We start from the raw sequence: 115,343 nt of genomic DNA on the forward strand, positions 1-115,343 counted from the left end.
GGTAGGGCCGGCCAACTATTTTTCTTTTCCAGGGGCGATTGACCAACTCAGCGAATTTTATCCACACGAGAGACTGTCGCGTGCATTTTGGATTCACGGTGAGCGTGCACTGGCGGCAGCCCAGCCTTATTTGCCAGCGGCATTTTCCGCGCCGACGGCTCGCACGGCCTGCTTTTCCGCGCATTGCAGCGAAAATGAAGTTGCGCGCTTAACCGCGGCGGCGGGCGCTGATCGCACGGTGGTGATTGGCGTGGGGGGCGGTGCGGTATTAGATACCGCCAAGGTGGTGGCGCGTCGTCTGGGCTTGCCGCTGGTGGCGATACCGACTATCGCGGCGACCTGTGCCGCCTGGACGCCGCTGTCTGTCTGGTATAACGAAGCCGGGCAGGCGCTGCGGTTTGAGATTTTTACCGATGCCAATCATCTGGTACTGGTGGAGCCACGCATTCTGCTGGCGGCACCGGCAGCGTACCTGTTGGCGGGCATTGGTGACACGCTGGCTAAATGGTATGAGGCGGTGGTGCTCAGCCCCGAACCACAGACGTTATCACTGACTGTGCGGCTCGGGCTGCAAACTGCACAGGACATCCGTGATGTGCTGCTGCGCCAGAGTGAATCTGCGCTGAAGGCGGTGAATGCGGCCACGCTGAATCAGGATTTTCTGGATGTGGTCGACGCGATCATTGCCGGGGGCGGAATGGTCGGTGGGCTGGGCGAGCGTTATACCCGGGTGGCGGCGGCGCATGCGGTGCACAATGGGCTGACGGTGTTGCCGCAAACAGAGTCATTTCTGCATGGGACCAAGGTGGCATACGGTATTCTGGTGCAATGCGCGTTGCTGGAGCAGTTCGATACGCTGCGTGAGTTGAAAACAGCGTTCCGGGTATTCGGGTTGCCGGTGTCGCTGGCCGAGTTGGGGGTGGATATTGAGGATAACGCGTCAATCCAGGCGGTGATCACGCGAACATTGCAGGCAGGCGAATCCATTCATTATTTACCCGGTGTGCCAGATGCCGGTACGCTGCTGGCAGCGTTTCGCGCGGTAGAACAGGCGGGCGCATGATAAAACAACGGGGCGGTTTACCACCTCGCCCCGTTGATGTGGTGTCTGGCAGGGTTACTGCAACTTGTCATACGGAAAGGAGTTCCTGATGTAACGTGCGTAGTAGCGTGCTTTGGCGTTAGATGCCATCAGCTCTTCATAAATCATCAGTGCCACGTTTTTGTACTGATACAGACTACCGTTCAGTAATTCTACTTCTAATATGCGGTTTTCCGAATCGTACCCCACGGCAAACAGCTCGCTGGAAGATACTCGTTTGCGTTCCAAAACAAATTACTCCCTGTTAGTGGTTGCAATACAACGTTAAATACAACAGTAATGTTACACGCTGTGGTGTTTTGATCAGTTCCGACCTCCCAAGGGCCGGTATGCACCATAAAAACAGACAAAAAATGAGAGAAATATCTCCTTGTTTTTTAATCTGTACTCCGACACTACACGCTAGCAGTGGATGCCACAGCGACAGGAATTATCCCGACGTTCATGATGACCTTCAGCGTCGATTCCCATCAATCAGTGGCGATCACACTGGCTAAATACGACATCACCACAGATCGCGACAGCCCACGATGAACCATCCCGTTCTGTGAGGTGATGTTATTAAACAACTCCGGTTAGTTTTCATGCAAGTGTTTTGCATGAAAACGCAGATGATCTTCAATAAAACTCGCGATGAAATAATAACTATGGTCGTAATCGGGCTGTATACGCAACGTCAACGGCCATTGGCGGGTATGGGCGATCGTCTCTAGCTGCTCGGGCTGAAGTTGCACAGGCAAGAAACTGTCACCATCGCCCTGGTCGATAAGCGTGGGGAGCGGCGAGTCGCTGTGGGCGAGCAAGTGACAACTGTCATAGTCCAACCAATGTTGTGGGTCATCCCCCAGATAAGCGCTGAAGGCTTTTTGCCCCCAGGGCACCTGCGTCGGGTTGACGATTGGGGCAAAGGCCGATACAGAACAAAACCGGCCGGGATGGCGCAGTGCCATCATCAGTGCGCCGTGTCCCCCCATCGAATGACCGCTAATGGAAAGCCTGTCGCTGGCGCTGATGTGCTGACGTACCCGTGCAGGTAATTCATCGCTGATATAGTCGAACATTCGGAAGTGTCGATCCCAGGGTGCCTGGGTCGCATTGACGTAAAAGCCCGCACCTTTACCCAGATCGTACTGCGCATCGTCCGGTACGTTGTCACCGCGAGGGCTGGTATCCGGCATAATCAACACCAGTCCCAGTTCGGCTGCGAAGCGCTGAGCACCGGACTTGGTGGTAAAGTTCTCGTCGTTGCAGGTAAGCCCCGACAGCCAGTACAACACGGGCGGCGGGGTATCTCCGGCCACAGGCGGATAAAACACGCTGAAGGTCATGTCACAATTCAGTGTGGTGGAAGCATGGCGATAGCGCCGTTGCCAGCCGCCGAATAACCGGTGTTCTTCCAGCAATTCCAGTGATGTCGTCATGGCGAGTGGGTTCTCCGTCATCAGTTGAAATGCACCACAGAACGAATGGATTTGCCTTCGTGCATCAGATCAAATGCCTCATTGATTTGCTCAAGTGGCATGGTGTGAGTGATAAAGTCATTGAGCTGGAACTCGCCATCCAGATAGCGTTGGACGATCCCCGGCAGTTGGCTGCGACCTTTGACGCCGCCAAACGCGGAGCCGCGCCATACACGCCCGGTCACCAGTTGGAATGGGCGGGTCGCGATCTCTTCGCCTGCGCCTGCCACACCGATAATCACCGATTCCCCCCAGCCTTTGTGACAACACTCCAACGCGGAGCGCATCACGTTGACATTACCGATACATTCGAAAGAGAAATCCACGCCGCCGTCGGTCATCTCGACAATCACTTCCTGAATCGGCTTGTCGTAGTCTTTCGGGTTGATGAGGTCGGTCGCGCCCAGTTTGCGTGCCAGATCAAATTTACTGGTGTTGATATCGATACCGATAATGCGACCGGCTCCGGCCATTTTGGCACCAATAATGGCAGACAGCCCGATCCCCCCGAGACCAAATACCGCCACCGTATCACCGGCTTTCACTTTAGCGGTATTGGTCACCGCCCCCATCCCGGTCGTGACGCCGCAACCTAACAGACAGACTTCTTCCAGTGGCGCGTCTTTGCTGATTTTTGCCACCGAGATTTCCGCCACGACGGTACGTTCTGCAAACGTTGAGGTTCCCATGTAGTGGAAAATCGGTTTGCCGTCTTTAAAGAAACGGTGGGTACCGTCTGGCATCAGGCCTTTACCCTGTGTGGCGCGAATAGCCTGACACAGGTTAGTTTTACCTGATCGGCAGAATTTGCACTCCCCGCATTCAGGGGTATAGAGCGGGATGACGTGATCACCGACAGCAACACTGGTAACGCCTTCTCCCACCGCTTCGACGATGCCAGCACCCTCATGGCCGAGGATCACCGGGAATACGCCTTCCGGGTCTTTGCCGGATAACGTGTAGGCATCGGTATGGCAGACACCGCTGGCGAGGATACGCACCAGCACTTCGCCTTTCTGCGGCGGCATCAGGTCCACTTCTTCGATTGACAGCGGTTGGTTGGGGCCCCAGGCGATGGCGGCACGGGTTTTGATCATTTGCATGGTGAAGCTCCTTGTACAGGTATAGTGAGGTATTGTGAGGTCTATAGATAACAGTCACTCTCTAGCGAGTTGACTCGGCCTGTTGACGGTGAGGCATCAGGTGCCGAGTTCAATCATCAGTTTTTTCAGTGCCTCGACGTTGGGGCCAAACGCATCCCGTCGCCAGATAAGCCAGGTGGTGACCGACGCCACATCGCCCGGTAATGGGTGAGTCTGAACCTGCTGTCCGGCAGGCAGGGCGTTCAGAACGTCGATCGGCACCATCGCCACGCCACTTCCTGCTGCAACGCCTGCCAGCAGCGCGCTATACGATGGGAATTCCACGATAGCAGTCGGGGTGATGCCTTGCCCACGAAACCAGCCTTCCAGTCGCTGTCGGTAGCCGCACCCGGCGGAGAACGTCAGCAAAGGCAGGTGTTTGACCTGTGAGGCCTGGGACACTGGCGGAATATCTGCTGTGGTAATCAGCACTAACTGCTGTGAAAAAATGCGGCAACTGTTGATGGCATCATGGGTGACCGGGCCGGTGATCAGCGCGGTTGCCAGCTCGCCCGCATTCACGGCTTCCAGCAATGCGCCGCAGGTATCGCTACGCAGCGCTACCTGAACCTGGGGGTAACGGCGATGATATAACGCCAGTAGTTCGGGTAGCGCTGTGATAAGCAGGCTTTCTACCACCCCCAACGCAAACAGACCGGCGGGTTCACTGGTGTGCGCCATGGCCAGCGCTTCATCACTGAGTGACAGAATACGTTGGGCATAACACAGAAAATTATGGCCTGCCGGTGAAAGACGGACACGTTGGCGTTCACGAATAAACAGATCGGTCCCCAGTTCTTGTTCCAACTGGCGCAGTCGGGTGGTGAGGTTAGACGGCACGCGGCCAAGCTGGGCGGCAGCTCGCACCAGAGAACCGGTTTCCGCCACCAGACAAAACATGCGCAGTTGAGTCAGGTCCATATGTTCTCTTTTCGTGAATAAGTCATGTTAAGTTGTTTATTTCTATTGAGTGTAGCGGTTGTAACGGCGGCTGACAACCCGGGTCGTGCCAGCCTGCTGATATATACACCCGGGCATTTTGTCGGAATCTATTCTGTGAGCACGGCATATTTTTAATAACGTAAGTGATTACCCGATTAATATCCCTGACATGTAGGGGATACAGATTCACTATCAACCGGTGACTTTTATTTTTCAATTTAAGGCTCACTTAATTTTTAACCTGTAGTTTTAACGATGAAAGCATTCCGAGTGTTTTCATGCTTTACAAAATAGATAAAAAAGAAACGTGATTTAATTTAACCATATTGCATGCCGAAATTTAAAAGTGTTATTCATTTTTTAAAAATTTAGCCAGGGTTTTTATTGTCACGATACGAGTCAGGTGAGCAGCTTAAAAGGTTGCTCATTATTTAAACTGGGGAATAACCAAACACCGGTGGCTATGACTAAGCAAGCGCTGAAGGCGCGACTAATTATCCGGAGTCTATTATGAATATTTTAAGACACATCACCGTCAGAAGAATGTTGTTAATTATCCTGACGCTGTTTACCGTTATCTGGGGAATGGTATCTGTTTATACTCTGAACTCATTTGGCGACATGAATGAGCTGCTGAATGACAATATGTCACAAAAAAGAAGTTACTCCATGCTGGTCAAAGGCAACGATCAGTATTTTCGCTCTGTAACCCGGATGCTGCGTGCGGTGGACTATTTGCAGACGGGGGATACGGAAAATGCACAGAAAACATTCAGTTCAGCAGGTGTTGCACTGAAAAACAGTCAGGACGCGTTGGAACAGTTTAAACGCAGCGAGCATATCGGGGTCGACAACGCAGTCGTACAGCAAATGACTGATGTGTGGGGACGGTTACTTCAGGCTGGTATCGAGCCCATGCTGGCGGCGGCTAGAAGTGGCAACATGGAGGATTTTCGCCAGCTGTTCCGTAAACAATATCCGCCGTTGAGTGTGGAGTTTGGCAATATTGCAGAGAAATATGCCGTAGCGATTCAATCTGACGAAACGATTTTAGCGGTAGGAAGTCACATTGCCATTAATAAAACTATGCTGATGTTTGCGTTAGTTGCAGGCGTTATCGTACTGTTCCTGAGCGACCGTTATCTGGTGAACTATCTGGTAAAACCGATTGGTCAGATCAAACGCCATCTGGAGCTGCTGGCCAGTGGAAAATTGGGTGTGGAGCTTGACGAGTTCGGCCGTAACTGTGCCGGTCAGTTGATCCCCTACATCCGGGCGATGCAGCACAGCCTGCGAGATACGGTGCAGACCATTCATGACAGCTCGACGGTGATTTATACCGGTACCAGTGAAATTCGCCAGGGGAATGACGAACTGTCACGCCGTACCGACCAGCAGGCCGCTGCGCTGCAGGAAACCGCCGCCAGCATGGAAGAACTGACGTCAACGGTAAAAAATAACGCCGATAACGTGCGTCAGGCACGGCAGATTTCGGAAGAAGCACAGCAGATGGCGCGCCAGGGTGGGAAGATTACCGACAGTGTGGTCACCACCATGCAGAGTATCTCGGACAGCTCCCGCAGAATAGCGGATATCACCACCGTCATTAACGGCATTGCCTTCCAGACCAACATTCTGGCGCTGAACGCGGCGGTGGAAGCGGCCCGGGCCGGTGAGCAGGGGCGTGGTTTCGCGGTGGTAGCGGGTGAAGTGAGAAATCTGGCGCAGCGCAGTGCGCAGGCGGCGAAAGAGATTGAAACGCTGATCGGTGAATCGGTCAGCCGGGTAGATACGGGCTCGACACTGGTACGCGAGGCGGGCAGCGCGATGGAGGGGATTATCTCCTCGGTCTCACGGGTGCATGACCTGATGGGTGAGATTTCAGCAGCGTCGGATGAACAGAGCCGGGGTATCGAGCAAATCGGTCAGGCAGTGACGGAAATGGACGGGGTGACGCAACAGAACGCGGCGTTGGTACAGGAAGCCTCTGCGGCGGCAGCCTCGCTGGATGAGCAGGCACAGAGTCTGGCGGCAGCGGTGGCGTCGTTTGACCTGGGGGCTGCGTCGGCAGCGTTACACACGCCACGCACCGCGACACCGGCGCTGAAACGACCGGCATCGAAAACGGCGGCGCTGCCAGCCCGGTCATCGCACGGCGACTGGGAAACCTTCTGAGCCTACACAGACCATCCTGCTTTATACGAAAATGCACCGCTTGCCGGTGCATTTGGCTGTCTGTGGGGCCGGTGAGTCATACAGAAACATGTCTCAACCATTTAAGGTTCATTTAAGATTCAAAAAACAGTAACGTAGGAAATTAAAAATAAAATTGTTGAAAATGAGATAACGTGATCATTGTCATTTTTATTTTGTTTATTTAAGGCTCACTTAATTTTTGTCCTGTAGTGTTAACCATGAAAACACAGTGAACGTGTTGGCAGACGTGGTAGAATGAAAGTGAATAGATAAAAAGGAAACACGGTTTTATTTAACCGTACCGCATGCCGGAATTAAAAAATATCATTCAGTTTTTAAGAAAATTTAGCCAGGGTTTTTCTTGTCACAATACGAGTCAGGTGAGCAGCTTAAAAAGTTGCTCATTATTTGAGCTGGGGAATAACCAAACACCGGTGGCTATGACTAAGCAAGCGCTGAAGGCGCGACTAATTATCCGGAGTCTATTATGAATATTTTAAGACACATCACCGTCAGAAGAATGCTGTTAATTATCCTGACGCTATTTACCGTTATCTGGGGAGTGGTATCTGTTTATACTCTGAACTCATTTGGCGACATGAATGAGCTGCTGAATGACAATATGTCACAAAAAAGAAGTTACTCCATGCTGGTCAAAGGCAACGATCAGTATTTTCGCTCTGTAACCCGGATGCTGCGTGCGGTGGACTATTTGCAGACGGGGGATACGGAAAATGCACAGAAAACATTCAGTTCAGCAGGTGTTGCACTGAAAAACAGTCAGGACGCGTTGGAACAGTTTAAACGCAGCGAGCATATCGGGGTCGACAACGCAGTCGTACAGCAAATGACCGATGTGTGGGGACGGTTACTTCAGGCTGGTATCGAGCCCATGCTGGCGGCGGCTAGAAGTGGCAACATGGAGGATTTTCGCCAGCTGTTCCGTAAACAATATCCGCCGTTGAGTGTGGAGTTTGGCAATATTGCAGAGAAATATGCCGTAGCGATTCAATCTGACGAAACGATTTTAGCGGTAGGAAGTCACATTGCCATTAATAAAACTATGCTGATGTTCGCGTTAGTTGCAGGCGTTATCGTACTGTTCCTGAGTGACCGCTATCTGGTGAACTATCTGGTTAAACCGATTGGTCAGATCAAACGCCATCTGGAACTGCTGGCCAGCGGCAAACTGGGTGTGGAGCTGGAAGAGTTCGGCCGTAACTGTGCCGGTCAGTTGATCCCCTACATCCGGGCGATGCAACACAACCTGCGTGATACGGTGCAGACTATCCACGACAGCTCGGCGGTGATTTATACCGGTACCAGTGAAATCCGCCAGGGGAATGATGAACTGTCACGCCGTACCGACCAGCAGGCGGCTGCGCTGCAGGAAACCGCCGCCAGCATGGAAGAACTGACGTCAACGGTAAAAAATAACGCCGATAACGTGCGCCAGGCGCGGCAGATTTCGGAAGAGGCGCAGCAGATGGCGCGCCAGGGTGGGAACATTACCGACAATGTAGTCACCACCATGCAGAGTATCTCGGACAGCTCCCGCAGGATAGCGGATATCACCACCGTTATTAACGGCATTGCCTTCCAGACCAACATTCTGGCGCTGAACGCGGCGGTGGAAGCGGCCCGGGCCGGTGAGCAAGGGCGTGGTTTCGCGGTGGTAGCGGGTGAAGTGAGAAATCTGGCGCAGCGCAGTGCGCAGGCGGCGAAAGAGATTGAAACGCTGATCGGTGAATCGGTCAGCCGGGTAGATACAGGCTCGACACTGGTACGCGAGGCGGGCAGCGCGATGGAGGGCATTATCTCCTCAGTCTCACGGGTGCATGACCTGATGGGTGAGATTTCAGCAGCGTCTGATGAACAGAGCCGGGGTATCGAGCAAATCGGTCAGGCGGTAACGGAAATGGACGGGGTGACGCAACAGAACGCGGCGCTGGTACAGGAAGCGTCTGCGGCGGCGGCCTCGCTGGATGAGCAGGCACAGAATCTGGCGACAGCAGTGGCGTCGTTTGACCTGGGAGCCTCGGCGGTGTTACACACGCCACGCACCGCGACACCGGCGCTGAAACGACCGGCATCGAAAACGGCGGCGCTGCCAGCCCGGTCATCGCACGGCGACTGGGAAACCTTCTGAGTTTGTAGAGATGTTCATGTTCTACGTTGAATGCACCGGCTTGCCGGTGCATTTTTTTATTGAAGAAGCATATAAATAGCGAGAGTGTGACTATCGCGTGATATTGCTGTTTTTCTGTCATGGTTTTTATACGAATAACCGGCTGCGTCATCTCCTTTTTTCTATCCCTGCCTATACTTGCTGGTAAATCAGAACGTGTGTGCGCATAGTGCTCATCCTGCTTATAACTACCAACCGGTATCATTTGCGCTATATGACGAACCCTGTGGTGATATTGGGTGCTGTGCGTTCTGATAGAGCGACTGTCGTATTAATGAGTAAAGGACTCTCTGCTATTCAGCAAATCCTGGAAAACGTCAAATAACATTCGGGAGTTAATTATGTCTTTTCTAAGAAATATCAGTATAAGAGTCATGATGTTATTTATTATGGGGTTTTTTGTGGTGCTCTGGGGGAGTGTATCCGGTTACAGCCTGTATTCGTTAAACCAGGTCACGCTGCTGTTAAATGATAACTCGACCCAGAGCAAAACTCACAGCTACCTTACCTATGGCAATGACCAATATTTCCGCTCTGTTACCCGAATGGCACGTGTGATGGATTATTTGCAGTTCAACGATGCCGAGAATGCTAAAAAAACATTAGATATGGCGCTGACAGCTATTAAGAATACCAAAGGTGCGCTGGAAAAATTTAAGACAGCACCACAAATTGGTGTGGATAAGAAAATTACCGATGAAATGGTAGCCAGCTGGTCTACACTTCTTTCCACCGCCATTGACCCCATGTATTCTGCGTTGCAGAAAAACGATCTGGAGGCGTTTCGCAGCGTATTTCGCAAAGTGTATCCGCCAGCCAGTTGGGCATTTGGTGATGCGGCGCAGAAATATACGGCGGCAGTGACGAATACGGATTTTCTGGGGGCAGTGAACACGCATAACGACTGGACCCGGAATACCTTAATACTGGCACTGATTATCAGTGTGATCATTTTCCTGATCAGTGAACGCTATCTGACCCGGTATCTGGTCAATCCTGTTACAGCAATTCAGGCGCACCTCGGCAAACTGATCGCCGGTCGGCTCGATCAGCATCTGGAAGAGTTCGGCCGTAACTGTGCCGGGCGTATGATTCCCGACATCAAAAAGCTACAACTGAGTTTGAAAGAGACTGTCTCGCTGATTCGTGATACCACCGAGGCGATTTATCAGGGGGCGACCGAAATCCGGCAAGGCAATAATGATCTCTCCGGACGAACCGAGCAGCAAGCATCGGCGTTGCAGGAAACCGCTGCCAGCATGGAGCAACTGAGCTCTACCGTGCAGCACAACGCAGAAAACGTCCATCAGGCTACCAAGCTGGCGCAGGAGGCTTCCGACGCGGCGATACAAGGTGGGAAAATCACCAATACTGTGGTGGAAACGATGGACAGCATTACCGCCAGCTCCCGCAAGATTGGCGATATTACCTCAGTCATTAACGGTATTGCCTTCCAGACCAATATTCTGGCGCTGAACGCTGCGGTGGAAGCGGCCCGTGCCGGCGAGCAGGGACGAGGGTTCGCTGTGGTCGCAGGCGAAGTGCGTAGCCTGGCACAACGCAGCGCTCAGGCAGCCAAAGAGATTGAAGGCTTGATTGCGGAATCGGTATCCCGGGTGGATGTGGGCTCAACACAGGTCAAGCAGGCCGGGGAAGCGATGCAGACGATTATCGACACGGTATCGCACGTCAGTAATCTGATTGGTGAGATTGCCTCTGCGTCAGATGAACAGAGCCGTGGGATTTCGCAAATCGGTCAGGCAGTCAATGAAATGGATGGTGTGACCCAGCAGAATGCGACCCTGGTACAACAGGCAATGGCGGCGATTTCCTCACTGGAAGAGCAGGCACGGCAACTGACGCAGGCGGTGGAGGTCTTCCATCTTGGCACCGAATACCGTTCGGCGACAGGGAATCAGAGGCAGGCAGACAATCTGGCACTCAAACGTCCGTCACTTAAAGCGACGGCACCCGCGTTGCCACCAGCCGGTAAAAGCAGTGGGCAGGGTAACTGGGAGAAATTCTAACGCCACCATGGGTTAACGTCTGCCGCATTCATCGGTGTGGATGCGGCAGCACTCGTCACGATGGCAGGGGTGCGTGATGACAGGATGGCAAGTTGAAGTCTTTTCATCAGCCATGGCACACAATCGCTGGATAATCATCAGTCACTCCATTAGAGTTGTGGCCGACGTTGGCCTCGGGCAACGTTAGAGTGAGAACACCTGCTGGAGAAAAACATGTCGGCTGTATTAACAAAAGAAGCGGCCCTGGTTCACGAGGCGTTACTGGCGCGTGGACTGGAAACCCCACTGCGCGGCGAAATGCTGGAACGTGAAACCCGTAAGCGCCTGATTGCTGAGCACATGACGGAAATCATGAACCTGCTGAACCTCGATCTGGAGGATGATAGCCTGGCTGAGACCCCTCACCGCATCGCCAAAATGTATGTGGAAGAGATCTTTTCCGGCCTGGATTACGCCAATTTCCCGAAAATCACTATCATCGAAAATAAGATGAAAGTCGATGAAATGGTGACGGTACGTGACATCACACTGACCAGCACATGCGAGCACCATTTTGTGACGATTGATGGCAAAGCCACCGTGGCATACATTCCGAAAGACGGTGTGATTGGGCTGTCTAAGATCAATCGGATCGTACAGTTTTTCTCTCAGCGCCCACAGGTTCAGGAACGTCTGACGCAGCAAATTCTGGTTGCGTTGCAGACACTGCTTGGCACCAATAACGTGGCGGTATCGATTGACGCTGTGCATTATTGCGTTAAAGCACGTGGAATTCGTGATGCCACCAGTGCCACCACGACAACGTCGTTGGGGGGGCTGTTTAAATCCAGTCAGAATACCCGTCAGGAGTTTCTGCGCGCGGTGCGCCATCATCATAATTGATCGGTATTGCCGATGTTTTTCTGGCAGTTAATCGCCATCGCCAGAAAAGCATGGGCATTTGTTGTCCCAGTCACTACAATTTGCGCACACGTCCCGGTATTTGCTGAAAACAATGTCGCCAACGCCGCCTTCTTCATCTCGTATCCCTATGCTGGACTTCGCCCGTGGGCTGGCGATGCTTGGCATTCTATTGATGAACATCGTTTCATTTGGTTTGCCCCATGCGGCTTATCTTAACCCGGCGTGGCAGGGGCCGCCTTCTACGGCGGATGTCTGGGCGTGGGCGTTGATGGACATGCTGGCGCAGGGAAAATTTCTCACGGTGTTTGCCCTGTTGTTTGGTGCTGGGTTGCAACTGCTGCTAAGACGCGGTAAACGCTGGATTCATGCCAGATTGTTTTGGCTGATGATTTTCGGTCTGCTGCATGCGATTTTCATGTGGGACGGTGACATTCTGCTGGATTATGGCCTGATTGGGCTGGTAAGTTACGGCATGCTGCGTCATGCCGACAGTACCCGCATGCTACTGCGTACCGGTGTGGCGCTGTATCTGATGGGGCTGGCGATGCTGGTGGTCTTGAGCCAGGTGCTGAGCCAGGAGGGCGGCAGTTTCTGGCAACCCGGGCTTGCCGAGGTGAATTATGAAGCCTGGTGGTTAACGCAGGGCGGGCCGGAGGCCTGGCGAAACCGGCTGTCATTACTGAATGAAAGCTTGCTGTCGCTGGGGATTCAGTATGGCTGGTTGCTGGCCGGATCGATGTTGCTGGGGGCCGCGTTAATGCGCAGCGGTTGGCTGCGAGGCCAGTTTAGCCTGCAGCATTATCGGCGCGTTGCCCTGTGGGTGTTGCCGCTGGCGCTGCTGATTAATGGGGCCGGTGTGATCGCGCAGTGGCAACTGCAGTGGGACTATCGCTGGTGTGGCCTGTTGCTGCAAATTCCGCGAGAGACTGGCGCACCGCTGCAGGCGATTGCCTATCTGGCGTTGTGCTACGGATATTGGCCGACGTTGACGAACTGGCGGCTTACCCGTTGGATAGCCAGTGTCGGGCGTATGGCGCTGAGCAGCTATTTGCTGCAAACCCTGATTTGTACCACGCTGTTTAATCGCCTGGGCGGGTTCATGCACTTTGACCGCTGGCAGTTGCTGCTGCTGGTGCCGCCCGTCTGGCTGTGCAATCTGCTGGTAGCACGCCTTTGGTTGGGCAGGTTCCGACAAGGGCCAGTTGAGTGGTTGTGGCACTTGCTGACAGCCAAAGTCGCCGGTCCGGTTTCAGCGCAGTCAGCCAATGAGTGATGACTAGCGGGGAGGGGATGTTGTTGGCTTCTGGCGTAGCGGCGGTTCTACTTTCGACTCCTGGTCGGTCATGAATTCTGGCGGCACCGCCGGGTAGCTGGGTTCGTCATGCGAAATTTTGTATTCGGACGGAATCGGCACTTGTGGCCCCAGGAAGCGGGGTTCACGTTTTAGAACATACAAGTCAAACAGGGTGCCAAGCCGGGCACCAAATTCCCGTAATCGTACCTGCCAGATATCCTTCGGTGAGGGGACAGCAAAACATTGTGCCTGAATACCCTTGTGCAGCGCGATAAATAGCGCGCGCTCGCAATGGAAGCGCTGAGTAATGATCGTGAAATCGTTGGTATCGAATACCTTGCGGGTTCTGACGATGGAATCCAGCGTGCGAAAACCAGCATAGTCCAGCACGATGCTGGCAGGGGGAACCCCGGCGGCGATCAGGTCGCGCCGCATGGTCATCGGCTCGTTATAGCTGTGCTGGGCATTGTCGCCACTGAGTAGCAAATAACTGACTTTGCCGCTGTTAAAGGCGTTGAGCGCACCCTGAATACGAAACAGGTAATACTGGTTGATCACACCCGCTCGATAGTACTTGGCTGTACCCAAGACCACCCCAACCTGACGTGGCGGCAAATCCTCTACATCCTCGTAGATATAAGGTGCGGTGCGCCAGCTGATACAGCGATCAAGCAGAAAAGCACTGCAGGCTAACACCAGAATGGTGGCGAAAAGACCGAATATCAGGCGTTTCCACATGCTGCTGCCTTCGTCCGCATGGAGTAAAGAGTCATTATGGCGTCGGTAATCATCAGGCAAGGCTACTTGAGGTACTGAAACGACGCAAGGCGAACTGTCTGGAAGTCGTCAGTTGCGCTGTTTTTTTGAGCAAGATCAGGATGGGATGCATCACTGGCCGAGTGATCCCCGGCCAGTTGTCGAGACGATTAGACCAGTGAACCCCACAGGTCGTATTCATCGGCATGTTCAATTTTGACTGTCACCAGATCGCCCACCTTGACCCGGTTTTCACCGTTCAGATAGACCGCCCCGTCGATCTCCGGCGCATCCGCCATGCTGCGACCGATCGCACCTTCTTCGTCCACCTCGTCGATCAACACTTTCAATTCCCGGCCGACTTTGGCCTGCAGACGCTGGCTGGAAATCTGCTGCTGTACCTGCATGAAACGATGGTAACGCTCTTCTTTCACGTCGTCTGGTACCTGATCTGGCAGGTTGTTCGCCACGGCACCTTCAACCGGGCTATACCGGAAACAACCCACGCGATCCAACTGTGCTTCTTGCAGGAAATCCAACAGCATCTGGAAGTCCTCTTCCGTTTCACCGGGGAAGCCAACGATAAACGTTGAACGCAAGGTGAGGTCCGGGCAGATCTCGCGCCAGCGCTTGATGCGCTCCAGCGTGCGTTCTACCGCACCGGGGCGTTTCATCAGCTTGAGGATTTTCGGGCTGGCGTGTTGCAGCGGGATATCCAGATATGGCAACACGTTGCCTGCTGCCATCAGTGGGATCACATCATCCACATGCGGGTAGGGATACACGTAGTGCAGACGGACCCACAGCCCCAGCGTCGATAATTGCTCACACAGACTGACCATACTGGTTTTCACCGGCTGACCGTTCCAGAACCCGGTACGGTGTTTGACGTCAGCACCGTAGGCAGAGGTGTCTTGAGAGATGACCAACAGTTCTTTCACACCAGCTTCCGCCAGTCGTTTGGCTTCATCCAGCACCGAACCGATAGGGCGGCTATCCAAATCACCACGCATCGACGGAATAATACAGAAGGTACAACGATGATCGCAGCCTTCGGAAATCTTCAGGTAAGCGTAGTGGCGCGGCGTCAGTTTGACCCCTTGAGCCGGCACCAAACTGGTAAACGGGTCATGCTCCGGTTTGGGAACATAATGATGCACGTGGTTGAGCACCTGCTCGTAGCTATGTGGGCCGGTGATTTCCAGTACTTTGGGGTGCACCTCACGGATCTGATTCTCTTTCGCCCCCAGACAACCGGTCACAATGACTTTGCCGTTTTCATTGAGCGCTTCGCCAATGGCTTCCAGCGACTCCTGTACCGCGCTATCGATGAAACCGCAGGTATTGACGATAACCAGATCGGCATCGTTGTAGCTCGGCACCACCTGATACCCTTCGGTACGCAGTTCGGTCAGAATTCGCTCCGAATCCACCAGATTTTTGGGGCAACCGAGGCTGACAAAGCCAATTTTGCGAGACAAATCTTTGCTGGCGTCAGTGGATTGATCATTCAGCGCTTTTTGCGGTGCCGACAGTGTGGTGGTTTGTGTGGGATCGAAGGTGTTAACAGTCATAGCGTCTCATACATCGGGTTGGGGCGGAAAAATGCGGCGGATTATACCTGAATCGCCGTCAGGAAACAGTCCTGTGTGATTATAAAACAATCAGTGCTCGGGTCTACGTCAGTTCGGGGGGCGGTGATAGGCAGGATGCAAATTTGAGTAAATTCTGCCTGATGGCTGAGGCCAGCATGCTATTAATTTTACCGTCTGCTAATTTTACCTTCTGCATCGTTTTTCATGTGACGAGTGTATCGCTACCACCAATAACTGGGAGAGCATGGCATGTTGTTTCCCCGCTTTCGTTTTTTTACCTTGCCGGTACTGGCGGCAAGCTGGCTGTTTTCTGCGGGGCTGCTGGCTGCGCCGACCGTTACTGTGTTGCAGGATAATCTTGATCACCCCTGGTCGCTGGCCTTTTTGCCGGACGATCAAGGCTTGTTGCTGACGGAACGTTCAGGTCAGTTGCGGCGTTGGCAAGCCGGTAAGGGGCTTTCTGCGCCGATAGACGGTGTGCCAGCCGTGTTTGCACATTCGCAAGGTGGTTTGCTGGATGTGGTGTTGTCGCCGAATTTTCGTCAGGATCGCCGGGTCTACCTGAGTTATGCCGAAGCCGGACCGCAAGGGCTGGCGGGAACCACAGTAGGATTTGGCGTGCTATCGGATGATATGCAGCGGCTGAATCATTTTACGGTGATCTTCAGGCAACTGCCGAAGCGCTCGACCGGTGCCCATTTTGGCGGGCGGATGGTGTTTGATAAACAAGGTCATTTGTTTATCGCACTCGGCGAAAACCAGCAACGGATGCTGGCTCAGGATTTAGGAAGCCTGCAGGGTAAACTGGTGCGCCTTACGCCGGATGGGGGTGTTCCCATCGATAATCCCTTTGTGAATCACTCCGGTGCCCGGCCGGAAATCTGGGCCTACGGATTGCGAAATCCACAAGGACTGGCGCTTAATCCGTGGTCTGGCGATGTGTGGGAAAGTGAGCACGGGCCGCGTGGCGGCGATGAAATCAATATCCCCCAACCGGGAGAGAATGACGGTTGGCCATTGGCGACCTATGGTATCGACTACTCAGGGCAGAAAATCCCGGAATTTCAAGGGGCGGAAGTGGCGGGCACGACCCAGCCTGTCTATTACTGGAAAGTCTCGCCAGCTATCAGCGGTATGGCATTTTATAACAGCAGCCGTTTTCCTGCCTGGCGTCACTCGCTATTTATCGGCGCACTGGCGTGAACCAGCCTGATTCGTTTGTCACTGGAAGGCGATCGCATTGTTTCGCAAGAGCGTCTACTGACGGAACTGGGGGAGCGTATCCGCGACGTACGAGTCGGGCCAGACGGTTATCTGTATGTGCTGACCGATCAGGATAATGGCAAGTTGTTGAAGGTGGGGCTACCGGATTACTGATGCGGATATGGATGTGCGCCCGGCTTGGGGCGCACGACAAGCGATGACGTCAGGCGAGATGTAATCAACGAGATGCAAAGAGCGACGTTACGTTAACGGCAGCATGACAGTCTGACGGAAGGCTTCCCGTTCAGTCAGTTGCTGATACCAGCGCTCCAGATGTGGTCGGGGCTGGCGTTCAATCGGCAGGTTGAACCAGCTATACGCGATGCACCCGGTCGGGATATCACCGATACCGAACTCTTCGCCGGAAAGCCAGCGCTGTGTCGCCAGTACGCTATCCGCGATAGCAAAGAGCTTTTCACAACTGGCGATACCCGCTTCGACGCTCTTCATGTCGCGTTTGTCCGGTGCTGTGCGTATCAGATTAATGAATACCTGCTTGTAGGGCTCGGAGAACCCAGCTGCCCAGTCCAGCCATTTGTCGATGCCAGCCTGGGTTTTCGCATTAGCATGATAAAAACGTCCCTGGCCGTACTGTGCCGCCAGATAACGCACGATAGCGTGTGATTCCCATAGCACCAGATCGTCGTCTTGCAGGCAGGGTACCAGCCCATTAGGGTTCATGGACAAATAGTCCGCGTCATGGTTACGACCGAATTGCCCGCCTGCGGGCACCAGTTCATACGCCAGTCCAAGTTCTGCCGCGCACCAGCGTGCTTTCTTCACGTTAGTCGAGTTTTCACGACCCCAGATTTTCAACATGGCACTACTCCTTTGAGTTGATGTTTGGCGCAATAAAGCGGTGTGGGAATGCCGCACGCTGCTCATGCCAATGTCAGACTATTGCCACTATATCCACAGCAAGGGTTTGATGTCACCGATTGTTCTAAGATTGGTGGTTCTAAGGTCGTGGTTGTTCTAAAGCCGAGGGGGTTAACGTCAGGTGATTGAGGGGAACCGTCGCTAAAATGCGGGAACATCAACAATAAATTAGTGTTATTTGACTATACGCTCAGTGATTAGGCCGCTGGAAGTTATCCAGCAGCCCGGCGGTGAGGCGCGTTATGCGAAAAATGAGATTATTTTCTCTGCAACTTGCTTTGCCGCTTTCCTGTTCTCAAGGTCAAGGAAGTGACCTGCTTCAGGAATGGTGCTGAATTCGCAACTATGAATGTATTTTTCCATTTTCTTGATATCGTCAGCAGTGGTGTACTCGTCATTTTCACCATTCAAGAAAAGTATATCAGCGTTAATATCCTTGAATATTTCGATATAGTTCTCTTCTTTGAGTGTGAGTACCTGCTCTATATGGAAATTAACCTGCTGAAAAGCAAATTCACTCATCGAGGAGATATGTTTTAAATTAATATGCTTTAGTAAAGGTGGTAAAAATTTACCTACTTCATTATTAAGCAACTCAGCTGCTCTTTCGAATTCTTTTGAATGAATATAATACCTGGCGCGTTGTATGTAATCGCGCATTTTATCGTTAAGATGTGCCGAAAATGATGCGATCACCGCTTTCTTGATATGTCTGGGTTTGTTTGACAATGCCAGCATAGAAGACAGCCCGCCCCATGATATCGACAGTATATGGTCTGGTTCAAAGGTGTCGATGAGATAGAGCAGGATGTTGACCTCATCGTTTTTGGTTATGACTCTGTCCAGCGTGTTGTGGGGCAATGATTCACCAATAAACGGTAAATCAAAAAGGATGATATTAAACTTACCAGACAGATTTTTGACGGTATTTTTGAACGCTGCCGTTGTCGATAGTGCTCCGTTAACCATAATGATGGTTTCATGTGCAGGATCGGAAATATGCCTTTCAACATATATTTTCCATGAGTCATATGTGACAATGCATTTTTCTATTGACATGATAAAGTCCCTTTTGTTTGCCCGACAGGGCATGGCGCTATCGTTGGATTGTTTTTCGTCGTGAAATTTAACCGAATTAATAACGCTCCCGCTTAAAAAAGCCGAAGAAATCTTCCTTTTATCGTTTTTGTTAATATATTGACATGATTAATTTAACACATTATTTGGGATGAGATAAATGCCAGTTAATTTATTTGCACTATTAATCTTCCGAAGTAAAAATAACAGAATAAAAATGTTGGCCTAAGTAGTATGCGAAGACTATTTTATAAAAAATTTTAATCATTTCGATAGATGTGTGGGGCGACTGAGTCATCGGTGGTGTAATCAAGGGGTTTTTCCCCTTTTCGCAGTGACTGTGACTGAGCCTGTCGACAGATTCCGCTGATTTTTTCTTTTTCTTTGATGAACTTTACAGTGTGGTCGGTTTTATTCTCAGATATGTCAGGCTACCTTGTACCCGTTAGGCCCAGTAAACTGTTTGATACTCCTCATTTTTAACAATTTATGGACAGCGCGCATGAAGATAGTGACACCTCGCATTTCCTGGCGACGCATTGTTGCCGCCGCTACCGGGATGTTGATGGCGGTTTCGCCGGTACTTCAGGCCGAGCAGATGACGCCTCCGCCACAAATTGACGCCAAAGCGTTTATCTTGATCGATTACGCCAGTGGTCGGGTGCTGGCCGAGTCAAATGCAGATACCAGACTCGATCCCGCTAGCCTGACCAAGATCATGTCGAGCTATGTGATTGGGCAGGCCATCAAAGTGGGTAAGATCACACCAGACGATAAAGTGACGGTTGGAAAAGACGCCTGGGCTGGCGGTAATCCGACGTTACGTGGGTCGTCACTGATGTTCCTCAAGCCGGGTGATCAGATTTCGGTGTCCGATCTTAATAAAGGGATAGTGATTCAGTCGGGTAATGATGCCAGTATCGCACTGGCGGATTATGTCGCCGGAAGCCAGAACGCGTTTGTCAGCCTGATGAACCAGTACGCCGCGACGCTGGGGTTGACGAATACCCATTTTCTGACGGTACATGGTCTGGATACGCCAGGGCAGTACAGTACGGCCCGTGACATGGCGCGTCTGACACAGGCGTTGATTCGCGATGTACCGAGCGAATACGCCTTACATAGTGAGAAAGAGTTCACGTTCAACAATATCCGCCAGCCAAACCGTAACCGTTTGCTGTGGAGCAGCAACGTGCGGGTGGATGGGGTGAAAACCGGCTATACCGATGGTGCTGGCCACAGTCTGGTGGCCTCGGCTGTCGATGGTGACATGCGGCTGATCTCGGTGGTACTGGGTGCGCCTTCCGACAGCATCCGTTTCCGGGAAAGTGAAAAATTGCTGACCTGGGGGTTCCGTTTCTTTGAAACTGCGATGCTGATACGCAGCGACACCCCGTTTACGACCCAACGGGTATGGCTTGGTAGCGAAAAACAAGTCAGATTAGGGGTAGCGCAGGATGCCGCGATGACGGTGCCGAAAGGACAGGCTAAAAACCTGAAAGCCAGCTTTACGTTGGCGCAGCGGCAGTTGCAAGCCCCGCTAAAAAAAGGGCAGGTTGTCGGCACGATTGATTTCCAACTCGATGGCAACAGCATCGGCCAACGTCCACTGGTGGTAATGGATGATATACCGCAAGCAGGCTTTTTTGGCCGGTTGTGGGATACCATTTTGATGACGCTGTCCGGCTGGTTTGGCGGATTATTTGGCTGACAGGAATAAGGCGCTGCCGTGGGCTGAAAACGAAAACGCCGACTGCAGTCGAAGGCTAAGGGGTCAATAGCTCGATGTTGTTGGCTTTGAGGTAGTGGAGATAGTCATTATCCGGCGCACGATTAGTGATAATCGTATCAAATAACGTCAGCGCACCAATGCGGGCGGGTTTACGCTTGCCGAATTTGCTGCTGTCCGCTGCCAGAATGACCCGTTGAGATAGCGCCATAGCGCGATGCTTTATCGCCAGTTCAGCGAAGCTAAAGCAGGTGGCGCCGGCTTGTGTGTCAATGCCGCCTGCTGAAATGAAGGCTTTGGTTGGACAGATCTGATCCAGTTCGTGCTGGTGTCCCAACGGGGTAAAAATAGCATTGTCAGGATGAAACTCCCCGCTGCACAAAATCACCCGACCATTCGGTTTGTCCTGCAATGCCATAAACGTATTGAGTGAATAACAAATCGCGGTAAACGGCAGGTCGTCTGGAATGGCGGCAATAATGAACGGGATGGTCGTGCCGCAGTCGAAGAAGAGTGTATCGTTGGGTTCGATGCAGGCAGCCGCCAGTTCCCCCACGATGTTCTTTTCTACCACGTGTTTGGTCTGCTGGTCGGAGACAAAATAACTGGTCGCACCGTTGTTTTTCGGGTCACAAACGACATAGCCGCCCAGCAGCACTACAGACGCATCGGGGCGTGCGTTCAGGTCACGCCGGACCGTCATTTCAGAGACGCCGAGCAGTTGTGCTGCATCCTTCAGGTGCAGTTTATCGGCCTTTTTTAAAGCCTGAGCCAGTTTGTTAAGCCTTGCTGCGCGACGCGTTTCCATGTTTTCCTCAATAAGACCGGTCCAACGCGTTCCAATGCAGGATCACCCCACACTGTACCATCGTTCATGGCTACACCTGAATCAGGATAAAAATGGGGTAAAAGGAAATGCACCGGGAATGGTTAACCGCAGGCAATGTGTGCTGATTCCTCAGCAGACGGAGCATTAATATAACCTTCATGAAATGCAAGGCGCAAATCTATCGTGCAAATGTTATAACGCGGCGGCGCTTATTAGACCGGCTTATTAACGTAACGCATCTGCTGTTTACAGTGAGGGCGAAGATAAAAGAATAAGGCAGGAAGCATCAGGGCAGCACATGTGACGTAAAGTGAGGAAGGGAACTCTTGGGTCATACATAACGGGGCATACCTAAAAGAAAATGCCCGTCGTTCTTGAACCTAACCGGCGTGAACGACGGGCTCCTCAATTCAGGGATATCAAAGAAAAGCAGTGGCATTAACTCAGACTTTACCCCTGGAAAAAAGTTCTGCGTAATTTGAAAAAAATTGACGTTGCTTTACAAAATCACCTCAGCCGGGCAATTGCGGCCAGATAACCACAATCAACGAACCGGCCAGTGTCAGTAGTACGTTGGCGATGGCATAGGTTCCGGCGTAGCCCAACGCCGGGATATTACTGCGAGCGGTATCGCTGATAATCTCCATAGCGGGTGCACAGGTGCGAGCGCCCATGATGGCACCAAACAGCAACGCCCGATTCATGCGCAGTACATAGGCACCAAACAGGAAGCAGACCACGACCGGCAGCAGGCTGACAATCAACCCGGACAGCACCATCTGAATGCCAACATCGCCAAAGCTATGATTGATGGTGCTACCTGCGCTGAGTCCCACCCCAGCCATGAACACCATCAACCCGAACTCTTTCACCATATTCAATGCGCCCTGAGGGATATAACCGAACGTCGGATGGTTGGCGCGTAAAAAACCGAGCATGATGCCGGAAAACAGTAAACCGGCGGCGTTGCCGATACCGAAAGAAAAATTGCGGAACTGGAAGGTAATCAACCCGACCATAATACCGATGATGAAAAAGGCGCAAAACGCCAGCAGGTCGGTGACCTGGCTGTGGATGGAAATAAAGCCAATACGATCCGCAATGCTTTTTACCCGGCGAGCGTCGCCGCTGACTTGCAGGACATCGCCTTTGTTCAGTACCACGCCGTCATCAATGGGCATCTCGATTTGGCTGCGGACGATGCGGTTGAGGAAGCAGCCGTGATCGGTCAGTTTCAACTGGCTTAAACGCTTACCTACGGCGTTGTGGTTTTTCACCACAATCTCCTCGGTCACTATCCGCATATCCAGCAGTTCGCGCTCGAACACTTCTTTGCCGTCGCGGAAGTTGGGGTTCAGGCGAGCGTGCGCGTCGGGATATCCCACCAGTGCGATTTCGTCCCCTAATTGCAGTACGGCGTCGCCGTCCGGTGTCGCCAGAATGCCATTACGCCGGATACGTTCGATATAACATCCGGTCTGGCGATAAATACCCAGCTCGCGCAGGTTTTTACCATCAGCCCAGGCCACCAGTTCAGGGCCAACGCGATAAGCACGAATGATCGGCAGATAGATTTTACGCTGGCTGTCGGTGTCCAGCCCGCGTTCACGGGCAATCTGCTGGGCGCTGGTCGGTAAATCCTGATGTTGTAATTTAGGCAGATAGCGAGCGCCAAATATCAGGCTGACCAGACCAATCAGATAGGTCAGAGCGTAACCGAGGCTCAACTGCTCCTGCGTTATCGACAACTGTGGCCCAAGGCTAATGGTGTTACGCAGCGCATCGCCAGCCCCCACCAGTACGGGTGTTGAGGTCATGGCACCGGCCAGCATACCGGCGGTCAGACCTATCCCCCAACCGAATACCTTGCCCAGCACCAGCGCTATCAGCAATGCACTACTGACCATCACCATCGCCAGCATCAGGTAATTTTTACCATCCCGGAAAAAAATCGAGAAAAAGTTGGGACCGGCTTCAACACCTACGCAAAAGATAAACAGCATAAAACCGAGGTTCAGCGCCTCGGTATTAATAGCGAAGTGTTGTTGTCCCAGTAACAGCGATACCACCAGAACGCCAATAGAATTACCCAGTTGAACCGAGCCGAGCCGCAGTTTCCCCAGACAAAGACCTAAACAGAGAACGACGAATAACAGCAGAATGTAATTCCCGTTTAACAAATCAGCGACGTTTATATTCATGGAATGTAACTTGTTGTTTACTGGTAAATTATTGATATAAAAAATAATTTAGACTAAATTTACCCCATTAAAGGGGCGCTGACCATGTCTGGACGACACTATGATGATAAGAAAGGAGCGGACCCCATTGTTTTTTATCTGGCAACGTCTCAAAAGACGGGAAATACCGTCTGGCATGACGCAGCCATTTTAGTGATTTCTCCGGCGGACAACCAGCCGGTGATGCTGATAAATCACCACGAAGCTGGCTTTTCGTCCCATCAGGGATACCTGCTGCGCATGATGGTAGTGGGCGACAACCGTTGCTCCGTCATGCGCAGGTTTAGTCTATTTCGGGGAGGCTCACATGGCAGGCAATAGAGGGTGGCTGGGCGTTGTCAGCTGTTTTGTCTTATTTACGTTAGTATTTTTAAGTCAAAAGATGCGTATCGTGGGGACATCGCTGGAAGACGGCTTTCATGGTGATCCGGGGATGCTGCTGTTTTTATTGCCGGGAATGGCATCAAGCTACTTGTCGCGTAATCGGCGATTGCGTTATCCCCTTATGGGCGCAGTGGTGGCGATGCCTGTTTGTCTGTTGGTGCTGCAACTGTGGTATTTCCCCAGTCTGTCGTTCTGGCAGGAACTGGCTTATCTCTTTAGTGCTGTGTTCTGGTGTCTGATGGGGGCGCTAGCGTTTCTATTCTTACGGGCGGTGAGTCTGCATTATTTACGTTAAGCACTGAATTCACGTGAAGCACTGAATTTACATTAAAAACTGAGGTGCCTGCGACGCAAGCAACTATCACCAGGGCACTCTCGGTGCCTTGGTGATGAGCAGATAAACGCAGCCGGATTAATTAAACAGATGCTCTCTGGCATAGGCTTCAAAGTCAGTGCAGCCGCCAATGTGTTTTTCATCCAGGAAAATCTGAGGTACGGTCTCTACCGGTTTACCCACCGTTTTAGACAAATCCGCTTTGCTGATGCCTTCTGCATGAATATCAACGTAACGGTAGTTGAAATCGTCGCGCTCTTCGGTCAATTTTTCAGCCAGTTCTTTGGCTCGGACACAATAAGGACAACCAGGACGACCAAAAATAACTGCGTACATGTAAACTCCTTAACATCTCTATGTTATCTGGGTATCTCTGCTATCAGGACCTACCCATAATTGTAAACGGTTTTCGCCAACCGCGTTACTATGCCCGCAATCCGCAGTGATCTGAAGTAGTCATTGCCTGTTATAACGATTAGCGTCATCTATGTCTTGTTCTGTTTGCCTGTATTCATCTTGTGCAGTGGGGCGTCGCATCTATTGACCACGATTGACTAAAATCGCGTGTAACGTTGGTCTACCGACTGGTCTGACATATACTTACTCACTGATGTTCTTGATGGCGTGAGACTGCGGTGGTGCCAGGGCGTGGCCTATTGATGCGTGACATTGATGGGGAATGTGAGTGGGCAATGAGAAAGCCAACGCCCCTGCAATGTGACGTATGGCGGATACAAGGCGTTTATTGCCAAACGACGCGCCCCCAAGCCCTATAATTTGTGCAGCCCACGTCGTCAGCGTGTGTCATCTCACCATTGTTTTTCAGGGATATTCAACGTGACGCCAACCATTTCACTGTTACGCCAGCACCGTTCCATCCGATCGTTTACCGAGCAGTCGCTTAGCGATGAGCAGCGGACCGCGATTATTGACGCCGCGCAAAGTGCCTCGACGTCCAGCTTTCTGCAATGCAGTTCGATAATCCGTATCACCGATCAGGCGTTGCGCTCGCAACTGGTACACCTGACTGGCGAACAGCCGTGGGTGGGGCAGGCCGCTGAGTTTTGGGTATTCTGCGCCGATTTTTATCGCCATCAGCAAATCTACCCGCAGGCCGAGCTGGGCCTGGCCGAACAATTGCTGCTTGGCAGCGTTGATACCGCACTGATGGGACAAAACGCGCTGGTGGCTGCAGAGTCGCTGGGGTTGGGCGGTGTTTTCATTGGCGGCATCCGTAATCAGATTGCTGAAGTCACGCGCCTGCTGGCGTTACCACAGCAGGTTCTACCGCTGTTTGGATTATGCCTTGGTTATCCGGCGGTGCAGCCTGACCTCAAACCGCGTTTACCGGCGGCATTGGTCGTGCATGAAAACCACTATCAGCCGTTGGATAGCGCCTTACTGGCACAATACGATCAGCATATCGTTGACTATTATCGCCATCGCGACAGCAATCAGCGTATGGAGAGCTGGAGCGACCAAATTCGGCGCACCTTGAGCAAAGAGCGCCGTCCGTTCATGCTGGACTACCTGCACCAGCAGGGCTGGGCCACCCGGTAGTACTGGAGCGCTATGAAAATCGCCATTTTGTCACAGGACGGTTCTCTCTATTCTTGCAAGCGGCTATGCGAGGCGGCGGAAGAGCGGCAGCATGATATCGAAGTGCTCAATCCGTTATCGTGTTACATGAACATTAATTCTGCCGCGCCATCAGTGCATTACCGCGGGCGTCATCTCGGGCACTATGACGCCGTGATCCCGCGCATCGGCGCCGCCATTACTTTTTATGGCACGGCGGTGTTACGCCAGTTTGAAATGCTGGGCAGCATGGTGCTGAATAATGCGATGTCGGTCATCCGTGCCCGCGACAAACTGCACTCATTGCAACTGCTGGCCCGTCAGGGTATTGACTTACCGATCACCGGATTTGCTCATTCACCGGATGACACCGCGGATCTGATCAAAATGGTCGGTGGGGCACCGCTGGTGGTGAAGCTGGTGGAAGGCACCCAGGGTATTGGTGTGGTACTGGCGGAAACCCAGCAGGCGGCAGAAAGTGTCATTGATGCTTTTCGGGGCCTTAATGCGCATATCCTGGTACAGGAATATGTGCGTGAGGCACAAGGGAAAGACATCCGTTGTTTGGTGATTGGCGAGCGCGTGGTGGCAGCTATCGAGCGGCAGGCTAAACCGGGCGATTTTCGCTCCAACCTGCACCGGGGGGGAACGGCCAGCCGGGTACGCATCACGCCGCAAGAGCGTGCAACTGCGGTAAAGGCCGCAAAAACATTGGGACTGAATGTGGCGGGTGTTGATATACTGCGTTCGGCGCGAGGGCCTTTGGTCATGGAGGTCAACGCCTCACCCGGACTGGAAGGTATCGAAAGCGCTACCGGGCTGGATATCGCAGGGATGATGATCGAATATATTGAACAACATCATCGCTCCGTATCCCGGGTAGCCAGAACCGGGTAAGGGTATTGCGGGCGATAGTATGTTGCGCCCATTTGTTTTTTAGCGCGTTGACGCGCTGTGATGGCCAGTTCGTGATGACGAGTGGCCGGCTATTCCTGAGTTAGGCATTGCGTAGGTCAGGTTTTTATCTCCATGAAATATGAGGCGGTCAAGATGGATTCAATCATCGTCCCTGATTTGAATTTGCTTCGGCGGTGGCTGGATCAACTGGGCATTATTTACTTCGAATGTGACTCTTGTCAGGCGTTGCATTTGCCGCACATGCAAAATTTTGACGGGGTGTTTGACGCCAAGGTTGATATGGCGGACAGCGTCATCCTGTTTTCCGCGCTGGCGGAAGTGAAACCCACCGCCCTGATCCCGTTGATGAGTAATCTAAGCCAGATCAACGCCAGCTCACTGACGGCTAAAGCGTTTCTTGATATTCAGGACGATAACCTGCCCAAATTGATCGTTTGCCAGATATTCAGCGCGGGTGCGGGGATGACACTGGAACAGTTCCGCCATTTCATGGAGCAGGCTGAGCAGCAGGTTTCCATGGTTATTATGGAAGCCAGTGCCAATAATCTGCTGTTTTTGGGTGATGAGGAAGAGAGCCCTGCTGAGCGATTCAACACCTCAAGCCTGCATTGATTACGTTATGGATCAATAGCTGGTCATCAGCTTTGCTTATTTATTCAAACCGCATTTAATGCGGTTTTTTATTATCTAAACCGGATGTTTTTCTGCCTTTGCCGTTTCAGGGCGTAGCACATAGATAAATTGTGAATAAATAATCGATAAAACCTGTTTTTTCCTTTCTGGTATGGTATGGGCGGAATAGTGCGGTTATGCTTTATTTCTGTATGGTTCAGATAATAACGTCGAAGCAGATTACGTGTTAATGATGAAAAACACGGATGCATAGCCATGCATCATCGTTGTTATTCAGAGCCTGTTGTTATTCTGAGCATGAAGAAACACAGAACGGTGTTATTTGCTGACACTGTGCATTCACCCCCCTGTATTTACCCCTGGTATGGAGGAAGGAACGGATGTTCACCCAACGTAAAAAATGGCTTTCGGGTGTTTTAGCCGGCTTAATGGTGGCCGCGTCCGTCACCGCATCGGCGGAAGAGAAAACGCTGCACGTCTATAACTGGTCTGATTATATTGCGCCTGACACGCTGGAAAACTTCCAGAAAGAGAGCGGCATTAAAGTCGTGTATGACGTGTTTGACTCCAACGAAGTGCTGGAAGGCAAACTGATGGCCGGCAGCACAGGGTTCGACCTGGTGGTGCCTTCTGCCAGCTTCCTGGGGCGCCAGATCAGTGCCGGTGTCTTCCAGCCACTGGATAAGAGCAAACTGCCGAACTACAAAAATCTCGATCCTGAGCTGATGAAGCTCATCGAAGAACACGATCCGGGTCATAAATACGCGGTGCCGTATCTGTGGGCAACCACCGGCATTGGCTATAACGTCGACAAGGTTAAGGCTGTACTGGGTAAAGATGCGCCGGTTAACAGTTGGGATCTGGTGTTGAAACCGGAGAACCTGGAGAAGCTCAAGAGCTGCGGCGTATCCTTCCTTGACGCACCGGCTGAGATTTATGCCACGGTGCTGAACTATCAGGGTAAAAATCCGAACAGTACCAATGAATCGGATTACACCAAAGACGCCACGGATTTGCTGCTGAAACTGCGTCCGAACATCCGTTATTTCCATTCATCCCAGTACATTAACGATCTGGCCAACGGCGATATTTGTGTGGCGATCGGCTGGGCTGGCGACGTCCTGCAGGCCGCCAACCGGGCGAAAGAGGCGAAAAATGGCGTGAATATCAGCTACAGCATTCCGAAGGAAGGCGCGCTGGCATTCTTTGATGTCTTCGCTATTCCGAAAGATGCCAAGAACCTGGATTCAGCCTACCAGTTCCTCAACTATCTGCTGAAACCGGAGGTGATTGCCAACATCAGTAACCATGTGTATTACGCCAACCCCAATAAAGAGGCGACCGCACTGGTGAAAGATGAAGTGCGTAATAACCCGAATATTTATCCGCCAGCGGATATTCGCGCCAAGTTGTTTACGCTTAAGGTGCAATCACCCAAGATTGACCGCGTGATTACACGCTCGTGGACCAAGGTAAAAAGCGGGAAATAACTGCTGTCCTTGACTCCACTTTCATGCAACAGGCGGCTTACCCCGCCTGTTTGTGCTATTTGTGTCGCAGTCATGTGGCTGCGATTTTGTTCTGCTTTTGCCGGAGAGCAAATTAAGTGAACGAAGCGATCCCCCGCCCTAAACCCCAGAAAGCGGCCACGCCGTTGCTGGAAGTGCGTAACCTGACCAAAGCGTATGATGGTCAGTTTGCGGTTGATGACGTCAGCCTGACCATCTATAAAGGCGAAATTTTCGCCCTGTTGGGGGCTTCAGGGTGTGGTAAATCCACACTGTTGCGTATGCTGGCGGGTTTTGAGCAGCCTACCCAGGGACAAATTGTGCTGGATGGACAGGACCTGTCTTTGGTGCCGCCTTACCAGCGCCCGATCAACATGATGTTTCAGTCCTATGCGTTATTTCCGCACATGACGGTGGAGAAAAATATCGCTTTCGGCCTGAAGCAGGACAAGTTATCGCGCGGTGAAATCAACGATCGCGTAGAAGAGATGCTAACGCTGGTGCACATGCAGGAATTCGCCGGGCGCAAACCGCATCAGCTTTCTGGTGGTCAGCGTCAGCGTGTGGCGCTGGCGCGCAGTCTGGCGAAACGTCCGAAATTGCTGTTGCTGGACGAACCGATGGGCGCGCTGGATAAAAAATTGCGCGATCGCATGCAATTAGAAGTGGTCGACATTCTGGAACGGGTGGGGGTGACCTGCGTGATGGTGACCCACGATCAGGAAGAAGCCATGACCATGGCAGGCCGTATCGCTATCATGAATCGCGGCAAATTTGTGCAGATTGGCGAGCCGGAAGAAATATACGAAAACCCGAATACGCGCTTTAGCGCCGAATTCATCGGTTCAGTCAATATGTTCGAAGGGCTGTTGAAAGAGCGTCAGGATGATGCGCTTATTGTGCAAAGTCCGGGGTTGGTGCATCCGCTGAAGGTCAATTCCGATGTGTCGGTGGTGGACGGCGTGCCGGTCTATATTGCGCTGCGCCCGGAAAAAATCATGTTGTGCGACGATGTCCCGGCTGATGGGTGTAACTTTGCCGTGGGCGAGGTGGTGCACATCGCTTATCTGGGTGATCTGTCTATTTACCATGTCCGGTTAACCAGTGGGCAGACGATCAGTGCCCAGTTGCAAAACGCCGACCGTTTTCGCAAAGGCTCGCCCACCTGGGGAGATGAAGTGCGCCTGTGCTGGGATGCGGACAGTTGCGTGGTGTTGACGGTATAACGGGAGAAGACGCAATGGCGATGTTATCTGAACAACATGAACCGCCGGGCCAGCCGATGAGCCCGTTGCGCGCGACGCTGGCGCGACTGCGCCTGGCGCATGGCCGCAAACTGGTGATCGCGCTGCCTTATCTGTGGCTGTTGTGCCTGTTTATGCTGCCGTTTCTGATTGTTTTTAAGATCAGTTTTGCGGAAATGGCGCGTACGGTACCACCGTATACGGATCTGATCGCATGGGCGGAAGATCGGCTGCAAATCAGTCTGAATATCGGCAACTACCTGCAATTATTGTCTGACCCGTTATATATCGATGCTTACCTGCAATCGCTGAAAGTCGCGGCGGTCTCTACGTTGTGTTGTCTGGTAGTCGGGTATCCGATGGCCTGGGCGGTAGCGCACAGTAAGCCGTCTACCCGCAACATTCTGTTGTTGCTGGTGATCCTGCCCTCGTGGACCTCGTTTCTGATTCGCGTGTACGCGTGGATGGGGATTTTGAAAGAGAACGGTATCCTGAATAATTTCCTGCTTTGGCTTGGGGTCATCGATCAGCCACTGGTGATTTTACACACCAATCTGGCCGTGTATATCGGCGTGGTTTATTCGTATTTACCGTTTATGGTCTTACCGATTTATACCGCGCTGACCCGACTGGATTATTCGCTGGTGGAAGCCTCGCTGGATTTGGGGGCTCGGCCGGTCAAAACCTTCTTTAGCGTGATTGTGCCGCTGACCAAAGGCGGCATTATTGCCGGGTCGATGCTGGTGTTTATCCCGACCGTAGGGGAATACGTGATCCCTGAGCTGTTAGGCGGGCCGGATAGCATCATGATTGGCCGTATTCTGTGGCAGGAGTTTTTCAATAACCGTGACTGGCCGGTTGCGTCGGCGGTAGCGATGGTGATGCTGTTCCTGCTGATTATTCCGATCATCTGGTTCCACAAGCACCAGAATAAAGTCGCGGAGGATCAGGCATGAACAATTTACCGGTTGTGCGTTCACCGTGGCGGACGCTGATTTTGGTGCTGGGATACAGTTTTCTGTATGCCCCGATGCTGATGTTGGTTATCTACTCCTTCAACAGTTCCCGGCTGGTGACGGTGTGGGCCGGGTGGTCTACCCAGTGGTATAGCGCGCTGTTTGAAGATTCAGCCATGATAAGCGCGGTGGTGCTGAGCCTGACTATCGCGGCGGCCTCAGCCACCATGGCGGTGGTATTGGGCACGCTGGCAGCGGTGGTGATGGTACGTTTTGGCAATTTCCGTGGTTCTAACGGGTTTGCTTTTATGCTGACCGCACCGCTGGTGATGCCGGATGTCATCACCGGGCTGTCGTTATTACTGCTGTTTGTGTCGCTGGCGCAAGCCATTGGCTGGCCTGCAGAGCGCGGAATGCTGACCATTTGGCTGGCGCACGTCACTTTCTGTTCGGCGTATGTCACCGTGGTGATCAGTGCCCGCTTGCGTGAATTGGATCATTCGATTGAAGAAGCGGCAATGGATTTAGGCGCAACACCGCTGAAGGTCTTTTTCATCATTACCGTACCGATGATTGCTCCGGCATTGGTATCGGGTTGGTTGCTGGCCTTTACCCTGTCGCTGGATGATCTGGTGATTGCCAGCTTTGTCTCCGGCCCTGGTGCTACGACCCTGCCGATGCTGGTGTTTTCCAGCGTAAGAATGGGCGTTAACCCGCAGATTAACGCACTGGCATCTCTGATATTGTTGGTGGTAGGCATTATCGGTTTGATTGCCTGGTGGTTTATGGCTCGGGCGGAAAAGCAACGCCAGCGTGATTTGCAAAAAGCGAGGCGTGGCTGACAGCATTTTGCTTTCCTCTTGAACTTGCCAATTCTCACCACGCCGCCATACTTTTGGTGGCGTGGTCATTTCAGGGGGAATGCAATCATACTGTACGGCAAACGGGAACTGCTGCAGCGTGGCGTATTCGCACCTGTCGCGGTGATGGTGGCGGGATGGGCGATTATCGCCACCCGGTGTCTGGGTATCGTCCTGACCATCAGTGAACTGGGGTGGAGCGGCTTTGGTGGCTGGCTTAGCAGTAGCGCAAAGCAGTGGGACAGTACGCTGGTGTTGCTGGCTGCCCTGCTGGTGGTATGCCTTGAAATCCGCTGTGGGTTCGCGGTTCTCAGCGGGCTGAACTGGGGACGCTGGTGTTTTCTGATAACTCAGTGTCTGGTCACGGTTTATATGCTGACGGCGTCGTTAGTGGAGTTTTTGCCACCGATTTTTCATGTCAGCGGCGACGGTGTCGGTGAAATCCTTCACCATTTGTTGATGCAGCGATTGCCGGATTTTCTGCTGATTTTGCTGTTGTTCCTGCCCCGGCGTAGCCAGCGTTTTTTTACTCGCCATCCCTAACTTTCCCGCGTGGGGGTGATACAATCGGCCCCCTTTGATGTTAACGACAGATTTCAGATTTTCCATGCAATGTTCCCGCTATACCGACGGTTCGTGCCGTTCCTGCCAATGGCTGGAAACCGACTACCCACAGCAGATAATTGATAAGCAACAGCACTTGTCTAAGCTGCTGGCCGACCACCCGGTTCAACGCTGGCTGACGCCGTTCACCTCGGCACAGACTGCATTTCGCAATAAAGCCAAGATGGTGGTCAGCGGCAGAGTGGAACGCCCGCTATTGGGGATGTTGCACCGTGACGGTTCGGCGGTGGATCTGTGTGACTGCCCGCTCTATCCCGACAGTTTTGCACCGGTGTTTAGCGTGCTAAAAGTCTTTATCGCCCGGGCAGGTTTGACGCCTTATAACGTCGCCCGGCGGCGGGGAGAGCTTAAATACCTGCTGCTGACGCAAAGTACCCTGAGCGGTTGTTTTATGCTGCGGCTGGTTTTGCGCTCCGAAACGAAACTGGCGCAACTGCGCGCCGCATTACCATGGTTACAACAGCAGTTGCCGCAGTTGACGGTGATATCGGCGAATATCCAGCCCGTTCATCAGGCGATACTGGAAGGGGAGCAGGAGATTCCGTTAACGCCAGCACAGGCGTTGGAAGAGCGCTTTAACCAGGTGCCGCTGTATATTCGACCGCAAAGTTTCTTCCAGACTAACCCGGTGGTTGCCGCCGCACTGTATGACACGGCACGGCAGTGGGTGTTGACGTTACCGATACGCAGCCTGTGGGATCTCTTTTGTGGCGTGGGGGGATTCGGTTTGCATTGCGCCGGGCCAGATAGCGCGCTCACCGGTATTGAAATTAGCCCGGAAGCGATTGCCTGTGCGAAGCACTCGGCGACACAACTGGGGCTTAATAATGTCAGTTTTGCCGCGCTTGATTCCACCCGCTTTGCGGTTGGTGAAATGCAGACGCCGGATCTGGTGATCGTTAACCCACCGCGGCGGGGGATTGGTGCTGAACTGTGCGACTACCTGAGTCGCATGGCGCCGCCGTATCTGTTGTATTCCAGTTGTAATGCCGAAAGTATGGCAAAAGATATCGCACGTTTGCCTGCCTACCAGATACAGCAGGCGCAGTTGTTCGATATGTTCCCGCATACCGCGCATTATGAGGTACTGACATTACTGCAACGGCGTGCCTAGTCCAGAGAGATATGCCAGAGATGGGCGTTTGCAGATGTAACCGTTGTCTTTAGTCCTTCCTCGCTCCACCGTTTTTTCCTCAGTACGCTGCCGGTAGCTACCGGCAGCGTGAGGGCATCGGTTTTACTGCTGCGGGAACCACTTGTCGTTGATGGCTTTGTAGGTGCCATTAGCCTTGATGGCATTCAGCGCACCATTCAGTTTTTCCAGTAACGCCTGATTATCCGGGCGAATGGCAATGCCTAACCCAATGCCGAAATAGGCTGGATCAGTGATCTTCTCGCCGACGGTGGCTAAGTCCGGATTGTTCTTCAGCCATTCGTTGACCACGGCAGTATCGCCGAATACGCCGTCAAGGCGGCCGTTTTTCAGGTCGATCAGCGCATTCTGGTAACTGTCATACGGGACGGTTGTCACTTCCGGGTGTTTTTCCTGCAGGAATTTCTGGTGAGTCGTACCGTTTTCCATACCGATACGCTTACCTTTCAGGTCAGCCAGTGAATGGAACTTGCCTTTCTGGGCGATGACGATAGCTGAGTTAGCGTAGTAAGGCTGGGTAAACGCCACCTGTTTGCTGCGTTCTGGGGTGATATCCATACCGGAAATAATCGCGTCGTACCGACGGAATTTCAGCGCCGGAATCAGGCTGTCAAATGCCTGATTGGTGAAGCTACAGGTCGCCTGTAATTGTTTACACAGCGCATTGGCAAGGTCGATATCAAACCCGACGATCTGGTTGTTGGCATCCAGTGATTCGAACGGTGGATAGGTAGCTGATGCAGCAAAACGAATGGTTTCTGTTGCCAGTGCGCTAAAGGTGGTGCTGGCCAGCAGTGCGGCAAGAATCAGTTTTTTCATGGGGTACTCCAGATTATTTTATATATACCAACATAATAACCGTTGGTAAGGATGCCGATACCATGCCATTAAATGTATTTATATGCAAATAATATGACTATAAATTCATTTTATTTTTCGTATTACTGGCTTGCATACCACAATCAGGGGCTAATCTGAGTAAAAATAAAGCATAATTTACGTTGGTTTTTTCCTGGTAGGGATGTGCTTCGTGCATAAAAAACGCCAGCGTAAACGCTGGCGTAATCAGTTATTACGTTATGCTTGCTGATGATTCAGATGTTGCGTTGTTCAAACCGCAGTGCGCGTCGTTCGATCAGGCGCATCAATAGCGTCAGCAGGCCATTGACGCACAGATAGACGATGCCTGCCGCGCCGAACACCAATACATCGTAAGTGCGACCATACAGCAACTGGCCGTAACCCATCACTTCCATCAGGGTAATGGTGTAAGCCAGCGATGTCCCCTTGAACACCAACACCACTTCGTTGGAATACGAAGAGAGCGCACGTTTAAACGCAAACGGCAGCAGGATACGCAGCGTCTGGCGCTGATTCATCCCCAGCGCGGCGCAAGACTGCCATTGGCCGGATGGAATCGCCCGCACGGCACCATAAAACAGCTGTGTGGTATACGCGGCGCTGTTCAGCGCCAGCGCGCTGACCGCACACAACCACGGCTGCGATAACAGATTCCATAGCCAGTCTATATGGCGAATCGACTCAAACTGACCCGGACCGTAATAAATCAGGAATATCTGCACCAGCAGCGGGGTACCGGTAAACAAGGTGATATAGCCTTTAGCCAGAACGGACAGTACCGGGGTTTTTAGCGTCAGAATCACTGTCAGCACTAGCGAGAGCACTAATGCCAGCAGTAACGACGCCAGCGTCAGCATCAGACTGGTGTGCAACCCTTTAAGCAGTTCGGGAATGTAACCCAGCATCAGGACGGCCTCCGTTCAAAGCGTGTGGCGCGTGTTTCAATTTTCTTCAGGATCACCTGACTTAACAGCGTAATCGCCAGATAGATAGCGGCTGCAATCATGTACCAGGTAAAGGGTTCCTGCGTGCGGGTGGCGATACTTTTGGTTTGCAGCATCAGGTCATTCACGCTGATAAGCGAAACCAACGCGGTGTCTTTGAGCAGCACCAGCCACTGGTTGCCTAACCCGGGCAGGGCATGACGCCACATCTGTGGCATGATCAGACGGCGGAAAATCACGCCTTTGCTCATGCCCAGAGCCTGGCCCGACTCCCATTGCCCCTGTGGCACCGCTTTCAGTGCGCCACGCAGCGTTTGTGACGCGTAGGCGGCATACAGCAGCGACAAGGCAATCACACCGCACAGAAACGGGCTGACTTCAAAGTTATCTATCGCCAGTTTAACGGGGATCTGTACCACACCGAGATTGAGCGTGAAGCCATCTGACAGCATCAGCATCAATTGCGATGAGCCAAAATAGATAAACAGCACCACCAGGATTTCAGGCAAACCGCGTAGTAACGTGACGACGGCGGTGCCGCAGGCGCTGATAACTTTCCAACGCGCGGTTTCCCACAGGGCAAACAGCATTGCCAGCAGTAGCCCCAGCACCAGAGCGCAAACGGCAAGGCCGACGGTCATCCCGGCGGCGCTTGCTAGAGGTTGAAATTCAATCATTGATTTTCTATCGGATTACTGCTGGAACCATTTCTTGTAGATGGTCTGGTAGGTGCCATCCTGCTTGATGTTGTTCAGCGCATCGTTGAATTTTTTCACCAGTTCATCATTATTCTGGCGAACCGCAATACCCAAACCGATGCCAAAGTAGTCTTTATCGGTTACTTTAGTGCCGACAGATGCCAGGTTCGGGTTCTCTTTCAACCACTCGTTCACGACGGCGGTGTCACCAAAGACGGCATCCAGACGGCCATTTTTCAGGTCCAGCACGGCATTCTGGTAGCTGTCATACGGCACAACGGTGATGTCTTTATGCTTATCCAGCAGGTATTTCTGGTGTGTGGTGCCATTCTGCACGCCGACGCGTTTGCCTTTGAGCGCGGCGATGTCAGCCAGCTTGTCTTTCTGGGCGATGAACAGCGCTGAGTTCTCATAGTACGGCTGGGTAAATGACACCTGCTGCTGGCGTTCCGGGGTGATGTCCATACCGGCGATGACCGCATCGTAGCGACGGAATTTCAGGCCAGGGATCAGGCTATCGAATGCCTGATTGCTGAAAGTACAGGTAGCCTGAATCTGTTTACACAGTGCGTTAGTAAGATCGATATCAAAACCGACGATCTGGTTGCTGGCGTCTACCGACTCAAACGGAGGGTAGGAGGCTTCCGTGGCAAAACGAATGGTCTCAGTTGCGCCAGCGGAAAGACTTAAGCCGCCGAGCAGGGCGGCAACGAGCAGTTTCTTCATGTTATTATCCTTATCTATCAGTGAGATAAATAGCCAGCAAACTCGGGCGTTTGTGGTTGGGAAAAGTGTGAGGCGTCGCCATGTTCCACAATGCGGCCATTTTCCATATACACCACGCGGCTGGCGGTTTTACGTGCGAAATCGACTTCATGGGTGACGATGACCTGAGTAATACCGGTTTCGCTCAATTCTTTAATGATACTCACCACCTGAGCGGTGATTTCCGGGTCGAGGGCCGCGGTCGGTTCGTCAAACAAGAGTACCTGCGGTTCCATCATCAACGCGCGGGCAATGGCAACGCGTTGCTGCTGACCACCCGAAAGGTGGAGCGGGTAGCGGTCGGCAAAGTCGCTCAGGCGCAGGCGGCTCAACAGTTTTTCCGCCCGGGTATGTGCTTCCTGACGGTTGAGGCCCAGTACGCGGCAGGGGGCTTCGACCAGGTTTTGCTGCACAGTGAGGTGTGGCCACAAATTATACTGCTGGAATACCATGCCGACATTGCGGCGCAGCTCACGGATCGCGTTCTCACCGGGTGTCTGACTAAAATCAAACGTTGTACCGCCGATGCTCAGGGTGCCGGAGCGGGGCGTTTCCAACAGGTTCAGTACCCGTAATAATGAACTTTTGCCAGCACCACTGGGGCCGAGCAATACCAGCGTTTCGCCGGATGGACAATCAAGGGTGACATCGAACAGCGCTTGATGTGCGCCATAGAAACAGTTAATGCTGTTTAGTTGAATACTCATGCGCAAGAATTGAATAGACATTGATGCCGCAAATGGTAGCCTCGGCAGAATAGTTATGCAATCGCCACGGGTTAAAATTTGCGAATACACGACTTATTGTCGCTATTTTAGCACAAAATCTCGCTTTGCCGCGATGGCGGTGGATTTGTCAAGGCAATCGCCGTACTGTGGCACACAATCTTCAGCTATAACGTTACCCGGTTCTGGCGCAGTTCGTTGTTAAAACAGGCGATTGATGACTTCTGTGTTGTAAAATGCGCCGTTAATGGAAGAAATTGCTATAAAAGCGTAAGAAGACTGTGAAAAGCACGGTTGGTCAGGCAAGTGAGTATCGGATGCGAGGAGGCATGATGCTGTTATCGACAACACCCACACTGGAAGGTCGGGTTATTGAAACCTATTGCGGCGTGGTGACCGGAGAAGCCATTCTTGGTGCCAATATCTTTCGGGATTTCTTTGCCGGTATTCGAGACATTGTTGGCGGTCGTTCCGGTGCCTATGAAAAAGAGTTATGCCATGCCCGGCAAATTGCCTTTCGTGAAATGCAGCAGCAAGCCGAGGAATTGGGGGCGAATGCTATCGTCGGTATCGATATTGATTATGAAACCGTGGGGAAAAACGCCAGCATGTTGATGGTGTCCGTCAGCGGCACGGCGGTTGTGGTCCGTGGTTCATGACAAGGAAGGCGATTCGGTTGGTGTGGCGAAGCGCAGTACTGATGGCGGTGATCATGCTGGCAGGCTGTCAGGCGCATAAGCGGTATGTCGATGAAGGCGATTACCAGCTAGATCAGTCGTCTTCGGCGGTCAGTCGCGGTGAGCGAGTCCGTTTTCTGGTGTTGCATTACACGGCTGAAGACCTGGATTCGTCGCTGGAGACGCTCACGGCTGAGCAAGTCAGTGCGCATTATCTGGTTCCCGCTTATCCGCCACAGGTAAACGGTAAACCCGTGGTGTGGAGACTGGTGCCAGAATCACAGGCTGCCTGGCATGCGGGTGCCAGTTACTGGCGTGGCTACAGTCAGTTGAACGCGACGTCCGTCGGCATTGAGCAGGAAAACCCCGGCTGGCGTCAGACGGCGTCTGGCACGCATTGGTGGCAACCCTACACACCGCAGCAAATTGTGCTGGTCACCCATTTGGCGCGTGACATTATCGCACGCCATCACATTGCCCCGCAGGATGTGGTGGGCCACAGCGATATAGCACCCCAGCGCAAGGTTGACCCAGGCCCGTTGTTCCCCTGGCGGCAACTGGCACAGTCGGGGGTTGGTGCCTGGCCGGACGCGGCACGAGTGCGTTTTTATCTGGGTGACAGAGAGAAAACGATGCCGGTCGACAGAACCGTGTTGCTCACAAAACTGGCGTGTTATGGCTATGAGGTCAAAGAGGGGATGACCGAACGTCAGCAGAAACGGGTCGTGGCGGCATTCCAGATGCATTTCCGGCAGCAGCGCTACGACGGTGAGGCTGATGCGGAAACCGAAGCGATTGCTGATGCCCTGTTGGAAAAATACGGCGCGGCATCGTGTAAGGGCTCAGCATGAGGTTTTCCTGCGTATCGTCTGTGACGCGAACGGTATGGGACTGCACCGCACGGTGTGAAACCTGCCTTGTTACCCAAGGCAGGTGCGCTGTAAAGGTTGATGATTAATCGTGATGAGAAAGACGAACGATGTCTTGTTGTTCCACTTCCTGCGCCAGCGCGGCGATACGGCGTGCCATGCCACGGAATATGAATAAATGTGCGGGCATCATCAGGAACCAATAGCCTAACCCGTTGCAACCTGCCGGATGCCACCAGGCCCGAACATCCAGCACCCGGTAGGTGCCACGATCGTCAATAGAAAACGCCAGCCGCCCAAGCCCAGGGGCTTTCATTCCAAACAACAGCACCAACTGGCGTAGCGGTTTCAGCCGGATGACTTTCCAGCCGTTAATAAGGTCGCCCTCCATCAATTCTGACCGTTCCGGGCGACTATAGACCACCTGATTGCCGCACAAGTCATCTATTTTGGCCCGAATGGTCCACAACGGATTGGCGTAAAAATAACCGTGCTTCCCACCGACTTGCTGCACGATGTTCCACAGTGCCTGACTACTGGCGTTGGTCTTGTGGCTGTAACCGGCTTGTTTCGGGTAGAAGGAGTAATCAGGACGCCAGCGCGCCTGTACATCCGGGTCAAACGCCCAGTCAGGGTGTTGTGCGGCCGCTTTTTCATCATCCAGCGTAGCCCGCACCGCGTCGTCAAAGGTCAATAACCGCTGCGGAATCAGACATCGCAGTTTGCTATCGTCCATTGGCAAGTCATGCCGTAGCCCTTGCACCAGCGCCCGGGCGGTAGAACTGGACACCGAGGTTATCAGGTTGAGAAACCAGGCGGAGATCAACGCGGTGGGTACGGGAACCGGAAGCAACAGGCGGCGTTTGCCGGTAAGGCGAATAAACCGTTCGAATAGGGTTTGGTAGCTGAGGTACTCCGGCCCAGCGGCATCGAAAATGCGATGCTGTTCGGCAGGGTGGTGTCGTATTTCTGCCAGATAGGTGAGCAGGTTTTCCAGCGCGATCGGTGAGGATTTCGAGCGCACCCAGCGTGGTGGTGTCAGCACCGGTAAATTGTTGACCATATCACGCATGATTTCGAATGCAGCGGAACCCGGGCCGACGATGATCCCCGCTCGTAGTTCGGTGACCGGTATACCGCTACTGCGCAGAATATCACCGGTCAGTTTACGTGCCTGCATATGAGTCGATGGGTACTTGTCGGTCTGTGCTGACCCCAGATAGATAATCTGGCGGATACGGCTGGTGCGGAGTACCTGACGCAGGTTTTGCGCCGACTGGTATTCCCGCTCCAGAAAATCGGCACCGTCACCCATGCTGTGCGCCAGATAATAGAGCGTATCGGCCTGCCATAGCCCCTCAGGCAGCGTATGGGGCTTCATTAAATCGATGTATTCACAGCGCACACCGGGAAGATGGAGCGCTGCCAGTGAGTCGATATGACGTGAGGCGGCGATCAGCGGTTGACCTTGTTGGCTCAGTCGTGTGAGGAGGTGTCGGCCGATATAGCCGCTGGCGCCAAGGATAAGAATCGGGGCGGGTTTGACGGTCATCATGTATTTTTGCTCCTGCCACAACAACGCAACTTAAAACGGCAGCGGTGTCCCTGTCGATATTTACGTCCGCCATGCAGACCCTACGAAATAATAGGCCATACGAGCTAATCGGCCATAAGAAACAATAAATTATGAGAAAATAAATTATGTGAAAATGGATTATGTAAAAATAGACTGTTTAAAAACAGACTATGCCAATATAGCGTAAAAAAAGCAGTCAGCGTACGACATGCTCTGGCGTGTAGGCATGCTATAGCGTGGCGATTGCGCCACGCATCAGGCGTGTACTGCCTAATATAGCGGGAAGCTGGAAGGGGAAAAACCCCGCCTTAACGGTTTTGTAACGAAAATGCGGGGTAGGTCCAGAGGTTGATGAGAGCCATTGGTGAGTAGGGTAAGGGAAATCAGGCTAGCTCAACATCCCCTTGTAACTGGCAACTGCAGGCCAACACATAGCCGTTTGCAATGTCTTCTGGCGTCAACGTCATGGTGCTGCTGGTGGTGTAGTGGCCGCTGAGAATTCGCGTCTTACAGCTACCGCATACGCCAGCACGACAGGCGGCATTCACCGGTAACTGGTGACTTTCCAATGCCGCCAGCAGGCTGATGCCGATTGGAACTTTCACTTGCTGTAATGAATGGCGAATCGTCATCGTGAGTTGTTCGCCGTCATCATCCACCGCCATATCCGGGGCACCGAACTGCTCTTTAAAAATACGTTCCCGTGGCACACCGGCCTGTAAACAGAACGTTTCTACCTGCTGCATATACGGCTGAGGACCGCAGGTCATCACGGTGCGGCGGGTGATATCAGGTACCTGTTGCAGCAGGACTGATTCAGTCAGTCGCCCGCTGAGGAAACCGGCTTTTGCCTGTTGCTCTGCCATCAGCGTGAGGTGCAGTTGCTGCGGGTAACGCTGACAGAGCGTTTGCCACTCCGAAGCAAAAATCACGTGTTGCGGGTCGCGGACGTTGAAGATGACCTGAATGTCGGTGTGTGGGCGATTCGCCAGCAGCCAGCGTGTCATCGACATAATCGGCGTGACACCACAACCAGCAGCCAGCATCAGGTAACGGTCACTGACGGCGTGGGTGCAGGTGAATTCGCCTTGTGCGTCGGAGATCCACAAATAATCACCGGGTTTTACCTGCTCTGTCAGCCAGCGTGAACCAACGCCGTTTTCCAGCCGCCGTACGGTGAACGTGATAAAGGGACTGACTCCCGGTGACGAAGACAAGGTATAGGCACGCAGCGTTTCGCTACTGTTGGCGATGCTGACCAGTGCGTACTGGCCGGGTTGCCAGGGATAAAAATCGTGGCTAATCAGCGAAATCGTCCAGACATCCGGCGTTTCCTGATGAAGAGAGTGCACCTGCATGCGGTTAGGGCATTGCGGGGTAGGCATAGTCATGGGGTGTCTCCATAACAGCCTTCCGCCGGGTTGCAGCGGAAGGCAAAGGTCAACAAACCGATCAGGCAGTGAGGATATCGTTCAGGTCTTGCTCAACGGTCGTGATAGAGCGCATACCGAATTTCTCGTTCAGGATGGCCAGCAGCGACGGTGTCAGGAAGCCCGGTGCGGTAGGGCCGGTGTAGATATTTTTCACACCCAGCGCCAACAGTGTCAGCAGGATGACAATCGCTTTCTGCTCGAACCATGACAGCACCAGACTCAGTGGCAAATCGTTGACGCCGCAACCCAGTTTTTCCGCCAGATTGACCGCCAGCATGATGGCGGAGTAGGCGTCGTTACACTGACCGACATCCAGCAGACGCGGCAAGCCTTCCAGTGTACCGAAATCCAGCTTGTTGAAACGGTATTTACCACACGCCAGCGTCATGATCAGGCAGTCTTGCGGTACGCTACGGGCGAAATCGGTGTAGTAGCTACGTTCGGTACGGCTGCCGTCGCAACCACCAACCAAAAAGACATGGCGCAGTTTTTTGCTGGCGACCAGATCAATCACCGTATCTGCCGCATTCAGCAGCGTCTGGCGGCCAAACCCGACGGTAATCAGGTGTTCAATCTCACTGTACGGGAATCCCGGCAGTTGCTGTGCCTGGGCGATGACGGCGCTGAAATCATCCCCTTCGAGGTGCTGAGCGCCCGGCCAGCCGACGATACTACGAGTCCAGATACGGTCGGTATACTGGCCTACGTTAGGGTCGATGATGCAGTTGGAGGTCATCAGGATCGGGCCGGGGAATTTGGCGAATTCGGTTTGCTGGTTCTGCCAGCCGCTGCCGTAATTACCGACCAGATGGGAGAATTTTTTCAATTCCGGGTAACCGTGCGCTGGCAGCATTTCACCGTGGGTATAAATATTGATGCCGGTCCCTTCGGTTTGTTCCAGCAGCATGCGCAGGTCTTTCAGGTCGTGGCCGGAGATCAGGATGGCTTTGCCTGCCACCGGACGGACGTTAACCTGAGTCGGTTGCGGATGACCGTAGGCGGAGGTTTCACCCTGATCCAGAATCGCCATCACGTTGAAGTTCATTTTGCCGATAGCCATTGCATTGCCGAGCAGCGTATCGACATCGGTAGGCGCGGTGCCAAGCCAGGCCATAAACGCATGGTAGTCGGCGTATAAGGCGTCATCATGCTGCCCCAGTACGTGGGCGTGTTCCATGTAGGCCGCCGCGCCTTTCAGGCCATACAAGCACAGCATGCGCAGCCCGTGGATATCGTCGCCAATCGCGGCTTTATCTTTGTTCAGCGCGAACTCGGCAGACTGCTGTAACAGGGTCGGGATGTCGTCGCCCGCCAGTTGCAGTTCCGCCATCGGGTGGTCGACGGTAACACTGGCGTCTTTCAGACGGCAACGGGTTGCCAGACCTTCGCGCAGGCTAATGGCTTCGCGGGCATAACCGATGATGCGCGGCGAGTCAAAGTTTACATTGGTCAGGGTAGAGAAGAAGGCGCGAGGAGCAAAGCTGTCGATGTCGTGATCGATAATGCCCAGCGCGCGTGCCTGCAACGCCCAGGCCGATAATCCCTGCAGAACAGCGACCAGCAGGTCTTGCAGGTCAGAGGTTTCGGCGGTTTTACCGCACATGCCTTGCGCGTAGGCGCAGCCGTTGCTGGCCGGGGTTCGGATGGTCTGTTCACATTGCACACAATACATGATGGCTTCCTTTATTAAAGTTGCATTTATAATGCCTGTTATGAGAATAGAACGGTTGCGGGTGCCTAAAAAGGCTTTTTATATGCAATTTAAGGTGAACTTGATTTAGCGCAATTTTTACTTGTGGATGAAAATCACTCGCATCTGTGGGCCATTTTTATGCGTCGCGAGGCAGATCCGAGGCATAGGGCTTGACCCTGTTGTGCTTTTATCGTCATGCTCATCAGGAAAGCACAGCACTGGAGGCACGGATGTATCTGGAAAGAGTCGAGATTGTTGGATTCCGGGGCATTAACCGACTGTCGCTAACACTGGATGAGAATACGGTTCTGATCGGTGAAAACGCCTGGGGAAAGTCCAGCCTGTTGGATGCACTTTCGCTGTTGCTGACACCGTCGCCGCCGCTTTATCACTTCGATCTGCAGGATTTTCATTTTACACCCGGCGATGAAACCAGCCGGGAACGTCACCTGCAAGTGATCTTTACGTTCTGTGAATCTGCCCCAGGTCACCACCTGGCTCCCCGTTACCGCTCGCTGTCACCGGTCTGGATTAAAGGTGAAGGACGATTGCACCGTATTTTTTATCGTCTGGAAGGGGAAATGGATGAAAGTCAGGCGATTTTTACCTGGCGTAGCTTTCTGGACGCCAATGGACAGGCGTTGGTGCTGGAGAATATCGACTGGCTGGCCAGCGAGATAGTCCGATTGCACCCGGTGTTGCGACTGCGCGACGCCCGTTTTATCCGCCGCTTTCGTACCGGTACATTGATGCCGCAAGTCGATGATAATGAGCTGCTATCACGCCAGTTCGAAACCCTGGTGCGAGAATTGGCGCAGAATCCCAATCGGCTGACGAATCAGGAACTGCGTCAGGGGTTGGTGGCGATGCGCCAACTGGTGGAGCACTATTTTTCTGAGCAGGGTGCTGACCCGAATGACCGGCGTCACCATCGTCATGCGCGAGCCGGTAATGGCCGGGCCTGGCGCTCGCTGGATAACATCAACCGCATGATTTCCGGCTCGCACAATCGCAGCCGCCGCATTATTTTACTGGAGCTGTTTTCTACGTTGTTGCAGGCCAAAGGTTCCGCCGTGCTAGACCCGCACGCCAGACCTCTGTTGTTGATAGAAGACCCGGAAACCCGCTTACATCCGATCATGCTGTCGGTAGCGTGGGGGCTGCTGACGCAATTGCCATTACAGAAAATCACCACTACGAATTCCGGCGAGCTGCTGTCACTGGTGCCAGTAGAGCAGGTGTGTCGTCTGGTGCGCGAGTCGGCGAAGGTGGCGACCTATCGTATCGGTCGGCAGGGGATGACGCAGGAAGACAGCCGCCGTATTACCTTCCATATTCGGTTTAATCGCCCAACGTCGCTGTTTGCGCGCTGTTGGTTGCTGGTAGAAGGCGAAACCGAGGTCTGGATGCTTAGCGAACTGGCACGCCAGTGCGGGCACCATTTTGAAGCGGAAGGGGTACGCGTCATCGAATTTGCGCAGGCAGGGCTAAAACCGCTATTGAAATTCGCCTACCGCATGGGTATCGAATGGCATGTGTTGGTGGATGGTGATGACGCCGGGAAAAAATACGCGGCTACCGTTCGCAGCCTGTTGCAGTCGCAGGGGGAATCAGAGCGCGATCACCTGACGATGTTGCCCGCGCTGGATATGGAACATTTCATGTACCGTAATGGGTTTAGTCAGGTTTATCACCGGGTGGCGCAATTACCGGAACCGGTGCCGTTGTCAGCGGCTAAAATCATTACCAAGGCAATCCACCGGACGTCGAAGCCGGATCTGGCGATTGAGGTAGCGATCGAGGCTGCAACGCTTGGGGAATCGGCAATCCCGCCGTTGATTCGCAGCATGTTTTCACGGGTGTTATGGCTGGCGCGCGGACGGGCGGATTAAGAGCCTATCCGTAGTAGGCTAAGAATACCGGCCGCCCGACGGCGGCCGGTATTGGAGTCGTTTGACCTGGTCACAGGAATTAAAGGAGAAAGACCGGAAAGCGTAAGGTGAGCATTCAGGCGACCGTTTCACCGGCGACCGGTACGATCAGACTGGCGTGATTTCCTTTCGGTCCCTGGTGCACGGTAAATTGCACGACTTGACCTGCTTTTAGCGTCCTGTAGCCGTCCATCTGAATGGTTGAATAGTGGGCGAAAATATCTTCACCACCGCTTTCGGGGCAAATAAAGCCAAAGCCTTTGGCGTTATTGAACCATTTAACAGTACCTGTCTCCATGCATCTTCATCCTTCGCTAGAGTGTTCTCTAAGGTGAGGTTATTGGGTTAAGGCAAACCGAATTGATTAAAACAGCATCAATCCAACTCTACACTCTATTGAAATCGCCTTTGCCGTCAAGCGCCCGGTTCGGACACGTTGCAGCAGGTTTGTGAAAATTTGATGCAGGTAACGCTATCGACAGGTTTTATTGCCGTTAATATCAGGAAGGGAGTTTGTGGGGCCAGAGCGATTTTGAGCAGGCGGTGATACAATAAAAATCAGGTATGCTGTTGTAATGACAGCCAGCGATTAAGTATCAGAACTGATTTTGGGTAGAAGATGGGAAATCATAGCACTGGGCCACAGACCGACGACCTGACTAAAGAGCATTATACTGAAGCCTTGCAACCGCCATCGATGTATAAAGTGATACTTAACAATGACGATTACACGCCGATGGAATTTGTTATTGACGTTCTGCAAAAGTTCTTTTCTTATGATATTGAACGTGCAACGCAACTGATGCTTACGGTTCACTATCAGGGCAAGGCTATCTGCGGTGTGTATAGCGCCGAAGTGGCTGAAACCAAGGTAGCGCAAGTGAACCGCTATGCCAGGGAGAACGAGCATCCGTTGCTCTGTACGCTGGAAAAGGCCTGAATAGGGCAATTTATTGGGGGAGGTGCCTATGCTCAATCAAGAACTGGAACTCAGTCTCAACATGGCTTTCGCCAGAGCGCGTGAGCACCGGCATGAGTTTATGACCGTGGAGCATCTGTTGCTGGCGCTGCTCAGTAACCCCTCCGCACGAGAGGCCCTGGAGGCCTGTACTGTCGATCTGACGGTTCTGCGTCAGGAACTGGAAACCTTTATCGAACAAACCACGCCTACGCTGCCACAAAACGATGAAGAGCGTGATACACAACCCACACTTAGCTTTCAGCGCGTGCTGCAACGTGCTGTGTTCCACGTGCAGTCGTCGGGGCGCAGTGAGGTGTCGGGTGCCAACGTTCTGGTCGCCATCTTCAGTGAGCAGGAGTCACAGGCCGCCTATCTGCTGCGTAAACACGACGTCAGCCGATTGGATGTAGTGAATTTCATTTCCCATGGTACGCGCAAAGAAGAGTCCGGCCCGGCTGCAAATCCGGAGAATCCGGTTAACGAAGAACAGGCTGGCGGGGAGGAGCGTATGGAAAACTTCACTACAAATCTCAACCAGCTTGCCCGAGTGGGTGGCATCGACCCGTTGATTGGCCGTGACAGCGAGTTGGAGCGCACCATTCAGGTATTGTGCCGCCGTCGTAAAAACAACCCTTTGTTGGTCGGCGAATCCGGTGTGGGGAAAACCGCCATCGCTGAGGGGCTTGCCTGGCGCATTGTGCAGGGTGACGTACCGGAAGTCATGGCTGGCTGCACGATTTACTCGCTGGATATTGGCTCGTTACTGGCCGGTACCAAATACCGTGGTGACTTTGAGAAGCGCTTTAAATCGCTGCTCAAACAACTGGAGCAGGATCAGAGCAGCATCCTGTTTATCGATGAAATCCATACCATTATCGGGGCTGGTGCGGCGTCCGGTGGTCAGGTGGATGCGGCTAATTTGATTAAACCGTTGCTGTCTAGCGGCAAGATTCGCGTGGTAGGTTCCACCACTTATCAGGAATTCAGCAATATCTTTGAAAAGGATCGTGCGCTGGCCCGCCGCTTCCAGAAGATCGATATCACTGAGCCGAGTGTGGAAGAAACGGTACAGATCATTAACGGTCTGAAGACGAAATACGAAGCGCACCATGATGTGCGGTATACCGCTAAAGCGATTCGCGCCGCAGTAGATCTGGCGGTGAAATACATCAACGATCGTCATTTGCCGGATAAGGCCATCGACGTTATCGATGAAGCGGGCGCGCGCTGCCGTCTGTTGCCAGCCAGCAAACGCAAGAAAACCGTCAATGTGGCGGATATTGAATCGGTGGTTGCCCGTATCGCCCGTATTCCGGAGAAAACGGTCTCCGCCAGTGATCGTGATGTGCTGCGTAGTCTGAGTGACCGCCTGAAAATGCTGGTCTTTGGACAGGATAAAGCTATCGAAGCGCTGACTGAAGCCATCAAGATGAGCCGTGCCGGGCTGGGTCATGAGCGTAAACCTGTTGGGTCGTTCCTGTTCGCCGGGCCTACGGGGGTGGGGAAAACCGAAGTCACGGTGCAACTGGCGAAAGCGCTGGATATCGAGTTGTTACGCTTCGATATGTCGGAGTACATGGAACGTCATACGGTCAGTCGCCTGATTGGTGCTCCTCCGGGTTATGTCGGTTACGATCAGGGCGGTTTGCTGACCGACGCGGTCATCAAACACCCGCATTCGGTATTGTTGCTTGATGAAATCGAGAAGGCGCACCCGGATGTATTCAACCTGCTGTTGCAGGTGATGGATAACGGGACGCTGACTGATAACAATGGCCGCAAAGCGGATTTCCGTAACGTGATCGTTGTGATGACCACTAATGCCGGGGTGCGTGAAACCCAGCGTAAGTCGATTGGCCTCATCCAGCAGGATAACAGCAGCGATGCGATGGAAGAGATTAAGAAGGTCTTTACGCCGGAATTCCGCAACCGTCTCGATGGCATCATCTGGTTCAACCATTTGTCGGCAGAGGTGATCCAGCAGGTTGTCGACAAGTTCATCGTCGAACTGCAGGCACAACTGGATGCCAAAGGTGTGTCGCTGGAAGTCAGTGAAGAAGCACGTAACTGGCTGGCAGAGAAAGGCTACGACAAAGCGATGGGTGCCCGGCCGATGGCGCGAGTCATTCAGGAAAACCTCAAGAAACCGTTGGCGAATGAGTTACTGTTTGGCTCGTTGGTGGACGGCGGCTCTGTGAAGGTGGAACTGGATAACGCGGCCCAGCAGCTGACTTACCGTTTCCTGAGCGCCCAGAAAAGCAAGGCGGAAGGTGCGGTTCACTGAGTGGGTTTAACGGAGTGTGTGGCTGTGAGGTAAGCACACTCCTCAAACCAAATAGGTTTCACACCGATATACAACACCTCGAACGAAAATAGAAAGGGCATCGACAGATGCCCTTTTTCATGACGGTATGACCGTCTTTGTGTGCCCACGGGCACCCGAGTCGTTTGAATTAATAGGTGGGTAAGTAACGTGCCGCCTTAAAATGCAAACGCCCTCGCCAGAGGCAAGGGCAGAAAGGTAAACATACCGGCTATCGCTTCAGACGATAGTGCGGTTGTTAACGGCTACGGAAGACAATGCGGCCTTTGCTCAGGTCGTACGGGGTCAGTTCCACAGTCACTTTGTCACCCGTCAGGATGCGGATATAGTTTTTACGCATTTTACCGGAGATATGAGCGGTAACCACGTGCCCGTTTTCCAGCTCAACGCGGAACATGGTGTTGGGCAGCGTATCCAGCACGGTGCCTTGCATTTCAATATTGTCTTCTTTGGCCATCGAGTCCTCTAGGTGTAATTACCTTAGTTTTTAACCGGCAAGATAATGCCGAAAAACCCTCATTATGTAAAGGCGCGTGAGTAGCCGCCGTTCATTTATCGCCCGGCGATGTCGCCCAGACAAGCGGAGAAGGCAGTGATTGCGGGTGCCAGCATCCGTCGCGTAAGACCTTATGTTGCAACTGTTGCAGCCAGTGCAGAAACTCGCGTCTGGGGATATCTGTCGCCCCCAGAGAGGCTGTGTGGTCGTTAAGTACCTGACAGTCAATCAATTGGCCGCCATGATGCACAAAGTGCTGCAGAAACGTCGTCAGAGCGTATTTGGAGGCATTGTCCGCCCGGCTAAACATGGATTCGCCACAAAACAGCGCACCCTGAGCGATGCCGTATAACCCTCCCACCAGATGTTCGCCGTGCCAGACCTCAACCGAATGGGCTACACCTGCCGAATGCAACTGGCAATAAGTGCGAATAATCTCTTCGCCAATCCAGGTCCCTTCCTCTCGTTCGCTGGAACAGGCGGAGATCACGGCCTCAAACGCCTGATTGAGTGTGACGCGATAATCGGCGCGGCGCATGAATTTTCGCATGCTACGACTGAGGTGGAATTGCGCCGGAAACAGCACCGCCCGTGGGTCAGGGCACCACCATAGAATGGGGTCGTCCTGAGAAAACCACGGGAAAATGCCTTGCCGATAGGCACTTAATACCCGCTCGGGCGACAAGTCGCCGCCGTAAGCCAGCAGACCGTTAGGGTCGCGCAGTGCCGTTTGCGGGTCGGGGAACTGCAGTGAGAACGGGGACAGTTCACACAGTAACATGTTCACCTCAGCCTACAGGTGTTGATGAAATTGCCAGTAGCGCCCCTGTAACGCCATCAGGCTGTGATGTGACCCCTGTTCTACCAGTGTTCCGCCATCCATAACGAACAACCTGTCCATACTTTCCAGCCCATTGAGGCGGTGGGTAATAACGATCAGGGTTTTACCGAGACAGTGTTGTCGTAACAGTTGCAGTATACGCTGTTCGGTCTCAGCATCGAGCCCTTCAGTAGGTTCATCCAATAATATTAAAGGAGCCGGGTGGAGCAAGGCTCTCGCCACACCGATACGACGTTGTTCGCCGCCGGATAGTTGACGTCCCCCTTCACCCAGCCAGGCGTTGAGCCCCTGGTCATCCAGCAGTTTTTCCAGCCCGACTTGTGTGAGTACGGCGCTGAGCTGCTCGTCGCTGGCAGATGGTGCCGCCAGACGCAGGTTTTCCCGCAATGTCGCACTGAAAATATGCACCCGTTGTGGCACTACGCTCATGGCATCGCGCAATGTCGATTCCGGCCATGCGGCAAGCGGCGTGTCATTCAGGCGAATTTCGCCAGTGTTGCAATCCCATGCACGGGTCAGTAACTGCAACAAGGTCGATTTACCACAGCCTGTGCGACCAAGCAGAGCGACATGCTCGCCCGGTGTCAGCGTGAGCGACACGCCGCTTAGCGCCGGTTGGCTTTGTTCCGGGTAGGTAAAACTCACGTTATCCACCGTAAGCTGAACCTGTTTTACCTGCTCAGGCCCCTGGGTGGGGAAAGTGACCGATGGGCGTAATGTCAGTAACTGGTTGACTCGTGTGGCGGAGGCCACCACATGACCGATGTGTTGAAATGCACCTGCCACAGGGGCGAGTGTTTCGAATGCGGCAAGGGCGGTAAACACAAATAACGCAATGAGCGCTCCCGGCTGACTATCCCCCCCTACGCCGCCAGCAGCCAGCCATAACAGCAGGGTGGCGGTCAGGCCGCTGGCCGCAATCAGGATAGCTTGCGACAGTGCACTGAGTCCGGCTTGTTGGCGTTGTCGTTCAAACCAGCGCAGTTCCAGCATTTCCAACTGCTGACGAAAATGTGTCAACGCGCCGAAGACAGCCAGTTCTGCCTGCCCCTGAATCCAGGTCGTCAGTTGTACCCGGTAATGCGCACGCAACATGGTCAGATCAGCGCCGATAGGTTGCCCGGCACGATAAAAAACTAGCGGTAGCACCACCAGCAACGCCAGCATGATGGCTGCCAGCGTCAACGCCAGCGAGGTATCAAGAAAGCTGAGCCCATAGGCCAGCGCCACAATCACCACCAGTGCACTGATCAGCGGTGAAATGACACGCAGGTAGAGATGGTCCAGTGTATCCACGTCCGCTACCAGCCGGTTGAGCAGTTCTGCCTGGCGAAAACGAACCAACCCACCAGGTGACAACGGCAGAATGCGGCTAAAGGTGAACACCCTAAGATGCAGCAAAACGCGGAAAGTCGCATCGTGGCTTACCAGTCGCTCAAAGTAACGGCTGACGGTACGCAGGATGGCCGCGCCACGTACACCCGCCGCGGGCAGCATATAGTTGAACGTGGCTAATCCGGCCAGTCCAGCCAGCGCTGACGCGGCCAGAAACCAACCTGACAGTGTTAACAGACCGATACTGGCGAGCAACGTAAGAATCGCCAGTATGATGCCCAGTCCGAGCCGAAAAAAATGGCGGCGATACAACGCCAAAAAGGGTTTAAGTACCTGTATTACGCGAATTTTTTCCATCTTACAGTTCCCCCCGGCGGTGTGTCAGTAGCGTGGCGAAGGGGCCGGCTACCTGACTCAGCGTGAGGTAATCGCCTTGCTGGACTAACTGCCCATCGACCATGACCCAGACGGCGTCGTAGTCGCGAATTTCGCTGAGCTGGTGTGTCACCAGCAGTGTAGTCTGCGAACGTGAGGCATCGTTTAGCGCACTCATCACCCGTTGCTCACTGTGTGCATCCAGACTGGCGGAAGGCTCATCTAACAGCAGCAATCGACATGAATGAAGCAGCGCACGCGCCAGCGCGACCCGCTGTGCCTGACCGACCGATAGTCGGGCAGCACCATCGCCCAGTGGCGTGTCCAGACCTTGCGGTAACTGCGGCAAAAATTCGTGGACATAAGCGCGCTCAAGCGCCTGTTGCAGCGCCTGCTCCGAGGCATCCGGCCGTCCCAGCAACACATTCTGGCGTAAAGTCGATTCGGGCAAATGCGGATTTTGTCCCACCCAACTCAGGTGTTGTCGCCATGAGGTGGGCGATAGGGTGTGCAATTCTTCACCGTTGACAGTGATTGAGCCGCGATACGGCAGGAAACCTAGCAGCAGATTCAGCAGCGAGCTTTTCCCGGCACCACTCGGGCCGACCAGTGCGACGCGTTGACCGGCTTCCAGCCTGAAGCTCAGCGGTCCTGCCAGCGTCTTGCCTTCAGGCGACAAGATAATGAGTTCATCGGCGATAAGCGTGACAGGGATATCACTGTGAAAAAGGTGCGTACCGATTCCGGTTTCTTCGCTGGCGGCCATCATAAAGCGGTGTAACGCTTCTGCGGCACCAATCGCCTGCGCTTTGGCATGGTAGAAGGTGCCAAGGTCGCGTAACGGTTGAAAGAATTCCGGTGCCAGAATCAGTACCAGGAAACCGGCAAACAAGGTGACTCCGGTACCGTAACTGCCGAAATGTAATTCGCCAAGGTAGGAAAAACCAAAATAGACGGCGACTACCGCGATGGAAATGGAAGCGAAAAACTCCAGCACGCCGGAAGAGAGGAAGGCCATACGCAGCACTTCCATGGTCCGGCTGCGAAACTGCTCAGATGCCTGACGAATCTGTTCGACCTCTGCTTCGCCGCGATGGAACAGGCGCAGCGTGTCCAGACCGCGTAATCGATCAAGAAAGTTACCGCTCAGTCTGGCCAGTGCCTGAAAATTGCGCCGGTTAGCGTCGGCTGCACCCATACCGACCATCGCCATGAACAACGGGATCAACGGCGCGGTTGTCAGCAGGATTAATCCTGCCGCCCAGTTCACCGGAAACACAACAATCAGTATCAGTACCGGGATGATCACGGCCAGATACATTTGCGGCAGGTAGCGGGCATAGTAATCATGCATGTCGTCGACCTGCTCCAGGATCAGCGTCGCCCAACTTCCCGCCGGTTTGCCTTGAATCCAGGCAGGCCCCAGTTGCTGCAGGCGATCCAATACCTGCTGACGGATATGCTGGCGAATGGTTTGTCCGCAGCGAAAACCAACACGCTCACGTACCCAACTGACTAAGGCGCGTAATACGAAAGTGGCCACCAGTAGCAGAAATGTCATCACTACGTGATTTCGCGGCGTATGGTCGATAATCAGCGCGTGCAGCAGTGATGCCAATAGCCATGCCTGCGCCATAATCAGCAGGCCGCTTACCATGCCCAGCAGGAGAGACAGTCGTAGCCAGCGATGTGCCAGGCGGCTTTGCTGTTTCAGCCAGTGGGTCAGTTCTCGTTGTCGGGTGTCTTTCATCAGGTGCAGGTCGGTTCCAGTTGCTACATGAAAATAACGCTTACGTAGCCGTTACTTAACACAATCATGTGTGTAATGGCTGTTGTGGCGTCATGTTACCTCGGTGTTGGGGTTGTGCAAATGAAAAGCCGATGCCGGGGTGGGGGAGCGATCAATTTTTATCTCGGCGGCAGGCAATAAAAAACCCAGTCATGATCACGACCGGGTCTGGAAGGCGGGCAAGGCCAGTAATGATTACCTGGCGAGCGCGTCTAAATAGCGTTCAGCATCCAAAGCCGCCATACAGCCGGTACCGGCAGAGGTAATGGCCTGGCGATAAATATGGTCCATCACATCACCAGCGGCGAAGACACCAGGAATACTGGTTTGTGTGGCGTTACCGTGAATACCGGATTGCACCTTGATGTAGCCGTTTTCCAACGCCAACTGGTCGCCAAAAATGGCGGTATTCGGGCTGTGGCCGATAGCGATAAATACCCCGGCGACATCCAGCTGTTCGGTTGCTTCGCCAGTTGCTTCGCGCAGGCGCACACCGGTTACGCCCATTTCGTCACCCAGCACTTCATCCAGCGTGCGATTGGTGTGCAGAACGATATTGCCGCTGTTGACCTTGGCCATCAGACGGTCGATCAGAATTTTTTCTGCACGGAAACTGTCGCGGCGGTGAATCAGATGCACTTCAGCAGCGATATTGGACAGATATAACGCCTCTTCGACAGCGGTATTGCCACCGCCGACGACCGCCACTTTCTGGTTGCGATAGAAGAAACCGTCACAGGTAGCACAGGCTGAGACCCCTTTGCCTTTGAAAGCGTCTTCAGACGGCAGCCCCAGATAGCGGGCAGATGCGCCGGTAGCGATGATCAAGGCATCACAGGTGTACTCGTCGCTGTCGCCAAACAGGCGGAACGGGCGAGTTTGTAGATCAACGCGCGTGATGTGATCAAACACGATTTCGGTATTGAACTTGACTGCATGGGCGTGCATGCGCTCCATGAGCAACGGCCCGGTGAGGTCATCCGCGTCACCGGGCCAGTTTTCCACTTCAGTGGTGGTCGTCAACTGACCGCCTTTTTCCATCCCGGTGATCAGCAGTGGACTTAGGTTTGCCCGCGCAGCATAGACCGCGGCGGTATAGCCTGCCGGGCCTGAACCCAGAATCAATAGTTTACGATGTTTGGCAGTGCTCATGAGTTCCTCATTTCACTCGAACGGACGATGTAGCCGATTGTAAGGAAATTACCTGCGTAAAAAAAGTGTGGAGAAATGTTGTTGGCTATTGGTCCAATCGTTACGAAATATCGGCAGGCACGGGTAACGCGTCTACTTGACGGCAGATGACGTATGAAAACGCTGCACTAATGGAGTGCAGAGGCTGAATCTGGCACTTTCTTCTGATTTTAATTGTTTTACTTTGACAATCGGCTGCGCTTTTGCGAAAACATCCTTGGAAGAGGAAATATTTTGTATGTGAATAGTTGAATGCTCCAGCTTTTATGCGTTTAGGGTCTGAATCGGTGGCGTCGGCCCGGTTATCGATAACCGGTATCTTTATAACGTTTCCGTAAACGTGGTTGGAACAGAGCAGGACCACATTACAAAAGGCAGGGGTCTTCTTTAGGGGTGGCTCTGGTACATTGAAGTTGGTCAGAGACAGCGGTTTAACAGGGAAGGGTGAAGAGAGACAATAAGAATGGTAGACACGAAAAAGCGTCCGGGAAAAGATCTTGATCGTATCGATCGCAACATCCTGAACGAATTGCAAAAAGACGGGCGTATCTCCAATGTGGAACTTTCCAAACGGGTCGGCCTTTCGCCAACCCCGTGTCTGGAGCGCGTTCGGCGTCTGGAACGACAGGGTTTTATTAATGGCTATACCGCACTGCTGAATCCGCATTATCTCGATGCGTCGTTGTTGGTGTTCGTTGAAATCACCCTCAACCGTGGTGCGCCGGATGTATTTGAACAGTTCAATGCAGCCGTGCAAAAACTTGAGGAAATCCAGGAGTGTCATCTGGTTTCTGGGGATTTTGACTATTTGCTCAAAACCCGTGTACCGGATATGTCGGCATACCGTAAGTTGCTGGGAGAAACGCTGTTGCGTCTGCCGGGCGTGAACGATACCCGCACCTATGTGGTGATGGAAGAAGTGAAGCAAAGCAACCGGCTGGTCATCAAGACCCGCTGACAGCAAGGGTGCATAACCTGATAAATTCAGCTACACTCCTGTGAATCTGTACAGTATGGCGCCGGGGAATACTCGGCGCTTTATCATGAAACATTTACAGGGAACCTGGAGAGACGCTTGAGCCAGGAATACACAGAAGATAAAGACATCACGCTGAAAAAACTCAGCGCGGGTCGACGTTTACTGGAAGCGATGTTAATCGTCGTGGTGCTTTTTGCCATTTATCTGGCGGTAGCGCTACTGAGTTTCAGCCCTTCGGACCCCAGTTGGTCACAGACTGCCTGGCATGAGCCGATTCATAATCTGGGGGGCGGGGTAGGGGCCTGGCTGGCCGATACTCTGTTTTTCGTTTTTGGCGTACTGGCGTATGCCATTCCTGTTGTGATGATTTCACTGTGCTGGGTTGTCCATCGCCAGCGCGGACAACGCGCCACATTGGATTATTTTGCCCTCTCATTGCGCCTTATCGGCACATTAGCCTTGATACTGACGTCCTGTGGGCTGGCGGCGCTTAACGTAGACGACATTTACTATTTCGCCTCTGGCGGCGTACTCGGCAGCCTGCTCAGCAGCTCAATGATTCCGCGCTTCAACAATATTGGTGGCACCATGATTTTGTTGTGCGTGTGGGCGGCAGGGTTAACTCTGTTCACGGGCTGGTCCTGGTTGACGATTGCGGAAAAGATCGGTGCTGGTGTCATGGGATGCCTGACACTCTTTTCCGGCCGTCGTCGTGAAGATGATTACCTTTACGATGACGATGATGTCGATGAGCAACCCGTAGACGCGAAACACGACGCTGCCCGTCACGATAGTTTGCGTGAAGAGCACGCGCATGACGTCGCACATGCCGATAAAAACGATGTGCTGATGACACCTGCACCGTCCCCGGCAGACGAGGATGAAGACGACGTGCTGTTTTCCGCACCCGCTGTGACGGCCATATCGGCAGTGGCGGCCGTATCAGCACAGGCTGATACGCCAGTCACCCCAGTCGCTAACACAGTAGCGGCAGCAGTGGATGTGAATGTGAATGTGCAGAGGGAAAATCAGAGTCAGCTTATGACGGCGATGCCTGATGCGGAACCGGTGCTGAAACCTCATCCAGAACCGATAGCGATGACGCCGTTGCCAGAAGCGACCGCGTACTCGGTGCCATCGCCCATAAAACCCATACCAGAAGTCGCTCAGCGAGCGGATGTTCCTCCGGTGACGGCGTCCTATCCGCCATCGTCTGTTTCTGGTGGTGTCATGTCCTCACCGTTTGGCTCTGCGCCATCCTTACCGGAAACTATGCCGGACTGGCAGCCGCTGACATTGCAGGCAGACGATCGGATTGGCCGGACAGCAGCAACGGTGACAACCGTGGCTGCCGTTGCGAGTACTGTCGCGGCAATCAGTGAACCGGAGCCTAAGAGTGCGACGCCGTTTATGCCGGCATTCACTACCGATGAAGAGAATAACCCGCAGGTGAAACGCGGTATGGGGCCGGAATTGCCGCGACCCAATCCGGTACGCATTCCTACCCGGCGTGAGCTGGCATCGTATGGTATCAAACTGCCTTCACAGCGGCTGGCTGAACAGCAGGCTCGTGAGGCAGAACGGGCACAGGCATCCCATGCAGAGCAGTCGATAACGGCTTCAACAACGCAAAATGGGCTAACCGCATCAGAGGGGTCACTGGCACAGGAGGGTGTTGGTGTAACGCCATCAGATACGGTGACGACATTGGCTGCTCAACCATCGCTGCATTCTGCGCAACCGGCACCGACAGGTTTTTCTGACGATGATCAGGAGGCGTTGGCCCAGGAAGCAGCATTGCGGCAAGCTTTTGCTGACCAGCAACGTGAGCGCTACGGCGACACCTACCCAGACCACGAAGAAGCGCAAGATGCGCTATTGCAGGCGCAACTGGCGCGTGACTTCGCTGCTATGCAGCACTCCCGTTACGGTGAAACCCATGAGCCAGAACCGGAAGAGATTGATGTGCCGCGCACCATCGTGGCTGAACCGCTCGTAGCTACAACAGGCAGTCATGTCTCTGACAATGTGCTGAAAACCGAAGCACCACGCCAGTCAGCAGTACATCAGTCAGTAGTACATCATCAGCCAACAGTACATCAGGCAGAAACGCCTCAGACAGAAGTGCCCAAGACAAAAGACAGCGTTTATGCCATTTCGCCGTTTGCCGACCTTGTGGATGATGGCCCATCGGAGCCGCTGTTTACCCTCTCAGCCCAGGAGTCGTTCCTGGATGATGAGTTATCTTCAGCGCCTGTTGAGCCTAAAACGGCGGAAGTGGAATCATCACCGTCGATTATGGATAGCCTGATTCATCCCTTCCTGATGCGAAATGATCAGCCATTGCAGAAGCCGACAACGCCATTGCCGTCGTTAGATCTGCTAACGCCTCCGTCGATGAATGACGCACCGGTTGATCGGGTTGCACTGGATGAGATGGCGCGTTTAATTGAAACCCGGCTGGCAGATTATCGCGTCAAGGCAACGGTGGTGGATTACCATCCCGGGCCGGTGATAACGCGGTTTGAGCTGGATTTAGCGCCTGGCGTCAAGGCCGCCCGTATTTCCAATCTGGCGCGTGATCTGGCGCGTTCGTTGTCGGTGGTAGCGGTGCGTATTGTCGAGGTTATCCCCGGCAAACCTTATGTGGGGCTTGAACTGCCTAACCGCCACCGTCAGACCGTTTTCCTGCGCGAAGTGCTGGATTGCGACAGATTCCGTGACAACGCGTCGCCGCTGGCTGTGGTATTGGGCAAAGATATCTCTGGTCAGCCAGTTGTCGCTGATCTGGCGAAAATGCCGCACTTACTGGTTGCCGGTACCACCGGCTCCGGGAAATCAGTCGGTGTGAACGCCATGATCATCAGCATGCTGTATAAAGCGACGCCCGCGGATGTTCGCTTTATCATGATCGACCCGAAAATGCTGGAATTGTCGGTATACGAGGGTATCCCGCACTTATTGACCGAAGTTGTGACCGACATGAAAGACGCTGCTAACGCGCTGCGTTGGTGTGTTGGTGAGATGGAGCGTCGCTATAAACTGATGTCAGCGTTGGGCGTGCGTAATCTCAGCGGCTATAACGAGCGCGTGATGCAGGCTGAATCGATGGGTCGCCCGATCCCGGATCCGTTCTGGAAGCCGGGTGACAGTATGGATACCCAGCCGCCGGTGTTGGAAAAACTGCCTTATATCGTGGTGATGGTTGACGAGTTCGCTGACCTGATGATGGCGGTAGGCAAGAAGGTGGAAGAGCTGATCGCTCGTCTGGCGCAGAAGGCCCGTGCCGCCGGGATACATCTGGTGCTGGCAACGCAGCGTCCGTCGGTCGACGTGATTACAGGCCTTATTAAGGCCAACATCCCGACCCGAATTGCCTTTACCGTATCAAGCAAGATTGATTCTCGTACCATCCTCGATCAGGGGGGCGCAGAATCGCTGCTGGGCATGGGGGATATGCTGTATATGGCGCCTAACTCGTCGATCCCGATTCGTGTTCACGGCGCGTTTGTCCGTGACCAGGAAGTGCATGCGGTGGTTCAGGACTGGAAAGCGCGTGGCCGTCCTGAATATATCGATAGCATTATCAGTGGTGATGACGATGGCGAGGGCGGTAGCCTGGGCTTTGACGGAGACGAAGAACTGGATCCGTTGTTTGATCAGGCGGTAGCGTTCGTGGTGGAAAAACGGCGTGCTTCAATTTCTGGGGTACAGCGCCAGTTCCGCATCGGTTATAACCGCGCAGCGCGTATCGTTGAACAGATGGAAATGCAGGGGATTGTCAGCAGCCCCGGCCATAATGGCAACCGTGAGGTGCTGGCTCCGCCACCGATGGAGTAATGTTCAGTGGTGATGTCGCTTCCTGCACCCGTCCTGCAAAGAAGCGTAAAATGTCGTAGATAACAGATAATTCGTCTGTCATGCCGCTTCCGGCTGGGATACAGTAGCGCCCAGCCGAGTCGCGTTCGGTTGAGCGCGACGCCTGTGGTTAGCCGCAGTCGCGGTAAGAACACGCAAAGGATTTTTTGTATGATAAAAATAGGGTTGATAACGGGCTGTTTGCTCACCAGTCTGGTTTCCAGCGCAGTCTATGCTGATGCCGCCAGTGATTTGCAGAGCCGTCTTAGCAAAGTGAATAGCTTTCATGCCAGCTTTGCGCAGAAAGTCACAACGAATGATGGCGCAGCAGTGCAAGAAGGGGCCGGTGAACTATGGGTAAAACGCCCGAATCTGTTTAACTGGAAAACCACGTCACCGGATGAAAGCACGCTGGTGTCTGATGGCAAAACGTTATGGTTTTATAACCCTTTCGTGGAACAAGTCACGGCAACCTGGGTGAAAGACGCGACAGGTAATACACCGTTTATTCTGATTACCCGTAACGACCCGAAAGACTGGGGCAAATATAACGTGAGTCAGAAAGGGGATGAGTTTGATCTGACCCCCCGGGTGGCGAGCGGTAACCTCAAGCAGTTTTCTATTAACGTGAGCAGCGACGGCACGATTCATGGCTTTACCGCCACCGAACAGGATGGGCAGCGCAGTGCCTATACGCTGAAGAACCAGCAGAATGGCGATGTGGATGCCGCAAAGTTTCGCTTTACGCCGCCAAAAGGCGTAGCGGTGGACGACCAGCGTCAGTGAGGCGTGTGTGAGTAACCTGTCCCTCGATTTTTCCAATCAACAGTTTCAGCCACTGGCCGCGAGAATGCGGCCGGTTACTCTGGCGCAGTATATCGGCCAGCAGCACCTGTTAGGGCCAGGAAAACCGTTACCACGTGCGATTGAAGCCGGGCAGCTTCACTCCATGATTCTGTGGGGACCGCCCGGTACCGGGAAGACGACGCTGGCTGAGTTGATTGGCCATTACGGTCAGGCTGATGTCGAGCGTATTTCTGCGGTGACGTCTGGCATCAAGGAGATCCGCGAAGCGATCGAGCGGGCCCGCCAGAACCGTGATGCCGGACGGCGTACCATCCTGTTTGTGGATGAAGTGCACCGGTTTAACAAAAGCCAGCAGGATGCGTTTTTACCCCATATCGAAGATGGCACCATCACGTTTATTGGGGCTACCACGGAAAATCCATCGTTCGAACTTAATTCGGCGTTGTTGTCGCGCGCACGTGTTTATCTGCTCAAAGCATTGAGTGTCGATGATATTGAGCTGGTACTGTTGCAGGCGTTACAGGACAAAGAGCGCGGATTGGGTGGGCAGCAGATTATTCTGCCGGATGAAACGCGTCATTTGCTGGCAGAACTGGTCAATGGCGATGCTCGCCGTTCATTGAATCTGCTGGAAATGATGGCGGATATGGCTGAAGCTGACGCCACTGGCCGACGCCTGTTGACGCTGGAGTTACTGAAAGAAGTTTCAGGTGAACGTAGCGCCCGCTTTGACAACAAAGGTGATCGTTATTACGACCTGATTTCAGCGTTGCATAAATCGGTTCGTGGTTCGGCACCGGATGCCGCGTTGTATTGGTATGCCCGCATCATTACCGCCGGTGGCGATCCACTGTATGTTGCCCGGCGTCTGTTGGCGATTGCTTCCGAGGACGTCGGCAATGCCGATCCCCGAGCTATGCAGGTGGCGATAGCCGCCTGGGATTGTTTCACCCGTGTCGGTCCGGCAGAAGGTGAGCGGGCTATCGCTCAGGCGATAGTGTATCTGGCGTGTGCGCCGAAAAGTAATGCCGTATATACCGCGTTTAAATCGGCGATGCGTGATGCCCGTGAAAAACCGGATTACGATGTGCCGGAGCATTTACGCAACGCACCCACCCGCCTGATGAAAGAGATGGGCCTGGGCGCAGAGTACCGTTACGCGCATGATGAAGTTAACGCTTACGCCGCTGGCGAAGTGTATTTTCCCCCTGAAATGGCAGAAACACGCTATTACCAGCCGACTTCTCGTGGTTTAGAAGGCAAGATTGGTGAAAAGCTGGCCTGGCTCGCTGCTCAGGATCAAAATAGCCCGACAAAACGCTACCGCTAGCATTCACGTTGCGGTAAGGTTATTGCGAGATTTTCTGCTGCACGGTGCCGCCACCGGCACCCTGTAATTATCAATATCCCCTTAATAATACAAGCACAGGACTAGCATGCTCGATCCCAATTTACTGCGTAATGAGCTAGACGCAGTCGCCGAAAAATTACTGGCTCGCCGAAATTTTAAACTGGATGTAGAAGCGCTGCGTAATCTGGAAGAACGCCGCAAAGTGCTTCAGGTTGAAACAGAAAATTTGCAGGCAGAACGTAACTCGCGATCGAAAGAGATTGGGGCGGCTAAATCGCGTGGGGAAGATATTGAACCACTGCGTCGTGATGTCAATGAATTGGGTGAGAAGCTGGATGCCGCCAAGGCTGAATTACAGCAGGTGCAGAGCGACATTGAAGCGATTGCTCTGACGATTCCCAATATGCCTGATGATTGTGTACCACTGGGTAAAGACGACACAGAAAATCAGGAAGTCATGCGTTGGGGTGAAGCACGTCAGTTTGATTTCCCTGTGCGCGACCATGTCGATTTGGGTGAACTGACGGGCGGCTTGAGCATGGCGCTGGGCGTGAAGCTGACGGGTTCCCGTTTCTCGGTGATGAAAGGTCAGGTAGCCCGGTTACATCGTGCGTTGGCGCAGTTTATGCTCAACCTGCATACCGCTGAGCATGGCTATGAGGAGGCGTATGTCCCTTATCTGGTCAACCATGCCACATTGTATGGTACGGGGCAGTTGCCTAAGTTTAAAGAGGATTTGTTTCACACCCGCCCTCTGGAAGAAGAATCTGAAACCAGCAACTATGCGTTGATTCCAACCGCAGAAGTACCGTTAACCAATCTGGTACGTGATGAAATTCTGGATGAAGAGTCGCTGCCTATCAAACTAACCGCACATACACCATGCTTCCGCTCTGAGGCTGGTTCTTATGGTCGGGATATGCGCGGTCTTATCCGTGTACACCAGTTCGATAAAGTCGAAATGGTGCAGATCGTCCGTCCGGAAGACTCTATGCAAGCGCTGGAGGAACTCACAGGCCATGCGGAAAAAGTACTGCAACTGCTGAAGCTGCCGTATCGCAAAGTGCTGCTGTGCAGCGGTGATATGGGCTTCGGCGCATGCAAAACATACGATCTGGAAGTCTGGTTGCCGGCGCAGAATACCTACCGTGAAATTTCGTCTTGTTCGAATATGTGGGATTTCCAGGCTCGCCGTATGCAAGCGCGTTGTCGCAGCAAGGGCGACAAGAAAACCCGTCTGGTACATACCCTGAACGGCTCTGGTCTGGCTGTAGGGCGTGCGCTGGTCGCGGTGCTGGAGAATTATCAGCAAGCCGACGGCCGGATCGAAGTGCCAGAAGTGCTGCGTCCGTATATGAACGGTGAGCAGTTTATTGGCTAACCTTCGCCTATTTTAACGTTCTCATTAAAGCGCCCTTCGGGGCGCTTTTTTTATCCTTTGAAATTCATCCTGTCCTGATGACACGGTGTGGAATAGTCTGATTCCGCGCTTATAGCGACGTTGATAAGAGGATTCAGGCATCCTCTTATGGAGCGCTGGCTCATCGGGTTCTAAGTTTTTTGTCATTGCACTGACCGGGCGGCTTTCAAAAGAAGAAAGGCAAGGGCAGCACGATGAGAAGAAGAAGGGGAGAACTCCTGAAGATTGAGCCAGCGAGGTGATTTATGCCACGACATATCGTTAGTCTGACCGGGCGCTTACTGGGCGCGCTACTCTATTACGCACCTGATGATGAACACAATGTCGCGTTGATTGAACGGCTGAGGCACGCCGCGTGGCAGCAAACATGGCCGTGTGGTAACCAGGCCGATATTGCCACTGTTGCCCGACAAATTCATAGTGGGTTACAACCCGGTTACGATGAGCGGTTATCGCTTGCCTGGAAGCGATGGCTCAGTGGTGATGAAGGCATGCCCGTACCCCCTTGGGGGTCGGTATACCTTGACAGGCAAAACGTGTTGTTTGGTGATTCGACACTGGCGCTGCGGCGCTGGCTGCGGGAGTTGGGTATTGAGCCGCGTTGTGATTGCCATGAACCGGAAGATCACATTGGGTTGATGCTGATGCTGGCAGCGTGGTGTGCGGAAAATCAACCAGACAACCTGCCGGAACTGCTTAGTGAACATTTGCTACCGTGGGCGATGCGTTATCTGGATTTACTGGAACGCCATTGCTGCCATCCGTTCTATCAGGGCGTGGCTCGCTTGGCACACATTACCCTGCAGGACTGGCAGGGGCGTTTTCAGTTAATCCAGAAGGAGAAGGCGCTTTTTTATTAATCCGCATTGAGTAATACCCCCCGGCTCTATCTGTGAGTAGTGGGGGGATTGATGTGTGTAGTGTCTGGTGAATACTCGTATCGTGCAGCTCGCTGCCAGGCAGGTCGTGCCCGCATTGCTTCCAGTAAACGCCAGAGGTGAGGGCGAGAAGGTGAGATCCAGCCGCGTTGAGCGGCGATATCCAACGGAAATCCCATCATGATATCTGCTGCTGAGAAAGCATCACCGGCCAGCCAGCGAGAGGTTGCCGCTTCTTGTTCCAGAAAATCGTAATGCAGGTTGCATTGGGTATTGACCATATTGCGGATTGACCAGCCGAACGGACCCATCTTGTACGCCACCAGTTTGAGTAACATGGCCGACATTAACGAGCCCTCGGCGTAGTGCATCCAGTACCGGTAACGCCAGAAATCCGGGCTATCAGCGGGCGGTGCCAGATGCGGGCCAAATGTCGCAACCAGATATTCCAGAATCAGTCCCGTCTCTGCCAGAACCTTGCCATCGTGTTCAATGACCGGTGCTTTCCCCAGCGGATGAATATCGCGTAACGAGGCCGGTGCGCGCATCGTGGCTTTATTACGCTGGTAATTGATCACTTCATACGGCACATCCAACTCTTCCAGAAGCCATAAAATCCGCTGCGAGCGCGAGGTATTGAGATGATGAACTCGAATCATTAGATCGCCCTGTGTGCTTTTCTGATGAAAGGACTACCATCCCATATCATGCCCGGCGAAAAAAGAAAAATCAGATGCCTCGTCTGGACTGGAGCAACCCGCTGTTTCTGATAGCGTTGTTCATGAAATAGCGGGTTGAATGTGGGCTACTGATTCTCTTCTACCAGTTTGAGCAGGTAGTTATGCCAGTCGTCTGCTCGCCCCAGCCAGGGCGCGATGTTCAACGTGGTAAAAATATCGTCTACCGCGAAAACGATGGTGGGGAAACCGGCACCGCCTGATTGGGTCAGCCACTGGCGGCTTTCCTCAATGTGCTTACGGGTGGGTAAACCACGCCAGTGTATGCAGGCGTTTTCAAAGTCTTCCAGCGGCAAACCAATTTCTACCGCCATTTTCAGTAGTACCGATGTTTCGGAGATGCACAGCCCTTCAACATAATGGGCGCGTTGCAAACGCTCGAGTAAATCAATTCCCCTGCCACCGAGCTCCTCGGCTGCCAGAATGGCTGTTGTAGGGGGTTCTGAATCCAGCGTTGCGGTAACATCCCACAGTAGGCCATTGAAATAACCATCACCGAATGGCTGTCCGCTCATCTGGGCAATGCGACGATCGTGCGGCTGAACGTAATCCCGCCATTCCGGCGTGATGCGCCGCCGGTTCGGTCCGGTCATCATGCCACCGGCGTGCAGCACAACAGGCAGCCCTTCAATTTTGCGAGCTGCATGGATTAACGGCGCTGCGGCGTAACACCAACCGCACAGAGGATCGAAGATGTAGTGTAGCCTGTTCATTCATACGCTCCGTATGTTGCCCGATGGATGGGGCACATCAGCAAAGGGAAAGAGACTGGTTATCGCGCCACAAACCTTCCCGAGCAATTGCCAGAGTGGCCTGCTATGACTACCTGTGTGACGCTCTGTCTTAATTATTGTCTATTTCCTGAGAGTTAGCAGGCGGTGGTGTCATTTTATCCTTCCGGTTCTGCGATCACAGATCGCAAACCTGAAAGAAAAGTCCCCACCGCCAGGCATCACGGTGGACCGTGTCGCGGCAACCGCAGATATTATCCGGTGAATATTAAGGCCACTGCATTTCGCCTTTGATGACCTTAGCGCTCAGTTCCAGCGAGGCGGCTTCACCGAGATCCGGGTAAGCGAGTTCCATCGACTTAACCAGTGCAGTGCTATTCGCCGATAACGGAATGTTCTTCTCGAAGGTTTTCAGGTAATCCCGGGTAAAACTCACATTCTGCAGTGACCAGGGTGATGAGCCATCCTTGTTAGGCAGGTAGTGACCGGGTACTACCGTGGTTGGGTTGAGCTTATCGATAGCATCCAGATCGCTCAACCACGCCTGACGTGAGGCGGTAGTTTGGGTATCCGCGACCCACACATGGATATTGGCTGAGGTTTGCACGCCGCCGACAACGGCTTTTAGTGACGGGATCCAGACAAAGGTTCTGTCCGGCGTTGCCCCTTTCAGCCCCATGATATCGATGTTGCTGCCTTCGAGTGCCAGGTGAACGGTGTTTAGCGGCTGAGGAGTGATGACCTGTTTCGGTGCATTTTCTTTCAGTATGGGGCCCCAGTAGGCGATTTTCTTGTCTTTAGTCGCGTTGATGGCCGCGATAGTTTGTGGTGTGGCTACAATCTGCGCATCAGGGAAGGCGGCCTTCAATACATCCAGACCAAAATAGAAATCCGGGTCATGATGGCTGATGTAGATAGTCTTCAGTTTTTTTCCAGTAGCGCGGATTTTTGCCACCAGATTCTCGGCGTCGTTACGCTGGAACTGGGCATCAATGAGTAAGGCGTCATGTTCCCCGGTGATGATTTCAGACGACACCGGGAAGAGGGATTTTGCTCCGGGGTTATAGACTTCCATTTTTAATGCTGCGGAAGCGGAAAATGCCATAGACGCTAACAGCGTGGCAAGCAGGGTGCGTTTTAACATGGGGAATACTCCTTCCTGAATGAGAGGACGTCATGATAAATTTCTTTTTTATAAAGAAAAATCCTCACTTTCGGTCGTCTTTGTTGCATAAATCGGACAAGTAATGGATAGAATCACCGCCGCTCAGGTATTTGTCACTATCACCGAACAAGGTAGCCTGACTGGGGCAGCCGACGCGCTGGAGATGTCCCGTGCGATGGTGACCCGGTATCTGGCTGAAATGGAGCGCTGGGCTGAGGCTCGATTATTGCACCGCAGTACCCGGCAACTGAGCCTGACCCATGAGGGCGAAACGGTGTTGCAGCATTGCCGTGAGTTGTTGGCTGTATCGCACAAACTCGATATGCCAGCCAAAGGCAGGAAGGAGCCTGCGGGTTTACTGCGGCTGACCTGTTCTCCGTCACTGGCGCAGGCGACGTTGGTTGCAGCCATTACGACTTATCTGCTGCGTTATCCCAAAACGGCGGTTGACCTACAGGTTGCAAGCCATACCCTGAATCTGATTGAGGAGCGTATCGATCTGGCTATTCGTATCACCAGTCAGTTAGATTCGGGGTTAATTGCTCGCCGGTTGGGAGGCTGTCCGTCGGTCGTGTGTGCAGCCCCTTCGTATCTGGCGGCGCACGGTACACCGCAGCGCGTGGAAGACCTGGCCGTACATAATTGCCTGACCTATTCGTTCTTCGGTAAGAGCCTGTGGCAGTTTACCCGTAAGGGAGACACGATAGCGGTACCGGTCAGCGGTAGTTTCAGCGCCAATGATTCGTTGATGTTGCTGGAGGCGGCGCTAAATGGCGCTGGAGTAAGTTTACAACCGGTCTATTCCGTTACCGATCTGATCGCCAGTAAACGGCTGATTGCACTATTTCCGGAATCACAGCCGCAAGAGTTGGATATTTACGCGGTGTATCACTCGCGTGAGAGAATTTCGCCTGCGTTGCGAGCGCTGGTGGATTTTCTGGCGGAGTGGTTCGGTAATAATCTGGAATGGAGGCGTGTAGCCCGGCGCTGAGATGTCCGCCAAGGCACCGCATCGGCCGGCAATCGGGACGCATGGACAAAATGTGCGACAGCCGGTGAGAAGGCAATTGACTTTGCCATTGTCAGTGGCATGATGCGCCCAAAATATCCTCTCTTTTCGGTTTGCCTTTCCATGTCAACCTATACACGCCCGGTTTTGCTGTTGCTCTGTGGGCTGTTGCTGCTTACTGTTTGTCTGGCCGTGTTAAATACACTGGTGCCGTTATGGCTCAATGATCGTCAATTGCCGGTCTGGCAGGTAGGCGTTGTAGGGTCGGCCTATTTCAGTGGGAATTTGGTGGGTACGCTGGTGGCTGGCAGGTTAATTCGATACAGCGGTTTTAATCGCAGTTACTACCTGGCAGTACTGATGTTTGCCGGTGCGACGGCCGCGTTAGCGTTATCGCCGGATATCGGGAGCTGGATTTTGTGGCGCTTTGTTGCCGGGATTGCCTGTGCGCTGATTTGGGTTGTAGTAGAAAGCGCGCTGCTGTGCAGCGGTAACGCGCTCAATCGAGGGCAATTGCTGGCCGCGTACATGATGGCCTACTATTTGGGCAGCGTTGTTGGGCAGTTGCTCCTAAGTATGGTGTCTACGGCACTGTTCAGTATTCTGCCCTGGCTGGTGGCGTTGGTGCTGCTGGCTGCTCTGCCGTTACTGTTTGCCCGCATCCCGCCCCCTCAGCCCGTTACGCACCGTGTCAACGTCTGGCGGATGCTACGCTATCGCACCGCACGACTGGGGATTCAAGGGTGTGTGATTTCCGGGATCATTCTGGGGTCGCTGTATGGTTTGATGCCGCTGTATCTGGCTCATCAGGGGATGAGTGACGCCAGTGTCGGTTACTGGATGGCGTTATTAATCAGCGCGGGTATTCTCGGACAATGGCCCGTCGGACGAATGGCGGATCGCTACGGTAGATTGCTGGTGCTGCGAGTGCTGGTGTTTGCCGTGATCCTCGGTTCGCTGGCGATACTGCTTCCGGGGCGGTATAGCATGGCGTCGTCACTGTTTCTGCTTGGTGCCGCCGGATTTACGCTTTATCCGGTCGCAATGTCGTGGGCTTGCGAGAAGGTGGTACCCAATGAGCTGGTCGCCATGAATCAGGCTCTACTGCTTAGCTATACCATTGGCAGCCTGTGCGGACCGAGCCTTGCCGCCATGCTGATGCAAACCTATTCCGATAAGTTACTGTTTGTGCTGATTGCAGCGGTCTCTCTAGGGTATTTGATTATTCTGCTGAAAAAAGCCGACCATCACCCCCGACCACTGGCGGTATGAGGTGACTGCCGTGCCGACTGACTTACAATCGGCGTCGACGATAGGCTGGCGAAAGTTGCCCGATTTCGGCAATGTTGTTCCACAGGACTTCAGCCACCGGGCTTAATCGCTGTCTGGCGTTGCGAACCAGATAAAAAATACTGTTGAGCCGCAGGTTTTCCGGCGCAATGGCCGTCAGCATGCCTTCCAGCACCCAGCGTGAAGCATAATGGTCCGGCAAAAAGCCCACGTGGGTGCCAGCCAAAATCAGTAGCATGCAACCTTCCTCGCTACAGGCAATGCTTTGCTGTCCTTGTTTGGCTACCGACCCGAGTTGTTTGCACATCTCGTTCATGGCGTAGCCGCCAACCAATAACCGCTTTGGGTTAAGGGTGCCGTCACGCCATTCCTGTTCAATGCGTCCAGCGTGTTCTGCAGCAGCATAGAATGAGCTGTGCTCAATAAACGCTGGCTGGAAGAAAATATCAGGTGGTACATCGTCTGGCAGGACGGTCAATACGACATCCAGCTCGCTGTTGCGTAGCCGCTCCATCAGCGACTGATGGTCGCTAACGTAGAGGTTCATGGATGCATCGGGGCTTAACTCAAGTAAGCGGCGTATGGCTAATGGAACGGCTCGCTCCGGATGCGAAACAATATTATCCAGACAGCCCAGTCTCACCTCACCAATCAGCTCATGTTTGATACGAGCCAGTCGATTGGCAAAATCATCCAGTGTAGCGATTACCGAACGCGCTTCCTGATAAACCAACTCACCCTCTGTCGTGAGAGAAAATCCACCGCGGCCGCGCTCACACAGAATCAGCCCTAGCGTGTCCTCTAGTCGTGACAGGTAGTGACTCAGCACTGGCTGACTCAGACCAGTGGCCTCCTGTGCATTGGTGATACCTTTATTCTCAACAATCTTACAGAATAGTTTCAGCCAACGAATTTCCAGTTTATCGAGCCGCATAATGTGTCCCTGAAGCACAAATACCCAGCGTAATTCAGGTTACTGGCTCGCTGTCAGTATCACGCTATTCTCGCGCTGTGCGGGTGTCTGCGTGGGCGAGCGCTGGTCCTGATGTGTGATTACTTTGGGTATAAGCTGGTTCAATGTCTTTTTTCTGTGGCGTATACCGCTCGCTTTATCTGCAGCGAGTCGACGCACGACGCCCTGAGTTTCTCCATCTTGTCTCATTGAGTGGCGCGCTGCTCTCTGTCACATCATCGTTATCATGTTTTATTTTTATCGTGCGCGCTTGCTTCGGATTGTGACACGTGACGAACGAGGAAACTGTGATGCCTGCGGGCGATGACCACGGGATAGGCCACAAATGGAGGAAGTGGAAAGGGTAGCGATAGCCAGCCAGAGTGCGTCAGCAGATGACGTTAACCCCGGCTGGTCAGCAAGGCAGGCGGATTATCCCTGTCTTGAGCGGTGGTGCTTACCGATTAATACACCACCTTGTGGCCGTAACTGGTCAGAATGGACTTAACGCGATCCATGGTGTCGGCTTTAGGCGGCTTCACGCCATCCAACTTGTATTCCTCGCCCATGGCTGTCCATTTGTGCTTGCCTAATTCGTGATAGGGCAATAGCTCGATCTTTTCAATGTTACTCATCCCTTGGGTAAACTCGCCCAGCAAATGAGCGGAGGTATCGTCATCACTCCAGCCAGGCACGACCACATAACGAATCCAGGTACGTTGGTTGCGTTTGGCAAGATAACGGGCGAAATCCAGTGTACGGTGATTGGATACCCCTACCAGATTTTGGTGTATCTCGTCGTTGAGCTGCTTGAGATCCAACATAACCAGGTCGGTGGCATCCAGCAGTTCGTCAATTACTGGGTCGTAACGCCGTACGAAACCGTTGGTATCCAGACAGGTATTAATCCCTTGCTCATGGCAGGCACGGAACCAGTCGCGAACGAATTCAGCTTGAAGAATAGCCTCACCGCCTGATGCCGTTACACCGCCGCCGGACGCATTCATAAAATGGCGATAGGTCACCACTTCCTTCATCAACTCTTCCACCGTGATTTCCTTACCGCCGTGGGTATCCCAGGTATCACGATTGTGGCAGTAGAGGCAACGCATCAAACACCCCTGGAAAAAGGTGATGAAGCGAATACCGGGGCCGTCTACGGTGCCACAGGATTCGAAAGAGTGAATGCGACCAATAACTGACTTGGTAGCCCCCGCATCGGCGGGGGATTCATTTGAAAAACAACCTGTTACGCTATTCATAAAGTACCAATTAGTGCTAAATAGTGCTGGTTCATGGACATTATATGGACACTCCGTTTAGTGGGTTAAGTGTTACAGCGTCCTGTAAGAAGTCAGGCGCAAAGTGCGCATAGACCATCGTTTGCTGGATCGTTGAGTGCCCTAATATCCGCTGCAATGTAACAATATTACCGCCATTCATCATAAAATGCGTGGCGAATGTATGCCGAAAGACATGTAACGCTTGTCCCTCCGGTAAATCAGGTTTCATTGCACGCAGCGTATTTCTCACCTTTCTGTAGTTTGGCCTGAAAACATAGCCTGATTTCACACGTTTTAAACGGTTCGTCAGTTCCTGAGAAATCGGAATAGTTCGGCGTTTCCCGTTTTTCGTTTTCATGAACGTCACCATATTGTTGATAATGTGTTCACTTTTCAGGTTGGCCACTTCACTCCATCTTCCTCCGGTTGCCAGGCAAACCAGAACGGCGTCCAATTCATCACCTTCTAATAATCTGAGCAGATCGGGGATCTCGGATGCAGTCAGGAACGCCATTTCTGTCAGCGATTCTTTAAGGGGTTTAACATCCTTGAACGGGTTAGGGCAGTGGTATTCTTCCGCGTCAATTAACTTTGTAAACATACCACTTAAGATGGCATGGTGGCGGTTAACGCTGGATGCCTTTAATCCATTGTTCAGCATGTTTACCCGATAATCCATGATGGCTTTTTTGGTTAATTGATCTGCCCGTGAAATGCCCATCTCTTCAAATGTCGCAATGATGGTTTTTAGCCTCCCATGTTCGATTTCACCTCGCGCATGGCTTTTGCCGTGATACACCCACCATAACGCCAACAGTTCCGAGAGTTTCCGGCGGTCTGCTGGTTTCTCAATCCAGTCTTTGTTGTGGTAATTCACAAGGATGTGGCGTTCAAAAATCTGCGCTTCACCCTTAGTATTAAATTTACGCCTGATGCGCTTTCCCTCGGCACCCTGCGGTCTAACGTCCACTTCATAGCGACCATCATCGAGTTTCTTAATTGCCATAAGAACACTCTCCGATGTAGTCATCATCCTGATATGCAATATCAAAGATGTAACTTATGTAAATGTTTATCCAATATTCTGGTTGGATTGGTGAGATTTTGTTTCTTCTGGCCCAATGTGCGCGAGGGCCGGTGCGATCTGCCCAGCTTCCGGTGCTGTTTTATCCGTCATTAACCACAGGGTGTATTTTTGAAACCGTGGATGCATTGTGATTTTGAGCAAAGCATTTCCCCCTGGCTCAAAGTTACCAGTCTCATATTTTTTAAGAGTGCTTAGAGGTAAGTCTATGATTTCACAAAATCTTGACTGGCTAAGCCCCTCTGTTTCTCTCAGTGCCTTTACTTTTTCGCTAAGTTTCATTTGACATGGAACCCATATAGGATCTAAATTCCCCTCATTGGGACTTATATAGGTTCCATTGAGGGCGTGAAAAACCAACCGCGAACATAAGCAACTGAAAGCCGATGTAAGCGGTTGGTGATCGGAAGAGAGTATCACGGTAAGGGGGAGGGGATGAAGGAAGACGATGTGCGGGAAGCTGAAGTTACAGCGGAATCACCCGTGATTAATACGTATGCCGTAACTCTTGAGATAAAGGCGAGGGTTAGCGAAGGCGCTACTCAGACCCGCAGCGCCAGTACGTTCTTTTTTGTTGGATACACGAAAGAACAAATCATTGATTCTCTAAATGATGATTTAGTTGAGCAATCAGCTCGCGCGATTGATTGGCATTTAGCCGAATCGCAACAATCTGGTCATCAGGAACAGAAAATTCAATCTCAATAAGATTATCAAAGGTATTGCAGCGCACTTTATAGGTGGGAATGACGGTACGTTTCTTTGTCACATTATTTTCCTTGTGTGGTTGGTTGATTGTTGGCACTTGAAATCTACCACAAAACCACGCGCCGGGCGTGGTGAAATATCCCGGCACTAGTTAAGCCGATGTAAGCGGTTGGTGATCGGAAGAGAGTATCACGGTAAGGGGGAGGGGTGAACGGATGGAAGGTGAGAATAAAACACAACCGCGTATCATTCGTGGAGATTTTAATGACCAGGAATTGGTTATATTCCTAAAAGGTCTGGCCGAAAAGTTGGAGACCCGCGAATACCTCAAGAAACGGCCTGAAGAATTGCGGGCTAAGATTGATGCTGTTGAAGCAGAGTTAGCGCGGATGAGCTCTGACGTTGATTTATTTGTGGTGGACTATTCCGAAGTTGCAGAAAAAAGGAATGAACACGGCGATAAAAGCAGAGGGGCGAATAGTGAAGAATTATTGTCAATTGCTGAATCTGCAATAAAGGAAATGAAAAAAGCGGCCAGTGATAAAGGATTGGATATTAGCCGCCAGGAAATTCAATTGATTAGGTTAATTCGTACCGCTCTCGGTATCAGTGGGCTTATAGTTTAAAGATTGCTTAACCATATCATGGATGGCGGAATAAAATTCATCATAACGGACGGAGTAGTGGTCACGCACTGCACCATTGCGGAGCGGTAATTGGTTGGCAACGATAATTAACAAATTATTGAAATTATCACCAGTTAAAGCGGCCTTGATAATTTCATTTGTTTCTTTAGTGATAAACACATTATCAGACATAAATAAGTCCTTTTGTTGGTAGAGGTTACGCCCACGCTCTTGCCAGAGGTTGGTGGGTGTAAAGAGAGTACCACAGACCACGCGCCGGGCGTGGCTAAAAACCCCGGCACATATTCAATAACGCAAAATAAAAAGTGAGGTTTGCGATGGGTGAACGCGTTTATGAGGTTCGCTATCCGGTTGATGCTGTTCCATATCCGAAATTTGCTGAACTGATCGGTAAGTCGGAAGCGGCAGTAAAAGCCATGGTTGATAAGGGTAAATTGCCGCTTGTTCCGTGGGTGAATCCTGAAAAATCAAATCCTAGTCGCGCTGAAAATTGGGTTTATATCCCGGAATTTAACCGTGCTATGCGCGAAGCGTTTATGAACCGACCAGAAGAACAGCGTGACGCATGGCTGTTATGGCTTGGGCTGCGGCCTGAAGGGGGGAAGTAATAACATGGATGATTCGTCAATCGTTGAGTCACGTCGCCAGATTCGATTGTCAGAGAAACCAGCCGATCTTTTGTCAAAAGAGGGTTTTGCGCTGTACGTCGGAAAAACTCCAGCCGCGATTGTAGCGATGGCAAAAGCCGGGAAATTGCCGGCCTTTTACATGGCAGACCCATTAAACCCAGGCGGCCACGCTGAACTGTGGATTAACCGCCGTGAATGGGATAGCTATGCGGCACAATTGGTGGATGGCGCGCCGCCAGAATGGCATGGATGGAAAGATCGTATTAGCGCAAACAAAAGAGCGAGAGCAAAAACGCAGTCTTAAAAAGGCTGTGGGGTAGGGAATGTAAAATATAAAGGGGTGACATGGAGAATAAAAAATCAGGCCGCCAATACGCAATTACACAATTAAGTAAACACACAAACGTATATCGGGGCTTCTCAATTATTAAATGTCCACGAACGATATCAAATCCGGTTACCCGATATCGTGTTAGTCAGGCTGGGCAGTCTTACGGTTTATTTGATGCACTGGCATTAGCCACCGGTTATATCGATAACCTTTACACAGCGAGGCGATAATATGATTTCCATAGCTCGTCTATTAACTTCTCAGTCACCATCACCAGTAATCCCTAATCAGGGTAAAGGCTGGCTGGAACTGCCAAACGGTCAACGCGTTAAGCCGTCCGTTAATCAGGTCTATTTCGCACCCTGGAGTCAAAAGCCCTACATGCCAGCGCCTAAGCAAAAGCGCCGCTGGTTTTCCCGCCTCATGGGTATTGCGGCGTAGTAGGTGGTAATGATGAAAATAAATCACAACCCGGAAATATGGCTACAGGCCGCCGATGATGCTGCGGAGAGTTTTTTATCTCAGCCTGCTGATGTGCAAGAGAACGGCAGCGACAATGGTTACAACCGGATTAGCGTTTTGTCGTCGCTGGAATCATTGGCTGATGCTGTCTATTACCTCAATCATCCTCTGTATCAATTTATCAAGAGCCATTCGAATCAATGGTTTCGAGATGGAATGATGCAGGCACCAGAATTTGCCATTAATTGGGCAAAGAAAGGCTAATGCCATGGCTAACACCGAGTCCGCTCGCGCCATTCCGCTGAGTATCGCGGAAAGAACAGAGGGGCTAAACCACATAGCAATGCTGCGAGGGAAACACTTCAAGACAAACAGTGAGAAAGAAATGTGCCGCTTTATTGACGATATGCGGGACAAGATTGATGACGATTACCATAAAAATATGCGTGTGCTGTCAGCAATATTTGAATTAGCGGATATTGATAAGGAACGGCATCACCTGAAATTTAATGAACTGACAACTGACGAAAAAGAAAGGCTGATTAAAGCAATGAATAAGCTCCGCGCAGTTGTGAGTTTATTCCCCAAAAACTTAATTCTCCCACTGTAATAAAAACCCAATTTTTAGGCGTAAACCCGCCGGGCTTTCTATTACCTGAAAAAAGGAAAACGTAATGAAAAATGCCGAAGTAAAAACCATGACTGTCGCCAATGATGGCGCATTGGTCGAGCTACTGAAAAAGTCCCGATTGGATGAACGCAAAGACCAGCATTTTTCCTTCTCACTGCGCCTTGCTGCGCTGGCTGTCCGCGCTCAACAACGCGACCTTTCCGCCGCCGAAGTGGTGGAACTGATACGCCAGGAATCAGAACGTTTTGAGCACTCCGCTCAGGGGTTGAGCTGATGGACTCAATGGACATGGCTCAGGAACGCGAAGCGTTCATTCGTGAAACGCAAATCCAGCAGGCCCGGCAACAGTCGGGCTGTGCCGCTTCTGCATTCGTCTGTGAAAGCTGTGACGCACCTATCCCTGAAGCCCGCCGCGTAGCCGTTCCGGGTGTGCGTCTGTGCGTGTACTGCCAGGGCGATGCTGAACTGAAAAACAAACACTATCGGGGTGCGTTATGAGCATTATTGCCACACCGCTGAAATGGGTCGGCAGCAAAGCCCGCGTGATGGATATCCTGCGCGAACATTTACCAGCTGGTGATCGTTTGGTTGAGCCGTTCGCCGGGTCGTGTTCAGTCATGATGAATACCGATTACCCGGAATACCTGATTGCTGATATCAACCCTGACCTGATTAACCTGTATCAGGTCATCAAAGAGGATGTGAAGGAGTTTATTGATACTGCTGAAGGTCTGTTTCGCACTGCGAATACAGCAGAAAGTTATTACCGCTTCCGTCAGGTATTTAACCGCAGCAAAGAGAATCGCACCACCTCAGCAGCACTGTTTCTTTATCTGAACCGACACGGTTACCGGGGCGTTTGTCGCTATAACCGCGCCGGTGGGTTTAACGTTCCTTACGGGCATTATGCATCGCCTTACTTTCCATTGGCCGAGATTCAGGCATTTGCCGAAAAAGCCCGCCGTGCAAAATTCATCTGCGCCGCATTTGGCGAAACATTGCAACTGATCCGCCCCGGCGATGTGGTGTACTGCGATCCGCCGTATATCCCGCAAACGCCAACGGCCAGCTTCACCAGTTATCACACTGATGGTTTCACCCACAACGATCAGTATGACTTGTGCAGCGCGTTATCACGCCTGGCCGAATGTGGGATACCTGTCATTGCATCCAACAGCGACACTCACCACGCACACAGCCTTTACCACAGGTTTGATATCTGCCGTTTCACCGCGCCGCGTAGCGTCGGTGTTGCGGCTGGGGAGAGCAAGCAGGCCGGGGAAATCATTGCTAAGCGTCTGCCGATTCCTGCTGCCCAAAGCCTGTCGAAAGTTTGCGACGGGTGCGGCTATGAAGGTGGTGGGCACTGCCCTGACTGTGGGCCAGTGATGGGTGATGCCACCTATCAGGAAATGGTGGCATCCGGCGCGTTGAACGCGGAGCCGTTCTGAATGCCTGAACAGTGGGCATGACATTCTATCTTGCGAGGAATTATGCCGTATCAAATGAGTAATGAAACCAGAATGCTCGTTCTGGCCGTGATCAAACATTCACAAAAAAGCACTCCTGCGGATGCTATCGATGAGTTGAAGAGGCTTTATCAATGTACCTCTGACTCACAAACACAGAATCATAGCCCCTTAGGCCAAAGTCATATTCCGATGCATCTACAAGATCCAGAGACCGGAGAAATTCACATGCTTCAACGTATTCACCTAGTCCATCACAAGTGATCTCACGGTAAAAAACATTTTCATTACATATTAGTATCTTATAAGGAATTAATGGCGAAGTTTTAGGCTGAAATTCAAGCCATTTGGTTATCGCTTCATCGTAAGACGGAAGGGCGAGCTCTTTTTTCACCTTGAAATACTTATGTTCCATATGAGGGCCTTGTTGTGTCAGAAAGACTTCAGAAGGTGATGTTATAAATGTTCAGAGAGTCTAAGGGAAGGCGCTCATCCACACTTCAGTTATGTGCAGGAAATGAGTCAAGCCATGAATGGGCCTATCCCTGGAACGCTCCACGCCCGGCGATCTCCGCACCGTCGGGCGTGGCTGATCTTCGCCCCTCTCTACTCGTTACCGATGCTGAGCCGCATCCGGCCGTCACACGGCATCTGAGCCGGATGGTTAAACGCGCTTTGGCAGCGCCAGGTGATGACCGGAATCTTAACCAAGCCGTAGCACAGTTGGATCACAGGGAGCCGAACGGCACCCAGTTGCTTATCCGTCGCGGTCTGGCGGAAATAGTACGCCGGGATCATCAGAAAACGCTAAGTGACTGGATGAAAACGCCGGAAGGCGTGGAAGCCCGCTTGCACGAACAACCGTTTTTTATCCGTGACGTTTACCGCCAAAAAATTGAATGGCTACGCGCAAACCGCGAGCCGCGACACATCAGCGCCTTTTTCATGGGAACCGTGAAAAAAGCCCTGCTTCGTCTGGATGCTGTGCGCGCACAGCAAGGTGTGCGTGGTGGTTTTACATCGGAACTGGCGGCCTATTGGGGGCCGCGTTGGGCGCATCTGGCCGGGTTTACCAAGCATGAGGTGATCAATGCCGCGCATACTCTTGCGGCCGCCATCGCCGAAATGTTTGAAACCGAGTGCGGCCACACATCGCCGGAAGACATGACTGATGATGAAATTCAGTGGCTATATCGCCATCTGGGGCGCGAACTGCTGGCATTACGTGTAACGCCACCGTGCTGGGGGTTGGTTATCGGTGATGAACAAACCCGGCACCGCATCTATTCCGCCATTTTACGCATCACTTCACCTGAATGGTGGGGGCGGAAACTGTGGCGACTGCGTTGTGAATGGCGGGAAAATCAGTTTCGCGCCATCGGCGTGATCCACAAAAAACGAATGCCGTATGTCAGCCTTGATGCCCTCAACCAGTGGCAAGAGCAGCGCCGCAAGAATCGTGCTTTTTTCCAGACACATGAACTGGTTGATGAAGATGGCAACATCACATCACTGGAAAACATGGTGTACGGCAGTATCAGTAATCCGGCTATCCGCCGTCATGAGCTGATGACCCGTATGGCCGGTGTTGAAATGGTGGCAATCGCGCGGGGTGATGAAGGCGTTTTTCTCACCATCACCTGCCCGTCGCGTTACCACGCTAACATCCAGAACGGTCACCAAAACCCTAAGTGGGATCATACCTCTCCACGTCAGGGGCAGCGGTATTTATGCCGCACCTGGGCGCGTGCCATGTCTGCGTTGAATCGTCGCGGCTTGCGCCCTTATGGCTTTCGCGTTGCCGAGCCGCACCACGATGCTACCCCGCACTGGCATGTGTTGCTGTTTATGCCACCTGCCGACAGAAAGGCCATCACTGATATCTTGCGAGAGTATTTTATTGCTGAAGACCGTGCGGAGCTGGGGCGCAACACCGGCGCACGATTCAAGGCTAAAAAGCTCGATCCAAGAAAAGGCAGCGCTACGGCTTACGTGGCGAAGTACATCAGTAAAAATATCGACGGTTACGCGCTGGATGGTGAGCTGGATAACGAAACCGGCAAGCCATTACGCGAAACAGCAAAGTTTGCAATGGCCTGGGCGTCACAGCATAACATCCGACAGTTTCAGCCGTTTGGTCTGCCTCCGGTGACGGTATGGCGTGAACTGCGTCGCCTGGCAAACCAACTTACCGCAGCCCAGAAGGAAAATGGCACGTTCAAGCGCGGGGCCGCGCAGCTTGCTGACCCGGCAATGGATGCTGTATTGGCATCGGCTGACGCCGGTTGTTTTGCCACATACATCGAAAAGCAAGGTGGCGTGTTGATCCCACGCGAGCGCTACACCGTGCGCATTGCCTATGAAGACGCTGACGAACAAAACACCTACGGCGAGACACCGGAAAAAATCTTCGGTGTGTTCTCTCCACGTCTGGGGGCGATATCCCGTATCTGCACCCGGTTAATCAAATGGAAAATCCGCAAGAAGCAGTCCGCTGACGATGGTGCCAGCATTGGCACCGGGAGTGGTTTGGCCGTTACGTCGCCAACCGGCGACGCTTGGAGTTCTGTCAATAACTCTACGGGAGATGAAAAAATAGCCATTTCAGCAGGTATAAACGGGGATGGCTATGGTGGCTGTGAACCGCCCGATGGAGAGCCTGGCGATACATCCGCTCAAACCTTCGCCGACTTCGAGCGCATGACAGACCCGGAACGCCGGACGCTGCTGTCGAGGTTGCGAACTCAGCCGCCGGATCGGCGGAATAATCAACACTCGTCCACTACTCAACGGAACAAATCGGCTGAAAAACAGGTGGTTGGCAAACTGTCGGACGAGTGGCGTGCCAGTATTGCCGATTTCGCCCGCTCAATTGGCTGGGATATCAACACCGGTGAGTTGCGGCGACTTGTGGCAGGCAATGCGATCACATTTGCCGGCCATTGCTATGTCGCCAGTGCTGACGGTCGCTTGTACCGCATGCAGACGAGAAAGCAAAAAGAAACGGAATATCAGGATAAAGCAACGGCATTGCTGCAACGCATCGCCGTGTTACGAGATGCTTCATGGAAGTTAAAATCAAGTAGTTGCGCTGGTTCAGGAATAGGCATGCTGCCGACACAAGTGAAGGAGATAAAACGGTAGAACTTATCAATCGCTGGAAACGAGTATTGATAGCATGCTCGAGTAAACCTGCTGGATAGATTTTACGCTGATTATCCATACAGTAAAAAAGTGAGGATACTCTTTGAATAATGCCATTCAGAGTGGTAAGATTTGTCATTAATTTTCACTTAAATAGTTACCAGATTACATAAATTGATGTTTTATTGGGGGTTTTATGGTAAATGTGCGGGAGGATGAACTTTTCAAACTCATCGAGCAAGGCATCAAAGGCAACGCAAATGCATTTACACTCCTATGCAGAAAGATGATTAACAACATCCGTAAAAATGATGAGACCTTTGCTTCTAAGCTGGCTTCGTTAGTTGCTGAGGGAACGGTATTGCGTGGGGCATCTAGTAATGCTCCTATGCCTGTGGATGGAGACTCCAGACGAAACCTTTTGCAGGAAACATCTGTCAACGCAATTGTTGAAGAACCTGTATGGAATACGGATATATCAAAGAAGCTGGAGTCAATTGTTAACGAAAGAGAGAATGCAGTTTCTTTGTTCAAAGCTGGTCTTGAACCTGTAAAGACGGTTTTACTTTCTGGCCCGCCAGGTGTAGGAAAAACAATGTCCGCACATTGGCTTGCTGCAAAGTTAAATTTACCTCTTTTAACATTGGATCTCTCATCTGTAATGAGTTCTCTTTTGGGAAAAACAGGCAATAATATTAAATCCGTTATGGATTATGCCAAAGAGAAACCATGTGTCCTTTTGCTTGATGAATTTGATGCTGTTGCAAAAAGACGTGATGATGACAGGGACGTTGGAGAATTAAAACGTTTAGTTACTGTACTCCTACAAACCATAGATGAATGGCCAGCGACCTCGCTTCTTGTTGCTGCGACTAATCACCCTGATATCTTAGATCCGGCTGTTTGGCGTCGATTTGAGCACATCCTTAAATTTAATATGCCATCAGTAGAACTGATAGATAGATATTTAGTCAATCATGATATTGAGCCTAAACTATCTAAAAAACTTGCACCATTTTTAGATGGCATGTCCTTTGCTATTATTAACCGTATCTTGAATTTCTCCAAAAAGAATGTAGTGCTTAAAAATATTCCATTTGAAAGTTCATTAATAGAAGCCGTAGTTATGGAGAGGGTTTCATTGGATGATTTCAGTGATAATGATCTCAATATAATTAAATATCATTTTGACGGTATTTCAAACAGGAAGATAGCTGAATTAGTTGGTGTTTCACATCCAACAATCGCGAATAAATTACAAAAGTGGGGGGTTAAATGATGGAAAGGAACTTACTTTTAGGTAACGGTCATGTTCTGACAAAAAAGGAACCTTTGCCTAAAGGAAGGGATGGTAAGCGCTATCCCTATACTATTGAAGAAGTAAGGGAGCATTTAAACCCCGAGATTGATATTTTACTCTCACGCTTTCGCAGTTTGGATGATGCGGCTAAGCCAAGAGGTGAGAGTGTGTTCAATTTAACATTACACCCAGCCTTTTTAGGTAAAAGCTACTTTCCTGAAGGGTTGCTTAGAGCGACAGGTTTACGGGATGTCGGTAGCCGTCAGGTAATCATTCGCCCACGGAAAGCGGCACGTCAGTGCGATCAGAATAAGGACTTAGTAACGGCGCAACTGTTTGTCAGCGGTGATGATGATGCCGTTATAAGATTTAAGGAAATCTTAAATTCTCCTACAGCTCCGAAGGGAGTGCAAAAGGATTTGATCGAAATTGAAAGTGTTAGCTTTTTTGAAGGAAAAGAGAGAGCACGCAATTTTGAGCATGCGAAAAGTGATTCGATAAAATTTGAAGTGGTTCTTCATGCTGGGGTTGAAGACGATGATATCGTTAAAGCCTATATTAACTATGCGGCACAATATGGCGTCTCTGTTGATTACAAAAGTAAAATCCAAGTCGGTGGTCTGACTTTCATCGTTGCACACGCGCGACCTGAAGATATGAAAAAAACTCTCGATTTTTCATTAATCCGAGTTGTGCGGCCGATGCCGTCTCTAAGGTGTACTCAGCCGAACATTGTCAGAAAGTTATCAAATATAGTTACACCGGAATTTCCTAATTCTAAAGCTATTCTTGAATCCGAACGTATTGCAATTTTTGATGGTGGCTTGGGGACAGCTGACTTGAGTAATTGGGTTACGGAATACGTGTATCCAGACACCAAAGAGACAAGTGGATTATTATTGCAGCACGGTAATGAAGTAACATCAACTTTCTTATTCGGACGTGTTGAAGAAAATGCACCTTCTTTTGAAAGACCTTTTATGAATGTAGATCATTATAGAGTTCTTTCACCAACATCAGGTGACAATGGCGATTGGGATTTGTTTGATGTCCTTAAGAAAATACAGTCCGTTCTTGATAGTGGTGACTATAAGTTCGCTAATCTAAGTATTGGTCCTCATCTTCCAATTGGTGATGATGAGGTCCATGCATGGACTGCTATTTTAGACCAGATCTGTGCTAAGCATGGGATATTACTTACTGTTGCTGTTGGGAATGATGGTCATGAGGACGGTGATGCAGCGAGAATACAACCCCCTTCCGATATGGTAAACGCGCTAGCGATTGGTGCTGCTGATCGTAGCGGTGAAAAATGGGGGCGGGCACCATATAGCTGTATTGGCCCTGGCAGAAGCCCTGGATTCGTTAAACCTGATGGTATTATTTTTGGTGGAAGCGACGACGAGCCTTTTTACACTTACAACCCGCTGCTTGGTTCTATAGTCGGAGTTCAAGGAACCAGTTATGCATCTCCATTAGCATTGAGAACGGCCGCTGGAGTTGCGGCTCTATCAGGAACCCCATTGAACACCATTGCATTGAAAGCGTTGCTTGTTCATCATGCTGAAACATCAAGAAAATATTCGCGTGAACATATCGGTTGGGGACGGTTTAGTGAGGATCCTAACGTTTTAATCGATTGTGCAAATGATACTGCTACAGTAATTTACTATGGTTCATTAGCAAAAAATAAATATTTAAGGGCACCGATCCCATTCCCCGATGTTCCCTTTGACGAAGCATTTGAACTTACCGCTACTTTGTGCATTCAAACCCCGGTCGATCCTGAACATTCAGTAAACTATACAAGGGCGGGTATGCAGGTAACTTTCCGTCCAAGATTCGGCCTAGACGATGCCGATACTGATGATTTCTTTGGTCAAAAAAGCCAGTATAAGACCGAAAGGGAGTGTAGGAGTGAAGGTCATAAGTGGGAAACTTGTTTGCACAGAAGCAAAAAATTTAGTGCTGATACATTATTAAGCGATCCAGTTTTTGATATACGGTATCACGCCCGAGATTCTTCGCGCCATGTTAAGGGGGTTTCAGCCCCTGATATGCAATATGCGATGGTAATAAGTGTAAGGGTAAAAGACTTTGATTTATATAATGTTATTCGCCAGCGATATACAATTCTAAATCCTATTCAACTGCGCACACAAATTTCTCTCGACACGTAATTTTCATGGCAGCGAAAGCGGTCTTTTTTCTTTAAATTTTTATGAATTCACATGCACAAACCCGCACAATTTTGCACAATTTTTTTGATGCTATTTTCCCCCTTTCCGCCCGGTACGCACGCGCGCCGGGCCGTTTTCTGCACTTGCACAAAAAATGAAGCGAGAGCAGCGCGCAGGTGACGGGGGAACAGCCCACGCTTTGAGGGGAGGCAGGGATCCCCTTTGATGTGCCAAATCCGGCCCATTTCTCGGCCTGCTGCGTGTGTATTTCCCTCCGGGAGACGTGGCGCGGCATCCGGAAATAGCGCCTGACAGCGCGGCGCTGAGGCGGTTTTATACGGATGGATAATTGTGGCGTTAGCCGTTGATCTGAAAAGAGATTGTGTGCAGGTGGCGTGAAATTTTTTGAATAAAAACCGCCGCGTGAGTACGGCGGCGGTGGAGGGATATCACTCGGCTTTCAACAGGGCATAAGGATTAAATCGGATCACCTCCATCCCCAGCCAGTCATTCACATGCTTCAGCGCTTCCATCACTGGCATCAGTTCGTTGATGGCGAACACCCGCGCGGCCTTCTCCACATCGCCAAAGGAGCCGTTGCCTTCCGGCATAGCACCCATCAGTTGCGGCGGCACACGGTGAGCTGCCAGAATGTCATCACGCGTCACCGATTTGATATTCAGGAACTCATCTTTGGCAGATATCTGGCTGAAGGGAATAATCTGTACCCCTTTTTCACCGCCGCCCGGCGCATGTAACAGCAGGTTTTTAAACGCGCCTTTACCGCGCGCTTCCTTCAGCGTTTTCTTCACATTATCCATGCTTTCGGTATCCACCTGGGATGCGCCAATGTAGATGATGCACCCGGCGTGCGAACCGTTGTCATAGTAGAGCTTGCGGAACATATCGGCGGAGTGCGACAGGCTGGCCGACAGCAACGCGCCCATGTACTCCGGCATACCGTAGATCTCCTGGTGAATATCTGGGTTGATGACGTGGCACACGCTGTCGGTAGCAAACGTGTGTTCATCTTTCCACTGCCGGATAAACCAATAGGTATTCAGATCGCTGCCGCGCCGGGTGTACTTGGCCGGAACGTGGCGCAGGGACAACACGCCGCCCAGCCGGTTGACCCGTCGTTCAAGGTAACCGTTACCGAAAACAAACCAGTCGAGCACGAAGGCGGAGAACGCCTGACGCGACAATAGCGGGTGCGGGATAAAGCACCCGGTCAGCGCATTGCGTTTGAAGTACAGCGCGGACTGGTGCCATGACGCACTACCAAACGCGCGAGCCAGCCCGTACCAATCCACCGGGGTGTCGTAATAACGGCCATTGTCGGCGCAATACATGTTATCCAGCAGGTCATGGCCATCCCTGACCGGATAGGGGCCATCAAAGGTAAACGCGCTCAGCCCTGGATCGCTTTTCAGGGCCGCCGCCATATCCGGCTGACTGGCGGTAACCGCCCGGTGTGTGCCGGTTTTATCTTTTCTTTTCATCAGAACTCCATCGCAAAGCCACCGCCGCCCTGCTCCTGGCCGAGTGGTTCATTGATGACGGCCAGCATGGTTGCCCAGGCCAGATCGCCATGATTAGAGCCGCGTGCGCGGTCGGTGTCGTAAGTCATGATGCCGCCTGGCGTCTTGACGCGCCGCACGGCGTTGAACGCGTTGATCAGTGCCTGCTCGCTGCGGTCGTATTCCCAGCGACCAGCACGAATGACCTGAAGCATTTTCAGCACTAGGGCGCGTTTGGATGACACCGACATCAGGAAGCACACCGCCGCCGGGAAGAATTTCTTAACAATCTGGTAGACCGCTTCGCCGATGCCGGTGCCATCAATGGCGATATGCTGCACGTTGTATTTGAAGGTCAGCGCTTCGATCACTTTCGCCTGTTCTTCAAACTCCAGGCCGCGTATCTGCTGGGTTTCGATGGTGCGGAATTTGCCGCCCGCCACCAGTGGCGGTACCACCACCGAGATCGCCCCGCTGTCGCCGTTGCCGCTGCTACCGTTGGCGTCATAACCAACCCAGACGCCGCGATCAGCCATCGGGCGTGATGCGAAAGGTTTCCAGTCCGGCCACTCGTCGTAACCGTCGGCACCGCAGCTAAATAACAGGTTGAGATTAAAGGCCGATTCACCGTCGCGGACGAACTCACAGCCGTACAGGTTGTTGTATTCATCCGGGCTGTTTTCGTCGCGGATTTCTTCCAGGTCGGTGTATTCCCAGCCGTGATCGATGACATCCTGTAGCGTCACAATCTGACGCCAGGTTTTATCCGGGCATAGCAAACCGCTATTGAGTGCTTTCCATGACACATCAAACGCGACCTTTTGCGCCTTACTGCGCTTCTCATTCCAGCGTGCGCCTGTCCAGAACGGGTAGGCTTCATGGGTTTCACTCGATGGGGTGGAAAAGTAGGTGCGCGTCAACCCCTTCAGGGTCGCCATCGCCCCGGCCACCTTGCGCAAGTTGGCAAAGTTACTGACCCAGAAAAATTCATCGAAATACAGGTTGCCGGTGTAGGACTGCGCCGTCGCGGCAGACGTCCCCAGAAAATGCAGCTCAGCCCCGTTGCTCAGGACGATTTTGTCGCCGCCTTTTAGTTCGACGTCCACCTCTTCCGCCACCTTCTGGATAAAGCCCCGGAACTGGTGTGCCTGACGGCGCGAGGCAGAAAGAAAAATCTGGTGGCGCTGATAAGGGTAAGCCACGTCATCACGCAGCGCCCGCAATAACGCTTCACGGGCAAAATACCAGGTGGCACCAATCTGGCGTGACTTCAGGATCATGCGATTTCGGTGGTGGCGTTGCTCATACCAGCCGTTTTGATGCCAGGCCAGTGAGTCGAGAATGTTGGTTCGCAACGCGGAAATCTGTTCGTCAGAAAAGTGATTTTTCACCTTGCGCTGGCGGGGTTTCTTGCCGCCTGCGGCATTGCCCGGCTGGCCGTCATTCAGCGTTTTCAACTGCCGGGTCAGCGCGTCCATTTCCTTCAGGTCGCCACCGGTTTTAGTCGGCTTCTGGGCCAACTGGCACAACCGTGCATCGATAGAATGCGTCACGCGCTGGATAGGCGGCGTTTCGTCCCATTCGTCGCGCTTTTTCCAGGCATACACCGTGTTTTGATTAATCCCCATCAGGCGCGAAATTTCCGCTGGCGGGTAACCCTGCCAGTAAAGCTGTTTTGCTCGCTGCCGTACAAATGCGTCCTGAATCATGCGCGGTTTCCCCCTTTGCCGGGAAGATTACCCCGCGCGCGATCCGCCTTTCGCTCACTTTCGGCTCTGGCCTTCCGCCGACAACAAAACCGCGTTGAGACAGGGAGTTAGGCTCTGCAATCATGATGTCACAGACACCACAGGACAGGACTACAGGCATGAGCGGTACAGCTAAACCGACCCGCAAAAAATTCCGGGTTGCCGTCTCCGGCCCCACCGTTGACGGGCGTGAAATCGGACGCGACCACCTCTATGCAATGGCGGAAAGCTACAACCCGCAGGTATACGGTGCCCGCGTTAACGTTGAGCACATTCTTTCCCCCTATCCGGGCAGTGATTTCAGTGCAATGGGTGATGTTATTGCGCTAAGCGCGGAAGACATCACCGACGGCCTGCTAAAAGGCCGTGCCGCGTTGTATGCGGAAATCGAACCCACAGAGCGAATGAAGCAACTCACCGGCGAAGGGAAGAAGATTTATTCCAGTATCGAAATCGACCCGCAGTTTGCTGCGACCGGCAAACCGTATCTGCGCGGCCTGGCGATGACGGATACCCCGGCCAGCCTGGGCACCGATCGCCTGAAATTCGCCGCACAACAACGGGCACAGGTGCAGGCATTCAACAATCTGCCCGGTGAGCCGGTCATGTTCACCGAAGCGATGGAAGCGGAGCTGGTTGAGCTGTCCGAACAGCGCAGCGACGAGGGGAAGCAATGGTTTTCCCGCGTGATGGGGATTATCGGCAAAGGCCGTAAATCGGACAGTGAGCAGTTTAACCAGGTGCGTGAGGCGGTGGAAAACGTTGCCCAGTCCCATGCCGACCTGCTGGACAGTTTCAACACGCTGAAAACCCAACAACAGCAGGACAGCCGAACCATTCAGACGCTGACCAGCGAACTGGCCGCACTCACGCAAAAGCTGGCGACGCAGGATAACAGTTACAGCCAGCGTCCGGCGGCCAGCGGCGGCAACAGCGGCGCGCAACTGGCTGACTTTTAAGTACCGTTAAGCGAGACAAGCGAACATGGAAAACACGACCCGTAATCTTTTTGATCAGTACATATCACGTCAGGCACAGCTTAACGGGGTGCAGCCGAATGCCGTGGCGATGACCTTCAGCGTTGAACCGGCCATCCAGCAGCGTATGGAGCAGGCGGCACAGGAAAGCGATGAATTCCTGAAACAGATTAACGTGTTTGGCGTGAAAGCTCAGGAAGGTCAGAAAATCCTGATCGGTAGCAAAGGGCCGATTGCCAGCACCAATAACAGTAGCGATGGCACGTCCCGCCGCAATCCGACTGACAACCATTCCAAAGAGCCTAACGACTATCATTGCCGTAAGGTGAATTATGACTCGGCGGTCAGTTACCCGCAGTTGGACGCCTGGGCATCGCAGCCGAACTTTCAGGCGCTGATCAGCCAGGCCAATGCGCGACAAATCGGCCTTGACCGCATCATGATCGGTTTCAACGGTACCACCTATGCCGAGAAATCCAACCGCAGCGCCAATCCGCTGTTGCAGGATTGCGGTGTCGGCTGGCTGCAAAAAATCCGCAACGATGCGGGGCACCGCATTATCAAAAACGTCACGCTGACCGCCCGCGACGAAGACAACAAGATTGTCACCAAAGGCACCTACGGCAACCTCGACACCGCTGTGTTTGACGCCAAAAACAGCCTGCTGGATCCGTGGCATCGCAGGGCACCGGATCTGGTGGTGATCATGGCGTCTGACCTGCTGACGTCCAGTAATTTTCCGCGCCTCAATGCGCTGAGCCAGAGCAACCCCAATACCGAGTTGCTGGCCGGTCAGTTGATTGTCAGTCAGGAGCGTGTGGGCGGCCTGCCGACCTTCCTGGCACCGTACTTCCCGTCCAACGCGGTGCTGATCACCTCGTTCAAGAATCTGTCGGTGTACTACCTGTTGGGGGCGCTGCGCCGCAGCATCGTTGAAGAACCGGAGTACAACCGGGTCGCCACCTACCAGTCGTCCAACGACGACTTTGTGGTGGAGGACTACGGCAAGGTGGCCCTGATCGACGGGATTCAGTTTGCGCAGGCAGCAGGCGACGGCCAGTAACAGCCAGGCGGGGTAATACCCCGCCCCAACCGGAGAACACACCATGCTGACACCGGCACAACGACATTTTCAGCGGGTCATGGCCGAGCGCCGGGGCCAGGCGGACACCGAAACGGCGGTGTCACGCACTGCCCATGAGCAAATCCTTCACCGTCTGCGCCTGCATCAGGCCGCGCTGAAACAGGTGCAATCTGATGCGACCAAAGCAGAGATGAAAAAAGCCATGCTGCCGGAATATGACGGCTGGATTGATGGCACGCTGGAAGGCGACAGCGGCCGACAGGATGAAGTGATCGTCACCCTGATGGTATGGGCTATCGACTGCCAGGATAGCGCACTGACACTGAGGCTGGGGCGTTACGTCGTTAAGCATGGCCTGTCTTTGCCTGCCGACAAGTTCCGCCGCGATGCGGTAACGGTACTGGCTGAGGAAGTGAGCAACCCGGTGTTGACGCTGGCAACCACCGATGCAGACGCCGACCTGAGCGGGTATACCGCCGTGCTGGATGAAGTGGCCGCGATTGTGGATGGCAAAGACATGCCGGATGAAGTACGCGCCAAGCTGTGCAAAGCCCGCGCCTTCTCACGCCGTGCGGCAGTGGATGCACAAACCAAAGCCGAGGCACTGACACTGTTCCGGGAAGCGATGGCCCGCAATCCGAACGCGGGAGTGAAACGGGAGATCGCCACCCTGACGCGGGATCTGAAAAAGCTCATGCCGGGCAGCAGTAACGAGCCGGAAGATGGCACGCACGGTGACGATGAAACGACCACGGAGACACCGCCTGCGGCTTCAGCCAACGCCACGCAGCCAGCGGTAAAAAAGACCGCCGTGCGTAACACCACGGCGCGGAAAACCACACGGCCGACGGGCAAAAGTAAAGCCGCCCGTCAGTCTGCCAAACGTTAACGACTTCGGCCCCGTCCGACAGGCGGCGCGCCGGGTGATCTGCCCGTATACGGTCTTTTTGCCCGGTGCCCACCGCCTGACTTTTGGGAGAGTTGAGCATGAGCCTGGTAGCTCAAAAACGTGTCAGCGACAGCGGTGACGTACCGGAGATTGACGACGGCACGGCCACGGTCAGCGCCGGGGAGTTCTGGCCGGTGATCGTCCTGCGTGATCTGCGCCTGGCCGCCCGCATCACCGGCGGTATCACCACCACACGCCTGATGCACGCCACCATTGAAGCGGTGGTGCATGTGACTGACCAGCTGGCGAGCTGGCAGCAGACACAACAGGCCACCGGATATGCCGCATTGGCGGACGTTCCGGCCAGACAGGTCAACGGCGAAAGTATCAAGGTGTACCGCTTCAGGCGTGCGGTTTATGCCATTGCCCGTGCGCTGTTGCTGGAGGGATACCGCGATGTGGATACCACGGCCAAAGGCGACAAGGCAACGGACACCTTTGACAACCAGTGTGACGATTTATGGCGTGATGCGCGCTGGAGCATCGCCGATATAAGCGGTGCCCAGCGGCTTTTTGCGGAGTTGTGCTGATGGTGGTCCGGGCGCTTCAGGGCGATACGGTGGACTTGCTCTGTTATCGCCATTACGGCACATCCGCCGGTGTCACCGAGCAGGTGATCGCCGCCAATCCGGGGTTAAGCCGCCAGATGTTTCTGGCAGCCGGGCAGGCTATCACGCTGCCTGATATTCCCCGTCAGACAGAACAGGAAACGGTGCAGTTATGGGATTAAACGATCTTCAGCGCCTCAATGATGGGGTGACCTATGGCCTGTCCGTGATGGTGACCGGCATCGGGGTGATGACCGTCAGTGAAAAAGTTGCACTGGCGGGCCTGGTTATCGGTGTTGTCACCGCGTGGCGTGCCTGGTTGTTCCGGCGTCGTATCGAGCGCGCACAGCGACGCCGTAATGAACTGATTGAACAGATTTTACAGCAGTCCGAGCGCCGCACGCTGAATACGTCGGAACGCCGTGCGGTGGCTATTTTGCATCAGGGTGACGTTGACGATGAAAACCGCGATTAAACGCTGTTCGATTGCGCTGATTGTGGCGCTCGGTATCACGCTGTCCCCCGGTACCCTGCGCACGTCGCCGGAAGCACAGCAGAAAACGGCCAGTTGGGAAGACTGTCGGGCGTCGCCGTATTACTGCCCCGCTGGCGTGCTGACGGTGGGCATTGGCTCTACCGGTAACGTGCAAAACCGGCCGTACAGCAATGACGAGATCGCCCGCCGCTGGGTTAACGACATGCAGCGGGCAGAGAATTGCGTCAACGGCAATTTTAACGGCGCAGCCATGCCGCAATCGGCGTTTGAAGCCATGACCGACACGGCGTTTAACCTCGGTTGCAGTGGCCTGATGTGGTTTACCAACCGGCAGGGCAGCAAGCAGCGCACCACCATCTGGAAACACGCGCAGGCGCAGGAATGGCCCGCGATGTGTGAACGGCTGACCGATTTTGTCAACAGCGGCGGCCAGCGCTCCGCCGGGCTGGTCAGTCGTCGCAGCGACTTTAAAGCCTGGTGCCTGCGTGATCTGGCGGGTGTGCCATGAAACTTGCAGCCACCCTTGCCGTGCTGCTGGTGCTGGCCGTCGGTGGTGTGCTCTGGCAAACCTACCAGCGCGGCATCGACCGGGCGCATACCGAGGCACTGACCGACAGTGCCCAACAACAGCGCGAGCTGTTAAACGAAGTCCGGGCACTGGCTGACGATGCCAGAAACGTGCTGGCGCAGGTGCGCGAGCGTGAGCAACAGCGTTATGCCGAAGGGGAAGAACGTCGTGAAAAGATGCGCGAGGATATGCAGCCCGATACGTGCGCTAACACTGTGGTGCCTGCTGCTGTCAGCGACAGCCTGCAAAAACGCGCCGCCGTCGTCCAGCGTGCAGATACTGCACGACCCGGTACCGCCCAGCCTGACGGCACCCACACCGACGCCCGTACTGAAAACACCGGTGACCTGGGGCGCGGTCGCGCTCTGGAGTGATCAGCTTTTGGATGCGCTGGACACCTGCAACGCAGACAAGGCCGCCATCAACGATGTATACCTGCGTCGCCTTCAGCGTCTGAATGCCGCCGCCACACCATAGGGGAATGCTCATGCTGAAAACCGATTCGCTGCGTGATGCGCTGACGGCATCCAATACCTGGTGCCGGGCCAACCCGGAAGCCTTCACGGTATTTGTGGAAGAAGGCGGTATTGAAACCACCGGGGAAACACCGTCGTTTCTGTACCGCTACTCGCTGGTGCTGTTCGTGATGAACTTCACCGGCGATATCGACGATTTCACCTTACCGTTAATGGCCTGGCTGTGGCAGAACCAGCCCGACCTGTTGCTGAACCCGCAAAAGAACCGCGAGGTGAAATTCACCACGCTTATCAACAACGACGACAGTGCCGATATCCTGTTTGAAATCCCGGTGCGCGAGCGGGTTAAGGTCACGCGGGACGATAACGGCATCCTGCGTGCCGAACACCTGCCTGAACCTCGTCCGCGCCTCACCGGCGAGGTATGGGATGCGGTGCTTGACGATGCCTCCGGGGTGACAGCGATATGACGGATAAACTGTTTCACGCACTGGATCAGGTGTTTGGTGACATCCTTTCCGGCCTGTCACCCGCCGGGCGGCTGAAAACGGCCCGTCAGGTCGGGCAGGCACTGCGCCGTAGTCAACAGCAGCGCATCAGGGCGCAGAGGAACCCGGACGGCTCAGCCTATGCGACCCGCCGCCGCAAGGTGCTGCGCTCGCAAAAAGGAATGGTCCTTGTCTGGGAAGGTCAGGTGCGCCACCTGAAAAACTGGCACGGCGGCCGGGGAAAACACGGCCGCACGATCACCGGCTTTGATGAAGACCGCAACGCCATCCGCACGTTTTACCGCAGCGATATTGAGCGTTATATCGAGATCAACACGCAGGCAGTGCGCCGCACGACCAGCAAGACAACCCCGATGTTTCAGCGCCTGCGCGGTTATCGTTTTCTCAAAATGCAGGCCGATACCGAAGGGGCCAGCGTCGGCTTTGATGGTATCGCCGCCCGTATCGCTCGCGTGCATCAGTATGGCGAGCGTGACAAGGTCGGGCCGGGTGCCTTTGCCCGCTACCCTGTGCGTGAGCTGCTGGGGATCTCCCTGGCTGATGAGCGACTGATCCATGAAACGGTGATCAACAGTCTGGGGAGTGCTGCCACATGAGCGCCGAACTGATGCGATTACTGGAAAACCTGTTGCGTGTCGGCGTTGTCACGGCGGTTGACCCGGAAAGCTGGCAAGTGCGCGTTAAGAGCGGTGAATTGCTCACCGACTGGCTACGCTGGAACACCGCACGCGCCGGGGCGTTTAACGTCTGGTTCCCGCCTGCCGTTGGGGAACAAGTGTTACTGGGGTGCCTTGGCGGTAACCCGGAAACCGCCGTGATCATCGGTAGCCTGTTCAGCGAGGCCCACCCGGCACCGGGCAACAGCCTGAAGGAAATTGTGATCACTGCGCCGGACGGTGCCCGGTTTCGGTATGACGCTGTGGCTGGTGCGCTGGAAGCCACCGGCATGAAAACCGTCAACGTGGTGGCCGCGGTCAGCGTCACACTGAACACGCCGGTGGTGGAATGCACTCAGCACCTGAAGGCCCGTACCGTGGAGATCACCCACGGCGGCACCCTGGCCGGTAACGTGGCGCATTCTGGCGGCGCGATGACCTCTAACGGCGTTCAGGTGGATAGCCATCGCCACGGTGGCATTCAGCCCGGTGGTAGCTGGACGAGTGGCACACAATGACCGCGACCTATACCGGCATGAATCCGCATGGCACCGGCACCCTGACCGATGCCGATCAGCTCTGGCAGTCAGTGCGCGACATTCTGACTACGCCGCTGGCATCCAGGGTGATGCGCCGGGATTACGGCAGCCTGATCCCTGACCTGTTGGATGCGCCGCAGAATGCGGTCACGCGGCTTCAGTTGATGAGTGCGGCCGTTATCGCCCTGACGCGCTGGGAACCGCGTATCTCGCTGAATGCCGTCGATATTCGTTATTCAGCATCGGGAGCGGTGGAAGCGGAGTTATCAGGGTTGATTACCGAAACGATGCAGGCGGCCAGCTCTACCCTTACGCTCAGGAGTCACGGTGATGGCGACGGTTGATTTATCGCAGTTACCCCAGCCGCAGATCATTGAAGTGCTGGACTTCGAAGTCATCCTTCAGGACGTGAAAGCGGTGATGATTAGCGCCTTTCCGGCCGCTCAGCAGGCGTCTGTGACCGCTGCGCTGTCGCTGGAGTCCGAGCCGTTAACCGTGATAGCGCAGGTGATCGCCTACCGGGAAATGATGCTACGCCAGCGGATTAACGAAGGCGCGGAAGCCTGCCTGCTCAGTCATGCCGTGTCATCCGATTTGGATAATCTGGCGGCCAACCTGAACACCCAGCGACTAACCATTACCGAAGCGACCGACACCGCCGATGCCGTGATGGAAGGTGACAGCGCGCTACGTTTACGGGCGCAGGCCGCCTTTGAAGGGTTGAGCGTGGCGGGCCCAACCGGTGCGTATGAGTATTTCGCCAAAAGTGCCAGCGGCAAGGTAGCGGATGCCAAGGCGATCAGTCCGTCCCCGGCGGTAGTGGTGGTGTCGGTGTTATCTACCGAGGGCGACGGCAGCGCTTCGGCTGACTTGCTGGCGGCGGTCGATGCCGCGCTGTCCGCCGATGATAAACGCCCGGTTGGTGACCGCCTGACGGTGCAAAGCGCCGGGATTGTGCGCTATGCCATTACGGCGGTGTTGTACCGCTATCCGGGGCCGGAATCGGAGCCGATCCAACAGGCGGCACAGCAGGCGTTAACGTCATGGCTCGGTACGCAGGGGCGCATCGGGCGCGATGTGGCTCGCTCGGCCATCATGGCGGCGCTGCATGTGCAAGGAGTGCAACGCGTTGAACTGCTGGAACCGGCGCAGGACATCGTGATCAGCGACACGCAGGCAGCGCACTGCACCGGGTTCACGGTCACCGAGGGCGGTAGCGATGAGTAACAGTCTGCTACCTCCTTCAGCCAGCGACTTTATGCGCAACGTCGCCAGCTCCACCCAGCGCCTGAGTGAGATAGCGGTCTGTCTGGATACATTATGGAGCGCCGAGCGCTGCCCGGCACAACTACTGCCGTACCTCGCCTGGGCACTGTCGGTTGACCGCTGGGATAAACGCTGGTCAGAACAGACCAAACGCCAGGTGATCAAGGCGGCCTGGCTGGTACACCGCCAGAAGGGCACCCTCGCGGCATTGCGCCGGGTGGTGGAGCCGTTCGGCTATCTGATTCGGGTCACAGAATGGTGGCAGACCGGCGGCCAGCCGGGCACCTTCCGGCTGGATATCGGCGTGCAGGATGCTGGCATCACCGAAGAAACCTATCTGGAGCTGGAGCGGCTGATCGCCGACGCCAAACCGGTAAGTCGCCACTTGCTGGGGCTAAATATCGTCATGGACTGTGCGGGTAATATCCCGCTGGCTGCCGGGCAGTACAGCGGTGACGCACTAACCGTTTACCCCTATGTCCCTGAAACCATTACCACGACTGGCATCGATGTACGCGGTGCAGTGGTGCATCTGTCTGACAATATGAGCGTATCCGCATGACAACAAAATACTATGCGATCCTGACTAACACCGGCGCGGCGTTGCTGGCAAACGCTACCGCGCTCGGGCGGCAACTATCGATTACACAAATGGCACTGGGCGACGGTGGCGGCACTCTGCCGACTCCCGACACAGCACAAACCAAACTGGTCAATGAGCGTCGCCGGGCACCGCTCAATTCCCTGAGCGTTGACCCGGCAAACCCCGGTCAGATTATTGCCGAACAGGTGATACCGGAAGACGAGGGCGGATGGTGGATTCGTGAAATCGGTCTCTATGACGCTAATGGCAATCTGATCGCCGTCGCCAACTGCCCGGAAACCTACAAGCCGAAGTTACAGGAAGGCTCCGGCCGGGTGCAGACGGTACGCATGATTTTGATTGTCAGCAGTACCGACGCGGTAACGCTGAAGATTGACCCGTCGGTAGTGCTGGCAACGCGCTCATTCGTGGATGGCAAGTTTTCTAACGCGGTGCTGACAGGCACGCCAACCGCACCAACAGCCGCCGTTGGAACGGGTACAACGCAAATTGCCACCACCGCATTTGTGCAAACGGCGATCAGCACACGTGTGAATGAACTGGCAGGTAGTGTGCCGGATGCGTTGAATACGCTAGAGAAATTGGCAAAATCATTGGGCGATGACCCGAATTTTGCTCGCACTGTCAGTGTGTCAATCGGTCACAAGCTCGATATCACGGAGATTGCCGGTATTCCACTGCCCTGGCCGCAAGCGATAGCGCCGACGGGCTGGCTGAAATGCAACGGCCAGGCGTTTGATAAAACCCTCTATCCGGAATTGGCTGCACTGTATCCGTCAGGTACGTTGCCTGATTTGCGCGGCGAGTTTATTCGCGGCTGGGATGATGGGCGCGGGGTGGATTCAGAGCGTACGCTTTTGTCTGCGCAGGCGGCAACGTGGATCCAGCCGAACATCGAAAACAACACCGCCGCGACAACAATCAGAATCGATAATGTGGATAGCACATTTAATGCTGATGAATATGCGGCAGTCAGCAATTTACCAGCGTATGAACACAACGGATCGCGGGCGCGTTCGTATGTACGCCCCCGCAATGTCGCGTTTAACTACATCGTGAGAGCTGCATAACATGGCTGAAAAAATCATTACTGAACTGGATGAAAACGGTCTGGCTGTCGATGCAGGATGGATTACGGTTTATCACGCCGATCATGTTACCCGTGAGTACACTGGTAAAGGTGTGGAGTTTTTGATGCGCGGTACGGGAATACCGGCCGATAGTTATACTGACGTGCCGCCACCAGCGGTAGAAGGGCAGGCAGTTTGCCGCCGTGCTGATGGTGGTGCGTGGGAAGCCATGGAAGATCATCGCGGTAAGACTGCATACCGCACAGCAGACGGAAAACCGCAAACAGTGACAGCACTCGGCGAGTTACATGATGGACTCACGCTACTGACTCCAGCGACGGCATTTGACAGGTGGGATGGTAACGCATGGGTGACTGATGTTGTTGCCCAACAGGCGGCCGCAGTAGCAGCGGCACAGCAGGAACAGGCGGCGCGGAAAACAGCCGCAACGGCCCGCATTACTGAACTGAGTTACGCTGTAGAGCTAGGGATAGCCACTGATACAGAGCAGGCAGCAATGGCGGAATGGAAAACCTATCTGGTGCAATTAAGCCGCATTGATACCTCTGCCGCGCCGGATATCGACTGGCCGGGAACTCCCTCCACCTGACTTACCCGGCCCTGTTTAGACAGGGCCGTTAAACCAGCCCTTTCAACATGTTGACGGTGTCCGTCATGGCCGTGCTGACGGTATTCATCGCTTTGTTTGCACTGCTACGCGCATTGTCCATCAGGTCGCTAAAGGATGAAGATTGCAGCTTTTCCCGCAGGTCTTCATCACAGCGCTGAAAACTCAGCGAAAACTCAATCTTCTTTGCCTTTCCGTAGCGATTCAGCTCTGTGCGCGTGGTCTGCATACCGGTCAGCACGTACATGCCGTAAATCTGCCCGGTACCGTCAATCAACGGCCAGGGACGGCCGCTGTAGGCTTGCGTGGTCAGTGCAGTTAATGAGACTTCCCCGCCGGTAATTTCCGGGTACAGCACACCGCTCAGCGTGATCTGATCTTCCCCCGCCCCAATGTATTGCCATTTCGCGGAACGGTTGATCCGCTCATTCTTCACATGTCGCCAGGCGCGCGACTGCTGAAGCTGCTGGTAAGGCAGCGTTTGCAGCTCAAACACAAACAATCCGTATACCATCATCATTGGTTTTTCTCCTTACTCTCTGTCTCTGAAGCTGCCGCGCTGAAGTCTGTCGCGGCGGGCCAGTTCGGCACTGACCGCATCGGCCACAATGCGGCCCAGTTCGCGGGCGTCCTGCCGTTCAACGCCGTGCAGGTGTATATGAATTTCCCCATTGAAACCACCCGCTGCGGGTGTTCTGGCCGCCGGACGACTGACCGGGGACGCGTCGGCTTGTTTGACGGGCTGTGTTGCCGCGACCACGGCGGGGCGGTCGCTGAGTGCCTGCATGGTCTGCACAGGCTGTGAGGGGGCAGAAGGTGTGCCGCCAGTAAGCCGGGATTCCTGCCATTCGCCACGCACGGCCAGCGCTTTCGGCAGGTTTTTGAAAACGATATCGCCGGGGCCGATGCGCTTTTTGGTTTCTTCCAACACGCCGCCGGTGTTGTCAGCAATCTTCTGCAAACGGCGCTGGGTACCGCTATCTCCGGTTAATGGCTGGGGTGGGGCGGTCTGGGTTTTTGTGTTTTCGCTTTTGTTCCCGTCGGTTTTAGACGACCAATTCCAGCCTTTTTGCACCATTTTTTTTTGTTGCGGATCCCATTCCCACATAACGGGATCTTTTTTCAGACTTTCGGCTTTAGCGCTTGCGGCATCCAGCCCGGCAGGGATTAAACCGAGCTTTTCCAGCACCCAGCCGATCCCCTCCATCAGCTTTTGCAGCGGCAATAGCAGCAATTCCAGCGCTGACCCTAGTACCCGGCCGAAGGCTTCACCCGCGCTGGCGCATTTATCCAGCGATTCTTTGCTGATCCCGATTGGCTCCAACAGTTTTTTAAACCATTCCCATACCTTTTCAACCGCTTGCCAGATAGGATCAAATATCGGTGCCAGTCTGGAAAAAGCATCACGTAACGGTGTCAACGCCTGCGTAATGCCGGTAAACATTCCGCTGAAAAATGCCTTGATAGGCTCCCAGAATCGCCAGATAAGCAGCCCGGCCGCCACAAATGCCGCACCAATCAACCCTATCGGGCTTAACAGAAATGACAGCACACTACCTAATATCGAGACAGCGCCGGTGATCAGGTTAAATAGTGCGGGTAGGCCAGTCAGCCGAAAAAGCATTATTCCCAGTGATTTCAGTGCCGACACCGGTGAGATAAAAGCGGCCAGTAACATGCCGCGTAGCGGGGCCAGTGTTGTGGTTAATCGGCCTGCGCTGCCGGAAAAAAGCTGTAGCCAGCCGCCCATGCGCGCCATTGGCCCGCCGAGCAGGCTACTTAACCCGGAAAACAGCGACACCGCGCCACCGACGCCCCGTGCGCCCAGCAGCACTGAAAAACCGAGCTGGAGCTTAGCCAGCGGACCCATCAGCAGACCGATTGCCAGTGAGGTACCACCGATCGCCACCGCGAATGCCGCCGCACCGCCGACAGCCAGTAACAGCGTCTGCGTCAGCCTGGGGTTTTCTTTCACCCAGCCGCTCACGTTGGTGATCACATCACTTAACCCCTGCGTCAGGCTGCGCAGCGGCCCGTCTGCCGTTTCTTCAACCTGAATGCGAAAACCTTCCCAGGCACTGTCGAGGTTTTTCAAATCGCCGCCCAGGTTATCCGCCATCTTTTTGGCGACGGCATCCGATTCTCCCTTGGCATTTTTCAACTCGCCTGACAGTTTACCCAGCGCACCACTACCTGCTGCCTTTACCAGCATTTGCAGGCTGACCAATGCTTCCTGACCTGCAATATCCTTGAAAAATGACAGCTGATCGACCTGGCCGTATTTTTTTGTGGTTTTGAATAGATCGAGCAGCACATCCTGCATCGGGCGCATTTTGCCTTTTGCGTCAGCCACTGATACACCAAGTTCTTTTAATGCATCAGCAGCTTCTTTGGGCGGTTTTGCCAGCCGTGCGAAAATGGCCAGCATAGCCGTACCTGCATCACTGCCTTTCTTGCCACCATTTGCGAGCATACCCGCCATCGCGGCTGCGTCTTCCAGACTTACCCCTAACGCCGCTGCTGCTGGCCCGGCGTATTTCATGGTTTCACCCAGGTTAGTCAGGTCGGTGTTAGTACGGGTAAAGGTGCCGGTCAGTACGTCACCCACGCGATCCATCTGGCTGGCATCCAGATTGAACTGTGAAAGAATGTTTGACCCGATATCGGCGGTTTCGCCCAGTTCCATGCCTCCGGCCAGTGCCATATTCAGCACGCCCGGCAATGCCGCTTGTATCGCCTGCGGCGTAAACCCGGCCATTGCCAGAAACGCCTGACCGCTGGCTGCGTCGCGGGTGGTGAATGCGGTTTCCGCGCCGAGCTTTTTGGCCTGCGCCCGCAGTACCGCCAGTTGCTGATCGCCTTTATCCAGCCGGGTCAGCGCCTGAACGCGTGACATCTCTTCATCAAACCCAACCGCCGGGGCCAGAAACTGCCCGCCTGCATATCCGACAGCCGCACCGCCCGCCACCGCCATCGTGCCGCTGCCACGCAGTTTGCCTGCCGTCTGTTGCATGCGTTCATAACGGGCGCGTGCCTGCGTAACCGCGGCCAGTTGTCGCCGCTCTCGCTCCAGTGTCTGGTTATATTGTTCGGTGCGCCGGATGGCGCTCTGGATAGTGGCGTTACTGCCGACAAGCGACACGCCGTGACCGCGTAGCGCCTGCGATGCGGCGCGCAGTTTCACCATTTCCTGATCACGGGTGACGTTCAGCCGTTCCAGTTTTGCGGCCAGTGCGGCCATGTGTTCACGTTGCTTATCGGTCAGCACGGTATTGTTTTGCTGGGCCTTTTTCAGCCCGTCCAGACTACGGCTGGCTTCATCAATCTTGCGTGAGGTCTTTTGTACGCTGTCGCGCAGGCGGTTGAAGGTCCTGGACTGATTATCCAGATCCTTAATAGCGGCCTGGGTGCGTTTGAGGGATTCAGACAAACCGCCCGCACTCTGGCGGGCGGCGTTGACCGGGCGGGTCAGCCGGTCGATAGCACTGAAGGCTACGCGGATATCAAGGCTTTTCATCGGCTTCACTGGCTCCACTTCGGATAGCCGCCCGCGCGCGCCAGGCTATCACGTCGCCCAGATCCATGCTGAACAGTTCAGAGGGCGGCCAGTTAAAAACAACGGCGATATCAGCGACCAGATCGTCTATCTGGTCGAACTGCAAGACGGTTACGCTTCCTCCGTCGCCTCCGCGTTCGGTTCGCCAGGCTCCGCATGCACTAAAAAAGGCGTGATGGCCTCCGCCAGTCGCATGAAATCGCGGGTATCCATCGCGTTAATCTCAGCCAGCTTCAGCTTTGGTGAGGTAACGCGCGTTAACAGGGTGGTGATGGAATCCACATCCATATTCAGGACGTTGACCAGCCGCAGGCCGCGCAGTGAGCCAGCCTGTTTGATATCGTCGGTGATGCTCACCTGGCTGATGGCGTTATCGCCCCGCACGATAGGCGTCGCCAGGGTTACGGTGTGTTCATTCGGTGTGTTCATGGTGACAGGCTCCGGGCGGCTTGTGGCCGCCATGATTCAGGTTGTTCAGTTACCCAGCCCCAGCGCAGACGTGATGCGATCCGGGTAGATGTTTTTGCCGTTTTTCTTGTAGATGAAATTCAGCAGGTCAATTTCCAGCACCGATTGATCGTCAATCGACAGCTTGTAATAGGTGTTTTTCAGCGCATAGGTAACGGACGTGTCTTCGCCCTGCTTGGACTCGCCGCCGTCTATCTCGGTAATACGCCCACGCATTTCCACCTCGACAAGCTGGCTATCGCCGTCGGTGTAGTATTCCCCCGCGAAGCGCAGGCGAACGTCATCGATATCGCCGCCGTATTCCAGCAGCAACTTTTTCTCCATGCCGCCGACGACCATCTGCGCTTCCAGCGCGCCGGAATCCATACCGAGATCGACCGCTACCGAGCCAATCATGCCCGCGCCCTGAAAGTCTTCAGTCTTGCGGGTCAGCTTTGGCAGCGTGACCGATGTGACCTTGCCGATCTGGTTGTTGCCGTTCACAAAACAGGTGAACAGGCGCAATTTATGCGGTACAGCCATTTACACCCCTCCCAGCGATGAGAACGCGGAGTCAAAATAGTCATCGGTGAACGTCTGGTATAACGTCAGGTCTTCCAGCGGCGGCACCGGTGTGTACTTATAACGCACGCGCACCTGTCCCTGCCGCAGGCCGGTGGTGGGGTTGTCCTGAATATCGAACCAGCATTCCCCGCCTATCAGCCTGCCCGCCGTAACCAGTGCACTCAGCTTGCCGTTGATGCCGTTCACCACGTCTTTCACGTTGGCCGGGGTCAGTGGCTCGTCAACAACCTCAAACTGTGCTTCTGCAATACTGTCAGCCAGGATTTGTGCGGTACGGGTGTACACCTCAAACAGGTAATCATGGGTGTCCGTGGTGCGGTTGCCCCAGAAGCGGAACCCGTTGCGCTTAATCAGCGTGGTGATCTCCTGATTGTTGAGTTCATTCGCGTCGCTGTCTTCGGCCTGAAGCGACCAGAACACATCCCGCGAGATGCCCAGCACGTTATTCACTGCCACGTTCGACAGCGACTTATGCCAGCCCTGATCGTTATCAATCGCTGCGCGCAGGCCGCAGGCATAGGCCGACGCCGGAAAGGTTTCATTGCTGCCGCTAAGCGGGTTATAAGCGATAAAATCAGGCCAGATCAGCATCAGCTCACGATACGCAAACTGCGCACGGTAGGTGATGGCCTCCGCCATCGTGCTGCAGCCGTGACAACCGGCATAGACAAATGCCCGCAGGTTTTGCGCAATCACACACAGCGCTGACGTCACTTCGGCGGTGTCATAGTCCGGCACTGCCAGAATGCGCGGCCGGTAGTTAACCTTGGCTTCTGCTGTCAGCAAGGCGTACATGCCGGTGTAACTGCCATCCGCCGCTGTCCCGCCTATAATCAGTTGGGATTGGGTTTTGTCGCCGCCTTCGGTTGCTGCTGCCACCCGTACCACGATCACTTTCGGGCTGGTCTGGTCAGAAATGGCTTTCAGCGTCTTATAGAGCGAGCCGGTTTTACCCGCCTTGCCCAGCACGCTATTCACCCGTGTGATGAGCACCGGCGTATTCAGGGGAAAGGTGTCTGCGTCCGCATCCTCCGCCACGGCCACCACGCCAATCACACTGGAATCAATGTCATTGATTGCGGTTACCAGGTCGGTATTTTCACGAACGCGCACACCGTGGAAACGTGTCTCGGACATGTTCGCCACCATTACGTTATTGAGTTCATGGCGATAATCCCCGATATCAGCCGCACACTCACGCGCTGACGGGTCTGGCCGTCCGGCGACAACAAAAAGCCATTTTTCCCCACGCGTGCGCGTGAAATCATGCGCGAAAACAGGGGGAAACGATGGCTATCACCGATCTGGCTGACTCACTTATCACTACGGCGAAACGCTACGATGACGCGCTAACTGAAGCGGTAAAAAGCCCGGCCTTTAGCATTACGCTGGGCGGGAAATCACTGAAGGAACTGAGCGACCGGCTGATCTCGTTGTCGCTGACCGACAACCGGGGTTTTGAGGCTGACCAGCTCACGCTGTCGATAGACGACAGCGACGGACGCGTGGAGCTGCCGCCGCGTGGCGCTCAGATTGCACTGTCCATCGGCTGGCAGGGTGAGGCGCTGACTTACAAAGGACTGTATACCGTGGATGAGATTTCCCACGAAGGCCCGCCCGATGTGCTGGGCGTGACGGCCAGAAGTGCGGATTTCCGCGAAGAGTTCAACGTGAAACGGGAGGTTTCCTGGCATGACGTGACGGTAGAGCGTGTCGTGTCGGCGATTGCGCACCGCTACGGTATGAAGGTGCAAATCAGCGACATGCTGATGAATATCGAAATCGACCACGCCGACCAGACGGAAGAGAGTGATATGTCATTCCTGACCCGTATGGCCGAGCAACTGGGGGCGATTGCCACCATCAAAAACGGCACCTTGTTGTTTATTCTGCCCGGCGGCGGTGTAACGGCATCCGGCAAGGCGCTGCCGTCGGCCAGTATCACCCGCAGCAGTGGTGACGGCCACCGTTTTCGCATTGCGGATCGGGATGCCTACACCGGTGTGCGCGCTTACTGGCTGGATCTGAAATTCGGTAAAAAGAAGAAGGTCAGTGTAAAGCGCCGCCGGACAAAGCCCAAACCGAAAAAGGAAAAGAGCAGCAGCCGTGAAGGCGATTACATCACCGGCGCGGAAGGTAACGTGTTCGTGCTGCGCAAGACCTATCAGAATGAAGAGGTCGCCAAACGGGCGGCGGCAGCTAAATGGCGACAGTTGCAACGCGGGGCCGCTGAATTTTCGATAACCCTGGCGCGTGGCCGTGCTGAGCTGTATCCCGAAATGCACCTGACAGTAAGCGGCTTTAAACCGGATATCGACAATCAGGACTGGATTATCGCCCGCGCGGAGCACGTTATTGATGGCAACGGCTTTACCACCCGTCTGGAACTGGAAGCAAAAATCCCTGACTGGATAGCAGAAAGTGAATAAAATGGCGGCGAGTTCAACTCCCACAGGGGAGCCATTATGTTCAGATGTCCTTTTTGCGGGGCAATGGCCCGCACCCGTACCAGTCGCCGCCTGAGCGATATCACCATCCGGCAGTATCACCAGTGCCAAAACCTGGAATGTAGCGAGACATTTACCACCCTCAACACGGTAGAACGGCGCGTATCAAAGCGTACACGGGAAGACCCGCTACCGCCTGACTTTATCCCGCAAGACGCCTTTCCGGCTTCGCATTACGGACGGGATCAGTTGAATCTGGCGTTGTAAAACAAAAGCCCCGCAGGATGAGTGCGGGGCTTTTAGCTATTAGAGATTATAAGGGCGGTAAATCCCGGCCCCCGTGAGGCGGCCTACACCTACTGATCCTCTCTAACGCCAGTTTCCACCCTTTTAAGAAGCCATGACGTCTAATCACAGAAATAGCATACGCTGAGCATGTCGGCTTATATCTGCATCTCCCCCTAATGGAATCAGGCGCAAGACTACGATAAAGTCCAATCATCTTTATGCTCAGCCAGGCCAACATGCTATGCCTCTTTGCGAAATGTGATTACATAGTAATTAACAGGCCCGTTTTTTTTGCCAAAAAGGAGTGAGGCACAGCCGGGTTGTTCTTCAACGCCAATGGTGTCAATCCGCTGAAACTCCCATCCGTCTTCAGCCTTTTCATTTACAACCTGCTCCAGATAATGTGCGGCGGCATTGTCTTTATCGACTTTTCTAGCGTTGACAATAATATTCGGTGGAATTTGAACCATTTTGTATTTATACACAGTGCTCTCCTTATTTCGTAATAATCGTGCCAGATGGCAGGTAAGTATTAATTACAAAGAAGCCATATGTAAACAATCGCTTTGTAGTGGTGTGATGGGATTTTATTGATTCGAATGCTATATATTTCATTGAAATAAATCATCAACTGCAATCATAGGAAACCCCGTCACCGTCTGAATTTATTCCGAAGACGTTTTCCCCGCATCGCGTTATGGGTGGGAGCAGTTGAATATGGCGCTATAAAACAGAAGCCCCGCAGGATGATTGCGGGGCTTTGAAAAGTTATTTTACTTGCTGTGTGTATGGGCAGCGATAACGATCTTACCTCCGTCACCTTTTGCTTTGCCAACTTCTTCACAAGAAGATTTCGGGCTTTCAAAAATAAACCCAGAGCGGCTATTTCGGTTTAATACATGTATCTCTTTTATTTTGTTGAGATATGCAGTTTTCTTTGCCTCAAACCATAGCGGGGTGCATACCCCCATTAATATGACCGATTCATAGATCTCATTGCTTACACGGTCTTCATTCATTGTTAGCCGGATGACACCACCATTTTCCGAAAAGATTATTGGGTGCCACGGCTTGAGCGATTTTTGCAGGACTGAGTGATTTATTGACTGGGCAGAAGCGCAGAATGAAGCTAATAACAACAGTGCGCATGTACACTTTTTCATGAGGTATCTCCTGATTTATTAATCCTTTTATTTTTGCTCTGTGCATTGGTTGCACAGAGTGGTTAAAGATAGGGGGGCAATACTTATAACAACAAGCCCCGTGAAACGGGGCTTGTTGTTGATGTGGTCAATGTGTGGACGCTGAAAGAAATAAATCCTTTTATTTCAATTGATTAGTGATTATTTCAAGTCACCAATAACTGACATGCGAGGTTTCTCCAGGTTGGGCCGGGAAATAACGGCCTGCAATGAGCGCAGTAACAACAGGGTAGCACGGAGGGCTACACCACGGTGTTCGGCGTCGAATCTGTTTTGTCAGCCTGCCAGCCGATGAGAGCAGGCTGACAAAACAGGTTCTGATTTATTTCGGCAGGAGTGGTGAAAAAATTTCCGGAAGAAATCTTTAGCGCCGCTAAGCGGCCCACAAAGAAAACGGACTGGATACCCGTTATAAAAAGGCCCCACCGATGTGGAGCCTTTAGTTTACGCCTTTCAGACAGACATGTAATTACATGGACTGAGTGAAAGTACGGGTAATAACGTCTTGCTGCTGTTCTTTGGTCAGCGAGTTAAAGCGAACGGCGTAACCTGATACACGGATGGTCAACTGCGGATATTTTTCCGGGTTTTCCATCGCGTCGAGCAGCATTTCGCGGTTCATTACGTTGACGTTCAGGTGTTGACCACCTTCGATAGACGCTTCGTGGTGGAAGTAACCATCCATCAAACCAGCCAGGTTGGTTTTACGCACGTCATCGTCTTTACCCAGTGCGTTCGGCACGATAGAGAAGGTATAAGAGATACCATCTTTTGCGTAGGCGAACGGCAGTTTAGCGACGGAGGTCAGAGAGGCAACGGCACCTTTCTGGTCACGACCGTGCATCGGGTTGGCACCCGGTCCGAACGGTGCACCAGCGCGACGACCATCCGGGGTGTTACCGGTTTTCTTACCGTATACCACGTTGGAGGTGATGGTCAGTACGGACTGAGTCGGGGTAGCACCACGGTAGGTATTCAGTTTCTGAATTTTCTTCATGAAACGTTCAACCAGGTCACAAGCCAGGTCATCGACACGCGGGTCGTTGTTACCAAACTGCGGGTATTCACCTTCGATGTTAAAGTCTACAGCCAGACCACTTTCGTCACGAACCGGTTTGACTTTGGCATATTTGATGGCAGACAGGGAGTCAGCTGCAACAGACAGACCTGCGATACCACATGCCATAGTACGGAACACGTCTCGGTCATGCAGAGCCATCAGCGATGCTTCGTAGCTGTATTTGTCGTGCATGTAGTGGATGATGTTCAGCGCGGTGACGTACTGTTTAGCCAGCCAGTCCATGAAGTGATCCATACGTTCCATCACTTCGTCAAAGTTCAGTACATCGCCTTTGATCGGTTCGGATTTCGGACCAACCTGCATTTTCAGTTTTTCGTCCACACCGCCGTTGATTGCGTACAGCATGGTTTTCGCCAGGTTAGCGCGGGCACCGAAGAACTGCATTTGTTTACCGACAACCATCGGGCTTACACAGCAAGCGATAGCATAATCGTCGTTGTTGAAGTCCGGACGCATCAGGTCATCGTTCTCGTACTGCAGAGAAGAGGTATCGATAGACACTTTAGCGGCGAATTTCTTGAAGTTCAGCGGCAGTTTTTCAGACCACAGGATGGTCATGTTCGGTTCCGGAGACGGCCCCATGGTGTACAGGGTGTTCAGGAAACGGAAGCTGTTTTTGGTAACCAGCGTACGGCCATCCAGACCCATACCAGCCAGAGATTCCGTTGCCCAAATCGGGTCACCGGAGAACAGTTCATCGTATTCAGGGGTACGCAGGAAACGCACCATACGCAGTTTCATCACCAGGTGGTCGATCAATTCCTGAGCGTCTTGCTCGGTGATTTTGCCTGCTTTCAGATCGCGCTCGATGTAGACATCCAGGAACGTAGACACACGACCAAAGGACATCGCCGCGCCGTTCTGAGATTTCACCGCAGCCAGATAGCCGAAGTAAGTCCACTGAACCGCTTCTTTGGCGTTGGTTGCCGGGCCAGCGATATCGCAGCCATACTTCGCCGCCATCTCTTTGATTTGTGACAGAGCGTGGTGCTGGTCGGCAATTTCTTCACGCAGACGGATAGTCGCTTCCAGATCTTCGCCGTTTTCCAGTTTGGACTGCAGGGAAGTGAACTGAGCGAATTTGTCCGCCATCAGATAGTCGATACCGTACAGAGCAACACGACGGTAGTCACCGATGATACGACCACGGCCATAAGCATCAGGCAGACCAGTCAATACGCCAGACTTACGGCAGCGCAGGATATCCGGCGTATAAACATCGAATACACCCTGGTTGTGGGTTTTACGGTATTCGGTGAAGATTTTTTTCAGCTGCGGGTCCAGTTCACGGCCATAAACCTTACAGGAGCCTTCAACCATTTTGATACCGCCGAACGGAATCAGTGCACGTTTCAGCGGAGCGTCTGTTTGCAGACCGACGATTTTTTCCAGGCCTTTATTGATATAGCCAGCATCGTGAGAGGTGATGGTGGCAGCAACGTCGGTATCGAAATCAACCGGCGCATGGGTGCGGTTTTCCTGTTTGATGCCTTCCATAACGGCATCCCACAGTTTAGTCGTTGCCGGGGTAGCACCGGCCAAAAAGGATTCGTCACCTTCATACGGCGCGTAGTTTTTCTGAATGAAGTCACGTACGTTGACGCCATTCTGCCATTCGCCTTTGCTAAAACCTTCCCAAGCCTGGGCGAGTTTCTGATTAAGTTCGGTCATATTACACCTACCTTTGATTTGGATTTTTATAACCCGACGTTGCGGCCGACAGCAGCTTAGTGCTGATCCCCACCGCGCAAATAAATGACCCAATAGGTCAAGCCTACCAGCAGTCCACCACCAATAATGTTGCCGATCGTGACAGGAATCAGGTTATCGACAATAAAGTTGCTGATGGTCAAGTGTTCAAACTGGCCCGGCGTCATGCTGATGGCGTGCCAGAAAGTTTCTGGAGCGAAATTCTTAACCACAATCCCCATCGGGATCATGAACATGTTGGCGATACTATGCTCGAAACCGCTGGCGACGAACATCGCGACAGGCAGAATCATTGCCAGCATTTTGTCAGTCAGCGTACGGCCAGAATAGCTCATCCAAACAGCCAGGCAGACCATCAGGTTTGCCAGTATCCCAAGACATAACGCTTCAACGAACGTATGTTCCAGTTTGTGATTAGCCGTTTGCAGTACATTCAGGCCCCAGGCGCCATTTGCCACCGTGTGCTCGCCGGAAAACCACATCAACGCAACGAAAAACAACGCGCCAATCAGGTTGCCGACATAGACATTGAGCCAGTTTAATCCTAGCTGTTTCCAGGTAATACGCCCGCTGGCTTTAGCGATAACAATCAGCACTGTCGATGTGAATAAATCAGCACCGCAGACAACCACCAGCATCAATCCCAGGGAGAAGCAGATACCCCCAACCAGTTTAGCCATTCCATACGGCATGGACGAGGAACCGGTGGTCGCGGTGATATAAAAAACGAATGCGATTGAAATAAATACGCCAGCAGTGATCGCCAGGAAAAACGTAGTAAGCGGTTGTTTTGTTGCTTTATACACACCGGCATCTTCTGCGACTTTCGCCATCGCTGGTGGTAATAACAAGGTGAAGGGGTTGTCAGCTTTCACACTAACTCTCTCTTAAAAATTATCTACGGTGAGATACTAACAAAGGGTTATTCGCCATAATTTGACGTGGATCATACCGCTGGAATTTATTAGGCTGATCAGGAGGAGGTTTTGGGGTGATTTAATGCATATCATATTGTTTTTTATGTGGAAAATTTTTTTTAAAAATTATCAAAACAGTTGAATAATGGGTTGAAATTAGCCTGTATGACGTTAAATAAAATAAGTCTTTGTAGTGATATCATATTTCAAGTTTATATTATTTAATTTGCCATTTACCATTCGATAACAATAACGAATTTATAAAAGTCATCTCGGTGTACTTTAAATTAACCATAAAAAATATGTGGTTAATCGGTGTATTGGGCGACGAAAGATCTGCAGGGCAGAGAACCGGTATAAAAATAGGTCATATCCCTGTCATTGCGCACGTTGCAACGGTGTTGGCGCGCTTACTTGCCTGGTCAATAGGCTTCGATTTGCATACCAGTTCGTGATGTTGTTCAACATGTGAGAGCGTTGTTTTGCAAGTCAACTTGTGGGTGTAAACGCAGAGTCTGTTGATACGCAGTGGTCTGTGTCGCAAACAGTAACCGGATAAAACAGCAGCCGGATAACGATAGCGTCATCCGGTCTGCTGAGATAACGCTTACTTCACCTGCCAGTGTGCACGCTTAGCGCGCTGCAATTTTCCATAGGCTGCCAGCAGGGACTGATGAGCGGGCAGTGCTTTCAAATCGGCATCAACGGTGAATAAGCCATAGAAGCATTGCTCACCGGCAATCGCTGCGCTGGCGGCATCGACGGCATCCTGGCCGTACATACGGACAAAGGCATCGTAGTACTGAGCAGGGTCGCGTTCAGGCTCCAGCGCCAGTTGCAGCAGTGTTTGCAGGCAACGGTAATAATTACCGCGCTCTGCAGAGAAGACTGACTGGTTGAAATCCAGTGACCATTCGGCCCAGCTTAGTGCTTGCTCCAGATCGCCGCCTGCCAGTGCCAGCATGGATTTCAGCTCGCCAATACGCAATGTGAACCAGCCGTTATCTTTACCGGTTGCTATCCCCAGCAATTCGCGCACTCGGGTAAAATCATCCAGGCCTTCATCGTCCAGTTGCTGTAACAATGCCAGATAGTCTTCTTTTTCCCACTGGCTATCCGGCAGGGACAGCAGTGTTTCGCGCAGATGCGCTCCCATACTGTTGTTTGCCAACAGCAGGTCTTCTGCCGGATAGATATCGGACATGCCCGGCACCAGAATACGGCAGGCATACACTGAGAGATGCTCATAATCCGCGATGTAAACTTCTTTATCTTCCTTATTGAAGATGGCCATCAGTGTCGCGAATTCTTGCTCGGTAGTGCCGCTGAAATTCCAATCGGCGAAGTCATAATCTGACTGGGTTTTAAACAAATCCCAGGAGATAAGACCGCTGGAATCGATAAAATGGGTTTCCAGATTGGTGTGTTCGGCAACTTCCTCATTATCGAATGTCGGCGGTGTGAACACGTCCAGATCTTTCAGTCCACGGCCCTGAAGCAATTCGGTCACCGTTCTCTCAAGCGCTACGCCAAAATCTGGATGTGCGCCGAACGATGCAAAACAGGTGCCATTAGCCGGGTTGAACAGCACGACACAGATAACCGGGTACTGACCACCGAGCGAAGCATCATAGGCAAATATTGGAAAGCCTTCTTGCTCCAGTGTGGCAATGGCTTCCACCACGCCTGGATAACGTGATAACACCTCCGCCGGGATCGACGGCAGGCTGATGGACTCGGCGATAATCCGGTTTTTCACATAACGTTCGAATACTTCTGACAGCCCCTGAACACGCGCTTCATTGCGGGTATTCCCTGCCGACATGCCGTTCGACACGTACAAATTACCGATGATGTTCATCGGGATGTAAACCGTCTGCTGGTCAGACTGGCGGGTAAACGGCAGGGCGCAGATACCGCGATCGTGGTTGCCAGATTGCAGATCGATAAGATCGCTGGCGACCAGTTGCTGCTCCGGATCGTAGAAAGCATGCAAACGAGCATCCAGAATGCCTTCCGGCAGGCTGTCATCTTCAGGAAGCGGGAACCACTTCTCGTCAGGGTAATGCACGAAGTCACCTTCGGCGATGTGTTGTCCCAGATAGAAGTCGGCAAAAAAGTAGTTAGTGGACAGACGTTCGAAGTACTCACCCAATGCGGAAGCCAGCGCCGCTTTGCGGGTCGCGCCTTTACCATTGGTGAAACACAGTGCGCAGTCGCGGTCGCGGATATGTACCGACCAGACGTTGGGCACCGGGTTCAGCCAAGAGGCTTCTTCGATGTTAAACCCCAGGTCGAGGAGTTGTTGTTGAAAACGGGCGATGGAATCTTCCAGGGCGGCGTCTTTGCCTGGGATAAACGTTTGGGTCATGGTTCGAACCTGAATGTGTGATGAGGAGGCTGCATCATACGTGGTTTTGTGTACTGACTCTATCCCGCATGTTGTGTATTGCGCGGCGCTTCCCGATGACAATGCAACAGAGGGGTAACCGAAACCGTAACAGGCGGGGGAGTACGCAAGTTTTCCGCCATCAGGGCAATAAGCGTTGCAGGCAAGAAAGACGAATGATAAAACCGATAGCAAGGTAAACTGATGCGACGTAGACAGGTCGCTATTGATATGTGGTGAAGGGAAATGACTCAGGTTTTTAATTTTAGTGCTGGTCCGGCCATGTTACCGGTAGAAGTATTACGTCGAGCAGAACAAGAACTGTGCAACTGGCACGGGTTGGGTACCTCGGTGATGGAAATCAGCCACCGCAGCAAAGAATTCATGCAGGTGGCCAGCGAATCTGAACAGGATTTGCGTGATTTGCTGAAAATCCCCTCGAATTACAAGGTATTGTTCTGTCATGGTGGTGCCCGTGCCCAGTTTGCGGCGGTTCCGCTCAATCTGCTGGGGGAGAAAACCCACGCGGATTATATTGATGGCGGGTACTGGGCGCACAGCGCGGTTAAAGAAGCTGAGAAATATCTCACACCGACCGTTATTGATGTGAAAACCCGCGCTGATGGTCTGCGTGGTGTGAAGCCGATGAGTGAGTGGGTGCTGTCAGATGACGCCGCTTATGTACATTACTGCCCGAATGAAACCATCGACGGTCTGGCAATCGAAGAAGAGCCGGATTTCGGCGATAAAATTGTGGTGGCGGACTACTCTTCCAGTATTTTGTCGCGTCCGCTGGATGTGAGCCGTTACGGCGTCATTTATGCCGGTGCACAGAAAAACGTAGGGCCAGCTGGCCTGACGCTGGTGATTGTGCGGGATGACCTGCTCGGCAAGGCTCGCCGTGAATTGCCGTCGATTCTGGATTACAAAATTCTGGCTGATAACGACTCCATGTTTAACACGCCGCCGACATTTGCCTGGTATCTGTCCGGCATGGTGTTCAAGTGGCTGAAAGAGCAGGGTGGCCTGTTGGAGATGGAAAAACGCAATCAGGCGAAGGCCGATCTGCTGTACTCCGCCATTGATGGCAGCGATTTTTATCGTAATGATGTTGTCCCAGGCAGCCGTTCGCGTATGAACGTGCCATTCCAGTTGGCCGATGCCGCGTTGGATCCGGTATTCCTGCAGGAAGCTCAGGCTGCCGGGTTGCATGCGCTGAAAGGCCATCGTGTTGTGGGCGGGATGCGTGCATCTATCTATAATGCTATGCCGCTGAGTGGTGTAAAAGCACTGACGGAGTTCATGGCAGACTTCGAGCGCCGTCACGGCTGATCACGTGATAAAACGTAATAAATAGAGCGCATTAGCGTGCTGTTTTTTATTTAAAACCCCGGTTATCTGGCCGGGGTTTTTATGTAAACTTTTGGAGAACATGTTCCACATGCAGGAATCCCTGACCCTACAACCGATCTCATTAATTGACGGCACCATTAATTTGCCGGGTTCTAAAAGTGTGTCTAACCGCGCCTTGCTGTTAGCGGCGTTGGCGAAAGGGACAACGCGGCTGACTAATCTGCTGGATAGCGATGATGTGCGCCATATGCTCAACGCCCTGAGTGCTCTGGGCGTTGAATATCATTTGTCTGCCAGTCGTACGGAGTGTGACATTGTGGGACTGGGCGGTGCGTTCACTGCGTCTGCACCACTGGAGTTGTTTTTGGGAAATGCCGGAACGGCGATGCGTCCACTGGCGGCAGCGCTATGCCTGACAGAGGGCGATATTGTGCTGACTGGTGAGCCGCGCATGAAAGAGCGACCAATCGGCCATTTGGTGGATGCGTTACGCCAGGGTGGCGCGCGTATCGATTATCTGGAGCAGGAAAACTACCCGCCATTGCGTTTGCGTGGGGGCTTTCAGGGCGGCGAAATTAGCGTAGATGGTTCTGTATCAAGCCAGTTTCTGACCGCACTGCTGATGACTGCACCGCTGGCAGCACAGGATACGCAGATCACTATCAAGGGTGACCTGGTTTCTAAGCCTTATATCGACATTACCCTGCATATGATGCAAACCTTCGGTATTACGGTTACCAATAATAATTACCAGACTTTTGTGGTTGCCGGTAATCAGCATTATCAGTCACCTGGGCATTATCTGGTAGAAGGCGATGCCTCGTCGGCTTCCTATTTCCTGGCCGCTGCCGCTATTCGGGGCGGAACGGTGCGTGTGACTGGCGTTGGTCGCAACAGCGTGCAAGGGGATATCCGTTTTGCTGATGTGCTGGAGAAAATGGGCGCGCAGGTTCGTTGGGGAGATGACTATATTGAATGTCAGCGTGGTGAGTTGCATGCGATTGATATGGACATGAACCATATTCCTGATGCGGCGATGACCATTGCTACCGCCGCGTTGTTCGCTGAGGGGGGAACGACGACGCTGCGTAATATCTACAACTGGCGCGTTAAAGAAACCGATCGTCTGGCTGCGATGGCGACAGAACTGCGTAAAGTCGGTGCTGAAGTGGAAGAAGGGCATGATTACATTCGTATTACGCCGCCGAAGCAGCTAAAAGCCGCAGAAATCGGGACTTATAATGACCACCGTATGGCGATGTGTTTCTCTCTGGTGGCGTTATCAGATACGCCTGTCACTATCCTTGACCCTAAATGTACTGCCAAAACGTTCCCGGATTATTTCCAGCAACTGGAACGTCTGAGCCAGCACGGCTAACGCGTTAACG

The 115,343-nt window shown here is 53.1% G+C and carries 111 protein-coding genes and 1 pseudogene (1 of these 112 cut by a window edge); 64 read left to right on the forward strand and 48 right to left on the reverse strand.

The features are described from left to right. On the forward strand, positions 1-1,063 hold the 3' portion of the coding sequence (locus LF929_RS08800; protein WP_210174879.1) for an oxidoreductase. The gene continues 26 nt to the left of window position 1, outside the view; only the last 1,063 of its 1,089 coding nucleotides appear in the window; its start codon lies beyond the left edge, outside the window; the stop codon is at positions 1,061-1,063. A 54-nt stretch (positions 1,064-1,117) separates the two neighbouring features. Here LF929_RS08800 and LF929_RS08805 read toward each other — a convergent pair whose 3' ends face one another. From LF929_RS08805 to LF929_RS08820, 4 genes are all read right to left on the reverse strand, one after another. Then, the gene (locus LF929_RS08805) at positions 1,118-1,330 is read right to left on the reverse strand and encodes a KTSC domain-containing protein (RefSeq protein ID WP_016942516.1); all 213 of its coding nucleotides are present in this window, start codon (positions 1,328-1,330) and stop codon (positions 1,118-1,120) included. A 347-nt stretch (positions 1,331-1,677) separates the two neighbouring features. Further along, complete coding sequence (gene fghA, locus LF929_RS08810) at positions 1,678-2,523, reverse strand: S-formylglutathione hydrolase (protein WP_276514387.1); 846 nt, start codon at positions 2,521-2,523, stop codon at positions 1,678-1,680. 20 nt (positions 2,524-2,543) lie between these two features. Continuing rightward, a complete protein-coding gene (locus LF929_RS08815; protein WP_038904626.1) occupies positions 2,544-3,665 on the reverse strand; it encodes an S-(hydroxymethyl)glutathione dehydrogenase/class III alcohol dehydrogenase in 1,122 nt (373 codons plus the stop codon). A gap of 96 nt (positions 3,666-3,761) precedes the next feature. Further along, positions 3,762-4,625, reverse strand: coding sequence for a LysR family transcriptional regulator (locus LF929_RS08820; protein WP_038908225.1), 864 nt, complete (start codon positions 4,623-4,625; stop codon positions 3,762-3,764). A 531-nt stretch (positions 4,626-5,156) separates the two neighbouring features. Here LF929_RS08820 and LF929_RS08825 point away from each other — a divergent pair. The 4 genes from LF929_RS08825 (at position 5,157) to folE (ending at position 11,939) form a co-directional block, all read left to right on the forward strand. After that, complete coding sequence (locus LF929_RS08825) at positions 5,157-6,821, forward strand: methyl-accepting chemotaxis protein (RefSeq protein WP_368678966.1); 1,665 nt, start codon at positions 5,157-5,159, stop codon at positions 6,819-6,821. A gap of 508 nt (positions 6,822-7,329) precedes the next feature. Further along, positions 7,330-8,991: a methyl-accepting chemotaxis protein gene (locus tag LF929_RS08830; RefSeq protein WP_210177318.1), complete on the forward strand. Its 1,662-nt coding sequence runs from the start codon at positions 7,330-7,332 to the stop codon at positions 8,989-8,991. Positions 8,992-9,371: 380 nt separating this feature from the next. Next, positions 9,372-11,057 carry a methyl-accepting chemotaxis protein gene (locus LF929_RS08835; RefSeq protein ID WP_226093582.1) on the forward strand — a complete coding sequence of 562 codons (1,686 nt, stop codon included), beginning with the start codon at positions 9,372-9,374 and terminating at the stop codon, positions 11,055-11,057. Between the two features lie 213 nt (positions 11,058-11,270). After that, positions 11,271-11,939 (forward strand): GTP cyclohydrolase I FolE, encoded by a 669-nt coding sequence (gene folE, locus LF929_RS08840; protein ID WP_012885004.1) that lies wholly within the window; start codon positions 11,271-11,273, stop codon positions 11,937-11,939. Here folE and LF929_RS08845 read toward each other — a convergent pair. Next, positions 11,930-12,076, reverse strand: coding sequence for a hypothetical protein (locus LF929_RS08845; RefSeq protein ID WP_210175809.1), 147 nt, complete (start codon positions 12,074-12,076; stop codon positions 11,930-11,932). The genes folE and LF929_RS08845 overlap by 10 nt on opposite strands. An 11-nt stretch (positions 12,077-12,087) precedes the next feature. On the opposite strand from LF929_RS08845, the gene yeiB reads away from it, so the two are divergent. Continuing rightward, positions 12,088-13,233 (forward strand): DUF418 domain-containing protein YeiB, encoded by a 1,146-nt coding sequence (gene yeiB / locus LF929_RS08850; protein WP_226093581.1) that lies wholly within the window; start codon positions 12,088-12,090, stop codon positions 13,231-13,233. Positions 13,234-13,236: 3 nt separating this feature from the next. On the opposite strand, the gene sanA is transcribed toward yeiB, so the two are convergent. Both sanA and rimO read right to left on the reverse strand, forming a co-directional pair. Then, a complete protein-coding gene (sanA, locus tag LF929_RS08855; protein ID WP_210175804.1) occupies positions 13,237-13,992 on the reverse strand; it encodes an outer membrane permeability protein SanA in 756 nt (251 codons plus the stop codon). A gap of 188 nt (positions 13,993-14,180) precedes the next feature. Then, complete coding sequence (gene rimO / locus LF929_RS08860; RefSeq protein ID WP_210175803.1) at positions 14,181-15,584, reverse strand: 30S ribosomal protein S12 methylthiotransferase RimO; 1,404 nt, start codon at positions 15,582-15,584, stop codon at positions 14,181-14,183. Between the two features lie 270 nt (positions 15,585-15,854). Between rimO and LF929_RS08865 the strand changes: the two are divergent. After that, a pseudogene (locus LF929_RS08865) lies at positions 15,855-16,982 on the forward strand (PQQ-dependent sugar dehydrogenase). Between the two features lie 87 nt (positions 16,983-17,069). On the opposite strand, the gene LF929_RS08870 reads toward LF929_RS08865, so the two are convergent. Both LF929_RS08870 and LF929_RS08875 read right to left on the reverse strand, forming a co-directional pair. Continuing rightward, a complete protein-coding gene (locus tag LF929_RS08870) occupies positions 17,070-17,687 on the reverse strand; it encodes a glutathione S-transferase family protein (RefSeq protein WP_210175802.1) in 618 nt (205 codons plus the stop codon). A gap of 300 nt (positions 17,688-17,987) precedes the next feature. Continuing rightward, complete coding sequence (locus tag LF929_RS08875) at positions 17,988-18,806, reverse strand: alpha/beta fold hydrolase (RefSeq protein ID WP_038908216.1); 819 nt, start codon at positions 18,804-18,806, stop codon at positions 17,988-17,990. A gap of 520 nt (positions 18,807-19,326) precedes the next feature. Here LF929_RS08875 and LF929_RS08880 point away from each other — a divergent pair. Next, positions 19,327-20,535, forward strand: coding sequence for a serine hydrolase (locus LF929_RS08880; protein ID WP_038908214.1), 1,209 nt, complete (start codon positions 19,327-19,329; stop codon positions 20,533-20,535). Positions 20,536-20,590: 55 nt separating this feature from the next. On the opposite strand, the gene deoR is transcribed toward LF929_RS08880, so the two are convergent. Next, positions 20,591-21,361, reverse strand: a complete 771-nt coding sequence (gene deoR, locus LF929_RS08885; protein ID WP_210175801.1) for a DNA-binding transcriptional repressor DeoR — start codon at positions 21,359-21,361, stop codon at positions 20,591-20,593. Positions 21,362-21,894: 533 nt separating this feature from the next. Then, positions 21,895-23,583, reverse strand: a complete 1,689-nt coding sequence (locus tag LF929_RS08890; RefSeq protein WP_012884995.1) for an aspartate:alanine antiporter — start codon at positions 23,581-23,583, stop codon at positions 21,895-21,897. Positions 23,584-23,929: 346 nt separating this feature from the next. On the opposite strand from LF929_RS08890, the gene LF929_RS08895 reads away from it, so the two are divergent. Further along, complete coding sequence (locus LF929_RS08895) at positions 23,930-24,301, forward strand: inner membrane protein YbjM (RefSeq protein WP_038908211.1); 372 nt, start codon at positions 23,930-23,932, stop codon at positions 24,299-24,301. Positions 24,302-24,418: 117 nt separating this feature from the next. On the opposite strand, the gene LF929_RS08900 is transcribed toward LF929_RS08895, so the two are convergent. Continuing rightward, positions 24,419-24,676, reverse strand: a complete 258-nt coding sequence (locus LF929_RS08900) for a GrxA family glutaredoxin (RefSeq protein WP_012884992.1) — start codon at positions 24,674-24,676, stop codon at positions 24,419-24,421. Positions 24,677-25,177: 501 nt separating this feature from the next. On the opposite strand from LF929_RS08900, the gene nfsA reads away from it, so the two are divergent. The 9 genes from nfsA to rlmC all read left to right on the forward strand — a co-directional run bounded on the left by nfsA (position 25,178) and on the right by rlmC (position 33,775). Beyond that, the gene (nfsA, locus tag LF929_RS08905) at positions 25,178-25,900 is read left to right on the forward strand and encodes an oxygen-insensitive NADPH nitroreductase (RefSeq protein ID WP_226093580.1); all 723 of its coding nucleotides are present in this window, start codon (positions 25,178-25,180) and stop codon (positions 25,898-25,900) included. Between the two features lie 12 nt (positions 25,901-25,912). Next, positions 25,913-26,815: a 30S ribosomal protein S6--L-glutamate ligase gene (gene rimK / locus LF929_RS08910; RefSeq protein ID WP_038908208.1), complete on the forward strand. Its 903-nt coding sequence runs from the start codon at positions 25,913-25,915 to the stop codon at positions 26,813-26,815. 153 nt (positions 26,816-26,968) lie between these two features. Further along, positions 26,969-27,448: a YbjN domain-containing protein gene (locus LF929_RS08915; protein ID WP_038909588.1), complete on the forward strand. Its 480-nt coding sequence runs from the start codon at positions 26,969-26,971 to the stop codon at positions 27,446-27,448. 401 nt (positions 27,449-27,849) lie between these two features. Then, positions 27,850-28,959 (forward strand): spermidine/putrescine ABC transporter substrate-binding protein PotF, encoded by a 1,110-nt coding sequence (potF, locus tag LF929_RS08920; RefSeq protein WP_019845727.1) that lies wholly within the window; start codon positions 27,850-27,852, stop codon positions 28,957-28,959. 116 nt (positions 28,960-29,075) lie between these two features. Then, positions 29,076-30,203: a putrescine ABC transporter ATP-binding subunit PotG gene (gene potG / locus LF929_RS08925; protein ID WP_023639861.1), complete on the forward strand. Its 1,128-nt coding sequence runs from the start codon at positions 29,076-29,078 to the stop codon at positions 30,201-30,203. 14 nt (positions 30,204-30,217) lie between these two features. Next, on the forward strand, positions 30,218-31,177 hold the full coding sequence (gene potH / locus LF929_RS08930) for a putrescine ABC transporter permease PotH (RefSeq protein ID WP_038904607.1): 960 nt from the start codon (positions 30,218-30,220) through the stop codon (positions 31,175-31,177). Continuing rightward, positions 31,174-32,019 (forward strand): putrescine ABC transporter permease PotI, encoded by an 846-nt coding sequence (gene potI / locus LF929_RS08935; protein WP_038908205.1) that lies wholly within the window; start codon positions 31,174-31,176, stop codon positions 32,017-32,019. The genes potH and potI overlap by 4 nt, the downstream gene beginning before the upstream one ends. A 144-nt stretch (positions 32,020-32,163) precedes the next feature. Further along, complete coding sequence (locus LF929_RS08940; protein ID WP_080639005.1) at positions 32,164-32,580, forward strand: YbjO family protein; 417 nt, start codon at positions 32,164-32,166, stop codon at positions 32,578-32,580. A 64-nt stretch (positions 32,581-32,644) separates the two neighbouring features. Beyond that, a complete protein-coding gene (rlmC, locus tag LF929_RS08945) occupies positions 32,645-33,775 on the forward strand; it encodes a 23S rRNA (uracil(747)-C(5))-methyltransferase RlmC (protein ID WP_210175799.1) in 1,131 nt (376 codons plus the stop codon). A 123-nt stretch (positions 33,776-33,898) separates the two neighbouring features. On the opposite strand, the gene artJ (LF929_RS08950) is transcribed toward rlmC, so the two are convergent. The 5 genes from artJ (LF929_RS08950) to artP all read right to left on the reverse strand — a co-directional run bounded on the left by artJ (LF929_RS08950) (position 33,899) and on the right by artP (position 37,789). After that, entirely contained in the window at positions 33,899-34,633 is a 735-nt protein-coding gene (artJ, locus tag LF929_RS08950) for an arginine ABC transporter substrate-binding protein (RefSeq protein WP_210175798.1), read from the reverse strand. Positions 34,634-34,908: 275 nt separating this feature from the next. Then, complete coding sequence (gene artM, locus LF929_RS08955; RefSeq protein ID WP_210175797.1) at positions 34,909-35,580, reverse strand: arginine ABC transporter permease ArtM; 672 nt, start codon at positions 35,578-35,580, stop codon at positions 34,909-34,911. Further along, positions 35,580-36,296 carry an arginine ABC transporter permease ArtQ gene (gene artQ / locus LF929_RS08960; protein ID WP_016943735.1) on the reverse strand — a complete coding sequence of 239 codons (717 nt, stop codon included), beginning with the start codon at positions 36,294-36,296 and terminating at the stop codon, positions 35,580-35,582. The genes artM and artQ overlap by 1 nt, the downstream gene beginning before the upstream one ends. 15 nt (positions 36,297-36,311) lie before the next feature. Next, on the reverse strand, positions 36,312-37,043 hold the full coding sequence (gene artJ / locus LF929_RS08965; RefSeq protein ID WP_210175796.1) for an arginine ABC transporter substrate-binding protein: 732 nt from the start codon (positions 37,041-37,043) through the stop codon (positions 36,312-36,314). 17 nt (positions 37,044-37,060) lie between these two features. Next, positions 37,061-37,789: an arginine ABC transporter ATP-binding protein ArtP gene (gene artP, locus LF929_RS08970; RefSeq protein ID WP_172640067.1), complete on the reverse strand. Its 729-nt coding sequence runs from the start codon at positions 37,787-37,789 to the stop codon at positions 37,061-37,063. A gap of 350 nt (positions 37,790-38,139) precedes the next feature. Between artP and LF929_RS08975 the strand changes: the two genes are divergently transcribed. Further along, positions 38,140-38,466, forward strand: coding sequence for a heavy metal-binding domain-containing protein (locus LF929_RS08975; RefSeq protein ID WP_016943738.1), 327 nt, complete (start codon positions 38,140-38,142; stop codon positions 38,464-38,466). Continuing rightward, entirely contained in the window at positions 38,463-39,335 is an 873-nt protein-coding gene (locus LF929_RS08980) for an N-acetylmuramoyl-L-alanine amidase (RefSeq protein WP_226093579.1), read from the forward strand. The genes LF929_RS08975 and LF929_RS08980 overlap by 4 nt, the downstream gene beginning before the upstream one ends. A 103-nt stretch (positions 39,336-39,438) precedes the next feature. On the opposite strand, the gene LF929_RS08985 is transcribed toward LF929_RS08980, so the two are convergent. From LF929_RS08985 to hcp, 3 genes are all read right to left on the reverse strand, one after another. Beyond that, positions 39,439-40,908, reverse strand: coding sequence for a DUF2867 domain-containing protein (locus LF929_RS08985; RefSeq protein ID WP_226093578.1), 1,470 nt, complete (start codon positions 40,906-40,908; stop codon positions 39,439-39,441). 404 nt (positions 40,909-41,312) lie between these two features. Beyond that, positions 41,313-42,320 carry an NADH oxidoreductase gene (hcr, locus tag LF929_RS08990; protein WP_038904599.1) on the reverse strand — a complete coding sequence of 336 codons (1,008 nt, stop codon included), beginning with the start codon at positions 42,318-42,320 and terminating at the stop codon, positions 41,313-41,315. A gap of 61 nt (positions 42,321-42,381) precedes the next feature. Further along, a complete protein-coding gene (gene hcp, locus LF929_RS08995) occupies positions 42,382-44,034 on the reverse strand; it encodes a hydroxylamine reductase (protein WP_012884973.1) in 1,653 nt (550 codons plus the stop codon). A gap of 251 nt (positions 44,035-44,285) precedes the next feature. Between hcp and LF929_RS09000 the strand changes: the two genes are divergently transcribed. Continuing rightward, the gene (locus LF929_RS09000; RefSeq protein WP_038904598.1) at positions 44,286-45,947 is read left to right on the forward strand and encodes an ATP-dependent endonuclease; all 1,662 of its coding nucleotides are present in this window, start codon (positions 44,286-44,288) and stop codon (positions 45,945-45,947) included. 115 nt (positions 45,948-46,062) lie between these two features. Here LF929_RS09000 and cspD read toward each other — a convergent pair whose 3' ends face one another. Beyond that, positions 46,063-46,284 carry a cold shock-like protein CspD gene (gene cspD / locus LF929_RS09005; RefSeq protein WP_012770072.1) on the reverse strand — a complete coding sequence of 74 codons (222 nt, stop codon included), beginning with the start codon at positions 46,282-46,284 and terminating at the stop codon, positions 46,063-46,065. 321 nt (positions 46,285-46,605) lie between these two features. Between cspD and clpS the strand changes: the two genes are divergently transcribed. After that, positions 46,606-46,926, forward strand: a complete 321-nt coding sequence (gene clpS, locus LF929_RS09010) for an ATP-dependent Clp protease adapter ClpS (RefSeq protein WP_012884971.1) — start codon at positions 46,606-46,608, stop codon at positions 46,924-46,926. A gap of 28 nt (positions 46,927-46,954) precedes the next feature. Then, on the forward strand, positions 46,955-49,231 hold the full coding sequence (gene clpA, locus LF929_RS09015) for an ATP-dependent Clp protease ATP-binding subunit ClpA (protein WP_038908197.1): 2,277 nt from the start codon (positions 46,955-46,957) through the stop codon (positions 49,229-49,231). A gap of 277 nt (positions 49,232-49,508) precedes the next feature. Here clpA and infA read toward each other — a convergent pair whose 3' ends face one another. The 5 genes from infA to trxB form a co-directional block, all read right to left on the reverse strand. After that, complete coding sequence (gene infA, locus LF929_RS09020) at positions 49,509-49,727, reverse strand: translation initiation factor IF-1 (RefSeq protein ID WP_002211347.1); 219 nt, start codon at positions 49,725-49,727, stop codon at positions 49,509-49,511. Positions 49,728-49,818: 91 nt separating this feature from the next. Then, complete coding sequence (aat, locus tag LF929_RS09025; protein WP_038908196.1) at positions 49,819-50,547, reverse strand: leucyl/phenylalanyl-tRNA--protein transferase; 729 nt, start codon at positions 50,545-50,547, stop codon at positions 49,819-49,821. A 12-nt stretch (positions 50,548-50,559) separates the two neighbouring features. Continuing rightward, the gene (gene cydC / locus LF929_RS09030; protein ID WP_210175808.1) at positions 50,560-52,281 is read right to left on the reverse strand and encodes a cysteine/glutathione ABC transporter ATP-binding protein/permease CydC; all 1,722 of its coding nucleotides are present in this window, start codon (positions 52,279-52,281) and stop codon (positions 50,560-50,562) included. Positions 52,282-52,300: 19 nt separating this feature from the next. Then, positions 52,301-54,067 carry a cysteine/glutathione ABC transporter permease/ATP-binding protein CydD gene (gene cydD / locus LF929_RS09035; protein WP_226093577.1) on the reverse strand — a complete coding sequence of 589 codons (1,767 nt, stop codon included), beginning with the start codon at positions 54,065-54,067 and terminating at the stop codon, positions 52,301-52,303. Between the two features lie 234 nt (positions 54,068-54,301). Beyond that, positions 54,302-55,258: a thioredoxin-disulfide reductase gene (trxB, locus tag LF929_RS09040; protein ID WP_226093576.1), complete on the reverse strand. Its 957-nt coding sequence runs from the start codon at positions 55,256-55,258 to the stop codon at positions 54,302-54,304. Between the two features lie 502 nt (positions 55,259-55,760). On the opposite strand from trxB, the gene lrp reads away from it, so the two are divergent. The 6 genes from lrp to dmsD all read left to right on the forward strand — a co-directional run bounded on the left by lrp (position 55,761) and on the right by dmsD (position 64,572). Then, complete coding sequence (gene lrp / locus LF929_RS09045) at positions 55,761-56,255, forward strand: leucine-responsive transcriptional regulator Lrp (RefSeq protein WP_010277211.1); 495 nt, start codon at positions 55,761-55,763, stop codon at positions 56,253-56,255. A gap of 117 nt (positions 56,256-56,372) precedes the next feature. Next, positions 56,373-60,116, forward strand: coding sequence for a DNA translocase FtsK 4TM domain-containing protein (locus LF929_RS09050; protein ID WP_226093575.1), 3,744 nt, complete (start codon positions 56,373-56,375; stop codon positions 60,114-60,116). Positions 60,117-60,308: 192 nt separating this feature from the next. Beyond that, positions 60,309-60,920, forward strand: coding sequence for an outer membrane lipoprotein chaperone LolA (gene lolA / locus LF929_RS09055; RefSeq protein WP_038909585.1), 612 nt, complete (start codon positions 60,309-60,311; stop codon positions 60,918-60,920). Between the two features lie 7 nt (positions 60,921-60,927). Next, positions 60,928-62,271, forward strand: coding sequence for a replication-associated recombination protein A (locus LF929_RS09060; RefSeq protein ID WP_038908191.1), 1,344 nt, complete (start codon positions 60,928-60,930; stop codon positions 62,269-62,271). A gap of 106 nt (positions 62,272-62,377) precedes the next feature. Next, complete coding sequence (serS, locus tag LF929_RS09065) at positions 62,378-63,673, forward strand: serine--tRNA ligase (protein WP_038908188.1); 1,296 nt, start codon at positions 62,378-62,380, stop codon at positions 63,671-63,673. Between the two features lie 284 nt (positions 63,674-63,957). Continuing rightward, positions 63,958-64,572 (forward strand): Tat proofreading chaperone DmsD, encoded by a 615-nt coding sequence (gene dmsD / locus LF929_RS09070; RefSeq protein ID WP_226093574.1) that lies wholly within the window; start codon positions 63,958-63,960, stop codon positions 64,570-64,572. A 26-nt stretch (positions 64,573-64,598) separates the two neighbouring features. Here the strand turns inward: dmsD and LF929_RS09075 are convergent, their stop codons facing one another. From LF929_RS09075 to LF929_RS09085, 3 genes are all read right to left on the reverse strand, one after another. Beyond that, complete coding sequence (locus LF929_RS09075) at positions 64,599-65,249, reverse strand: glutathione S-transferase family protein (RefSeq protein ID WP_226093573.1); 651 nt, start codon at positions 65,247-65,249, stop codon at positions 64,599-64,601. A gap of 146 nt (positions 65,250-65,395) precedes the next feature. Beyond that, positions 65,396-66,040 (reverse strand): DsbA family protein, encoded by a 645-nt coding sequence (locus tag LF929_RS09080; RefSeq protein WP_012884959.1) that lies wholly within the window; start codon positions 66,038-66,040, stop codon positions 65,396-65,398. Between the two features lie 286 nt (positions 66,041-66,326). Continuing rightward, a complete protein-coding gene (locus tag LF929_RS09085; RefSeq protein WP_226093572.1) occupies positions 66,327-67,202 on the reverse strand; it encodes an MBL fold metallo-hydrolase in 876 nt (291 codons plus the stop codon). A 103-nt stretch (positions 67,203-67,305) separates the two neighbouring features. On the opposite strand from LF929_RS09085, the gene LF929_RS09090 reads away from it, so the two are divergent. Further along, entirely contained in the window at positions 67,306-68,214 is a 909-nt protein-coding gene (locus LF929_RS09090; RefSeq protein ID WP_226093571.1) for a LysR family transcriptional regulator, read from the forward strand. A gap of 141 nt (positions 68,215-68,355) precedes the next feature. Next, complete coding sequence (locus LF929_RS09095) at positions 68,356-69,504, forward strand: MFS transporter (protein WP_226093570.1); 1,149 nt, start codon at positions 68,356-68,358, stop codon at positions 69,502-69,504. A gap of 22 nt (positions 69,505-69,526) precedes the next feature. Here the strand turns inward: LF929_RS09095 and LF929_RS09100 are convergent, their stop codons facing one another. From LF929_RS09100 to LF929_RS09115, 4 genes are all read right to left on the reverse strand, one after another. Beyond that, positions 69,527-70,456, reverse strand: coding sequence for a LysR family transcriptional regulator (locus LF929_RS09100; protein ID WP_038904585.1), 930 nt, complete (start codon positions 70,454-70,456; stop codon positions 69,527-69,529). 482 nt (positions 70,457-70,938) lie between these two features. Next, a complete protein-coding gene (pflA, locus tag LF929_RS09105) occupies positions 70,939-71,736 on the reverse strand; it encodes a pyruvate formate lyase 1-activating protein (RefSeq protein WP_226093569.1) in 798 nt (265 codons plus the stop codon). 40 nt (positions 71,737-71,776) lie between these two features. Next, positions 71,777-72,763, reverse strand: a complete 987-nt coding sequence (locus LF929_RS09110) for a tyrosine-type recombinase/integrase (protein WP_210194418.1) — start codon at positions 72,761-72,763, stop codon at positions 71,777-71,779. A gap of 66 nt (positions 72,764-72,829) precedes the next feature. Further along, entirely contained in the window at positions 72,830-73,123 is a 294-nt protein-coding gene (locus LF929_RS09115) for a DNA-binding transcriptional regulator (RefSeq protein WP_210194417.1), read from the reverse strand. 153 nt (positions 73,124-73,276) lie between these two features. Here LF929_RS09115 and LF929_RS09120 point away from each other — a divergent pair, with 153 nt between their 5' ends. Continuing rightward, a complete protein-coding gene (locus tag LF929_RS09120; RefSeq protein ID WP_210194416.1) occupies positions 73,277-73,549 on the forward strand; it encodes a hypothetical protein in 273 nt (90 codons plus the stop codon). 215 nt (positions 73,550-73,764) lie between these two features. Beyond that, positions 73,765-74,175 (forward strand): hypothetical protein, encoded by a 411-nt coding sequence (locus tag LF929_RS09125; protein ID WP_210194415.1) that lies wholly within the window; start codon positions 73,765-73,767, stop codon positions 74,173-74,175. On the opposite strand, the gene LF929_RS09130 is transcribed toward LF929_RS09125, so the two are convergent. After that, positions 74,134-74,367 carry a hypothetical protein gene (locus LF929_RS09130; protein WP_152494860.1) on the reverse strand — a complete coding sequence of 78 codons (234 nt, stop codon included), beginning with the start codon at positions 74,365-74,367 and terminating at the stop codon, positions 74,134-74,136. The two genes, LF929_RS09125 and LF929_RS09130, sit on opposite strands and share 42 nt — an antisense overlap. Positions 74,368-74,513: 146 nt before the next feature. Between LF929_RS09130 and LF929_RS09135 the strand changes: the two genes are divergently transcribed. The 11 genes from LF929_RS09135 (at position 74,514) to LF929_RS09185 (ending at position 84,342) form a co-directional block, all read left to right on the forward strand. Next, complete coding sequence (locus tag LF929_RS09135; RefSeq protein WP_038904579.1) at positions 74,514-74,804, forward strand: Cox family DNA-binding protein; 291 nt, start codon at positions 74,514-74,516, stop codon at positions 74,802-74,804. Between the two features lie 4 nt (positions 74,805-74,808). Next, positions 74,809-75,129 carry a Cox family DNA-binding protein gene (locus LF929_RS09140; protein WP_038908180.1) on the forward strand — a complete coding sequence of 107 codons (321 nt, stop codon included), beginning with the start codon at positions 74,809-74,811 and terminating at the stop codon, positions 75,127-75,129. Between the two features lie 258 nt (positions 75,130-75,387). Next, positions 75,388-75,597: a phage filamentation protein Fil family protein gene (locus tag LF929_RS09145; RefSeq protein WP_071526193.1), complete on the forward strand. Its 210-nt coding sequence runs from the start codon at positions 75,388-75,390 to the stop codon at positions 75,595-75,597. A 9-nt stretch (positions 75,598-75,606) separates the two neighbouring features. Further along, on the forward strand, positions 75,607-75,882 hold the full coding sequence (locus tag LF929_RS09150; RefSeq protein WP_152490384.1) for a hypothetical protein: 276 nt from the start codon (positions 75,607-75,609) through the stop codon (positions 75,880-75,882). A 4-nt stretch (positions 75,883-75,886) separates the two neighbouring features. Continuing rightward, entirely contained in the window at positions 75,887-76,228 is a 342-nt protein-coding gene (locus LF929_RS09155; protein WP_038908178.1) for a DUF5347 family protein, read from the forward strand. Positions 76,229-76,292: 64 nt separating this feature from the next. Further along, on the forward strand, positions 76,293-76,523 hold the full coding sequence (locus LF929_RS09160) for a DUF2732 family protein (RefSeq protein WP_210194414.1): 231 nt from the start codon (positions 76,293-76,295) through the stop codon (positions 76,521-76,523). After that, on the forward strand, positions 76,523-76,747 hold the full coding sequence (locus LF929_RS09165) for a TraR/DksA family transcriptional regulator (protein ID WP_038908176.1): 225 nt from the start codon (positions 76,523-76,525) through the stop codon (positions 76,745-76,747). Before LF929_RS09160 ends, LF929_RS09165 begins: the two co-directional genes overlap by 1 nt. A 5-nt stretch (positions 76,748-76,752) precedes the next feature. Further along, on the forward strand, positions 76,753-77,700 hold the full coding sequence (locus LF929_RS09170; RefSeq protein ID WP_226093585.1) for a DNA adenine methylase: 948 nt from the start codon (positions 76,753-76,755) through the stop codon (positions 77,698-77,700). A gap of 678 nt (positions 77,701-78,378) precedes the next feature. Further along, the gene (locus LF929_RS09175; RefSeq protein ID WP_226093568.1) at positions 78,379-80,862 is read left to right on the forward strand and encodes a replication endonuclease; all 2,484 of its coding nucleotides are present in this window, start codon (positions 78,379-78,381) and stop codon (positions 80,860-80,862) included. Between the two features lie 196 nt (positions 80,863-81,058). Continuing rightward, on the forward strand, positions 81,059-82,141 hold the full coding sequence (locus LF929_RS09180) for an ATP-binding protein (protein ID WP_038908173.1): 1,083 nt from the start codon (positions 81,059-81,061) through the stop codon (positions 82,139-82,141). Next, complete coding sequence (locus LF929_RS09185; RefSeq protein WP_038908172.1) at positions 82,138-84,342, forward strand: S8 family peptidase; 2,205 nt, start codon at positions 82,138-82,140, stop codon at positions 84,340-84,342. Before LF929_RS09180 ends, LF929_RS09185 begins: the two co-directional genes overlap by 4 nt. A gap of 449 nt (positions 84,343-84,791) precedes the next feature. On the opposite strand, the gene LF929_RS09190 is transcribed toward LF929_RS09185, so the two are convergent. Both LF929_RS09190 and LF929_RS09195 read right to left on the reverse strand, forming a co-directional pair. Further along, on the reverse strand, positions 84,792-85,844 hold the full coding sequence (locus LF929_RS09190) for a phage portal protein (RefSeq protein ID WP_038908171.1): 1,053 nt from the start codon (positions 85,842-85,844) through the stop codon (positions 84,792-84,794). After that, on the reverse strand, positions 85,844-87,571 hold the full coding sequence (locus tag LF929_RS09195; RefSeq protein ID WP_038908170.1) for a terminase family protein: 1,728 nt from the start codon (positions 87,569-87,571) through the stop codon (positions 85,844-85,846). The genes LF929_RS09190 and LF929_RS09195 overlap by 1 nt, the downstream gene beginning before the upstream one ends. A gap of 158 nt (positions 87,572-87,729) precedes the next feature. Between LF929_RS09195 and LF929_RS09200 the strand changes: the two genes are divergently transcribed. From LF929_RS09200 to LF929_RS09275, 16 genes are all read left to right on the forward strand, one after another. Continuing rightward, positions 87,730-88,569 (forward strand): GPO family capsid scaffolding protein, encoded by an 840-nt coding sequence (locus tag LF929_RS09200; RefSeq protein ID WP_038908169.1) that lies wholly within the window; start codon positions 87,730-87,732, stop codon positions 88,567-88,569. A gap of 25 nt (positions 88,570-88,594) precedes the next feature. Next, positions 88,595-89,650 (forward strand): phage major capsid protein, P2 family, encoded by a 1,056-nt coding sequence (locus LF929_RS09205; protein ID WP_226093567.1) that lies wholly within the window; start codon positions 88,595-88,597, stop codon positions 89,648-89,650. A 43-nt stretch (positions 89,651-89,693) separates the two neighbouring features. Beyond that, complete coding sequence (gene gpM, locus LF929_RS09210) at positions 89,694-90,560, forward strand: phage terminase small subunit (protein ID WP_226093566.1); 867 nt, start codon at positions 89,694-89,696, stop codon at positions 90,558-90,560. Positions 90,561-90,658: 98 nt separating this feature from the next. After that, positions 90,659-91,150 carry a head completion/stabilization protein gene (locus LF929_RS09215; RefSeq protein WP_226093565.1) on the forward strand — a complete coding sequence of 164 codons (492 nt, stop codon included), beginning with the start codon at positions 90,659-90,661 and terminating at the stop codon, positions 91,148-91,150. Next, positions 91,150-91,350, forward strand: a complete 201-nt coding sequence (locus tag LF929_RS09220) for a tail protein X (protein WP_016940961.1) — start codon at positions 91,150-91,152, stop codon at positions 91,348-91,350. Before LF929_RS09215 ends, LF929_RS09220 begins: the two co-directional genes overlap by 1 nt. Next, complete coding sequence (locus LF929_RS09225) at positions 91,341-91,643, forward strand: HP1 family phage holin (protein WP_016940962.1); 303 nt, start codon at positions 91,341-91,343, stop codon at positions 91,641-91,643. Before LF929_RS09220 ends, LF929_RS09225 begins: the two co-directional genes overlap by 10 nt. After that, positions 91,627-92,172, forward strand: a complete 546-nt coding sequence (locus tag LF929_RS09230; RefSeq protein WP_226093564.1) for a lysozyme — start codon at positions 91,627-91,629, stop codon at positions 92,170-92,172. The genes LF929_RS09225 and LF929_RS09230 overlap by 17 nt, the downstream gene beginning before the upstream one ends. Then, positions 92,169-92,606, forward strand: coding sequence for a DUF2570 domain-containing protein (locus LF929_RS09235; RefSeq protein WP_038908162.1), 438 nt, complete (start codon positions 92,169-92,171; stop codon positions 92,604-92,606). Before LF929_RS09230 ends, LF929_RS09235 begins: the two co-directional genes overlap by 4 nt. Positions 92,607-92,719: 113 nt before the next feature. Next, complete coding sequence (locus LF929_RS09240) at positions 92,720-93,178, forward strand: phage tail protein (protein ID WP_226093563.1); 459 nt, start codon at positions 92,720-92,722, stop codon at positions 93,176-93,178. Continuing rightward, positions 93,175-93,813, forward strand: a complete 639-nt coding sequence (locus LF929_RS09245) for a phage virion morphogenesis protein (RefSeq protein ID WP_038908157.1) — start codon at positions 93,175-93,177, stop codon at positions 93,811-93,813. Before LF929_RS09240 ends, LF929_RS09245 begins: the two co-directional genes overlap by 4 nt. Continuing rightward, positions 93,810-94,391, forward strand: coding sequence for a phage baseplate assembly protein V (locus LF929_RS09250; protein ID WP_226093562.1), 582 nt, complete (start codon positions 93,810-93,812; stop codon positions 94,389-94,391). Before LF929_RS09245 ends, LF929_RS09250 begins: the two co-directional genes overlap by 4 nt. After that, positions 94,388-94,756 (forward strand): GPW/gp25 family protein, encoded by a 369-nt coding sequence (locus tag LF929_RS09255; RefSeq protein ID WP_016940969.1) that lies wholly within the window; start codon positions 94,388-94,390, stop codon positions 94,754-94,756. Before LF929_RS09250 ends, LF929_RS09255 begins: the two co-directional genes overlap by 4 nt. Further along, the gene (locus tag LF929_RS09260; protein WP_226093561.1) at positions 94,743-95,639 is read left to right on the forward strand and encodes a baseplate J/gp47 family protein; all 897 of its coding nucleotides are present in this window, start codon (positions 94,743-94,745) and stop codon (positions 95,637-95,639) included. Before LF929_RS09255 ends, LF929_RS09260 begins: the two co-directional genes overlap by 14 nt. Beyond that, complete coding sequence (locus LF929_RS09265; protein ID WP_226093560.1) at positions 95,632-96,240, forward strand: phage tail protein I; 609 nt, start codon at positions 95,632-95,634, stop codon at positions 96,238-96,240. The genes LF929_RS09260 and LF929_RS09265 overlap by 8 nt, the downstream gene beginning before the upstream one ends. Then, a complete protein-coding gene (locus LF929_RS09270) occupies positions 96,237-97,352 on the forward strand; it encodes a phage tail protein (protein WP_226093559.1) in 1,116 nt (371 codons plus the stop codon). Before LF929_RS09265 ends, LF929_RS09270 begins: the two co-directional genes overlap by 4 nt. Before the next feature lies 1 nt (position 97,353). Beyond that, positions 97,354-97,962: a tail fiber assembly protein gene (locus LF929_RS09275; protein WP_226093558.1), complete on the forward strand. Its 609-nt coding sequence runs from the start codon at positions 97,354-97,356 to the stop codon at positions 97,960-97,962. A gap of 28 nt (positions 97,963-97,990) precedes the next feature. On the opposite strand, the gene LF929_RS09280 is transcribed toward LF929_RS09275, so the two are convergent. Genes LF929_RS09280 through LF929_RS09305 form a run of 6 tightly spaced genes read right to left on the reverse strand, consistent with a single transcriptional unit; the run spans position 97,991 to position 103,705 of the window. Further along, positions 97,991-98,500, reverse strand: coding sequence for a phage tail protein (locus LF929_RS09280; RefSeq protein ID WP_210194390.1), 510 nt, complete (start codon positions 98,498-98,500; stop codon positions 97,991-97,993). A 12-nt stretch (positions 98,501-98,512) separates the two neighbouring features. Further along, a complete protein-coding gene (locus LF929_RS09285; protein ID WP_210194389.1) occupies positions 98,513-101,497 on the reverse strand; it encodes a phage tail tape measure protein in 2,985 nt (994 codons plus the stop codon). Further along, positions 101,484-101,642 (reverse strand): GpE family phage tail protein, encoded by a 159-nt coding sequence (locus tag LF929_RS09290; protein WP_016940976.1) that lies wholly within the window; start codon positions 101,640-101,642, stop codon positions 101,484-101,486. Before LF929_RS09290 ends, LF929_RS09285 begins: the two co-directional genes overlap by 14 nt. 5 nt (positions 101,643-101,647) lie before the next feature. Next, the gene (locus LF929_RS09295; RefSeq protein WP_016940977.1) at positions 101,648-101,965 is read right to left on the reverse strand and encodes a phage tail assembly protein; all 318 of its coding nucleotides are present in this window, start codon (positions 101,963-101,965) and stop codon (positions 101,648-101,650) included. Positions 101,966-102,010: 45 nt separating this feature from the next. Next, complete coding sequence (locus LF929_RS09300; protein WP_016940978.1) at positions 102,011-102,526, reverse strand: phage major tail tube protein; 516 nt, start codon at positions 102,524-102,526, stop codon at positions 102,011-102,013. After that, on the reverse strand, positions 102,527-103,705 hold the full coding sequence (locus tag LF929_RS09305) for a phage tail sheath family protein (RefSeq protein WP_210194388.1): 1,179 nt from the start codon (positions 103,703-103,705) through the stop codon (positions 102,527-102,529). It abuts the gene before it with no gap. A gap of 152 nt (positions 103,706-103,857) precedes the next feature. Here LF929_RS09305 and LF929_RS09310 point away from each other — a divergent pair, with 152 nt between their 5' ends. Further along, positions 103,858-104,997, forward strand: a complete 1,140-nt coding sequence (locus LF929_RS09310; RefSeq protein WP_210194387.1) for a phage late control D family protein — start codon at positions 103,858-103,860, stop codon at positions 104,995-104,997. A gap of 36 nt (positions 104,998-105,033) precedes the next feature. Further along, positions 105,034-105,282 (forward strand): ogr/Delta-like zinc finger family protein, encoded by a 249-nt coding sequence (locus LF929_RS09315; protein ID WP_026357823.1) that lies wholly within the window; start codon positions 105,034-105,036, stop codon positions 105,280-105,282. 46 nt (positions 105,283-105,328) lie between these two features. Here LF929_RS09315 and yidD read toward each other — a convergent pair whose 3' ends face one another. From yidD to ycaO, 6 genes are all read right to left on the reverse strand, one after another. Continuing rightward, a complete protein-coding gene (gene yidD / locus LF929_RS09320) occupies positions 105,329-105,541 on the reverse strand; it encodes a membrane protein insertion efficiency factor YidD (RefSeq protein ID WP_210194386.1) in 213 nt (70 codons plus the stop codon). Position 105,542: 1 nt separating this feature from the next. Then, positions 105,543-105,788: a hypothetical protein gene (locus LF929_RS09325; protein WP_038904544.1), complete on the reverse strand. Its 246-nt coding sequence runs from the start codon at positions 105,786-105,788 to the stop codon at positions 105,543-105,545. A gap of 288 nt (positions 105,789-106,076) precedes the next feature. Then, positions 106,077-106,466 carry a hypothetical protein gene (locus LF929_RS09330; RefSeq protein ID WP_038904543.1) on the reverse strand — a complete coding sequence of 130 codons (390 nt, stop codon included), beginning with the start codon at positions 106,464-106,466 and terminating at the stop codon, positions 106,077-106,079. Between the two features lie 508 nt (positions 106,467-106,974). Further along, a complete protein-coding gene (gene pflB / locus LF929_RS09335) occupies positions 106,975-109,257 on the reverse strand; it encodes a formate C-acetyltransferase (RefSeq protein ID WP_038908147.1) in 2,283 nt (760 codons plus the stop codon). 56 nt (positions 109,258-109,313) lie between these two features. Further along, complete coding sequence (focA, locus tag LF929_RS09340) at positions 109,314-110,171, reverse strand: formate transporter FocA (RefSeq protein ID WP_038908146.1); 858 nt, start codon at positions 110,169-110,171, stop codon at positions 109,314-109,316. 649 nt (positions 110,172-110,820) lie between these two features. Further along, a complete protein-coding gene (ycaO, locus tag LF929_RS09345; RefSeq protein ID WP_038908145.1) occupies positions 110,821-112,584 on the reverse strand; it encodes a 30S ribosomal protein S12 methylthiotransferase accessory factor YcaO in 1,764 nt (587 codons plus the stop codon). Positions 112,585-112,848: 264 nt separating this feature from the next. On the opposite strand from ycaO, the gene serC reads away from it, so the two are divergent. Then, positions 112,849-113,934 (forward strand): 3-phosphoserine/phosphohydroxythreonine transaminase, encoded by a 1,086-nt coding sequence (gene serC, locus LF929_RS09350; protein WP_038904538.1) that lies wholly within the window; start codon positions 112,849-112,851, stop codon positions 113,932-113,934. A gap of 109 nt (positions 113,935-114,043) precedes the next feature. Further along, positions 114,044-115,333: a 3-phosphoshikimate 1-carboxyvinyltransferase gene (aroA, locus tag LF929_RS09355; RefSeq protein ID WP_038908143.1), complete on the forward strand. Its 1,290-nt coding sequence runs from the start codon at positions 114,044-114,046 to the stop codon at positions 115,331-115,333. Positions 115,334-115,343 lie beyond the last annotated feature (10 nt).

Origin of the sequence: Dickeya oryzae (genome assembly GCF_020406815.2) — a bacterium.
GTDB lineage: Bacteria > Pseudomonadota > Gammaproteobacteria > Enterobacterales > Enterobacteriaceae > Dickeya > Dickeya oryzae.

Excerpts from the sequence above, each read along its gene's own strand:
- clpA (WP_038908197.1), top strand. The coding sequence starts at position 46,955 with ATGCTCAATCAAGAACTGGAACTCAGTCTCAACATGGCTTTCGCCAGA.
- LF929_RS08825 (WP_368678966.1), top strand. The coding sequence starts at position 5,157 with ATGAATATTTTAAGACACATCACCGTCAGAAGAATGTTGTTAATTATC.
- LF929_RS08820 (WP_038908225.1), bottom strand. The coding sequence starts at position 4,625 with ATGGACCTGACTCAACTGCGCATGTTTTGTCTGGTGGCGGAAACCGGT.
- potH (WP_038904607.1), top strand. The coding sequence starts at position 30,218 with ATGGCGATGTTATCTGAACAACATGAACCGCCGGGCCAGCCGATGAGC.
- rlmC (WP_210175799.1), top strand. The coding sequence starts at position 32,645 with ATGCAATGTTCCCGCTATACCGACGGTTCGTGCCGTTCCTGCCAATGG.
- folE (WP_012885004.1), top strand. The coding sequence starts at position 11,271 with ATGTCGGCTGTATTAACAAAAGAAGCGGCCCTGGTTCACGAGGCGTTA.
- artJ (WP_210175796.1), bottom strand. The coding sequence starts at position 37,043 with ATGAAGAAACTGCTCGTTGCCGCCCTGCTCGGCGGCTTAAGTCTTTCC.
- cydD (WP_226093577.1), bottom strand. The coding sequence starts at position 54,067 with ATGAAAGACACCCGACAACGAGAACTGACCCACTGGCTGAAACAGCAA.
- potF (WP_019845727.1), top strand. The coding sequence starts at position 27,850 with ATGTTCACCCAACGTAAAAAATGGCTTTCGGGTGTTTTAGCCGGCTTA.
- artJ (WP_210175798.1), bottom strand. The coding sequence starts at position 34,633 with ATGAAAAAACTGATTCTTGCCGCACTGCTGGCCAGCACCACCTTTAGC.
- LF929_RS09265 (WP_226093560.1), top strand. The coding sequence starts at position 95,632 with ATGAGTAACAGTCTGCTACCTCCTTCAGCCAGCGACTTTATGCGCAAC.
- LF929_RS08880 (WP_038908214.1), top strand. The coding sequence starts at position 19,327 with ATGAAGATAGTGACACCTCGCATTTCCTGGCGACGCATTGTTGCCGCC.
- potI (WP_038908205.1), top strand. The coding sequence starts at position 31,174 with ATGAACAATTTACCGGTTGTGCGTTCACCGTGGCGGACGCTGATTTTG.
- LF929_RS09175 (WP_226093568.1), top strand. The coding sequence starts at position 78,379 with ATGGTTAAACGCGCTTTGGCAGCGCCAGGTGATGACCGGAATCTTAAC.
- LF929_RS09080 (WP_012884959.1), bottom strand. The coding sequence starts at position 66,040 with ATGAACAGGCTACACTACATCTTCGATCCTCTGTGCGGTTGGTGTTAC.
- LF929_RS09165 (WP_038908176.1), top strand. The coding sequence starts at position 76,523 with ATGGACTCAATGGACATGGCTCAGGAACGCGAAGCGTTCATTCGTGAA.
- LF929_RS08940 (WP_080639005.1), top strand. The coding sequence starts at position 32,164 with ATGGTGGCGGGATGGGCGATTATCGCCACCCGGTGTCTGGGTATCGTC.
- LF929_RS09215 (WP_226093565.1), top strand. The coding sequence starts at position 90,659 with ATGAGCCTGGTAGCTCAAAAACGTGTCAGCGACAGCGGTGACGTACCG.
- dmsD (WP_226093574.1), top strand. The coding sequence starts at position 63,958 with ATGCCACGACATATCGTTAGTCTGACCGGGCGCTTACTGGGCGCGCTA.
- LF929_RS09285 (WP_210194389.1), bottom strand. The coding sequence starts at position 101,497 with ATGAAAAGCCTTGATATCCGCGTAGCCTTCAGTGCTATCGACCGGCTG.
- LF929_RS08845 (WP_210175809.1), bottom strand. The coding sequence starts at position 12,076 with ATGAAGAAGGCGGCGTTGGCGACATTGTTTTCAGCAAATACCGGGACG.
- LF929_RS09235 (WP_038908162.1), top strand. The coding sequence starts at position 92,169 with ATGAAACTTGCAGCCACCCTTGCCGTGCTGCTGGTGCTGGCCGTCGGT.
- LF929_RS09295 (WP_016940977.1), bottom strand. The coding sequence starts at position 101,965 with ATGAACACACCGAATGAACACACCGTAACCCTGGCGACGCCTATCGTG.
- LF929_RS08870 (WP_210175802.1), bottom strand. The coding sequence starts at position 17,687 with ATGTTGAAAATCTGGGGTCGTGAAAACTCGACTAACGTGAAGAAAGCA.
- LF929_RS09130 (WP_152494860.1), bottom strand. The coding sequence starts at position 74,367 with ATGTCTGATAATGTGTTTATCACTAAAGAAACAAATGAAATTATCAAG.
- LF929_RS08900 (WP_012884992.1), bottom strand. The coding sequence starts at position 24,676 with ATGTACGCAGTTATTTTTGGTCGTCCTGGTTGTCCTTATTGTGTCCGA.
- clpS (WP_012884971.1), top strand. The coding sequence starts at position 46,606 with ATGGGAAATCATAGCACTGGGCCACAGACCGACGACCTGACTAAAGAG.
- LF929_RS09190 (WP_038908171.1), bottom strand. The coding sequence starts at position 85,844 with ATGAAAAGAAAAGATAAAACCGGCACACACCGGGCGGTTACCGCCAGT.
- LF929_RS09100 (WP_038904585.1), bottom strand. The coding sequence starts at position 70,456 with ATGCGGCTCGATAAACTGGAAATTCGTTGGCTGAAACTATTCTGTAAG.
- yidD (WP_210194386.1), bottom strand. The coding sequence starts at position 105,541 with ATGTTGGCCTGGCTGAGCATAAAGATGATTGGACTTTATCGTAGTCTT.
- LF929_RS09205 (WP_226093567.1), top strand. The coding sequence starts at position 88,595 with ATGGAAAACACGACCCGTAATCTTTTTGATCAGTACATATCACGTCAG.
- LF929_RS09220 (WP_016940961.1), top strand. The coding sequence starts at position 91,150 with ATGGTGGTCCGGGCGCTTCAGGGCGATACGGTGGACTTGCTCTGTTAT.
- LF929_RS09075 (WP_226093573.1), bottom strand. The coding sequence starts at position 65,249 with ATGATTCGAGTTCATCATCTCAATACCTCGCGCTCGCAGCGGATTTTA.
- LF929_RS09310 (WP_210194387.1), top strand. The coding sequence starts at position 103,858 with ATGGCTATCACCGATCTGGCTGACTCACTTATCACTACGGCGAAACGC.
- LF929_RS09305 (WP_210194388.1), bottom strand. The coding sequence starts at position 103,705 with ATGTCCGAGACACGTTTCCACGGTGTGCGCGTTCGTGAAAATACCGAC.
- LF929_RS09200 (WP_038908169.1), top strand. The coding sequence starts at position 87,730 with ATGAGCGGTACAGCTAAACCGACCCGCAAAAAATTCCGGGTTGCCGTC.
- LF929_RS09085 (WP_226093572.1), bottom strand. The coding sequence starts at position 67,202 with ATGTTAAAACGCACCCTGCTTGCCACGCTGTTAGCGTCTATGGCATTT.
- hcr (WP_038904599.1), bottom strand. The coding sequence starts at position 42,320 with ATGACTATGCCTACCCCGCAATGCCCTAACCGCATGCAGGTGCACTCT.
- artQ (WP_016943735.1), bottom strand. The coding sequence starts at position 36,296 with ATGATTGAATTTCAACCTCTAGCAAGCGCCGCCGGGATGACCGTCGGC.
- infA (WP_002211347.1), bottom strand. The coding sequence starts at position 49,727 with ATGGCCAAAGAAGACAATATTGAAATGCAAGGCACCGTGCTGGATACG.
- LF929_RS09185 (WP_038908172.1), top strand. The coding sequence starts at position 82,138 with ATGATGGAAAGGAACTTACTTTTAGGTAACGGTCATGTTCTGACAAAA.
- LF929_RS09125 (WP_210194415.1), top strand. The coding sequence starts at position 73,765 with ATGGAAGGTGAGAATAAAACACAACCGCGTATCATTCGTGGAGATTTT.
- LF929_RS09255 (WP_016940969.1), top strand. The coding sequence starts at position 94,388 with ATGACCGCGACCTATACCGGCATGAATCCGCATGGCACCGGCACCCTG.
- LF929_RS09230 (WP_226093564.1), top strand. The coding sequence starts at position 91,627 with ATGAAAACCGCGATTAAACGCTGTTCGATTGCGCTGATTGTGGCGCTC.
- LF929_RS09260 (WP_226093561.1), top strand. The coding sequence starts at position 94,743 with ATGGCGACGGTTGATTTATCGCAGTTACCCCAGCCGCAGATCATTGAA.
- sanA (WP_210175804.1), bottom strand. The coding sequence starts at position 13,992 with ATGTGGAAACGCCTGATATTCGGTCTTTTCGCCACCATTCTGGTGTTA.
- LF929_RS09315 (WP_026357823.1), top strand. The coding sequence starts at position 105,034 with ATGTTCAGATGTCCTTTTTGCGGGGCAATGGCCCGCACCCGTACCAGT.
- LF929_RS09180 (WP_038908173.1), top strand. The coding sequence starts at position 81,059 with ATGGTAAATGTGCGGGAGGATGAACTTTTCAAACTCATCGAGCAAGGC.
- yeiB (WP_226093581.1), top strand. The coding sequence starts at position 12,088 with ATGCTGGACTTCGCCCGTGGGCTGGCGATGCTTGGCATTCTATTGATG.
- ycaO (WP_038908145.1), bottom strand. The coding sequence starts at position 112,584 with ATGACCCAAACGTTTATCCCAGGCAAAGACGCCGCCCTGGAAGATTCC.
- LF929_RS09000 (WP_038904598.1), top strand. The coding sequence starts at position 44,286 with ATGTATCTGGAAAGAGTCGAGATTGTTGGATTCCGGGGCATTAACCGA.
- LF929_RS09155 (WP_038908178.1), top strand. The coding sequence starts at position 75,887 with ATGGCTAACACCGAGTCCGCTCGCGCCATTCCGCTGAGTATCGCGGAA.
- LF929_RS09140 (WP_038908180.1), top strand. The coding sequence starts at position 74,809 with ATGGATGATTCGTCAATCGTTGAGTCACGTCGCCAGATTCGATTGTCA.
- LF929_RS08890 (WP_012884995.1), bottom strand. The coding sequence starts at position 23,583 with ATGAATATAAACGTCGCTGATTTGTTAAACGGGAATTACATTCTGCTG.
- LF929_RS09120 (WP_210194416.1), top strand. The coding sequence starts at position 73,277 with ATGAAGGAAGACGATGTGCGGGAAGCTGAAGTTACAGCGGAATCACCC.
- aat (WP_038908196.1), bottom strand. The coding sequence starts at position 50,547 with ATGTTACTGTGTGAACTGTCCCCGTTCTCACTGCAGTTCCCCGACCCG.
- pflB (WP_038908147.1), bottom strand. The coding sequence starts at position 109,257 with ATGACCGAACTTAATCAGAAACTCGCCCAGGCTTGGGAAGGTTTTAGC.
- LF929_RS09245 (WP_038908157.1), top strand. The coding sequence starts at position 93,175 with ATGACGGATAAACTGTTTCACGCACTGGATCAGGTGTTTGGTGACATC.
- gpM (WP_226093566.1), top strand. The coding sequence starts at position 89,694 with ATGCTGACACCGGCACAACGACATTTTCAGCGGGTCATGGCCGAGCGC.
- artM (WP_210175797.1), bottom strand. The coding sequence starts at position 35,580 with ATGCTGGGTTACATTCCCGAACTGCTTAAAGGGTTGCACACCAGTCTG.
- cspD (WP_012770072.1), bottom strand. The coding sequence starts at position 46,284 with ATGGAGACAGGTACTGTTAAATGGTTCAATAACGCCAAAGGCTTTGGC.
- LF929_RS08895 (WP_038908211.1), top strand. The coding sequence starts at position 23,930 with ATGGCAGGCAATAGAGGGTGGCTGGGCGTTGTCAGCTGTTTTGTCTTA.
- LF929_RS09150 (WP_152490384.1), top strand. The coding sequence starts at position 75,607 with ATGATGAAAATAAATCACAACCCGGAAATATGGCTACAGGCCGCCGAT.
- deoR (WP_210175801.1), bottom strand. The coding sequence starts at position 21,361 with ATGGAAACGCGTCGCGCAGCAAGGCTTAACAAACTGGCTCAGGCTTTA.
- LF929_RS09095 (WP_226093570.1), top strand. The coding sequence starts at position 68,356 with ATGTCAACCTATACACGCCCGGTTTTGCTGTTGCTCTGTGGGCTGTTG.
- LF929_RS09330 (WP_038904543.1), bottom strand. The coding sequence starts at position 106,466 with ATGAAAAAGTGTACATGCGCACTGTTGTTATTAGCTTCATTCTGCGCT.
- lrp (WP_010277211.1), top strand. The coding sequence starts at position 55,761 with ATGGTAGACACGAAAAAGCGTCCGGGAAAAGATCTTGATCGTATCGAT.
- LF929_RS09160 (WP_210194414.1), top strand. The coding sequence starts at position 76,293 with ATGAAAAATGCCGAAGTAAAAACCATGACTGTCGCCAATGATGGCGCA.
- LF929_RS09240 (WP_226093563.1), top strand. The coding sequence starts at position 92,720 with ATGCTGAAAACCGATTCGCTGCGTGATGCGCTGACGGCATCCAATACC.
- LF929_RS09090 (WP_226093571.1), top strand. The coding sequence starts at position 67,306 with ATGGATAGAATCACCGCCGCTCAGGTATTTGTCACTATCACCGAACAA.
- aroA (WP_038908143.1), top strand. The coding sequence starts at position 114,044 with ATGCAGGAATCCCTGACCCTACAACCGATCTCATTAATTGACGGCACC.
- LF929_RS09250 (WP_226093562.1), top strand. The coding sequence starts at position 93,810 with ATGAGCGCCGAACTGATGCGATTACTGGAAAACCTGTTGCGTGTCGGC.
- LF929_RS08915 (WP_038909588.1), top strand. The coding sequence starts at position 26,969 with ATGGATTCAATCATCGTCCCTGATTTGAATTTGCTTCGGCGGTGGCTG.
- LF929_RS09135 (WP_038904579.1), top strand. The coding sequence starts at position 74,514 with ATGGGTGAACGCGTTTATGAGGTTCGCTATCCGGTTGATGCTGTTCCA.
- LF929_RS08985 (WP_226093578.1), bottom strand. The coding sequence starts at position 40,908 with ATGATGACCGTCAAACCCGCCCCGATTCTTATCCTTGGCGCCAGCGGC.
- LF929_RS08815 (WP_038904626.1), bottom strand. The coding sequence starts at position 3,665 with ATGCAAATGATCAAAACCCGTGCCGCCATCGCCTGGGGCCCCAACCAA.
- LF929_RS09110 (WP_210194418.1), bottom strand. The coding sequence starts at position 72,763 with ATGGCAATTAAGAAACTCGATGATGGTCGCTATGAAGTGGACGTTAGA.
- LF929_RS08975 (WP_016943738.1), top strand. The coding sequence starts at position 38,140 with ATGCTGTTATCGACAACACCCACACTGGAAGGTCGGGTTATTGAAACC.
- LF929_RS08835 (WP_226093582.1), top strand. The coding sequence starts at position 9,372 with ATGTCTTTTCTAAGAAATATCAGTATAAGAGTCATGATGTTATTTATT.
- LF929_RS09115 (WP_210194417.1), bottom strand. The coding sequence starts at position 73,123 with ATGAAACTTAGCGAAAAAGTAAAGGCACTGAGAGAAACAGAGGGGCTT.
- rimK (WP_038908208.1), top strand. The coding sequence starts at position 25,913 with ATGAAAATCGCCATTTTGTCACAGGACGGTTCTCTCTATTCTTGCAAG.
- LF929_RS09195 (WP_038908170.1), bottom strand. The coding sequence starts at position 87,571 with ATGATTCAGGACGCATTTGTACGGCAGCGAGCAAAACAGCTTTACTGG.
- LF929_RS09275 (WP_226093558.1), top strand. The coding sequence starts at position 97,354 with ATGGCTGAAAAAATCATTACTGAACTGGATGAAAACGGTCTGGCTGTC.
- LF929_RS08830 (WP_210177318.1), top strand. The coding sequence starts at position 7,330 with ATGAATATTTTAAGACACATCACCGTCAGAAGAATGCTGTTAATTATC.
- LF929_RS09270 (WP_226093559.1), top strand. The coding sequence starts at position 96,237 with ATGACAACAAAATACTATGCGATCCTGACTAACACCGGCGCGGCGTTG.
- trxB (WP_226093576.1), bottom strand. The coding sequence starts at position 55,258 with ATGAGCACTGCCAAACATCGTAAACTATTGATTCTGGGTTCAGGCCCG.
- LF929_RS08875 (WP_038908216.1), bottom strand. The coding sequence starts at position 18,806 with ATGTCAATAGAAAAATGCATTGTCACATATGACTCATGGAAAATATAT.
- serC (WP_038904538.1), top strand. The coding sequence starts at position 112,849 with ATGACTCAGGTTTTTAATTTTAGTGCTGGTCCGGCCATGTTACCGGTA.
- LF929_RS09225 (WP_016940962.1), top strand. The coding sequence starts at position 91,341 with ATGGGATTAAACGATCTTCAGCGCCTCAATGATGGGGTGACCTATGGC.
- fghA (WP_276514387.1), bottom strand. The coding sequence starts at position 2,523 with ATGACGACATCACTGGAATTGCTGGAAGAACACCGGTTATTCGGCGGC.
- rimO (WP_210175803.1), bottom strand. The coding sequence starts at position 15,584 with ATGACTGTTAACACCTTCGATCCCACACAAACCACCACACTGTCGGCA.
- hcp (WP_012884973.1), bottom strand. The coding sequence starts at position 44,034 with ATGTATTGTGTGCAATGTGAACAGACCATCCGAACCCCGGCCAGCAAC.
- pflA (WP_226093569.1), bottom strand. The coding sequence starts at position 71,736 with ATGAATAGCGTAACAGGTTGTTTTTCAAATGAATCCCCCGCCGATGCG.
- LF929_RS08980 (WP_226093579.1), top strand. The coding sequence starts at position 38,463 with ATGACAAGGAAGGCGATTCGGTTGGTGTGGCGAAGCGCAGTACTGATG.
- LF929_RS09300 (WP_016940978.1), bottom strand. The coding sequence starts at position 102,526 with ATGGCTGTACCGCATAAATTGCGCCTGTTCACCTGTTTTGTGAACGGC.
- artP (WP_172640067.1), bottom strand. The coding sequence starts at position 37,789 with ATGAGTATTCAACTAAACAGCATTAACTGTTTCTATGGCGCACATCAA.
- LF929_RS09280 (WP_210194390.1), bottom strand. The coding sequence starts at position 98,500 with ATGATGATGGTATACGGATTGTTTGTGTTTGAGCTGCAAACGCTGCCT.
- LF929_RS09145 (WP_071526193.1), top strand. The coding sequence starts at position 75,388 with ATGATTTCCATAGCTCGTCTATTAACTTCTCAGTCACCATCACCAGTA.
- serS (WP_038908188.1), top strand. The coding sequence starts at position 62,378 with ATGCTCGATCCCAATTTACTGCGTAATGAGCTAGACGCAGTCGCCGAA.